The organism is Ignatzschineria sp. RMDPL8A (assembly GCF_029815055.1).
Classification (GTDB): Bacteria; Pseudomonadota; Gammaproteobacteria; order Cardiobacteriales; family Wohlfahrtiimonadaceae; genus CALZBJ01.
In genome coordinates this window covers 1,038,084-1,153,426 of record NZ_JAPPWA010000002.1, presented here as the reverse complement: position 1 = coordinate 1,153,426, position 115,343 = coordinate 1,038,084, and the positions used below count along the sequence as shown (strand labels likewise).

The following is a 115,343-nucleotide window of genomic DNA, read 5'->3' as shown; positions in this document are numbered from 1 at the left end:
AACCCTCTAAGATATTTGAAGAGGCAATGCCCCGTTTCGTCAATAACCATTCAAGCCCATTTTTAATCTTTTTAAGCCCTAAACTTTCGGTAATAATGCTGATCGGCTCTTTGAGTAATCCGCGTAAATTGACGTGCAGATGGTCCTGAAATCCATGGCCCACCTTCGGAGAATCAACCACCACGTTAATCCCTAACTTTTCTAGATCCTCTTTCGGTCCAACCCCCGATAATAAGAGCAGTTTTGGCGAGCCAATAGCACCGCTTGATACGATCACTTCCCGTGTCGCGTAGACTGTTTTGCGAGAGCCATTTTCTTCAAAAATCACACCTTTTGCATGTCCATCTTCAATGATGATTTTTTCAGTCATGCACTCGGTAATTAAGGTTAATCGGCGATTGTTTTTCACCCGATTTAACCATGCATAGCTGGTGCTCGCGCGGCGGCCTTTATGCGTGGTGGTTTGGAAAAAGCCCACCGCATCCTCATCTTTACCATTAAAATCGTTCGTATACGGGTAGCCAAGCTCTTGCCCCGCCCTAATAAACGCTAAACTTAACGGATGGCGATAGCGATTTTCCGAAACATATTGATTGCCCTCATTTCCATGATAGGGACCCGCTAACGACTCATTATTTTCAGACTCAATAAAATCCGGCAAAACACTCTCATAATTCCAGCCTTTACAGCCATAACGCGCCTCCCAATCATTATAATCCTCGGCAATGCCGCGCACGTAAGCCATACCATTAACGGTACTTCCACCGCCAAGAATCTTCCCTTGGGGCACCTCCATACGGCGCTGATTCATGAAGGGCTCGGGCTCCGTTTCATAGCGCCACGTGTGATTCATCATCATATGGGGCATTCCGGCAGGAATTTTGGCAAAGAGCGTCTTATCTTTTGGCCCCGCCTCGAGCAGTAACACCGTAATATCGGGATTTTTCTCAATCAGTGTCGTCGCGATCACACATCCCGCCGATCCTGCTCCAACAATAATATAATCATACGTCTGATTCGTACTCATTCCTCTCTCCTTCTCGTCTGTTGTTATTATTTTTTTAATTGCGCTAGCGCTTTTTACTAACTTGTTAGCATTTAATCTAGCACACCTTTTAAAGGGAGCGAAAGCATTTTTAAGACGAAAAAAAGCCTTAACGCCAAAATCAAAAACATGATTCCCCGTTAAGGCTTTTAAATTATTTAATGAGTTATTAACCCACTAAAAATCGCGACTATAAATTAAGTTCACACTTGTGCCGTTGTCGGTGGTAAATTGCCCATCGAGGCTGAAGTATTTACCAAAGCGATAGCGCGCGGTTCCGTAGGCGCCCTCTTCTTCGATGCCCATTCCAAGGCCGAGATAGAGTTTTTCATTAAACTGCTTTCCAAGTCCAAAGGCCATGTTGCCCATGTAATCTTGCGTTAATCCAAGATCGGTCAAGCCCACTTTTTCTGCCATGGTTTCCGCTGCCGGGTCTTCCCCTGAGGCAATTTTACGGAGCATATTAAGCAGCATAAGATTTTCCGTCGGCGACTCAAAGTTTGGCTCACGCCCTAAAAAGAGATAGGAGACAATGGCCAAATCTTGCATCGTCGGCGATGAAAAGAGCGTTAAACGTGGGCGTTTTGCCGTCCCCGTGACCCGTACCCCGACGCGGGTTTTACGCCCTGTGCGATCGACTTCCATTTCACGCGAGGCTTGGAAATCAATCCCGGGATTGGTAATAATTCCGCCTGAAAATTGCACGTGCCCTTTATCGAGAGTTAAACGCTGGCCATAGATGGAGTATTCACCGCTTCCCACCGTGACCATCCCTTCTGCGGAAATTGGGTTAAAGAACTCTTTTAAAATGCGAATATCGCCACTTAAATAACCTAAGAATCGTCCCATTCCAACGGCGATCTCATCCCCAAGATCGACTTTAACATCCATCTTGAGCGCATCCATAAAGGAGCTGCCGCGTTTTGCCCCATTTTTCGAGATAATGACCACATCCGGCGAGGCTGAAATAATCGATCCGCGCCCTGAACTTTCAGAGCTTTCATGGGCGTAGATAAACTTTGGAATCTCAACATTACCCGTCACATAATAACGCTCATTTTCCATTCTAAAACGGACATTCGGCGAGACGTAAGCTTTGATATTACCGGTATTGGCAAGCTCTAAGTTTTTCCCTGACGCTTCCGCGGTTGCATAGAGTTTTTGATAATCGAGATTGCCTTTTAAGCTCAATTTTCCATCGCCCGCGTACAGAGATCCTTGCAATTCCACCTCAGGCTTATCATCTTTTAAGACGCCCACCACGTTCACGCGATGCACTTTAGTATTAAATTTCGGCAGATAAAGCGCGCCATCGCTAATCCCCACCCACGCGTAGAGTTTCGGGTCTTTCAGCGAGCCATAGAGACGCCCTTCGGTATAGACTTTTCCTTTCAGATCTTGCAGGTAAGGCACGATCGGCCCGAGCCACTCAAAATTCGGAATATGCGCAACAACTTGGCCTTGAAGTGAGTTATTCTCCTTCATGACACTCTTAATTTTCGCGCCCCCATCAATTTTAAGATAACTGCCCCAATCAAAATTGATCGCTCCATCCACAAGATCGGGATTTGCGCTTACGTGAATATTGCTCAATTTAAGCGGAATATCGACTTTTCGCCCTTCGAGCATAATGCCCACGGTTCCCTTATCAAGGAAGATATCGGCAATCCCTTTAAAATCCTCTGCCGTTTTATATTGACCGGTAATCACCGCATTGAGACGGGTATCCACCTCAATATTTTCCGGGAGATATTGTTTTAAAAACGCCGAGGACATGTTGCGAATGGTGAGCACGCCAACACTATTTTCAGGCCGGTGCGAGCCCTCCATACAGAAACTAAACGGAAGCTCGGTTAAACAGTAACTACTTAAATAGAGTTCATTGCGATCTGCATAGAGATAGGTAGGCTTTTTGAGGCTGTAATTGCCAGCATAGTTGGAGCGAATCTCCGTTTTATCGATATAAAATGTCCATTTACGCGCATCATTTTCTTTAAGCAGACGCGCAATCCCACCAAAATCGAGCGTTCCAAATTCACTTTGCGTCGTTAGATTAATTTTGTGATTCGTGAGCGCGCCATCAAAGGTGAGTTTAATCTCATCCACAAACTTCCGCCCTTTTGAGATATCGCTCACAGTCAGGACACTATCGAGCTGATGCTCAATGTCCCCAAGCGCATCGAGTTTAACCGATTTAACCACCAGTGGATCACCCTCTTCAGCGGCAACTTTAATGGTATCCAGATCGATAAACGCGGTGAGCATCTTCTCTTCATCGTGGGTCGCGTTCAGTTTTAGATGATCGAGCGACGCGCCAAATCCGGCAAATTTATCAATGGTGAGATCACTTTTCACAAGGGGGCGAAGCAGATAACCTTTTACCTCAAAATCGCCATGGGCACTTCCCTCAATGCGCGGATTAATCTCGTTTAAATTGGGCGCATCAAGGAGCAATTCAGCGTAAAGTTCGAGCGGATGTTGCAGCGACCACGCAGCCTTTAGATCAATATGATTGCTTAAGTTTTTAATCTTCACATTGCCTGAAAGCGCCTCTTGATTGATGATTTTCAGCGTCACATCTTGAAGCACCGGGTCGTGAATAATCTCAAGCCAATCGACGCGGCTATTCATGCGAAATCCGAGCTGATTAATCGGCCCGTGCAGGTCTGAAACCATGGCAAAGTTAAAGTCATTGCCCTCGACTTTCGAATTCATGGCGATCGCACTGAGATTGAGCTGAATCTCATCGGTCTGCATATTGACATCGCCATTTGCATTAATCTCAAGGGGGAAAATAGAATCGCCGACAAAAATATCGCTTCGAAGCCCAAGCCCGCCAATTTCGATCGCTTTCTCATTGTAATGAAGGTCATTAGCAATCAGATAAGGCGACGCAACAGTGAGCTCCTCGCCAATCGCTAAATAGATATCATTCCCGCGAATCCGGTCGATCTCGACGATAAAGGGATAGGCAATTTTAGCAAATGAGAAGGGATAAAAATCACTCTCTGCACTCTCTTCTTTAGGCGACTCTTCACCGCTTGGAAGAATGGGGAGATCCGCCGAATCGATCACCAGCTCATGAATTTTAAGGCGGCGTTTAAAAAGATCGGCCAATTTCCAATCAAGATGAAGATAATCGATGGTGAGTGGAATTTCTTGTGTCGGTAGATAAATCTCTAAATTATGAATCTCAAATCGATCGGATAAGCGCCCTTTCGACTCGCCAATTGAGACATATTCAGGCAGATATTGATTGAGTTTATCGGTCGTAACTTGGAGCCCTTTTTCCGTACCGAGCACAAAATAGAGCACGCCCGCGAGCGCAATAAGAATAAGCAGGATCAATAGCCCGATCCATTTTAAGAGTCGCACCCACCAAGAACGGCGTTTTTTAGCCGGCTTTTTTCCAGGCTGGGTGGCATTTGATTTTCCCGGCGCAGATTTTGTCGAATCTTGCTCGGGCGGTTGCGAAATCTCTAAAGGCGTCTTGTCGTTACTCATTCTCGTGTCACTCATGGGCTCTTTGATCGTGCTTGACTTGTCTACGGGCAATTATAGCGAATTTCCAAGGGCTATACGGGATTATCGATATCAATAAAGGTAACATCGAGCTGATGTTCGTCCGCAAGCCACTCGCCAAGCGCCTTCACACCGTAACGCTCAGTCGCGTGATGTCCGGCGGCATAAAAGTGAATCCCCATCTCACGGGCGATATAGGTCGTACGTTCTGACACCTCGCCGGTAATAAAGGCATCCACGCCATATTCTGCTGCACGCTCGAGATAATCTTGCGCTGCCCCACTGCACCAAGCAATGCGATGAATTTGATCGGGCGCATTATCGCCGATGTGAAGCGGTTTACGCGAAAGCGTCGTTTCAAGGAGCGCTCTAAATTGCTCTCCACTCATCGGCGCAGTTAACTCCCCTTGCACCACGAGCGGCATCGCATCCTCTTCATCTAAGGGACGAATATTTTCGACATTCCAGAGCTTTCCGAGCATCGCATTATTACCAAGCATTGGGTGCAGATCAAGGGGGAGATGATAGGCAAAGAGATTAATATCATGTTCGATGAGCGCTTTGATCCGGCGATATTTCATCCCGCGCAATAGAGGCGATTCATTCTTCCAAAAGTAGCCGTGATGCACCAAAATTGCATCGGCTTTATGGGTAATGGCGCGATCTATTAAATCTTTTGAAGCGGTTACTCCCGTGATTATGCGGGAAATATCGCTTTTCCCCTCAATTTGGAGCCCATTTTCGACATAATCTTTGATCGATAGTGAATTGAGTTTTTGATTAAGTAGGCGTTCTAATTCAAATTTATTCATCTTTTAATATTTTTATTATCTATTCATCGGCAGACAAGCTAAAATATACAGTATACCTTAGTCCGAATCGAGATATTAGCTGATATCTTTGATTATTCAGAAAAAGGTCTATAATCTATCTCTAGCTTAAAAGTGGGTAACGGGAAGTCTACTATTTAAGCAATCTATAATTGAATACTTTATATAATTTAACCTTTGGTTCGATCGAGTGTAGTCGTCAACCAAAGCTATTATATTTTTCCCGCAACGAGAGGTTAATGGATTATGCGTTTATCAAGACGACAATTTTTTAAAGTATCTGCCGGTACTCTAGGAGGAACAGGTCTTGCAGCATTGGGCATGACGCCAAATATTGCAAAAGCTGAGGTGAGAACCTATAAGCTCCTTCGCGCAAAAGAGACCCGCAGTGTCTGTACCTACTGTTCAGTAGGATGTGGAATGCTCTTCTACTCAATGGGTGGAAAGCCGAAAAACTCAAAAGCTGAAATCATTCACGTGGAAGGTGACCCAGATCACCCAGTAAGCCGCGGTTCACTCTGCCCGAAAGGTGCCGGTGTGAAAGATTATATTCACAGCCCGAAACGTCTTAAATATCCTGAAGTACGTCGCCCTGGTTCTGACAAATGGGAACGCATTTCATGGGATGAAGCGATTCGCGATATTGCGCGCTTAATGAAAGATGACCGTGATGCCAATTTCATCGAGAAAAATGAACAAGGCACAACGGTAAATCGCTGGGTTTCAACAGGGGCATTAGTCACCTCTGCCGGAACGAACGAAAACGGATTTGTTACCGGTAAATTCCTCCGCTCACTCGGTATGATCGCTATCGATAACCAAGCCCGTGTTTGTCACGGTTCAACGGTTGCGAGTTTAGCGGCATCTTACGGACGTGGTGCAATGACAAACCACTGGTGTGACATTAAAAACACCGACTTTATCCTAATCATGGGTGGGAACGCTGCTGAGGCGCATCCAGTTGGATTTAAGTGGGCGATCGAAGCGAAGAAAAAAGGCGCTGAGATCTATGTAGTTGACCCCCGTTTTAACCGTTCTGCGGCCGTTGCGGATTATTATGCACCGATCCGTTCAGGCAGTGACATCGCATTCTTAGGCGGTGTAATCACATGGTTAATCGAAAACGATAAGATCAACTGGGAATACGTTCGCGAATATACGAACGCTGCCTTTATCGTTCACCCTGATTTTGACTTCGAAGAGGGTTACTTCTCCGGTTGGGACGATAAAGCTCAAAAATATACCGATATGTCCTCTTGGAGCTATGACCTCGACGAAAATGGTCATGCGAAAATCGACAAAACCCTTCAGCATCCTCGCTGTGTATTCCAAATGATGAAAAAACATTATGCGCAATACACCCCTGAGATGGTTGAACGCGTCACTGGAACGCCGAAAAAAGCCTTCCTTAAAGTGGCAGCAAAACTCGGTGAACATTCTAAACCCGATAAAGTCTCAACGATTTTATACGCACTTGGTTGGACGCAACACACCACCGGAACGCAAACCATTCGTACCATGGCGATGATCCAATTACTGCTTGGTAACATCGGTATGCCAGGCGGCGGAGTTAACGCACTTCGCGGTCACTCAAACATTCAAGGGTTAACGGACTTAGGTCTTCTGTCGACCCAACTTCCCGGCTACTTAAATCTTCCAAAAGATAGCCAAGATTCTCTTGAGAAATATTTAGCGGAAACAACGCCAAAAGCGCTTCGCCCAGGCGAGCTGAACTATTGGGGTAATACACCTAAATTCTTTATCAGCATGATGAAAACCTTCTACGGCAAACATGCAACTAAAGAGAACGATTGGGGCTTTGAGTGGTTACCAAAATGGGATAAATCATACGACATTATCCAAACCATTGAATTGATGCGTCAAGGCAAAATGACCGGCTATATCTGTCAAGGATTTAACCCTCTTGCGGCGGTTCCAGACAGTAACAAAACCCGCGAAGCGTTTGCGAAACTTAAATATATGGTGGTGATCGACCCACAAGAGACTGAAACCTCAGTATTCTGGCAAGATCATGGCGAACATAACGTTCACACTAAACCTGAAAATATCGATACCGTAGTATATCGCCTGCCCGCTCACGCGTTCGCAGAAGGATACGGTTCAATCGTAAACTCAGGCCGCTGGTTACAATGGCATGAAAAAGGCGCTGATGGTCCTGGCGAATCAAAAGGGGATGCGGAAATCTTATCGCTTCTTCTCTTTGAATTACGTCGTCTTTATAAAGAAGAAGGCGGTGCATGCCCAGAACCTGTGCTTAACATCTCTTGGGATTATGATCAGCCCACCAAACCAAGCCCTGAAGAGATCACAAAAGAGCAAAATGGATACGCGCTTGAAGATCTTTACGATGCAAACGGTAAATTAATCCGTAAAAAAGGCGAGTTACTTAGCAGCTTTGCTGAACTTCGCGCCGATGGCTCAACTGCGTCAGGATGCTGGATCTATGCCGGTTCTTGGACGGAAGAAGGCAACCAGATGGCCAACCGCGATAACAGCGATCCATCAGGCTTAGGCAACACCTTAGGCTGGGCGTGGGCATGGCCTGCAAACCGCCGTGTTCTCTATAACCGCGCTTCATTAGACCGTTACGGTAATCCATGGGATGACAAACGCGTTCTCTACCGCTGGAATGGTAAAAAATGGACTGGATTCGACACGCCTGACTTTAAAGTCGACGAGCCGGTTGGATCAGAGATGAGTCCATTTATCATGAACCCAGAGGGTGTTGGCCGTCTCTTCTCAGCGGATAAACTCGTTGATGGACCTTTCCCAACGCATTATGAGCCGATGGAAAGCCCCCTCGATGAAAACCCGATCTATCCTAAAACCAAAAATAGCCCCGCTGCGCGTATCTTCGATCGTGACCGCGAGCTATTAGGATCAAATAAAGATTTCCCTTATGTTGGAACAACCTATCGCTTAACCGAGCACTTCCAATTCTGGACCAAAGGTGCGTATGCGGCCGCCATCACTCAGCCTGAACAATTCGTTGAGATCAGCGAAGAGCTCGCAGCTGAAAAAGGCATCGCAAAAGGAGACTGGGTTAAAGTCTCTTCAAACCGCGGTTACATCAAAGCGAAAGCCGTTGTTACAAAACGTATTAAAGCTCTCCAAGTGGACGGACGTACGATTCATCACGTCGGTATTCCACTTCACTGGGGCTTTGTCGGGGTTGCTAGAAAAGGATTCTTAGCGAACCACCTTCCAGTTGCTGTTGGGGATGCCAATACCCAAACGCCTGAATACAAAACATTCTTAGTGAACATTGAAAAGATCTCAGCATAAGGAGGGATAGACAAAAATGGCACTACAATCATTAGACATTAAACGTCGCTCTGCGACATCGACGCCCTCACCTCAAGCTCGTGAAACTCTTGAAGTTGCAAAACTGATCGACACCACGGTTTGTATCGGGTGTAAAGCGTGTCAGGTAGCCTGTTCCGAGTGGAACGACCTGCAAGATGAAGTGGGCGAATGTGTTGGGGTTTACGATAACCCAATCGACTTATCTGACCAATCCTGGACGGTCATGCGCTTTGCTGAGCATGAAACTGTAGATGATGAGGGTGATACTACCCTTGAGTGGTTAATCCGTAAAGATGGCTGTATGCACTGTGAAGATCCGGGCTGTTTAAAAGCTTGTCCTTCACCGGGCGCAATCATTCAATACTCAAACGGTATTGTGGATTTCCATCAAGAAAACTGTATTGGATGTGGATACTGTGTGACCGGTTGTCCTTTCAATATTCCTCGCATTAGTAAAAAAGATAACAAAGCGTATAAATGTACGCTCTGTTCGGACCGTGTATCCGTAGGCCAAGAGCCTGCGTGTGTGAAATCATGCCCAACGGGTGCGATTCAATTCGGTTCTAAAGAGGATATGAAAGAGTACGCGCAAACGCGTATTAAAGACTTGACCAATCGTGGATATGACAATGCCGGTCTTTATGACCCTGAAGGCGTCGGCGGAACGCACGTAATGTACGTTCTTCATCACAACGATAAGCCAAGCCTTTATAGCGGTCTGCCAGATAAACCACAGATCAGTCCTCTTACCAAACTTTGGAAAGGCTTCCTCAAACCGCTTTCGACCTTTGGTATCGCGGCGTCGATCTTTACTGGATTCCTTCACTACATCACTGTCGGCCCAAGCCGTGCAGATGACGATGAAGAGGATGCGGTAAAAGTTGATCCTAAAGCTGATAACAAAGTAATCAAGCAGTTAAACAAGGAGAAATAATCCATGAAACCACAACGTCTAATTCAGCGCTATAATGCAGCAGAGCGCATTAACCATTGGATTGTCGCTGCATGTTTTATTTTGTTAGCCTTATCAGGACTTGCGTTTTTCTACCCAAGCTTCTTCTGGTTAACACAAGTATTCGGTACGCCACAAATGGCAAGAATCGTGCATCCTTTCGTAGGAGTCATCATGTTCTTAGGCTTTGCACGCCAATTCTTCCGTTACGTTACTCGTAACGTGCCAGATATGGACGACGTAAAATGGGCACTTTCTGTGAAGAAAGTGATTCGCGGTGATCACATGCCAAACGTTGGGAAATACAACGGTGGGCAAAAAGTGATGTTCTGGGCAATGACTGTATGTCTGATCGTTCTTGTTATTACAGGCGTGATGATGTGGCAACCCTACTTTGCGAACAACTTCTCAGTGCCTGCACGCCGTATCGCAATCTTACTGCACGCATGGTCAGCGTTAATCTTAATCGCATCGATCATCGTTCACGTATATGCGGCAATCTGGGTTAAAGGAACCATTCGCGCAATGACCGAAGGCGTCGTTACTGAAACATGGGCGAAAAAACATCATCCTAAATGGCATGCTGAAGTGATGGAAAATCACGCAAAAGCTAGCGAAAAGTAACGCACTCGTCATTGAAGTGAATCGAACAAATCTAATAAGCGCTCTCGCGAGATTGCGCTTATTATTTTTTAACAAGGATAGACTATGATACCTACAGGTAAAATTGAAGCCATTATTCCCGTCATGCCACCGCGTGATCAGCACTTTGCCAATCGCATTTCAGAGCTTGAAAAGGCCCTTAAAGCGCACCCTGGCGAACCGAATCTGATCTTCTTAAAAACGCTCGTGGAAGCGGAACAAAATAGTTTCCGCAAAATGGATCAATTCACCTTTGAAACCAATGAAAAAGTGCCCTTCTTTAAGTCACTTGATCATTACGAAGAGGCGCTCAATATCGCCTTAGAGACCACGGCACGTTTTTTGCAAGCCGATCTCATTAACGATAAGGTGAAAGCCGCCATCGATACGCTGTTATCACTCGATAATGCAACCCGTTTAAACTATTTTAAAGCAGCCCATGAGCTCAATATGGACGACGTTCCAGCGGAGTATCGCCTCTTTATTTTTAGCGCGCTGCATACAGTGTTATACAAAATTGCAACGACACTCAAGGTGTCGGACGATTATCTTTTACTAGATAAATCGCTCTGCCCTTGTTGCCAAAGCCCTGCGATTAGCAGCGTGATTGATGCCGACGATAATGGCCTACGCTACCTTGTCTGTTCACTGTGCGAAACCAAATGGCACCACGTGCGCAGCCAATGCACCCATTGCAAAAGCTCAAAAGATATTCAGCTCATCTCAATTGATGAGGAAGATCTTAAAGCGACTGCCGAGACGTGCGGCGAATGCAACGTTTACCTCAAACACATTGATCGCACCAAAAAAGATGATCGTTCAAAAGACCCCTTTATTGAAGATCTTTTAACGCTCGCCTTAGACCTTGCGCTCAATGAAGAGAATTTCCAACGCTTAACGGTCAACCCCTATTTAGGCTAGTTCGCCAAGATCATTCACATGATAAAAATCCATCCGTGGATAAGGTAATATAGATCAACTAAGCTCGATTCTTTTATTTGAGTCCCATGATTTAATTTGTCCGCATTGTGCGATCAATCTGCCCTCTTATGAGAAAAACTTGATTAAATGATGCAAACATAAATCGATGGTTAATTTCAATAATCGGTATGATTGGCCCGCTCAATGCGGCACTTTCAAACACCTTTATCAAGACCTCTATCTAACTGTATTTAAATAAAAATATGTTATTTAAGAGGTCTTTTTTTTATAACTGTTTTTTATGCCCTTCCCTTTATACATCCCCCTCCTTTTTCTCCATACCTCTCTCATCATTATCTCCCATCCTTTGCATAGTTGCGTAACAATCTATCAATTTATATAATTAACATGCCAACAATTAAAAACAAAAACTTACATTTAATTACATTATTTTAATTGTTAACATGAAGTAGAGATATCATTTTGGTTACATCTTATGCAACGTAAGATAAAGGAAGACAAACAACTATGAACCATAACAAAAAACGCTTATATCTACTTGTGAGCGCGATTCTCGCCGGTGGAATCATCTACGCAGCTCCTGCAACGTCAACCGTCACAAATCTGCAGGAGTTAATTGATGCTGGAGGCGTGATTAAGACATCTGATACTACTGCTTTACGCATTTCAGATACGAAATTATTTAAGTATGATGGCGTTGTCGATATCACGCATACACTTCAGAACTACCTTAATTACGGAATCGAAAGTTTAATTGTAAAAAACTCAGATGCCAATTTTAAGCAATTGATTTATACAGTGGATGACAACGGCACATCAACGGACGAAGCTATTGATGGTATTTATGTTGAAACCGGAACTCTTAAGGATAATTCATTTAATGGCTCTCGTATAACCATCGGTGAAAACTCGACAGTTAACATCACAGGAAATGCTGGTGAGTGGGTTATTGGACTGCAAGTTTTAGGCGCGACTGAGCTCTATAATGCTGGAATCGGAAGCATTTTTGAGGCTAATGTTGGAGACAACTCTACATTTAGCATCAAAAACTTGGGCAAAGGCAAAGCGCAAGGCATACAGGCACATAATACAGGTGCCACTATCAATCTTGGAGAAAACTCTAGGATTCATACCTCTACTAATAAAGGAGATAGTGAGGCATTGGGGTCAAGCTATGGAGGAACTGTAATTGCAAAGAAAGGATTAAACCTCCTAGCAGAATCCACCGCTGGCAATGCATATGCTATCTATGCGTGGCATCCCAATAATATTCAAGACATGCACCACTCTAAAGTTATTTTAAATGGGGGCACGATGCAAGCACGATCAGATGATCCTTCAAAAAGTGCATATTCCCTATATGTATGGAATGGTGGAAACATCATAGGTAAATCAGGGAAATATACTTTAAATGGTCGTATTGCTGCTTTTTCTGGCGAAAAGGGTGATGCTTATATCGATATGACATTTGATCCAGGTTCGACTATTACCGGAAACTCTTATTACAGCGATGGGAGCGAAATCAACTTCGACCTAAAGGGTACAACCTGGAATATCACTGAATATTCTAATATCAACAATCTCACCTTTAGCGATGATGATTCAGTCATTAATTTTGTGGGTAACGAATATACCACGCTTGAAATTGAGAACCTCACTGGTAATGGCGGGCTTTTTAATCTCCGCTCCTCCATTGCAGAAGATGATGGGGATTACCTCTACATTATAAACGGGAGTGGAAGCCATAAGCTTGGCGTAAAAGACTCCGGTGTTGAGATCACTAAACCAGATGAAATAGAATTTCCTCTTGTAACGGATGAAAGTGGTAATACCCATTTTGCTCTCACGAAAGTAGATGGGACAAACATCAATGCGATCGATGGCGGTACCTACCTCTTTTATCTTCATAATCGTGATGAAAACAACAAAAAAGTTTGGTATTTAAGTGCTGAAAAACAGATCGATCCCGATCCAACGGATCCAAATCCGATCGATCCAACTCCACCAATCCTCGAAACAACGCCATCAACGGATGCAGTGATTAGTTTAGCGAGCGCGCCACAACTGATTATGGCAAACGAGATGAATAATCTTCGCTTTCGTAAAGGGAGCGTAAAAGCCAATGCAGAAAGCGCCGGCGTTTGGGGGCGTGTTATTGGGGATTCCACTAAAATTAAGGAAGGCCCTGCCCACTTTGACCTTGAACAAATGGGCTTAGAGATTGGGGCAGATACCGTGTTAACGCTCGATTCTGGATCACTTCTTCTTGGAGGAATGGCGAACTACAGCTGGTCCGATGTGAAACATCATCGTGGCGGCAAAAGTAAGGTCGATAGTTATTCATTAGGGCTTTATGCAACCTACTTTTTTGACAACGGATTTTATCTTGATGGGGTTTTAAAATATAACCATTTTGATAATGAACTTCGCGCCCGATCAACCCAAGGCGATATCGTCTCAAGTGACTATTCGCAACACGGGTATGGACTCTCGCTTGAAGCCGGATACGATTGGGATTTAGGTAATAATCTCTGGATCGAACCCTACGGGAAACTCAGCTATATCAGCGTCAATAGTAAAGACATTAAACTCAGCAATGGCATGGAAGCGCATATCAGCTCACACGATTCCCTCACAAGTGAACTGGGCTTTAGCTTCGGGAAAGATTTTAATCTCGAAAATAGCACCATTTTCTCACCCTATGTGAAATTTGCGTGGAATCACGAATTTATTGATGACAATAAAGTCCGCATTAATAATCGCCACAATTTCGTCAATGATTTCTCAGGCGATCACATCAAAGCCGGCGTCGGTTTTAACGCAAAAATCCAAGATGATTTATCCCTTTTTGGTGAAGTAAATTATCGTTCAGGTAGTTATATCGACGACTCCGTCCAAGCGAACTTTGGAATCCGTTATAACTTCTAACGCGCCATCATAAAACGCAATCATTCAATCATCCATGCCCCGACTTTTAATGTTGGGGCTTTTTATTACCAACCACTATTATTATCAATTGCTTATTGAAAATAATAAATCATTATATAAAAATGCGTTTAGTGATAATATGTCACGATGTTTTTAAAACTACAAATCAATTTATTGCAAAAAATGAGGATATGATATGAAAAAAATCATTGCGGCGGGACTTCTAAGCGTCCTATTAGTAGGATGTGGCGAACACGATGAAGAGTACTTCTTTAAACATCAAGATAAGGCTGAAACTAAACTAAAGTCCTGTGAAGAAAAGATCTACGCTGCTATCGAAAAAAATGATGAAAAAGCGTACGAAAAAGCATTCAACGACAAAGAGTGCCATGCAGCCGATGCTGCCCTAAAAAAACAGCGCCAACTCGATTATGAGAAAGAAGTTGCGGAGCGAGAGCTTAAAAAACAACGTGAAGAAGAGGCACGCTTAAAAGAGATCGCAACTGAAAAAGCAGCGATTCTTGAGCAACATAAAAATGCCACCTGGCAAACCACAATCTCTGAATACCTCAAAGTAGAGTGTAACCAAGGATTTTTGCAAGCCCCCAGCCCCTCTTGCGCCGCTTGGAAAGAGATCTATGATGAGGCGGTCACCTCTGGAAAAACAGAACTGTTACAATTTTCATTCCTTGAATTAAAAGAGAAAGAAAATGAGTTTTGTAATCTTGATAAACGCAGTGGATCTGTCTGTTCTGTATGGGAAATGGCTACAAGCGAACAAGGCAAGGCCGAATTGGACGGTTTAGATCTCTCTGCAATAGAGACTAAAAAAGCCGATTACTGTAAAGATGGTAGCTACTCAACAAACTGCCGTGTTTGGACAAATGAGTGGAATCAAAAAAGTGAAGAGCTAATCAAACACTTCTTAAATGAGGATGAAATTTTCGTCCAAACCTATAATAGCTGCCTAACTGAAATTGATAAAATCCGTCAATCAAATGGTAGCTGGGACGAAAGACATCAGGGAGAATCAACCATTCGAACAAACAGCCCCTGTCTACAGGCAGAACGCGCTTATACCCGCCGCGGCATGGGATATGACCCATATAAACGCTACATCGCACAATAGTGATCTTTTGATTATTCTATCCATTTAAGATCTCCCATGATATAACCCGCGGGAAAGAGCATCACACTCTTTCCCTTTTTTCTTCCGCCCCTCTCCATTTACGCACAAGAAAAATCTTCTCAAAGCGGGTTAAGCATGGTACAAATGATGGGAGAAGAGTGGATTATCTTCAGATAAAAACAACGAGGAGATTAGTATGAGTTACATTGTTATTCGCCATGATAAAGAACCGGTTCGTAACATTTTTTGCATTGGACGCAACTATATTGAGCACGCCCACGAGCTTAATAATCCGGTTCCCGAAGCCCCACTTGTATTTTTTAAGCCCACCGGCACGCTTCTTCATGAAGGGTCTCAGATTCCTCTTCCTGTCTATTCTGAGGATGTGCATCACGAGGCGGAACTGGTACTTTTCATCAATAAAGATGCCGAAGGACTCACCAAAGAGAATGCGCTCAATTTTATTGGGGCAATCGGACTTGGGCTTGATCTCACCGCGCGAGATATTCAATCAATTGAAAAATCAAAAGGGCATCCTTGGTCGCGCAGTAAAGGCTTTAAAGGCGCAGCGCCAATCTCAAAATTCATTCCCTTTTCAGAGGCCGCAATGCCGCTTGGACAGATTCGTTTTTCACTCGATGTCAATGGTGAGCGCCGTCAAACCGGGCATCTCTCTGAGCTGATTTTTGATATCCCCACGCTTTTGGAGCATTTAAATTCCATCTACGGTCTTCAGAAAGGGGATTTAGTCTTTACCGGTACACCCAAAGGCGTTGCCAAAATGAAGACTGGCGATGAGATGAGTCTTAAACTTACCACGTCAATTGACCCAGACAACCCCACGGCCAATGAGATCGTTACTGCTGAATTTACCGTTGCATAATTCGTTCAATTAACATTGTGTAATTGAAGATCTAAGCACTGACGCGATGACAGGGTTCCTGCCCTTAAAATCCGCAGTGCTTTTTTATTCCATCGGCGTTAACGGTTTGACTTCTCGGCGAATCACAAAGAGCAGAATCACCCCCGGAATAAAGAGAAATGCCGTGCCGATAAAGAAATCATACCAACCATATTCCGCCACTAAAAACCCCGAACTCCCTCCAAGAAGACGAAGCCCAACCGCCGAAAGGGAACTTAATAGCGCATATTGCGTCGCCGAATAATTCCGGTCGCAAAGCAAGCTTAAAAACATAATAAAGAGCGCGCTCGCAAACCCAGAGACAAAATTCTCTAACGTGATCGCAATCACTAATGAATGGATCGTCGGATAATGCAAAATTAATAGATAGCCTAAATTCGTCACCCCGATCGCAACCGCCGAATAGAGGAGGCTTTTATAAATTCCGATCGTACGGATCACACTTCCCGCCACAAACGCGCCTATGAGCGTTGCAATAAGCCCGTAAACTTTAGTAACCACCCCAATTTGAGTGCCGTTATAGCCCATATCGGTATAAAAATCTGCCACCATTACGCCAGAAATCGCATCGGGCAATTTATAACAGATAATAAAAAATAGGATTATCAGAGATTTATCGCGGATAAAAAATTGCTTAAAGGTAAGCATCGTACTCTTAAAAAGATTACGCAGATGGCCTTTAATCGTTTTTGGCGCATCATGTTCTTCGCTCTTATCCGCTTCAAGCATGATCTCGGGCTCCGTGATAAATAGCGTAGCAATCGCGAGCGTCATAAAAAGCCCCGCGAGTAGCATAAAGATAATTCCCCAACTTAAATAGTCCGAAAGACTGAGCACACCTGCACCCATGACGAGCATCCCTAAACGATAGGTCATCAGCGAGCTACTGCTGCCATAAGACTGCTCTTCCGGCGTTAAATAGTCAATGCGATAAGCGTCAATCACAATGTCTTGGCTTGCAGAGAAAAAGGCGAGAATAAAGATCAATAACCCCGTTAATATCGGCGAGGATTTCGGATCGATAAACGATAATCCGACAAAAACGAGTGCTAAACCGAGCTGAAAAAAGAGAATCCAACCTTTACGGCGCCCAAATAATCCAAATAGCGGCAAGCGATATTGATCAAGAAGTGGTGCCCACAGGAATTTAAAGGCATATGGTAATCCTAAAAGCGAGGCAAGTCCGATCATCTCTTTTTTGACGCCGTGGCTTGAGAGCCAATAGGTGAGCGTCATCAACGTCATCATAATCGGAAGCCCGGAGGAGAATCCAAATAGCGCTACCGCTAAATTTTGCCGTTTAAGATACGGCTCGAAGGATTCAATCATCGATTCCAGTCGTTTTAACATGCGTTACGCTCCCTTATGTAATTCCCTTTACCATAACAAAAGGGCAAGTCCAACACTCGCCCTTTCAGATCTTTTATCACGTTTTTATCAAAATCGGCAATTAAATTAACCAATATTTAAAAACATGCTCGCAATGCCAAAATAGATAAAGACCCCTGCGATATCACAAATTGAGGTGACAAGCGGTGTGCTCGCCGTTGCCGGGTCAAGTTTAAACCAACGGAAGATAAAGGGGAGAATCGCCCCGAGGAGGCCTCCGAAAAGCACAACAATCACCATCGATGAACCGACCGCAATCGCTGTTTCTAGCCCCACATTCCCCATCGCACTATGCACGCCACGATAATAACCAATCCCTGCGATCGCAATCGCCATCGTCAGCCCAAGGAGGATCGCAACGGAAAGCTCTTTCATTATCACTTTAAACCAATCTTGCGCTTTAACATCACCGACTGCCATCGAACGAATCACCAGCGTCGTCGATTGCGATCCGGTATTTCCACCACTTGCAATCAAAAGCGGTAAGAAGAATACCACGTGAACGTATTGCCCAATTAATTCTTCATAATTGGCAATCCCCGCGCCGGATAATAGATTCACAAAGACTAAAATTACCAGCCACGGCATCCGTTTAACGTAGAGCCAGAGCGATGGCGCTTTTAATAGCCCACCCTCAATTTTCTCATCGTCCACCGAGATCGACGCCATTTTATGAATATCTTCGGTAGCCTCTTCCTGCATAACGTCCATCATCGCATCGACGTGGATTACCCCAATCATATGACGCTCTTCATCCACAACGGGAATGGTGACAAGGTCGGTATCTTGGAAGATTCGCGCGGCAAGTTCTTGGTCGAGATTTGAATCGAGCACAATGAGCTCTTTTTTCATAAACTCTTTTAAAATAAGGTCGCCTTTTGCGCCTAAGAGCTCGCGAAGTGAGAGTACGCCCTTAATCTTTTCGGTGCTATCGACCACATAGATATAGTGAATATTGGCCTTTCCACGCACATTTTGGCGCAGATATACAATCGCTTCATCAGCGGTATAATCTTCAGGAATGCGGATAAACTCGTGGCTCATTAACGAACCGACGGTATCTTCTGCAAAGCTCATCTTGAGATCTTGAATGACCATAGGATACTCCCTCATCTTTTAGCACGAATATATAATTATACAATTCGAGCGCAGCTTGATTATCAATAAAGCTCAATAAATTTGATATCAATAATGACTAAAAATAGATGCCGTTCACAATGGGCTCTATTTTCGCATATTTATTCGATAGCGATGGAGGTTTTACCAAAATTGACGCAACGATGGCTGAGTCGCCTCAACATGAGACGCTCAAAGTCGATGTTTGAAGGATCCCCCTTCGTAAAGTTTTAGCACTATAGGGCCGGTTAATGCTCCATTTAACCAGTTACATTAAAGAAACCTTAATTCGATTTTCTCTGCTAACCCATTGGTGTCTCTCGACGTTTCTGGGCAGTAACGTATCTCCCTATAGGAGCCTCACCTAACGAGGTTTGTCGCCTTAATAATCAAGCAACTCAAACTTACTTGTAAGTGCGCATACTAACGAAAATCATTCTTCTTTTCAAATCATTTTCAGTAATCAGTTGCATTTTATAAAAAACTTAGCGTTTGTTGTGAAGCCTCGTATCAATCCCCTTTTAAATGGGCTATAATTGAGTGCGATTATTCCATAAGCAAATTTGTCATGAAGATTTTAATTTTAGGCGCAGGTCAGGTTGGCTCCACGGTTGCGCACGTCTTTTCGAAAGAGGCGCAAAATGAGATTACGATTATCGATAGTCACTACGAACCGTTAGCGGCCCTTAAAGAGCAATATGATATCCGTACCATTCGTGGTAACGCGGCGCATCCCACCGTTTTAGAGGAAGCGGATGCTGCCAGTGCCGATATTATAATTGCCGTTACATCAAGTGATGAGGTCAATATTGTGGCCTGTCAGCTTGCCTATTCTCTCTTTAATGTCAAACTCAAAATTGCCCGTCTGCGCTCCCAAGCCTATATCGAGCATTCCGACAATATCTTTGGTTATAAGATCAATTCAGCATTTAATATTGACGTGGTGATCAGCCCGGAAATTTTAGTAACCGATCAGATTAAAAATATTATCGAGCTTCCCGGCGCGCACGATGTGCTACGTTTTGCCAAAGGGAAAGCGCTGATGATCTCTACCGACATTCAAGAAGGCGCACCCTTTGCCTATCGCTCCATTGCTGAGATCCGCGAGAAACTGCCCCATATTAATGTTAATTTCACCGTACTCTTTCGCGATGGGGAGGAATTTTTCCCAAATGGTGAAACCGTACTTCTTCCGGGGGATTATCTCTACTTTTTAACGGCGCGTCATCAAGCCCGACATCTCATTGAAAAGCTCAATCCCACCAATAAAACGGCGAAGAAAATTATTATCGCAGGTGGCGGGAATATCGGCGCGCAACTGGCGGAAACACTCGAAACCTTTGCGCAAGTTAAAGTGATTGAAACCGATTCCGATCGGGCGCACCGCTTAAGCTCCAATCTCAATAATAGCCTAGTGCTTCAAGGCGACTGTACCGATGAAAACCTTCTCTTTGAAGAGAATATCGAAACCACCGATATTTTCTGCGCGGTAACGAACGACGATCAGACCAATATCTTATCGAGCATGCTCGCAAAACGGCTTGGAGCAAAATATGCGATGACGCTGATTAATCGTTCCTCCTTTTTGGAATTGATTCAAGAAGAATCGAAGATTGACCTTGCCTTTTCACCGCAACAAGTCACCTTAAGTACGCTCCTGACCTACATCCGTAAAGGCGATGTGGTGCAGGTCTATTCACTTGGACTTGGCAGCGCGGAAGCGATTGAAATTGTCGCCCATGGTACAGAAGAGAGCTCGAAGCTCATCGGCAAACATATATGTGACATAAAATGGCCCGAGGGAACCATTTTATCTGGTATCATACGGAAAGGTAACGTCCTCATCATCAACGATGAAACGTTAATCGAAGATGATGACCACATAATTCTTTATATCAACAATAAAGATAGCATCCCTGAAATTGAAGAACTTTTCAAAATCAATAATTAGCAATTAGTACAACAGGAGACACTAATGGATAAAGTAAACAAAGTCGTCCTCGCCTACTCTGGCGGCCTGGACACCTCTGTGATCTTAAAATGGCTACAAGATGAGTATAACTGTGAAGTGGTAACCTTTACCGCTGATATCGGACAAGGCGAAGAAGTTGAACCTGCACGCGAAAAAGCGCAAGCATTAGGGGTTAAAGAGATCTATATCGACGATCTACGCGAAGAGTTTGCTCGTGACTTTATCTTTCCAATGTTCCGTGCCAATGCAATTTATGAAGGCGAATACCTTTTAGGGACTTCAATCGCGCGTCCGTTAATCTCAAAACGCTTAATCGAAATCGCCAATGAAACCAACGCAGATGCGATCTCACACGGCGCAACCGGTAAAGGAAACGACCAAGTACGTTTCGAGCTGGGTGCTTATGCACTTAAACCCGACGTTAAAGTGATCGCACCATGGCGTGAGTGGGACTTAATGTCACGTGAAAAGCTCCTCAATTATGCTGAGAAAAACAACATCGTGATCGACCGTCACGGTAAAAAATCACCTTATTCAATGGATGCTAACTTACTTCATATCTCCTATGAAGGTCTCCTCTTGGAAGATCCATGGGCAGAGCCAGAAGCGGACATGTGGCGCTGGACGGTTTCTCCTGAAGAGGCTCCAAACACCCCAACTTACTTAGAATTAACCTATGAAAAAGGGGACATCGTTGCGATCGATGGCGAGCGTTTATCACCTGCAACGGTGATGGCACGCCTTAACAAACTCGCAGGCGACAACGGAATTGGCCGTGTGGACATCGTAGAAAACCGTTACGTGGGTATGAAAGCTCGCGGATGCTACGAAACCCCAGCTGGCACCATCATGCTTAAAGCACACCGCGCGATCGAATCAATCACCTTAGACCGTGAAGTTGCACACCTTAAAGATGAATTAATGCCACGTTACGCAAGCCTCATCTATAACGGTTACTGGTGGAGCCCTGAGCGTGAAATGCTTCAAACCATGATCGACAAATCACAAGAATATGTGAACGGTGTAGTTCGCCTTAAACTCTACAAAGGCAACGTCATTGTTGTTGGCCGTAAATCAGACGATTCTCTCTTTGATGAATCAATCGCAACGTTTGAAGATGACGAAGGCGCATACAACCAAAAAGACGCGGAAGGCTTCATCAAGCTCAACGCGCTTAGAATGCGTATCGCAGCAAAACGTAATCGTTAATTGTCGATTTAGACATTAACCATCAAGGCTAAAACGCAAAAACCTCTTAAGCATGCCTTTCAAATAAATCGGCGCTTAAGAGGTTTTTTATTGTCCGCTTTTATTACTCAGGTTATCGTAGTTTTAATCCTGCTCTGCCTTTGATAAAACGAGCGGCACCTGTAACGCTTGATCGTCCAAAACCTCTCGGTTTTGATCCTCCTCGATCCCTAACATTTCAGCTTCATAACGGCGAGCTTTATCCTCATCAAACTGCCCTTCCCATTTCGCAATTACAAGTGCAGCAAGAGAGTTCCCCACCACATTTAACGCGGTACGCGCCATATCCATAATGCGGTCGACACCGGCAATAAAGGCAAGTCCTAAAGTTGCTTGCTCCATCGGCATAACGCTGCCTAAGGTTGCAAGTAATACCACAAACGACACGCCTGGAACGCCCGCAATCCCTTTTGAGGTAATCATCAGCGTTAAAACAAGAGTAATCTCCTGCCAAATCGAGAGATCAATGCCAAATAATTGCGCCACGAAGATCGCCGCAATGCTCTGGTAGAGCGTCGAGCCATCGAGGTTAAAGGAATATCCTGTTGGAATCACAAACCCCGTAATCGCTTTCGGTGCGCCATAGGCTTCCATCTTTTGCATAATGCGCGGAAGCACACTTTCAGAGCTTGAGGTTGAATAAGCAAGAATCAATTCATCTTTTAAAATCGCCATCAACTTAAAGATATTGAGCCCAAAGAGTTTCGCCACTCCCCCTAAGACCACAATCGCAAAGAAGATAATCGCCGCATACACAAGGACCACTAGTTTTAAGAGCGGAATCAGCGACTCAAATCCAAATTGCGTCACCGTGACAGCAATGAGAGCAAACACCCCAATCGGCGCGTAACGCATAATCAAATTGGTCACCCGAAACATCGTCTCCGCAACGCTATTTAACACATTAATTAACGGATTGCGTTTATCGCTCGAAAGACCGGCTAGAGAGACGCCAAAGATCACCGCAAAGAAGATAATCGCAAGCATATCTCCTTTTGCCATCGAGTCCACAATATTGGTTGGAATGAGGCCTAACAGCGTTTTCACAAAGTGATTATCATGCTGAACCGACACCGCCCCTTGCGCGTACTGGGAGATATCACTTTGCGTTAACGCCGACACATCAATCCCCGTTCCCGGATGAAAGAGATTCGCCGCCGTAATCCCGACCACAATCGCAATGGTGGTAATAATCTCAAAGTAGAGAATCGATTTAAAGCCGATCCGACCGAGCTTTTTCGAATCCCCCATACCTGCAACGCCGACCACAATCGTCGCAAAGACAATCGGCACCACAATCATTTTAATCAAGCGAATAAAGATCTCACCCGCTGGTTTAAATCCATTTTGAATCAACCCATCGACCCAGGTGGCCGTCTCCGGTTGATTATGAAGCACCGTCCCCACGGCGATCCCTAAAATTAAGGCAATTAAAATTTGCCACGCGAGCGTTAATTTAAATCCTTTCATAGCAGTCACTCCTTTTGACTAGCGCTCAAAACCCTCCATGAGCCTCCGTTTCAATCGATGTTGTATCGTTTTTTGTCGATAGAAACTTATAGCACCCACCAAACCATGTCGACAACCTCATTTTACTTATCTTTACAAAATAAATTGTGAAAAATGGTTGTTCGAAAAATATTTCAATGAGTTAACTAAAGGGTCTTTACAGTTTTCTTTGGATTTTTATTATGGTTTTTACTCAAATTTATCTTCATAAAAATATAAGCTCTAAAATGCGGCGAAAGCCCTACTTTCCTAATCGAATATTGACAGCGACTCAAAAAATTTTGTACTCTGATTGTGTAAATACTATAAAAATAACCATTTAAAATTACGCTATTCAATAAAACGCGTACTAGCATTTAATAACCAAAGGGGAATAGTGTGTCTATCGAAATTTATTCGGTTGGCGATCGGGGAATTACGCTTGCAACAAAAGGAGCGGTCACGCTCGACATTCAGCAACGCATCTGGTGGATTAGCACAGAATTAACTGCATCCGAAGATAGGCAAATTATTGATATTATTCCTGGGATGAATAGTTTAACGCTTACACTCAATCCCTATGCAGATTGTGATAAACAAGCATTAATTACTCGTTTAACGTCATTGTGGCATCAATCTAACTCCATTGATTTAAGCAATCATTTCAAGGGAAAGACCATTGAAGTCCCTGTGATTTATGGTGGAGAAAAAGGCCCTGATCTATCAGAGGTTGCGGCCATTCATAACCTAACCCCGATGGAGGTTATTCAGCGCCACACAGCGCCACTCTATACCGTTTATTTTATCGGCTTTATGCCAGGATTTGTTTATTTAGGTGGCCTAGATCGCTCGTTAGAAACCCCTCGCCGGGCAGAACCACGCCTCAAAATTCCAGCAGGAAGCGTCGGCATTGGTGGAGCGCAAACCGGCGTTTACCCTGCTGAATCACCAGGAGGGTGGCAAATTATCGGAAATACAAGCCTTGCGTTTTTTGATGCAACACGAGAACACCCTTCCCTCTTTTTACCAGGCGATCAACTGAAGTTTATTGCCGAGGAGATTCTCTTATGATGGAAGTCATTAAAGCAGGACTCAGTAGCACAATCCAAGATTATGGCCGTTTTTCTCACGCCCATCTAGGGGCTGGAAAAGCAGGCGCAATTGATGGTGTATCACTGCATTTAGCCAATCGTTTAGTCGGTAACCCTGGAAACACTGCAGCCCTTGAAATGGTTATTTTAACGCCGGTGAAGGTTCGATTTCATCGCAACTGCTGGATTGCCGTAACCGGCTCAAACTGCGCCATTAATATCAATGATCGAGCACAAGGGTGGCACGGATGGCGCATTCATATAAAAAAAGGAGAGACCGTTGAATTAAAACCAACGCATAATTCCGGTATGTATTGCTATCTCGCTGTCTCTGGAGGATTTGATACGCCACGGATAATGGATTCTTACAGTACCGATATTAAAAATCACCTCGGCGGACACAAAAAAGATGGTTCTACATTAAGTGATGGGGATTTGATTCCTATTGCAAAAGAGCAGCCCGTTATTACGCACGCAATTGGGGTTCGTGCATTTAATCGCACCTTTATTAGTACAACCATTTCAGTACTTAAAGGCCCTGAATATGATCAATTTTCAGAGGATTCTCGCCGAGTATTTTGGGCAGAGCTATGGCGTATTAGCAATAATAGCAATCGAATGGGGACACGATTAGAAGGCGCTATTCTTACGCGAGATATCACCACTGACATGCGCTCGCAAGGCGTTTTTGAAGGTGTCATTCAAGTTCCGCCAAATGGGCAACCGCTCATTCTTGCTGCAGAGTGTCAAAGCACCGGTGGATACCCTAGAATTGCTGTCATCCCTCAAGCTGAACTTTGGAAACTCGCTTACATTGCAACGCGCCAACGCGTGCGTTTTAAATTAATTGATGATGCTGAGGCAAATCGTCGCTTGCAAGTTCAACAACAATACCTTAATACTGTTGAATCTATGTTACAACTCTCAAAAACAGCCTTTGGAGGATATTATGAATAATCAATCCGCTCTTAAAATCGATTTAAACTGCGATTTAGGAGAGAGCTTTGGCCCATGGAAGATGGGAAATGATGCAGCTATTTTACCGCTGATCAGCTCTGCAAATATCGCCTGTGGCTTTCACGCTGGTGACCCGACGATTATGCATCAAACCGTTAAACTGGCTTTAGAAAATAATGTGGCAATTGGCGCGCACCCTTCTCTGCCTGATCTACAAGGATTTGGACGTCGCAATCTTGCAATTACCCCTGAGGAGGCTTACGACTTGATTATTTACCAAGTAGGTGCGCTAAAAGGTTTCTTAGAGGCAATCGGCGGAAAATTGCATCATGTTAAACCTCATGGTGCGCTCTATCAAATGGCGGCACGCGATAAAACGCTTGCCCTATCGATCGCACACGCTATTGCGGATATTTCAAAAGGAGAGGCTATTTTTTACGGCTTAGCGGGAAGTTGCATGATCGAGGCGGGCCGTGAAGCAGATATTCCGGTTGCAAGCGAGGTCTTTGCGGATCGAACCTATCAAAAAGATGGTAATCTCACCTCTAGACGCGAAGCAAATGCATTGATTATTGACCCTGAAATCGCGCTCAAACAAGTCTTACAGATGATTCAAGAGAAAAGTGTAACAACGACCTGTGGAGAAATCATTTCACTAGAAGCCGATACACTTTGCATTCATGGTGATGGCATAACCGCTCTTGAGTTTGCTAAAGCAATTCATAAATCACTTCATTCACACCATATTTCCATCACATCTGCCATTTAAATTAGCTTTACTCTCAACTCATAATAATAACAATAACCATAAAAGGAGTTCTTATGAATACGATTAAAGAGAGACGGAGTGCTATTATTGGTGCGGTATTCCTCATGGGGTTATCTGCTATTGGTCCCGGATTTTTAACTCAAACGACTACTTTCACCGATCAATTAGGTTCAAGTTTCGCATTTGTGATTCTTATCTCGATTATTTTGGATTTAGGCGCACAGCTCAATATTTGGCGTATTATTACCGTCTCCAATATGCGAGGCCAAGATATTGCCAATAAAGTCATACCTGGCCTTGGCTATTTTGTCTCATTTTTAGTGGTGATTGGCGGATTAGCCTTTAATATTGGTAACGTCGCCGGGGCAGGCCTTGGAATTAATGTATTTACCGGTGTATCCGTTGAGGTAGGCGCTATGATTAGCGCCGCTATTGCAATTGGAATCTTTATGTTTAAGGAAGCCGGACGCATTATGGATAAATTTGTTCAATATGCCGGAATCTTAATGATTTTTTTAACGCTATACGTTGTGTTTAAATCCTCTCCCCCCGTTGGAGAAGCTGCGTATCGCTCTTTTATCCCTGAATCCTTTGACTCAGGCACAATCCTTGCAATTGTCACGTTAGTGGGTGGAACAGTCGGTGGCTATATCACCTTTGCTGGTGCACACCGATTGCTTGATGCAGGTGTTCATGGTAAAGAAGCTCTTTCAGATGTCTCTAAAAGCTCTTTGATGGGAATTGGCGTTACGGCCATTATGCGTGTCATTTTATTCCTTGCAGTGCTTGGCGTTATATCACAAGGCTATAAACTTGCCGCAGGAAATCCTGTCGCTTCAGTATTTGAGCATGCCGCCGGAAAAACAGGTCATCTGATTTTTGGGGTGATCATGTGGGCAGCTGCAGTTACCTCTGTGATTGGCGCGGCGTATACCTCGGTAACGTTCCTGCGTATCTTTAGCCCCAAAGTCGCACAACATCAAAATCGTTTTATCATTGCATTTATCTTCATTTCAACGGTAGTCTTTGTGAGCGTTGGTCGTCCTGTCGAGATATTAATCTTAGTCGGTGCACTCAATGGCCTGATTTTACCTCTCACATTAGGCCCAATCTTAATCGCCGCATATAAAAAAGAAGTCGTCGGTGACTACAAACATCCCATGTGGCAAACCATTTTTGGCGCCATTGTTGTAGCCATTATGACTGCATTAAGCATTCAAACACTATATAAATATTTTATTGGGTAACCCCCCCCCTACTTATCTATCTACAAAATGAAATAAAAGCCCTCGTTTAGAGGGCCTTTATCTTAAGCGGTAATATCACTATTACCTTATGTTTAAGAAAACATTTCGTGTAACTATTTTAAAATGATCGGCGTGAGCTCATAGCCTTCTTTTTCTAACAAATTAAGAAGCCCCTCTTCGCCAAAGAGATGGAGTGCACCGACGGCAATAAAGCTATTGCCTGCCTCAAGAAGGGGTAATAATTCGGGCATCCAGAGATGATTACGCTCAGTAAGAATTTGGCGAACAAACCAATCATCCCAATAAGCTTTCGCTTCTTCTGAATAAAAATCCGAGAGCTGATCTTCATTGGCATAGGCTAAAACACTTGCGGTATCGCCTTCATAATAACGGCGGGCGAGTTCAGAGATTTGTGCCTGCATTGCATCAAAATGTTCGATACGAATATCGATCGCTTCAAGTAATCGATCCGTCGGAATTGAACTAAATTTCTCAATTGAAACACTGACATCTTCAAGAGGATGCATTGCTTTATTAAGTTCACGTGCCTTTTCCGTTAGTAGAAAATCCACGCCAAAATCGGCAGATAATGGCTCAGGAAGCGCCATCTCAAAAAGCATCATAATCGCCCAAAGATTAAGACTCTCGATCAATTGTGGCTCAAGACCGATCTCGCTCCACTTTTTAAAAAGGGCTTGATAACGCGTTTCGCCGAGTGCTTTTCGCGTCGTACCCTCTAAATTGTACATAGTAAAAACAAACGGCATCAGATCCTCATCTTCTGGCGAAATCTCAAGCACTAAACGATCACTCTTTTCAAGGTGCGCCACATACTCAAGCGGAAGCTCGGAATCTTTATACCCCGTATGCATTGAGCCAAGCAGATAGGAAGGCTCCGTACCCTCTTTCTCAATCTTCCAGAAAAAGGATTGATCTTGCCCATCAAGAGGCTCAACTAAAGCGGCATTTGCCCCGGAAAACATTCCGAAAAAAGCCAATGAAAACGTTAAAAATAACGTAAATAGACGCGTCATAGACGAAACTCCGGTAATCGTAATGAATAGAAAATAGAAATAAGGCGAATCGCCAAGGTAACCCCCATTCCAAGGAGCAGCGAAAGCGTATCGGAAAGGCCTAAATGAAGGGCTGAAACCATCACCACGCCACCAATTACACAGGCGGTGGCGTAGATCTCTTTTTTAAGAACAAAGGGGATTTCACGAGCTAAAAGATCGCGCAGCATACCGCCACCCACCGCGGTTACCGTACCTAAAATAATGGCCACTAGATCGGAAGTACCGTAGGCCAGCGATTTGGTGAGCCCAATCCCTAAAAAGACGGCAACGCCAATCGCATCACAGACGGGAAGGAGGAGCCTGCGGTCAAGATGATCAAAAATCTTCAGGAAAATCACGCCAATCACCGCCGCAAAAAAGGTGACGTAGAGATAGAGATTATCCGCCACCCAAAACACCGTATCGACACCTAAGATAAGATCGCGGAGCGTTCCACCACCGATCGCAACGGCCGCAGCTAAGACTACAACGCCGACAAAATCCATCTGCTTACGCGCCGCCACTAATACGCCCGAAAGCGCAAAGACCGCCGTTCCAAACAGGTCTACATAATAGAGTAACATTCCCCCTCCTCGCGACCGCTCGATCTCTCGGCGCCCCTTTGAATGCTCGTCTTTTAGAGATTAGCGGGGAATCACCAATTCGGTACCGATCGGAACGCGTAACTGATTATTTGGCAATTGATTTGCTCGTTTTAATTGTCCCTCTAAGATACCAAATTTTTTCGCGATGCCACGAATTGTATCGCCCTCTTGGGTAATGTAGCGTTGCGAACCATTGGGTTTAGAAGCCAATTGAACCGGAGGAGGCACAACTTGTTTGCCACCTTGCGCCGTTGAGGTAAATTGAATCGACGGGAACACAATCTCATTATCTTGCGGTTTGGCTTGAGGCTTAATCTCAGGCAGTTTTTGCGTTTTCGCAGGAGGCGGCGTTTTCACCACTTGAACCGGCGGGGTTACCACTTGAGGTTTAGGCTGCGCTGCCGGTTGCTTTTGAGCCACTTTGGTATAGACGATTTCAGTCGCCGGACGCTCACGATAATAAGCCTTAATGCCCGCTAAAATATCATCGGCTAATTGACTTTGATGACGCGCACTCTTTAATTTACGCTCTTCATTAGGGTTTGAGATAAAGCCCGTTTCCACTAAAACTGACGGAATATCCGGCGCTTTTAAGACCGCAAAGCCTGCACGCTCAACATTTTTCTTATGCAGATTCGCATGCTTTCCTAAGTGAGACAAAAGATGCTTTCCAAGCGCGTTTGACGCCTCAATGGTGGCATCCTGAGAGATATCGAGGAGCATTGACGCAATCGCATCATCTTTATCAGAAATTTTTACCCCACCAATCAGATCCGAACGGTTTTCCGCTTTTGCGAGCATCCGCGCTGCTTCACTCGAGGCACCGCTTGTTGATAAAATATAAACCGATGCCCCATCGGCTGTACTGCTGCCCGCATCGGCATGGAGCGAAACGAACATATCCGCCTTATGACGACGCGCAATTAATACCCGCTCACGAAGCGGAATAAAGACATCGCGATCACGGGTCATTACCGCACGCATACCGCGCTCACGGTTAATTTTATCGCGCAGTTTTTTACCAATTTCAAGCACCACATCTTTCTCTCGCGTTCCCGCACGCCCAAGCGCCCCTGGGTCTTTACCACCGTGACCTGGGTCGAGAACAATTAAAATATTTTTCTTCGGCACTGTTTTGGCCACTTGAATTTCCGTTTGCGCCGATACCATGGTTTGATCACCCACCGCTAAATCCGATTGGGGCGTATCACGGCCATCACCGCTTAATAAAATAACGAGCTCATACCCATTACGCGACTTCATTAGTGCCGTACTTGCCGGGATCGATTGTTTTAAATCCACCACAATACGAAGGTCTGTCCCTTGTTGCGTCCCTAAACGAACACCGGTGACAAAGCGATTTGAAATCGGCAGTGACCGCGCTTGTTTGCGCAATTTCGCATTGGGAATATCGATTACAAGACGCGCAGGACTCGCTAACCGAAACGAGTTAATGGAGACCTTTTCATCAATGGGAAAGACGATCCTCAGCTCACCTTTATTCGTGGTCGTTCCGCGCCCTTCACCGACTAATGCCTGCTTTGCGAACGCCATATTTCCCACAAAGAGAAGCAGTAGCACAAAAAACCACTGCATTAAAGATTGATGTCGTTGTTGCGTTGTAACCATAATTCCCTACTCTTCCATCTTTAATGTTTCAACAAGCGTTTGATACTCCGGCGTATCTCCATACACCGCTTTAAATGTCGCCAATAATCGCGCGACTCGCTCTGTTTCTCCCAGTTTATCAAGGACTAAAATATAGTGCCCAATAATCTCAGGATAGTTGTTTTGACTAAATGCTCGGGCTAAATAACGCTGCGCTTTTTCATAATCGCCCTTAAGATAAAAGGCCCAACCGATGCTATCTTCGATAAAATCTTGCTGTGGCATCACCCCATTCGCCTCAAGGATATATTTAAACGCCTCATCAAACCGCTCTTGATCGCCAGTTTCAAGGAGTGAATACCCAAGCGCGTTGAGATTGATCGCATCATCTGGATCATCGGTAACACGCGCCTTTAAGATCGCCTCCATCTTTGCGACATTCCCACGATTGTACTCCACCATCGCTTTTAAATAGGTCACAAGCGACTCATCAAGAAGAGGATTATCCCCTAAAAGCGTCAAGAGCGCCTCGACCCGATCATACTCATTAAAACTCTCAAGCTCGCCAAGCTCCATCACATATAAAAACGCCACCTGTTCAGGGGCGTAAACACGTAGAGCGTCATAAATCGTCAAAAACTCGAGATAATTATTCACTTTAAGCGCTGCGGCCGCACGGGCGACTTCATAGCGCATATAATACTCTTTGGGCATCGCTTCATCATTGCGAAGCAGCGTAAAAAGCCCATCGTAATTCCGATTCTTCTCCGCCATATCAAAGAGCGAAAAGGCCGTTTGCACATAATAGAATTGATTGTCGGCAATTTTATCGAGCATTAATTTCGCATTCGGCAGATCATTGAGTGAATAATATAAAACCGCTAACGTACCATAGAGTTGCGCTGGAATGGTTTCATGCTCAGCAAGGACCTTTTCACCCACTTCAAGCGCTTCAAGGTAGTGAAAATCGTTCATTAAAATGGCGATATATTCTTTAGCAATTTCAGGGGTATTGATGCGCTCGTAGGCCTTTTTAAGCGAATCGACCGCCATCTCCAATTCCCCGCTATACCAATACATATAGGCAATGAGCGAGTTGAGCATAAGGCTCTTATCATCAATTAAATAAGCTTGAAGAAGTAAGGGTTTCGCGCGATTAAAATCTTTAAGATCAATTAAAATTCCCGCCGCATAGAGAAGCGGTGAAATCGCTTCAGGATCTTTATCACTCATATTGATGAGCACTTTCGCTTGACTTAACGCATCATAGAGCTGAAGCGTGCGCAGTACCGAAATATAGCCATCTTCGCCCTCGTGTTTGATCAGTTTAACCACTTCTAAAAACGCGTCCGCCGCTTGATCAATCTCATTATTTTCAAGATAGATCACCCCAAGCGTATTCCACGCGATGATATTTGTGGGATCTTGTGACACAAGACGTTTTGCGTACGGAAGTGCATTTTGTAAATTTTGCTGTGCCGCATCGAGCCCAATGCGTCTTTCGAGTAAAAATGGCGTCTCTTCTACTTGTAAAACGCGATCAAAATATTCCGCCGCGCCCTGCCAATCCTCGCGGGCTACCGATAATTCTCCGAGCATTAGATCCACAAGCGGTGAATCAGCAGGCGTGTTTGCCGTCTCAGCTTGAGAGGCCTGCCCTGCCAGAAACCCAAAGAGTACTATGATTAATAATCGCTTCATATTTTTATTCTTTACAATTTAAGGATTGTTAATTAAATTCAAGTAGTTGAATAGCCATGTTATTATGTGGCAAATAACAGCTGTTTAACATTCTAACGTAAAATCATGAAATTTGTTATCAAACCCGATAACTTTTTAGTCAAAAAGGAGTTTTTATGAGTCAACATCGTGTCGCACTAATCCTCTCAGGCTCGGGTCATATTGATGGCGCAGAAATCACTGAAGCGGTCTCATTAATGATTGCGCTTACGCAAAGTGAATATCAGATTGATTACTATGCTCCCGATCGCAATCAGCTCGATGTGGTCAACCATCAAACCGATGAGGTCGTGGCTGAATCCCGCAATATCCTTGTCGAAGCTGCCCGCATTGCTCGTGGGAATGTAAAACCCTTAACCGATCTTAACCCTCGTGAATATGATGCGCTCGCGTTTCCTGGTGGCTTTGGCGTTGTAAAAAACTTCACCACCTTTTTAAGCGATGGCGAGAATGCAACGCTCACTGATGATCTAATTGAACCGCTTCGCGTTGCCATTGAACTTAAAAAACCAATTGTCGCTATCTGCGCTGCCCCACTTGTGCTCGCACTCACGGCCAAAACCTTTGGTCTCTCGAATGTATCGATCTCCTTTGGCGATGAGAAAAACGCGCAGCATTTCTTAAATGTGACGGAAAAATGGGGCGTCAGTCACCATAATACCGCGCCGAATGAAGCCTATATTGATACTCAAAACCGCTTTATCACCTCGGGCGCTTATATGTATGGCGACTCGCAACCCTATTTAATCTACCAAGGGGCTTACCACGCGATTGAACTCCTCAATTCGCTCATTCGCTAACCCATTTTTTTCGCTAGCCCATTTTTAAAGGCTTTACCCAATATTACGCCCGTCTTTTCATTTACAGATCAATGGATCAACGGAAAGATGGGCTTTATTATCTTTAGAGCCCTGAGCGATACCTGACAAAACTGTTTTTTACTTATATACTGATTTACTGATTTTTTCGATTTAACTTATTTACTATCAGGAATATATCGATTTATGAAACCGTTCAAGTTAGGAATTTTGGGTTTAGGCACTGTTGCGTCTGGGGTAGTCGCAACACTTAACAATAATAAGAAGGCGATTGCGCGCCGAATAAATACTCCCATTGAAATTGAATCTGTCTACGTCCGATCGCTCGATCGTGATAATCCTTACAACCTACCGCTAACCACCGATATTACAACGATTACCCAAAATCCTGATATAGATATTATAGTTGAATTGATGGGCGGAACCACCACCGCACTTGAGGCGATTAATGCCGCGCTTGATGCGAAAAAACATGTGGTCACCGCGAACAAAGAGCTCATTGCACTTCATGGAAATGAACTCTTTAAAAAGGCGCAAGAAAATGGTGTTTTCCTCCTCTTTGAAGCGGCGGTTGCCGGTGCGATTCCGATCCTTAAAACTGTGCGTGAAGGGCTAGCCGCGAATGAAATCGACAAAGTTGCGGGCATTATTAATGGTACCTGCAACTACATCTTAACGGAGATGAGCGATAAAAATGAAGCCTTTGAAACCGCGCTTACCGCCGCACAAAAATTGGGTTACGCCGAAGCCGATCCAACCTTTGATATTAAAGGGATTGATGCCGCCCATAAGCTCACCATTTTAGCGTCGCTCGCATTTGGAATTCCCCTCTCCTTTGATAAACTCACTATTGAAGGCATTGATAGCGTCACACCCCGTCAAATTGGTTACGCCAAAGAACTGGGATACAGCATTAAGCATCTTGGCATCGCTGAGAAAACAACCGACCATGTCGAACTTCGGGTTCACCCAACGCTTGTACCGATGAGCCATCCTCTTAGCCACGTTAATAGTGTGATGAATGGGGTCTTTGTTCACGGCAATTCAAGCGGCCCGATCTTTTCATCAGGCCCTGGTGCGGGAAGTTTAGCTACTGCCTCGGCCGTTTGCGCCGATATTTTAGACATTGTCCGCGCCCGCGATGTGAATCATTATGCACCGATGCTTGGCCATCAATTAGAGACCCTTGATGCGCCCAATTTTGCAAAAAAAGAAGAGATCGAAAGCGCTTATTTCATCGTGATTGAAGGACTCGATTCAGATCATGAGTCGGCGATTACAGAGCTCGTTACAAAACATGGAATTAGCCTAGATCGAGCAAAAGTTGACAACGCAAACAATTGTTTAATCATGGTGACTAAAAATATAGCAGAAATAGCTATTAACAAACTCTTAAATGATGTTATGTTAATGGATAACGTTTCAAATAGTTCATTCATTCGCGTCGAAGAGTTCCGTTGAGTTCAACGGCTTTTTTGATGTCTGTTCAACTGAGATAATAATAAGTGAGGAGTTCTGTGAAATTAAGTGGTGCAGAAATCGTAATTCGCTCCTTAGTGGAGGAAAATGTAGAGTGTATTTTCGGTTACCCAGGTGGTGCCGTTCTCCCTCTATATGATGAAATTTATAAACAGGATAAAATTAAACATATTCTGGTCCGTCACGAGCAAGCAGCTACGCACGCCGCTGACGGATATGCACGCGTCACAGGCAAACCAGGGGTCGTCCTGGTCACTTCAGGTCCAGGTCTAACCAATGCCATTACCGGAATTGCAACGGCTCATATGGATTCCATTCCAATGATCGTTTTTTCTGGCCAAGTGGCAACAAGCTTAATCGGAAATGATGCTTTCCAGGAAGTCGATACCGTGGGAATCACCCTTCCCTGCGTAAAACACAACTTCCTTGTGAAAGACGTGAAAGATATTGCTAAAACGATCAAGAAGGCATTTTATATTGCAACGACCGGTCGTCCTGGCCCGGTTGTGATTGATTTGCCGAAAAACATTACCGTACAAGAGTGTAAATTTGAGTATCCTGAATCGATCTCAATGCGTTCGTACAATCCAACCATCAAAGGTCACCCAAAACAGATCAAGCGCGCCTATGAGCTGTTAACTAAAGCAAAGCGCCCAATGGTCTATACCGGTGGCGGCGTTGTGATTGGCAATGCGCATGAGGAACTTCGTGAATTAGTGCGTGCGCTCAATTTACCGATTACCAGTACTCTGATGGGGCTTGGTGCTTATCCGGGAACGGATCAGCAATTCCTTGGAATGCTCGGTATGCATGGTACTTATGAATCGAATATGGCGATGCACCATTGTGACGTTCTATTTGCCATCGGTGCCCGTTTTGATGACCGAATTACCGGGACTCTTAATAACTTCTGCCCCAATGCAAAAGTGATTCATGTGGATATCGATCCATCGAGCATTGCGAAAAACGTTCCAACCGATCTTCCAATCGTTGGTGAAGCGAAATCGGTTCTCCGTGAGTTTTTAGCCATTCACAATGAAGAGAAACGCTCGCTTGATGAAAAAGCACTTGAAAAATGGTGGGATCAGATCGCCGAATGGCGCGAAATGAAGTCGCTCGATTATGTTAATAGTAGTGAGATCATCAAACCGCAATTTGTCCTAGAGAAACTCTTTGAAGTGACTCAAGGCCGTGCGATTGTTACCTCGGACGTGGGCCAGCACCAGATGTGGGCGGCACAATATTATCAATTTGACGAGCCGCGCCAGTGGATCAATTCCGGCGGGCTTGGTACGATGGGCTTTGGGGTCCCAGCGGCGATGGGGGCTAAATTAGCCGCTCCTGATCGCGATGTTGCATGCATTACCGGCGATGGAAGTATCCAAATGATGCTTCAAGAGATGTCGACGATGCTCCAATATCACACTCCGGTAAAAATTATTAACCTAAATAATGGTTATTTAGGAATGGTCCGTCAATGGCAAGAGTTCTTCTTCCAAAAACGGTACTGCATGAGTTATTTTGACTCTCTGCCTGATTTTATTAAATTAGCAGAAGCGTATGGGCACAGCGGTGTTCAAGTCACCAAACCAAGTGATGTTGAACCTGCACTTATAGAGGCGTTCAAGCAAAAAGATAAAACCATCTTGCTTGACTTTATCACCGATCCGACCGAGAACGTTTACCCAATGATTCCTGCGGGCAAAGGTCATCACGAAATGATCTTAGCGGGTCGCGATAAAATGGAAAACACCAGCAAAGACGGCTTAAGCCAAGTATAGAGGGAGGTAAAAAAATGGCTACAGTATTAAATAACGATCAATCGCGTCATATTATCTCTATCTTGATGGAAAACGAGGCGGGAGCCTTGTCGAAAGTGGTCAATCTGTTTTCCGCACGCGGCTATAACATTGAGAGCTTGTCAGTAGCCCCTACTGATGATAAATCGCTCTCTCGACTCACACTCGTCACCATAGCGGACGGTCAAGTCGTCGAACAGATCGTCAAACAGCTCAATAAACTGATTGATGTTGTCAAACTTACCGATCTTACCGATGGGGCTCACGTTGAGCGTGAGATGATGCTGATTAAAGTCACCGCTGAGTCGGAGAAAAATCGAGCAGAACTCTTCCGCCTCAATGAGATGTTTAGAGGGCGCGTCTTAGATGTCACCCCTTCAACATTCACCATCGAAATGACGGGAGATCAAGAAAAACTCAACGCCTTTATCCGCGCGGTTAAAGAGCTTGGGATTGTCGAAATTGTTCGTTCAGGCGCACTCGGCTTAGTACGTGGTGCAAAAGGTTTAACATTATAATTATTTTTTAAGGATGATAATAACGATCATCCTGTGACACATAAGGATTACAAAATGAAGGTATTTTACGATAAAGATGCAGATATCTCCTTAATCAAAGGCACAACGGTTGCGATCATTGGTTATGGTTCACAAGGGCATGCCCACGCTCAAAACCTAAAAGATTCTGGAGTCAACGTCATTGTCGGACTTCGTAAAGGCGGATCGTCTTGGGATAAAGCTGTAAACGCTGGCCACAATGTAAAAGAGATCGCTGATGCGACTAAAGAAGCGGATTTAGTGATGCTTCTCCTTCCTGATGAAGCTCAACCTGCTGTCTATAAATCAGAGATCGAGCCCAACATCAAACAAGGGGCAACACTTGCGTTTGCACACGGATTTAACATCCATTACAACCAAATCATTCCACGCGGTGATTTAGACGTCATCATGGTTGCGCCAAAAGGCCCAGGTCACACCGTTCGTTCAGAATATGTGAAAGGTGGCGGCGTTCCATCACTCATTGCGATCTACCAAGATAAATCATACAAAGCACGCGATATCGCGCTTTCATACGCATCGGCAAATGGTGGCGGTAAAGCCGGTATCATCGAAACTACGTTCCAAGAAGAGACTGAAACAGACCTCTTTGGTGAGCAAGCGGTTCTTTGCGGTGGTGCGGTTGAACTTGTTAAAGCCGGCTTTGAAGTATTAACCGAAGCAGGCTATGCGCCTGAAATGGCTTACTTTGAGTGCTTACACGAGCTTAAACTCATCGTAGACCTTATGTATGAAGGTGGAATCGCAAACATGAACTACTCCATCTCAAACAACGCTGAGTATGGTGAGTATGTTACCGGTGAGGAAGTGATCACTGAGGATACTAAAGACGCAATGCGTTACGCACTCTATCGTATCCAATCGGGTGAGTATGCGAAGATGTTTATCCAAGAAGGTCACACCAACTATCCATCTTTAACTGCTCGCAGACGTTTAACGGCTGAACACCCAATTGAGAAAACAGGCGCAAAATTACGTTCAATGATGCCCTGGATCACCGAAAACCGTTTAGTTGACCAAGACAAAAACTAAACCCTTTTCAAAAACGATCAAACCTTAATTGATAAAGCCTTAAGTCTGCAAAGCCTTAGGGCTTTTTCTTGAAGCTTTATTTAATGACACAACGCGCCCATAATCTGGTAGATTGATTAAGGTTGCCTAATACGACGTTGAATCATCGATTCAAGTCCCAAAAATTTTAACGTAAAACACGATTTAGATTTACCAATGTAATGAGTGTAGGAGATTCGATCGTAACTATCGATCAACCCTCCTTCCATCAAAGTAAGAGAAAGGAATTATAGAGATGACATGGACACCTAATAGCTGGAGAAATTTCAACGCGGCACAAACTCCAGTCTACGAAGACAAGGAAGCCTTAAAACGCGTAGAAGATCACTTAAAAACCCTTCCCCCACTCGTATTTGCTGGGGAAGCACGCACTTTAAAAGAGCAGCTTGCACAAGCGGCGATGGGGAAAGCATTCCTCTTGCAAGGCGGCGACTGTGCTGAGAGCTTCTCAGAATTTAATGCGAAAAACATTCGTGACACCTTCCGTGTTCTTCTTCAAATGGCGGTGACACTGACCTTTGCGGCAAGCAGCCCGGTGATCAAAGTTGGCCGGATTGCAGGACAATTTGCCAAACCGCGCTCATCAGATACTGAAACCATCGATGGCATCACTCTTCCAAGCTATCGCGGGGATATTGTCAACGGCATTGAATTCACCAAAGAATCGCGCATGCCCGATCCTGACCGCATGTGGAAAGCCTACGCTCATTCTGGCCTGACCCTTAACTTACTGCGCGCCTTCTCTCGCGGGGGATACGCCGACCTTCATCGCGTTCACAATTGGAATATGAGCTTTGCGGAAAACTCACCTCAAGCAGAACGCTATCTCGACCTTGCTCGCCGCATCCAAGACTCTCTTAAATTTATGGAGGCGTGTGGCATTGAATCAGCCAATACTCCGATCCTCCGTGAGACACAAGTCTTCACCTCGCACGAAATGTTGCTTTTAGGCTACGAAGAGGCATTTACCCGGGTTGACTCCACCAGTGGCGATTGGTACAACGTTGCCGCGCATATGGTTTGGATCGGCGAACGCACCCGTCAACTCGATGGCGCACATATTGAATACGCTAAAGGCATTGCGAACCCAATCGGCGTTAAAGTGAGCGATAAAATGCATGAGGATGATCTGATTCGTTTGATTGATGCACTTAACCCGCAAAACGAACCGGGCCGCTTAACGCTCATTACCCGTATGGGCGCTGATGTGTTACCGGAGCATTTACCCCGCCTTCTTCGTAAAGTGAAATCTGAAGGCCGTCACGTTGTGTGGAGCTGCGACCCAATGCATGGCAATACCATCACCGATAATGGCTATAAAACGCGCCCATTTGATCGCATCTTAAAAGAGGTTGAGAGCTTCTTCGATGCCCATAATGCCGAAGGCACCTTTGCTGGTGGCGTTCATTTTGAAATGACCGGCCAAGATGTGACCGAATGCCTAGGCGGCGGCCAAAACATCACCTCAAAAGATCTCGAAAGTCGTTATCATACGCATTGTGACCCTCGATTAAACGCGCAGCAGAGCTTAGAACTTGCGTTCCTCACTGCAGAAAAATTGAAGGAACATAGAGAAAAATTTCATTCATAAGGGTATAATGACTCTTATTTTTGATAAACCTTGAGGTTTATCGACGATTATCGAAATCAAATTATTGAGGAGTAATGATTTGAATACCAATTACTTAGACTTTGAAGCTCCCATCTCAGAACTTGAGACGAAGATTAATGAGCTTGTCAATTGGGCTGAAGGGACAGACATTGATGTCGCGGATAAGCTAAAAGATCTTGAGGACAAACTCGATGCTGAAATTGATGGCATCTTCTCAAAACTTAGCTCGTGGCAGGTTGCGCAACTCGCGCGTCACCCACTTCGTCCTTACACGCTCGATTATATCGATCTAATCTTTGACGATTTCCAAGAGCTCCACGGCGATCGCCACTATGCTGATGACCATGCAATTGTGGGCGGTCTTGCTCGAATTGATGGACAGCCGGTCATGGTGATTGGTCATCAGAAAGGGCGCGATACCAAAGAGAAAATTAAACGTAACTTTGGTATGCCCCGTCCTGAAGGGTATCGTAAAGCACTTCGCTTAATGAAATTAGCTGAGCGCTTTAACGTGCCGATCATTACCTTTATCGACACCCCCGGTGCTTATCCTGGAATCGGCGCAGAAGAGCGTGGCCAAAGTGAAGCGATTGCACGTAACTTACTGGAGATGAGCACCATTAAAGTGCCGATTATCTGTACGGTTGCGGGCGAAGGTGGATCAGGCGGTGCGCTTGCGATCGCGGTTGGCGATAAAGTGATGATGCTCCAATATTCGATCTACTCAGTCATCTCACCGGAAGGCTGTGCCTCAATTCTTTGGAAAAGCGCTGAGAAAAATAAGGAAGCCGCTGAAGCGATGGGCGTTACCGCTGATCGCAACAAAGAATTTGGCCTCATCGACGATATTATCGAAGAGCCGAAAGGCGGCGCTCACAGAGCTCCTGAAGAGATGGCAGCGTCGATTAAGGCGAAAATTTTAGAGCATCTTGAAAGCCTTAAAGCGCTCTCCAATGAAGAGCGCATTGAAGCGCGTTATAATAAATTGATGAGCCTTGGTCAATTTGAAGAAAAATAAGGATTAGCCTCTCAACCTATGGACAAGATCATTCCTTTTTTAGAACGCTTAACTGCGGTATTAGAGCGGATCGAACCGCTGCTTCCCCCGTCACCGAAATCCTGTGATTTCTCCAAACATTCCGCGTTTCGGTGGGTGCGTTCTCATCTTGGTCCATACGGTTATCTTGAGGGGATTGATAATCCAACCCAAATCGACTTTGCCGCCATTCGGTGCTCCGAACGGCAAATCGGCATTATTAAAGCCAATACCCTTCAATTTCTTGAGGGGTATCCGGCCAATAACGTTCTGCTTACCGGCTCAAAAGGTACGGGAAAATCATCGCTAGTAAAGGCTTGTTTAACGGAATACCAAGATCGAGGACTTAAGCTCATTGAGATCGATTCTGATGATCTTCCTGCCCTACCGTCCCTCTTTAAGCAGATCGAAAACCAACCCTATAAATTCATTATTTTTTGTGATGACCTCTCCTTTGAGGATAATGACCCCTCTTATAAGTCGCTAAAAGCGATTTTGGACGGCTCTCTTATCAGTCCATCACACAATGTTTTGATCTACGCCACCTCCAATCGTCGCCATCTTCTGCCTGAATATATGCACGATAATGCGAAAGGCGATGAGATTCATACCGTCGAAGCGATCGAAGAGAAAATTTCGCTCTCTGAGCGCTTTGGGCTCTGGCTCTCGTTCTATCCCTTTTCACAAAAAGAGTATTTAGAGATCGTTCAGAGCTGGCTTACTCGCTATGCACCCGATTTCGATTACGATGAAGAGGTGAAACGCAAAGCCCTACAATTTTCATTACAGCGCGGTTCTCGCAGTGGCCGAGTGGCGGAACAATTTGTCCGTAATCATATTGGCGAAAAAAAATTAGAATCAATGCTTAAAAAGGATCAATAAAAGGAATACGAATATGTCAACATTCATGGCAAAAGAGATTAAAGAAATTCCCAATGTCATTGAAGCGCAACATGAAGCAAACGCGCCTCAACTGATCGAGCTTTCAGAATACCTAAAAAAAACCGATCCTTGGCATATCGTAACCCTCGGACGTGGTAGCTCTTTTAACGCGTCAAACTATGCAAAATATATCTTTGAAGAGAGTCTTGGTGTACCGGTGACCGTAGCGGCGCCCTCTCTTGCGTCTATTTACGATAAAGGGTTAAAACTTAAAAATTCACTCCTAATCGTTACCTCCCAATCGGGAAAAAGCCCAGATCTTATCAAGTTTTTACAAAAAATTCGTGCGGGCGGCACTAAAGCGGTCGGCATCATTAACGACACCGATTCACCACTAGCGAAAGAATGTGATTTTTTACTTGGCATTAATGCAGGGGAAGAAAAGAGCGTTGCCGCAACGAAAAGTTATATCGGTAGTCTCTCCGCCTTTGCCTCGATTTTAGCGACCTGGAGTGAAAATAACGAGCTCGCAGAAGCCCTCCTAAATCTCCCCGCTTACCTCGATCAAACCCTACAGATGACCGACTGGCCTTATTTTATTGAAAGCCTGCAAGATTGTGTTGAGACCTTCTCTATTGGCCGTGGCGTCGGATTAAGTTCAGCCCTTGAATCGGCCCTTAAACTGAAAGAGACCTGCCAAATCCACGCAGAAGGCATTTCAGCCACCGAGATCTTCCACGGATCGGTTTCACTTTTAAAAGAGAACTACCCGGTCATTAGTTTTGTTGGAAATGATGAATCTCGCGCTTCAAGCCTTGAGATTAACAAAAAACTCACGAGCTACGGCGCAAACGTGTTAGCGTTCGACACAAAAGGGAAATCTGACAATACGCTCGTACTCCCTGAAGTTCACCCCATTTTACAACCGCTTGTCCATATGACGGCCTACTATAAGCTCGTCGAAGAGCTCTCACTTCATCGCGGATTTAATCCTGATACTCCGCCAAATCTTAAAAAAGTGACCGAAACGCTCTAACATTCGATTACAATTAGATTATGATTAATTACGAACTGATTCACGCGCCTTCCCTCTTTGATGGGGAGGCGTTTTTGTTGGAGCAAACGCTCCTCATTAACCGAGATAATGACCTCATTGAGGCGATCTTTGATACTCAAAATAGAGAAGATCGTAAGACGCTTAGTACGCTTTCGCCTAATATCCCTCAAAGCACCATTACGGGAATACTCACACCGGGATTTATTGATCTTCAGGTCAATGGCGGCGGCGGAATTTTGTTTAATGATGAGCCAACGCTTGACGGGTTAAAAACGATTTTAAACGCCCACCTCTCGATTGGAACCCATGCCCTGCTTCCGACCTTGATTACGCCTACCGATGAGGTGATTATGCAGGCACTCGATACCATTGAAGCGGGGATTAAGGTCAATCTCAATGGACTTCTCGGGATTCATTTAGAGGGCCCGATGATCAATCCTTTGCGAAAAGGCATTCATAAAGAAGAAAACATTCATATTCCCAGTAAAGCGGTGTTAACGCGCCTAATTGAAGCAAACGGTCGCTTTGGGCATATCCTCATTACCCTTGCGCCTGAAACTGTGCCGATAGCGCTCATTAAACGTCTTACCGATGCAGGGATTACCGTATTTGCCGGCCACACAAAAGCCGATCCTGATACGCTGAACGCCGCTAAATTATCGGGATTATCCGGATTTACCCATCTTTATAATGCCATGCCGCCGATGGAATCGAGAAATCCCGGAACACTTGGATTTGCAATCACTGATGAAACTTCGTATGCTTCAATTATCCATGATGGATATCACATTGATCCCATTATGGTAAAACTTGCAATTGAGGCGAAGCCCGATGGCAAGCTCTTTTTAATTACCGATGCGATGGCAACCACCGGTAGCGACCTAAAAAAATTTATTCTCGATGGAAAAGAGATCTACTATAATAAGGGTCGCTTGGTTGATCATAACGGCACACTTGCGGGCGCTCATCTTTCTCTTGCCACCGCCGTTATTAACACTCATCAACTTGGGTATTCATTAGAGAAGAGCATTAAGATGGCATCGCTCTACCCAGCTATGGCGATCCAGAACACTCACTACGGTAAAATTAAAAAAGGATACCGTGCAGCGTTTAATCGCTATGATGAGGGGCAATTCTTCCCGCTGTAACGGTTAATCGGTGTTCCGGTAAAAGCAAAACAGATGGAAGGTATTTTTCTCATTGTTGTCTGCCTGCTCGCAGGTAAAATTCTCACGTTCTATGTTCGCTCGCGGCAAGACTTTATTGCATCGCTTAATTTGGTGGCGATTCGCATTGCTCTGCCTGCGCTGATTCTCGATAAAATTCATAGCCAACCCTTTACCATGGACGCGATTTTACCGATTGCCGCGCCTTGGATTCTCTTTTTGTTTGTGATTGCACTCGTCTATCTCATCAATTTAATCATTCCGATGAGTAAAACGGTGATTGGCTGTCTAATTTTAATGGTAGGAACGGGCAATACCTCCTTTGTCGGCTTCCCGCTCATTACCGCACTGATGGGCGATCAATTCCTCGAATATGCGATTTTTTACGATCAATCCAACTTTATTTTACTCTTTACCGTTGGCGCCTTTGTGGCCGATCTTTATACCGGAAAATCTTTAAGCCTTAAAGAGAATATGAAGGGATTACTACGCTTCACCCCAATTCAAGCACTTATCATTGCCTTTATTTTAAAAGGATTTAGCATTCCCTACGCGCCCGTTGTCCAGCATACCTTAGAGACCTTTAGCGCGCTTCTCACCCCGCTAACGATGATTAGTGTTGGCGCAAGTTTACGCCTTCCCAGTCAATGGGGATTACTCAAACCCCTTGCGGTTGGCCTTGTCGCTAAACTGATTATTCTTCCTGCAATTGCCCTCGCGCTTTTAACCGGTATTTATCAATCGAATATTCACGAGGTTAACCTCATTATTGTGCTGCAAACTGGGATGGCACCGATGGTATTAGCGACGATTATTGCCATGGAGAAAAATTTAGAACCCGAGCTTTCCAACCTCTTAACCGCGATCGGAATTCCCATCTCCTTTCTCACCGTTGCCGGCTGGTATCTTCTCTTGGCGTAAATGTAAGTCGCCGCACTCAAACAGCTCTATTTTATTCAACCCATTAAAAAAGCCCGATGGTGAGCCTATTACAGAACACTCAATCGGGCTTTTGATGATTAATGATAAGCCTTAAAACCAACCTTTCTCTCTTACATCACTCTCATCAAGCTCATCCCCCTCATCGTCATCATGTACTGATGCCGTTAGCGACGCTGTACCTGGATAAAACTGAATGGTCTGCTGTGCACTCTGATAAGGCGCTCTGCCACCCAAATTACCGGCCGATTGATTGCCCACATCGTCCGATTTCACATATTGATCGGAGGTTGTGAACTGGTCAAAATCAAAGAGCGAACGATCTGCTAATTGTGAGAGTTTTACATTTTGAATGGAGCGGAAAATCTGATCAATCCGCCCTGGAAATTGCACTTCCCACTCGGCAAGCATCTTTTTAACTTCCTGACGCTGTAACCCCTCTTGCGAGCCGCATAAATTACAGGGGATTATCGGAAATTCTTTCAGCGCAGAATATTTAATAATGTCTTTTTCGGCACAATAGGCGAGCGGACGAATTAAAATATTCTCGCCATCGTCGCTTTTTAATTTCGGCGGCATCGCTTTTAATGTACCCCCAAAAAACATATTCATAAAGAGCGTTTCAACAATATCATCGCGATGATGCCCGAGCGCAATTTTGGTAAATCCATGCTCTTTCGCATAGGTATAGAGCGCACCGCGACGAAGACGAGAACAGAGACTGCACATCGTCTTCCCTTCAGGAATAATGCTCGTTACCACCGAATAGGTATCCTGCTCAATAATATGATAATCAACGCCCAAACTCTGCAGATATGTAGGCAAAACCTCTTCTGGAAATCCGGGCTGTTTTTGGTCTAAATTGACCGCGGTAAGGGTGAAATTAACCGGCGCTTTCTTTTGGAGTTGTAAAAGAAGATCGAGCAAGGTATAGGAATCTTTTCCCCCTGAGAGGCAGACCATGATGCGGTCGCCCTCTTCGATCATTTGATAATCCATAATGGCCGTACCGACTTGACGGCGGAGGCGTTTTTGTAATTTGCGTTCTGAAACGGATGCCATAAACTTCTACTAAATTCTCATAATGTCTGTAAAAAAAGAAACCTCTCCCACGTTGGTGAGAAAGGTTTTTAGAGGGTTTATAACGCTAAAAACTAACCCGGAGGCCAGCTCAGCGCACGCCCTGCAAGAAAATGCATATGAATGTGATAGACCGTCTGCCCACCATCTTCATTGCAGTTAAACACTAAGCGATAACCATTGTCGGCTACGCCCAGTTTTTTCGCGATTTTTTGCGCGGCTAAAAAGAGTTTTCCCATCAATTCGGCATCATCTGCTTCAATATGATTGATGGTTGCAATCTCTTTTTTAGGAATAATTAATACGTGGATCGGCGCTTGGGGCGCAAGATCGTTAAACGCCAAGACATCCTCATCTTCATACACGATATCGGCGGGAATCTCTTTGCGCACGATTTTACCAAAAATTGTACTCATCTTCGTCCTCCTAAAATTTCTGCCTTGCATTGAAGGCGTGGGATAATGTCCCTCCATCTAGGTATTCTAACTCACCTCCGAGCGGAACACCATGCGCGATTCGCGTCACTTTAACGCCATACGGTTCAGCCAGTTCATCAATATAATAGGCTGTTGCTTCCCCTTCAACCGTCGAGTTGGTTGCTAAAATAAGCTCGGTAACATCGCCAGTTTTAAGGTGATCTTCTAAAAGTGATAATCCAAGCTCTTCAGGCCCAATTCCATCAAGGGGCGATAACCGTCCGTAGAGCACAAAATAACGCCCTTTATAGGCCACACTTTGTGAGAGCGCAAAGACATCGCTTGGGTTTTCAACCACACAGATCTGCCCGTTTTGGCGTTTTTCATCCAAACAATGGGCACAGACCGGCTGATCCGTTAAATTACGACACACCGTACATTTGGTGATAGTTTCAAGCGCAAGTCCGATCGACGCTTGCAATTTTCGCGCGCCTTCTGGATTGCGATCTAACAGATAGAGCGCCATTCGCATAGCACTTTTTTGCCCAACTCCAGGCAATACGCGAAGCGCATCAATTAAAGTTTGTAAGGTTTTTGGAAACACGTTTCGATGATCTTTTTACACGATGGTGAGAGCAAAAGAGGGTTATTTAAGTCAAAAACGCACCAATTTTTGCTCAAAATTGATGCATTTAATCTCAAATCAATCGACCAATTATAGGCCAGGAATTTTCATTCCAGGAGGAAGATTTAAACCGCCTGTCACTTCTGACATCTGCGCTTCCGCCGTTGCTTCAACTTTACGAAGCGCATCATTAAACGCCGCACCTAGAAGGTCTTCAAGCATCTCTTTATCATCTTCAAAGAGTGAGTCATCGATGCGAATTGAGCGCACCACGTGACGACAGCTCATCTCGATTTTAACTAATCCTGCCCCTGCTTCCCCTTCAACAAAAACTTCCGCTAAAGCTTCACGCGCTTTCTCTAAGTCGCGTTGCATTTTTTGCGCTTTTTGCATCATTCCAGCGATACCGCCTTTAAACATAATGATCTCCTTAACTGATTGATCGTTGAACGATGAATAAATTGTATCTCATCTAAAAATAATCAAAAATTATGAACGTCTTAGTGTAGCGTAAAACACCCTACTCCGTCACCTTAATTGTCTTCTCAAACAGCTTTCCTTGACACTCATCGACAATGTAGCGCACGATCGGATCCCGTGAAAAAGCCTCTTTCACTTCCTCATATTTCTCAGCATTAATTCGGTCGGTTCGCTCATAGAGCGTCTCTTCCTCAAGCTCACTGGCATGCTTAACATACTCAAGCTCACAGCGAACTTTTTCACCCAAATAATTGGAAATCGCCATACTGAGACGCATTCCCGCCTCATTGACGTTAAACACGCGATCCTGTTCCGCACGCTGTAATTTTAATACGCCATTTTCAAAATGCTCAAATGCAAGCGTCGAGGCAATCCCGCGCAATACGCTCTCAAGCTGTAATTCACTCACCATCTGAAGCCATGCATCATTATTAGTCAGCATCGCACTGGTGATAGTTTTTGGGGATTCGCTCGAAATCTCTTCATTTGATGGAGCTTCATCGATTGACTCTTCAGAGGATTCTTCGATGGTTTCGGAAGTTTCGACGATTACCTCGTCTTCCTTGCTGGATTCATCTTCCTTTGGCACATCAATTTTTTCTGGCTCAATCCATGAATCTTGAACCGCTTCTTGCTGATCATAAGATTCCACCGGAGGCAGATCCCAAGACGGTACATTATCAGTATTATCTACATTCTCAAGAGCCGTCTCTTCAAGACGCTTCATTGGGTCGGAAAGCTCTGCCGCAAATTGCTCAATCTCCGCTTTTTTGCGAGGCGTTAAGGGTACCGGTGCGTTTTTTTGTATAGGACTGGGAGCATCTTCAATAACCTCAATATTTTGAGATGGCTGAGATGAATCACTCGATGGCGCGATCGGCGTTACTTTTTTTTTTGCGCTTTCAGCCGAATCAGCCTTTGCTTGCACCGCTTTCATATGACGCTCAGAGAGCGGCGAGAAAAGCAGCATACGGAGCAATGTCATTTCAAAGCCTAAACCGGCATTTGGATGCAGATGAAGATCACGACGTCCGTGAAGCGCAACTTGATAAAAGAGCTGTAAATCTTCTGCACTAAATTGGTCTTTAAGCGCGAGATAGAGCTCACGATCTTCAATATCGTACGCCATCATATCGGGGTTAATTTGCAATAAGGTTAACCGATGGAATGCCGTAATTAGATCCTCTAAGAGAGCATGATAATCAAGTCCAAACGCTTCCAATCTCTGCGAAACGGCTAAAACCTCGTTTGTATTGCGAGTTGCCAATGCGTTTAACAGATGATTGATATGCTGATCATCAATTAATCCGAGCATATCGCGAATCGCAGCCACGGTAATGTTTGAATTAGTATAGGCAATCGCTTGATCAAGAATCGAGAGTGCATCGCGCATACTTCCCTCACCCGCTTGCGCAATTAGCGTCACCGCTTGGGGCTCAAAAGCCACATCTTCCGCTTTTAGGATGAGGGTTAGTTGTTTTTCAATGGTGGGAACATCGATCTTTTTAAGTTGCAGACGCAGACAGCGCGATAATACCGTAACCGGCAATTTCTGTGGATCAGTGGTTGCGAGCAGGAATTTAACGTGTGCAGGGGGCTCTTCCAACGTTTTAAGTAGCGCATTAAAGCTACTATTGGAGAGCATGTGCACCTCGTCAATGAGATAGATTTTATAACGGCCGCGCGTTGGCGCATATTGAACATTATCAAGAATTTCACGCGTGTCTTCGACTTTTGTACGGGACGCTGCGTCAATCTCGATTAGATCAACAAAATTGCCTTGATCGACTTCCTGACAAATCGAGCATTCGCCGCAAGGTTCTGATGACACGCCGCGTTCACAGTTGAGTGATTTCGCAAAAATACGCGCAAGCGTAGTCTTCCCGACGCCGCGGGTTCCCGTAAATAAAAATGCGTGATGGAGGCGATTATTATCGAGGCCGTTGGTAAGTGCTTTAACTACGTGAGGTTGGCCGACTACTTCATGAAAATCGCGAGGACGCCACTTAAGGGCTAAGACTTGATGTGTCATGATAATTCCAATTTATATTTCCCCAAAAATGGTGATGACCCATATCAGCCGACCCTAGACACACAAACCTCTTGCTAGTGCTGCTTCCTTCCGGACCTGACACGGTTCACAATAGTTTATTGCCAGGAAACCAATATAGGTCACCATAGAAATATAACTAACACAATTTAAATGGAGGCTGGAGCCAGAATCGAACTGGCGTCTACGGATTTGCAATCCGCTGCATAACCATTTTGCTATCCAGCCAATATTTGGAGCGGGAAACGAGACTCGAACTCGCGACCCCAACCTTGGCAAGGTTGTGCTCTACCAACTGAGCTATTCCCGCGTAATTGAATGAGAGTTATTATATATTCTTTTTCGATTTCGTCAAGATTGTGACGGATCTTTAAGCAATTTATTTTAAATTTTCGTCAAAAAAGTAGCTTTCTACTTGATACATATGGAGTAATCGCATTAATCGATCCGTCGCCGCTTCAAGCTGAATTTCAGGATAATCACGCTTCCATTCAATTAAAAGCGCCACAAGCGCACTATCGCAATCATCAATGCCAGAAAGATCGAGCGTCACAGGCGCTTCCTGTGAAAATTTAGGCGCAATGTCACGCTCAAGTGCCGGAATGGTCTCTTTGGTAAATACCCCTGATAACGCATATCGGCCCTGCCCGTTTGCCACACAATGCTCACTCATACTGCTCTCCGCTTAATCTTTGCTTTAATGACACTCAACCGATTCAAAATTGAGAAGCCCTATCAATAACCATAACCGCTTCAGGACTTCTCAATCTTTTATCAAATACAACCGATGACGCTATTTACCACTATTTTTTGATTTAATGGTTTTGATCATGCCGTCGATGCCTTGCGATGCCACAAGCTCACGAATCTCTGAGCGATAGCTTGTCACAATGCTCACCCCTTCAACGCTCACATCATAGACCATCCAACGCCCTTTTTGATCTTTAATCATCGCATAATTGATCGCAACAGGCTCTTTACCTTTGGAAACGATCTCAGAACGCACCGTTAAATCATCGCGAGACGCCGCACCACGTGGAAGCGGTAACATATTGATCTTCTCGTCGGTATAATCGAGCAACACACCGGCATAGGCATTAATTAAGAGTCTTTTAAACTCGGTGGTAAATTCCGTACGCTGCGCCGGCGTTGCATTTCGCCATGAACGGCCCATGACCCACTGTGAAATGGTCTCAAAATCAAATCGAGGTACTAAGATCTTTTCAACCAGATCAAAGACCTTCTCAGGATTTTTTTCTAACGTCGCTTTGTTTTGCTTTAACGCTGAAATCATCTCATCTGAGGTCGCACGAATGACGCCATCGGGTGTTTCTGCAGCTTGCGCAACGCTAAATGCAAAGAGACACGCAAGCATCATGAAGAATTTTTGGAAAGATTTTAAACGCACAATGATGCTCCTTTTTTAAAATTTACCCGCTAAGTATACTGGGATTTATCGAATTATTAAAGGTTCCGCCTCAAGACGGACGCCAAATCGAGCCTCCACCGCATCGGCAACCTTCTCAGAGAACTGATAGAGCGCCTCGCCGGTTGCATTACCGTGATTGACTAAAATGAGCGCCTGCTTCTCATACATGCCGGCATCACCTTCGCGCGCACCTTTAAAGCCCGCAAGATCGATCAATTGCCCTGCTGCAAGCTTAATCCGGTCATCGGCCGTTTTATAATGAACTAAATCCGGTTCGTGAGTTAATAAAAGACGCCACGTTGAGTTTGAAATAATCGGGTTTTTGAAAAAGCTCCCCGCATTACCAATCACTTTCGGATCGGGCAATTTTGATCTCCGAATCGCAATCACTGCGCTATAGATGGTAAAAGGCGTTCGCTCCTCAATGCCTTCTGCTTCAAGATAACGCTGAACCACCGGATAACGAATCTCAACCACTTTGGATTTTTTAAGATTAAACACAACGCTCGTGATGAGATATTGGCCACGATTGATCTTAAAAAGACTATCTCGATAACTAAACTCACACTGCTCGCGGGGAAACTCAACCTCATGATATTCCGTTAAATCAAAGGCCTTCACCGTTTCAATAAATTCGCCCACCTCATAGCCGTACGCCCCGATATTTTGCACAGGAGAGGCGCCCACAGTGCCAGGAATAAGCGCTAACGGCTCGAGTCCGTGCCAGCCTTTTTTAAGCGCATAGGTCACCCATTCATGCCAATTTTCACCGCCCATCACCTCAACTTGCACCGTCTCATCGGTTTCATTTAATAGATGAATCCCTTTTAACCGATTGTGCAGAACGGTGCCGTCAATATCGCGACACAACAGTAGATTACTGCCGCCACCAAGCACAAAAAGGGGGTTAGGAAGCGCTTCAAGCTTAGCGAGTTCATCGAGTTCACTCAGCGGCGCAAAATGTTCTGCAAACGCTTCCACGCCCATAGTATTAAATGATTTGAGGGAATACTGTTTCTCAATTTTCATATCTGATCACTTCTATTTTGGAAATTGAATTAAATCTATTTTAACTCATAAAAAGAAAGGCTAGACAATGATCTAGCCCTCTTTTTAAATATCGATTGTACGGCTCATTGAGCACGCGTCTTACTGCATAAATGGATTGGCAAGACGTTTAACTTTACTGCGTGATTTGAAATCTTCAAAGATTGCATTGAGCTCATAATTGGCTTGATCGTTTTGCAACAATCCACGCTTTTCTTGACGCTCAATCGCTGAATAATCATCGATACTACCCGCTTTAAAGGCTTTCACATTCACAAGCGCTATGCCTTCTGCCCCATCATGAAGCATCATATAGGGCGCAACCGGTTGCTCGTAGTAACTTGCCATTAACGCTTCAAATGCAATGGAGTTAAGCGCACTTGGATCCATATAACGTGCCACTAAATCATTAAGTACAAAGAAGTCATAACCCTGCTCTTTCGCGTACGTTTCAAGATTAACCGCGCCGCTTTCGGCCTTATCTTTTAATTGATCGAGCTCGATTGCCATCGCCATACGTAACTTATTGCGTTTAATCACTTCAGTCAGAAGCGGTTTTGCTTCATCAAGCGTCATCGCGTGGTTTGCGTCAAATTCGATCACTTTGACTAACGCCCCTTCATTTTCACCGGGCGCAAAAGGTGCACTCACCACAGGAGTATTGGCTAAATCAAGGTAGGCAACCGATGAATAAAACTCATCATTTTCAAGCACGCCCTCTTTTTGATCAAGTGACAGCCAATCGGTAGTAATTACCTCAGCGCCAAGCTCACTTGCGATCGACTCAAGATCATCACGATAGATTTCTGCAAGCTTTTCAAATTTCTCTTGTGCCGCATAATAAAGGTCAGCAACCAGGGGTTCAGCGAGCTGATTGCGAACCATTGATGTTACATCAATGCCGCTACCCATTACATTTTTAACGCCAGTCAGTGAGAGCATATAAACGCCGGTGTCCGTTGCAAATGGTTTTGAGAGAGGGGCATTCAAATCAAGGTCAAATAGAACCGCGTCAAATGCCGCATCACCAATCGCGCCAAGCTTAATGGTCTCTTTTGCAACGAGATGACCGTTCACCGCTTTCACCGCGTCCGATTCCGCTGCCTTTTCAAAACTTAACTCTCCTGATGCGATCTCATCATACACACTATTAAGTGCACTAAGCGCCGCCTCTTTTTCAGCGTCACTCGTTGCTGCAATTTCAATGCGATCAAAGGTACGGGTTTCGAGCTGAGCAATGCCTTGTTTAATCGCCTCATCACTAATCTCTACCTGATCAAGATAATCATCGGCTTTGATATGGATGTATGCAAGTTTCACACGGTTATCGGTAATTAGCTCAGATTTTTTAAGCTCATAAAGTTGCTCAATCTCTTCAAGCGTAACAGGATTACGCTCCCCTTTAAATTGATCGTAATTGATGGTCACTAACTCAAAACTTCCCGTAGCATTTTCAATCGCCGCAAGTTCAGCTAGACGTGAATCACCACTCACCGCACCGAGCGCTAAATAACGCACGAGCTTTTGATTGGTAAGATCGGAGCGCACACTATTTTCAAATTGCGCTGCAACGGTTCCCGTCTGTCTTAAATAATCTTCATAACGCGCTTTATCAAATTGACCGGTTTCGCCATCACGAAAAAACTCGATCGAGCGGATCGCATTCGCCACTTCCGCATCGGTGGTGACAATTTGGTATCTATCTGCCAATTGCGCCGCAAGCACACGCGATTCAACAATCGTATAGGCTTGCTCTTTTAAAAGGCGACGATCTTCGTCCGTTAAATCTTCTTGGTTTTTATTGATATATTGCGCAAAATCACCGGTACGAATCATCTCGGTATAGATCTCATCGACCGACTGAACCGCAACTTTATGACCATTCACTTCCGCAACATAACGGGAACTACCCCCGCCACCAAACAGATTCGCACCCCCAAATCCTAAGAAGGAGACACCAATCCCTATAAAGAGAATCTTTGCGAACCAACTCGTTGAGTGATTTCGAATAAATTGCATCATAATTAACGAACTCTTCCTTTTAACGTTTCGACCATAAAGAGGCAAATATAGTAACGAAAGTTACCGCGCTTGACTATCAATTAATCAAAAAAGCGCTGCCATAACTTTGGCTCCAGCTCACCCACTATTTTTTCAAACCAATCATTATACAGCATCTCTAGCTGCTTATTAATAGGCCTTTTTACACGCCCCATCATTTCATCGGGCAACCGTTCTAATTGATACTGAATGCGGAGCGCTCGATCCTCTTCCGGCGTTTCACGCGAGATTAAAATATCGTGCACCACCGCAAGTTTCCGCGCCTCATTATCCCGCGCCTCATAAAGAGTTTGTAGATATAAACGCGCCGCGTCATTGCCTTTTTCAATCTCAGCTAAACACTCATAGCGTTTTAACAGCGGGCGTTCAGTCGGTTTTGGCATCTCTGCAAGTGAAAACGCCTCCCCTTTAACTGCACACTCTTCAAGAATGCCGAGTGCTTTAGCGATAGCAATACTCTTTTCTAACTTGGCATCTTTTAAACTATTTTCGATACGTAGGCGCGCTTCAAACAATTGATCTTTAATCCCGTGGAGCTCTGCCATCAATTGGCGATGATCTTGCTTGGCAACAACGCCCGCTTCATCCCACGCTTCTTGAAAATGATCCATTTTCGCTTCAAAACCAGCGAGATTATCCCCATTCAGCTCATTAAGATAAGCAGACATTTCCGCTAATACAGCTCGTTTTTTATCAGCATTTTGCGAGCGTTTTTCATCAGAAGCGGAGCGATAGGATTGCTCATGGGCGTAGAGCGTTTCTGTGACTTCTTTATAGGACTTCATCAAACGGCGATGATCACGATAACGGAGCACGAGTTTCGGCTTAAACTCCTGCTTCATAATTTTAAAATCTGCAAGAATACTATCAATATCCGCCTGCTCATCTTGCATCTCAGCCGCCAAGCCTTTGAGCTCTTCAATCAGCGCATAAAGACGGGTGATCTCAGTTTGTTGTGCATTTCGAATCGCTTTATTAAGTGGTGCTAAAATACCTTGCATTTCACGCTCGAGCATGCGTTTATCACGGGGTAAAAAGAGTGGTGCGCCAAAACTAATCCGCTCGCCGGTTGAATATTGATTGAGATATTGATTCCACTGCTCTAAAAATTGCGTACGTAGCGGTTGAATCGCTCCCCAATTGGGATTATTCCAATCAATCTGGTCAATATTTTGCTGAAATAGTGATAGTATTTCACGGGCTTCATTGAGATAGAAACGGCGATACTCTTGATTCTTGTCGCGCTCTTTTTCAACGCTGGCAAACGCTTTTTCGCACGCCGCATCAAAACGCTCACGCAATTGTTTGGCCATTTGACGATTATTTCGCGCGGCCTCATCCCAACTTAAGCGGAGCTGTTTTAATTGATCGACGATATAGGCATTATTCTCTTCATCTGCAAGCGCTTCCGCTTTATCGCACAGTTTTTGTAGGGCATTTTCAGCCCCCCAACGAGCCCATTTACGCATCTCATAGAGCTTTTTCTTCAAGGTTCCGAGCTCTCTAAAAAGATGCTGATGAACCGCTTGAGGCAGTGCCGCCCCTTTCTCATTTAATAGGGTTTCAGCCTCTTTAACGCAACTTCCCGCCGCCTGTGTTACGCCCTCTTCAATGGCTTTTCCAAGTTTTTCTAGACTATTGACAACGCTTGCCTCAATCTCAGCGGCGCGCCCTTGTAATTCCTTCCGGCGATGAAGTTCATTTAATAGACGATCCAGCTCCCCATGCGGCTTTTTCGCGATCGCCTCTTTTAGACTGACAATCGTCGATTCAATCTCATGATTTGCGATCTGATAGCGGGATTTAAGCAGTTTTTTAGTGGACTGAATCAATCCGCGGTATTGATTTTCCGCTTTATGAACAGTTTTAAGTGATTTTAAGCGGCTATTTGCCGTATCGAGGCATTTGTTGATCGATTCTGCTACCGCTCTCGAAGCCGTTTCTAATCGCCCCGATAGCGTCTCAATAAGCGCCGTCAATTCATCTTCTGTCTGCGCTTCACTTAGCGCGGTTTCACACGATTCGATCAGCGTTTGCATTTTTTGATACTGCTCACTAAATTCACGATAACGGGCAAGATAAACCTCACGATAGCGATCACGCTCTTTTTGCTCAGGAAGCGCTTCAGCAGTCCATTGACTATCAATTTCACTTAGTTTATTCAGCGCCGCAAGTGGCTCACTTTCTGATAAAAGACGATAGGCATCGATGAGCCTTTCCGCCTGCGCTTCCTTCGCTTTAATCGTTTCAAGCTCGGCAATACGCCCACGAATCAGTTGATGCGCCCGTTTATCATTGTTTTTTAACTCTGCTTGCAGCGTTTTCAACACAGCCAATTCGTCAATTTTCGCCAACGCTCTTTCTGCGAACGGATTTTGCGCTTCAATCAGTCTTACCACATCGTGTGGATGCTCAATTTTCGTAAAGAGATATTCTTGAATCTCGGGAGAATTCACACTTAACAGTAAGGTCGCAAGAGGAAATGAACGCACGCGCACACTTTCAAAGAGTTTTTTAACCGCCGCCAGATCATTATCGTCATTAATCAGGGCCGCCAAACGCGCCATTACATGGGTCTGCCCCTCTTTAGAGCGCTCACCGAGCCAGAGCGAATAGAGCTCATTGAGATCGGTTAGTCGATCAACCGCGGCTCTACGCACCTCGAGTGAGGCATCATAACTGGCAAGCTGTAATAAAATATCATCCGTCAGTCCTTCCTCTAAAATAGCGCGTAAACGACGCGCACTAGAGCGGCTTTTCCAACTAGGTGCGAAAAATCTAAACATGACGTTCTCCTCACGAATTTACCGAGCGTAGGGCTTAACCTCCGAAATTGGGGCTATGACCAAATATCGCCCACGAAAAGGTTGCCAATATTCTATACGCTCTCTTAATTGATCATCAATCTCACTAATATACATAATCATACGCGCATCGGGATTTTCTTCTTTAAATTTTTGATACATCTCAACCGAATGAATCGTGGTAAGCGGCTCAGTTAACCGCCCCACAAAATGAATATGTCCGGGATAATTCCCTAAATGGGCCATCTTAAAGCCTCGAGATTGATACCAAGAAACGCGCTCGCCCGCAGGCTCCAAATCGTAAAAATCTGCCGCTTGGCGCACAATGCCAAAATTGATCGCAAGCGTTAAGGCAACGCTCATCAGCATTAAAGTAAAAACCCGCGTATCATTCGCACTCACAAGCAACGTGACTGAAAAAAGAATGAGCCCTGCCCCCCACCAAACCGAGACATTTTTCGTCCAATCTGGGAGATCAAAAAACTCATGATTCAGCGGAATGAGAATTAACAAAAGACCAATTAGCGCAATGACGAGCACAATAAAAAGGATGTCGCGCCGTTCGTTATAGCCCTGCACATAATGGCGCGCCACAATGAGACAAAGCGCGGGATAGAGCGCAAAGAGTTCCACAAGTGAAGTCGAGCCAAGTAGCATCAACATAACCAGCGTCGAGAAAAACCAGAGATAGCTAAATTTCAATTCAGGATCGTGCGCAACACTTTTCCGAAAGCGGTAGAGTTTTAACCAAAAAACCCACGGAAAGAGCACAGCACCAATATTTAACAGGGTAATATAAAATGGGATTGGTGAATAGATGCCTGAAATAATGCCGCGTCCACCCATAATCGTCCAGAGCGACTGATCCCCCATTAACGCATCACTGACGTTCAGCGCCCAAAGAAAAAAGGGAGTAACGGCGACTAAAATCGAAAGCAGGCCAGCCACATAGATTCGTGCCACTCTCTTTTTGTCCGCCCAAAAAGGTGTAAGGAGCAACATCGGCATCACAAGACAAAGAAAATAGAGACCTGAGGCAAAGAGCCCCGCCATCACTGATAATGCAAAACCAATCCACCAGCGCTCATCATTAAACCGCCAAACGCGGATCAGAAAATTGATCGCAAACACGAGAAAGAAAACGAGCCAAACCTGCGAGATATTCGCCGTTGCAAAGAGCGTCCAAACAAGGCTTCCCACTAAGATGAAGGGCGCATTGCCGCGAACATAGCGTTTATCAGGCCAGAGCTGGTAAGCCGCCCATCCGGTTAAAAAGAGAACGCCAATGCTAAAGATACTCATCACAGCGCGAAGCGAAAATTCACTGGCGCCGGTTAATTGCCAAATTCCCACCTCAATCCACGGCACAAGCGGAAACACGTTCGCTACATACTCGCCATTTAAAATCGGATAGAGATAAAACTTGCTGGCGTAACTCTCCCACGAGACTGCCGCGAGCATCGTTTCTTGATAGGGAATTAAGGGCCGTGAAAACCACGTGACGAAAATAAGGACGAGCCAAATACTCACCCATAATAAGGCATAACGTCGCGTGGTATATTCTTTGCTAAAGAGCCCTACTTGTGATCCCGGCATTCACTACAAAGCCCATAGAGAAAGGTGCGTGAATCGCGTAATTCATAGCCCAAATCTTCAGCGATTTTCTCGAGTTTTTCTTGAATACGATCATGAGAGAACTCATCGATATGACCACAGCTCACACAAATAATATGATCATGCTGATCGCCTTGGTCTAGTTCAAACATCGATTGACCGCCATCGAAAAAATGTCGACGAACGAGCCCTGCTTGTTCAAATTGTGTTAATACACGATAAACCGTTGCAAGCCCGACTTCTTCGCCGGATTGGCTCAGTTGCATGAAGATCTCTTCCGCGGTTAGATGGCAGACGCTGGTTTCTGCCGCTTTCGCCAAAATATCTAAGATTTTTAGGCGTGGCAAAGTTACTTTTAATCCAGCATTTTTCAGTTCTTTAGAACTCATATTTGTTTTATTTTCCACCTTTAAATTCTCACTGATAGTTTACCTATAAAGAGATAGTATATCGGTTACCGCGTCGACATACAAAATCTTCGCTTACGATTCCGCTTTGATCTCAGACGAAATTGACTACGAGCGAGCTACAAAGCGCTTTAATTCAAGAAGAAAAAGCGGTATCATACGGGCAACTAATCTAGAGTGATTCATTTACAATTGGAGAATATCATGGACCATTTTGGCGTAACGCTGTCGCAATTTATCATTGAAGAGCAACGACGTTTCCCAGACGCAACTGGAAATTTCACCCTTCTTATGAATGATATCGCGGTCGCGTGCAAAATGATTGCCGCTGCGGTGAAAAAAGGGCAATTAGCCAATGTTTTAGGAAGTACGGAAGATGAAAACTGTCAAGGCGAAACACAGCAAATCTTGGATGTGATCGCCAACGAACTCTTCATCAAAAACAATATTTGGCGTGGCCACTTGTCGGCAATGGCAAGTGAAGAGATGGAAGATATCTATCCAATTCCAGAGGGCGCGCCACGAGGCAATTACCTCCTTCTTTTCGACCCACTTGATGGCTCGAGCAACATTGATATTAACGGCCCGATCGGCACAATTTTCTCAATTTTACGCTCACCCAATCACAACCCAACGAAAGAAGATTTCTTACAAAAAGGCACCGAACAAGTCTGTGCGGGTTACTGTTTATATGGCTCAGCGACGATGATGGTGATCACGATTGGCCACGGCACTCACGGCTTTACCTTAGAGCCAAGCATGGGCGAATTTATCTTAACGCACCCGAACCTCCAAATCCCTGAGACCACAAGCGAGTATGCGATCAACCAATCGAACCGCAATGTGTGGGAAGCGCCGATGAAAGAGTACGTTGAGATGTGCGACGCCGGTAAAGATGGCCCTCGTGGTAAGAAATTCACTATGCGCTGGGTTGGTGCAATGGTGATGGATATTCATCGTCTTCTCCTTCGCGGCGGACTTTTTGCCTATCCTATGGATGAAAATATTCGTTCACGCGGCGGCCGTTTACGCCTTATGTATGAAGCAAACCCAATGGCGTTCTTAGTCGAGCAAGCCGGCGGTATCGCAAGTACCGGATATGACCGTATTTTAGATATCGACCCAAGCGATCTACACCAGCGCGTTCCTGTGATTATGGGCTCAAAAGAGGAGATGCAAATCATCCTTGAAAAACATGAAGCCTACGCTAAAGAACAAAACTTAGATTTTAATCACACCACGAACGCTTAGTTCCGGTATAATAAGACCTTTTTCGGGTAATTCTTTCTATTGCCGAGCGAATTACCCTTAAAACGCGAATCAAACTTTCCTAATAAAATCAGATTATTTGATTAGAATTGTGTCTAATTAATTTATAATAGGCACAATGCTGAAAGTTTCTTCGAGATACGTTACAATTACAAAAATATTTTTATAGATCTAGGTATTTAATAAATAATGGCAACATATACTACAAATCAATTTAAAAGTGGCTTAAAAATCATGCTCGACGGCGATCCCTGTTCGATCGTTGAAAACGAGATGGTTAAACCAGGCAAAGGGCAAGCATTCAACCGCGTTAAAATTCGCAACCTTAAAACCGGTCGTATTATTGAGCGTACCTTTAAATCAGGCGACTCTGTTGAAGCGGCTGATGTAATGGACGTTGAGATGCAATATCTCTATAACGACGGCGAATTTTGGCATTTCATGAATCCAGAAACCTACGACCAAATCGGCGCAGGCGCTTCTGCGGTTGAAGACGTGAAATTATGGCTCATCGAGCAAGACGTCTGCACAGTAACACTCTGGAACGGCGTTCCAATTTCCGTTACTGCGCCCAACTTTATCGAAATGAAAATTGTTGAAACGGATCCCGGCCTTCGCGGCGATACAGCAGGAACAGGTGGTAAACCAGCGACATTAGAGTCAGGCGCTGTGGTACGCGTTCCGCTTTTCGTGCAACAAGATGAAATTATTAAAGTTGATACTCGCACAGGCGAATATGTATCTCGCGTTAACAAATAATATCGAATGTAATGGAGATAAGAGATGAGTTCTGAGAAGATAGATCTTAAAAAAAGACGCACTCTAACCTACGCAACAACCGCAGTAGGTGCAGTCGGCGCGGCTTTTTTAGTGGGCGGTCCATTTGTAAAATCATGGATGCCTAACGAAAGAGCAAAAAATGCGGGAGCTCCCGTTGAAATTGATATTTCAAAATTAGATGCGGGCGAATTACTCCGCGTTGAGTGGCAAGGTAAGCCAGTATGGGTGTTAAAACGTACTGATGCGATGATGAAAACGGTTGAAGAGATGCCTGCAGCAAACTTAGTTGATGCAGACTCACACACCGCGTCACAACAACCTGATTATGCAACAAACCTCTTCCGTTCACGTGAAGATCGTGCTGATATCCTCGTACTTGTAGGAATCTGTACACACTTAGGTTGCTCACCTACTTATCGTCCAGAAATTGCCCCTCAAGATTTAGGTAAAGAATGGAAAGGTGGATTCTACTGCCCATGTCACGGCTCACGCTTTGACTTAGCGGGTCGCGTATTTAAAAACCTTCCAGCTCCAACGAATCTTGTTGTGCCTGAGTATTATTACAAAACGGACAATCTAATCGTTGTTGGATTAAGCGGAGGAGAAGCATAATGTCAACAAGCAATAAATCTGCAGCTATGCGTCTATGGGATTGGGTTAACGATCGCCTACCGGTGAATCGCGCACTTAAAACCCACATGACTGAATATTACGCACCAAAAAACTTTAACTTCCTCTATATTTTTGGTGTGCTCGCAATGGTCGTTCTTGTCAACCAGATCCTAACCGGTATTTGGCTTGTCATGCACTTCAAACCCGATGGTGCGTTAAGCGCAACGGGTATTCCAATTGCCTACGCATCCCTTGAAACCGCAGTAATGCGGGATACTGCTTGGATGTGGCTAATTCGCTACATGCACGCCGTTGGGGCTTCGATGTTCTTCATCGTTGTTTACATGCACATGTTCAGAGGTCTTATCTACGGTTCACATAGAAAACCCCGTGAGCTTGTTTGGATCTTTGGTATGTTAATTTACCTTGTCCTCATGGCTGAAGCGTTTATGGGATACGTTCTTCCCTACGGTCAGATGTCATTCTGGGGTGCACAGGTAATCATTTCTCTCTTTGGTGCAATTCCTTACATCGGTGACACATTAGTAACCGGTATTCGTGGGGACTTCGTGATTTCAGAAGCAACCTTAAGCCGCTTCTTCGCACTTCACGTCATTGCGCTTCCATTAGTGTTAGTGGGCCTTGTGGTTGCGCACATCTTAGCGCTTCACGAAGTGGGTTCAAATAACCCTGACGGAATCGAAATCAAAGAGCATAAAGATGAAAATGGCATTCCATTAGACGGTATCCCATTCCATCCTTACTACACCGTACACGACACCTTTGCGGTCGGTATCTTCATGATTGTGTTTGCTCTGATTATCTTCTATGCGCCCGACATGTTTGGTCTCTTCTTAGAAAGCCCGAACTTCGAGCCAGCAAACCCACTTGCAACACCGGATCACATTGCACCGGTATGGTACTTCACCCCTTACTACTCAATTCTAAGAGCGGTTCCATCATGGTTCGGTACTCAGATTTGGGGCGTTATCGCGATGGGTGCTTCGATCGCAGTTCTCTTCTTCTTACCTTGGTTAGATAAGAGCCCTGTTAAATCGATTCGCTATAAAGGCACCTTAACGAAAGTTCTCGTGGCTCTCTTTGTTGTTGCGTTCATCATCCTTGGCTACCTTGGTGTGGTTCCTGCAACTGACGCACGTACTTTTGTAGCGCGAATCTGCTCTATCTACTACTTCGCTTTCTTCTTCGGCATGCCTTGGTGGTCGAAAATGGATACCGTTAAACCTGTTCCAGAAAGGGTGACAATGAAATGAGAAAATTAATTACTCTACTATTTAGCTTTGTATGCTTATCGCTCTCCACTGCTTCTGCTAATCCAAATGTGGCAGACATTGGAAAAGTGACCATCGACATGAAAAACAAAGCGTCGCTTCAACAAGGCGCGCAACTTTTCATGGATTACTGTTTAGGTTGTCACTCCGTTGAATTCCAACGCTATAACGTTACAGCACGTGATATCGGAATTGAACTCGATGATCTTAAAAAGAACTATATGCACGTCGGTAGTTACGATGTTCGTGAAGATGAGTTTAATCTTGCGAAAGAGGGTGACTTAATCTATACCGCAATGAGCCGCGTTGATGGTGGAAACTGGTTAGGGACCGCTCCTCCAGATTTATCAACCATCGTTCGTGCAAAAGGCGCAGATTATATCTATCGCTATCTCATGAGCTTCTATGTTGACGAAACTCGCCCTGTAGGCGTAAACAACGTAGCATTTGAAGGCGCAGGTATGCCTCACGTTCTTGCAGAACTTCAAGGAATTTATGCACCGGTAATGGAAACAGTTAAAGCTGACCCTAAATGTAAAGGCGATGACTGTGAAACACTCTCTGTTGTCGTCGGCACTCAAAAGATCAAAGACGGTCTTTTAACCGAAGAAGAGTATAAAGTAGCAGTGAATGACATTACCAACTTCTTAGCGTATGTGTCAGAACCGGCTCAATTACTCCGTGCAAAATATGGTCCTTGGGTGATTGGTTTCTTAATTATCTTTACCCTACTTGCGTATGCTTTAAATCGCGAATACTGGAAAGATGTTAAATAATCCAAACGCCTGATAATCTATTCATTTAAGGAGCGAAAATTGGTTCGCTCCTTAACTTATTTAGTTTAAAAGGAGATCTTAATGTCAACTCGCCGCAATGGCTTTACCCTATATCTTGAAAAGAATTCTTTGGATGCTGATCGTGTTGCGATTACGTTACTTGAGAAAAACATCACCTGTGATCAAGTCGTCGTCGATACGAGCAATCCTCCGGAGGATCTACTTGATGTTAATTCTCAATTAATTCTCCCTACCTTAATTACGCGTGAAGTTGCGCTCTATCACACAGATACCATCTTAGAGTTCTTAGACGAACGCTTTCCCCATCCCCCTCTTCTTCCCAACGACCCCATCAATCGAGCAAAATTCCGCTTAACTCTCCGTAAAATTGTTGATGAATGGTACCCATTAGTGGAAAAACTGATTGGTCGTAAAACGGCGGATACCAAAACAAATAAAGCGATCGGCAATCTACTTGTCGCCCACGCGCCCCTCTTTGAAGAGACCGAATTTTTCCAAAGTGATGAATTTAGCCTAATCGATGCCACCATCGCGCCATTTTTATGGTGGGTTAATCATCTTGAAGTGCCAATTCCAAGCAAAGCGGAAACCACAATGCTCTATAGCGAACGTCTGCTCGATCGCGACTCTGTGAAAGCACTCTTTGACAAAAAAACGCGCCTAAGCTAGCCGTTTGGTCTTAATCCCATTAAAATGGCGACTCTAGAGTGCGTTAATCCCAACCCACTCAACCTTGTTTACTTGTTTCAGATGAGATTTAATCATGCGCCTAATGACTTCCAATAAACCCTACTTAATCCGCGCAATGTTCGACTGGATTATCGATAACAACTGCACGCCCCATCTTGTGGTCGATGCCACACTTCCTTTTGTTGAAGTGCCTGAGCAATATATCGATAATGGGCGTATTATCTTAAATATCGCGCCCGGTGCGACGCAAAGCTTGTTATTAGGCGATGATTGGATCACATTTTCGGCACGCTTTTCTGGCGTAAAATACGATATCTCGCTTCCAATCGGGGCGATTGCGGCCATCTACGCACAAGAAAATGCGCAAGGCATGGGCTTTGAAACTGAAGCGCTCCTTGAAGATGAGTATGAAGAAAAAATCACTGTAGCACCAAGTAAAACCTCTAAGCCAACACTCAATATTGTGGAAGATCATCGTGAGCATGACGCGGATGATTCTGAGCACAATGATGATGACCCAACCCCTCCCACAAAAAGACGGGGCAAACCCACACTTAAAATCATCAAATAGAGAGTCAATACACGTTCGTTTTTTTGCGTAAGAGCGAGGTAATCAAATGGCACAACCCAAAATCATTTTGACTCATGGCATTTTTGAGTTCCCGCTCTTTATGACCCCGCTTGCCAATAAACTCGAAGCGCTTGGCTATGAAACCGTGCATTTTTGCTACCGTTCGGTACGACAAACTCTCGAAGAAAATACCCGTGATTTTGCTGAATTTATCCAAAAAGAGACCGACAATGGTGAGTCCGCTGTTTTAATTGGCCATAGTCTTGGGTCGCTAGTGATTCAATTCACGCTTGAGGCTTATCCTGAGCTTAATGTCTCACACGCCATTGCGATCACCCCGCCCTTTCAAGGCTCGACCATTACTCAAAATCTTGAAGATAAAAATTTAAGTTTTATTGTGGGCCGTGCGCTTAATGCGCTTTTGCCACAGAAAAACCGTTGGAATAGCTCTGTTCCGCTTGGCGTTATTGCCGGCACCAAATCTTTTGGGGTTACCAAACTCTTTCTTAAAAATGATCGCCCCAACGACGGCACACTCTATGTCGATGAAACCAAGATTGAAGGGATGACCGATCATATAACGCTCCCTGAATCCCATACGGAAATTCTTCTTTCAAAAGAGCTAGCCGAGCTCTGCGATGCATTTATTCAACATACGACTTTTAACGTTTCCACAAACACTGACGTTTGATAAAGGTTTACAGGCTTATATACTACAGGCTTATATACCCTTATTATGCGGAGAATTCTCATGCGGAATAATGGTTTCCGCACGCGCTGTCACCTCACCATCACTTAATACAATGGTCAGTTCATCGCCTTTATTCACTGAGGCTACCGATGAAATCAATTGATCGCCCGATTTCACCGCACTGTAACCGCGAGATAATACGGCAAGTGGATTTAGATTATTAAGCCGTCCCACTAACGCCTCAAACCTCTGCTCTTCTTGCGTCTGCTTTCGTTTTACCGCATCTGCCATACGGCTTTCAAACCCTGATAACTGTTGCAATAGCATCGCTTGTTGCCCTGCTAGATGCCTAGAATTGAGCCTTGCCTCGTAGTTAGTCAGCTGTTGCTGGTAACAACTGAGCCGTTTTACCATTAAATGCTCAAGCTTTTCGGAGAGATGTCCGAGCGTTTGCCTCGACTCTTTTAAAAAGTGCGCTGGCTGCTGCGCTTGTAGACGAAGCGATAAACGGTGGAGATAACGGCGATATTTTGTGACTTTTTCTCTCACCACTCCCGTCATTCGCATCTCAAAAAGATCGAGCGCTTGCCGTAATTCATCTTGGGAAACCGCTGAGAGTTTTGCGGCCATCGTGGGGGTTTCCGCGCGAAGATCCGCTACATAATCGGCAATCGTAGTATCGGTTTCATGGCCAATCCCGCTAATAATCGGAATATTTGAAGCAAAAATTGCTCGTGCCACCGCTTCATCATTAAACGCCCAGAGATCCTCAATGGAACCGCCTCCACGCACAAGCAAAATCACATCCACTTCCGCTCGCGTATTCGCTATATTGAGCGCATTTACAATGGATGCCGGCGCATCTGCCCCTTGTACAAGGCTTGGATAGAGAACGGTTTCAATATCAGGACGATGAAGCCGAAGAGTTTTTAATACATCTTGCAACGCCGCCGCACTTTGCGAGGTAACAATCCCAATTTTATGCGGATGGGCGGGAATCGTTTTTTTATGATGCGGCTCAAATAATCCTTCTAATCGAAGTTGATTTTTAAGCTTTTCAAAAGCAGCGTAGAGCGCGCCGACACCTTGAGGCGAAACCTGATTGGCCACCAATTGATACTCACCACGAGGCGCATAGAGCGTAATTGATCCGCGAACCTCTACCTTTTCCCCTTGCCGTAATAACTCGCGAAATTTGGCCGCTTGTGTTCGCCACGCCACAACCCGAAGGCTCGCGCCACTATCTTTTAAACTAAAATAGACATGCCCTGACGCGGGAAACGCAATGTTGGAAATCTCCCCCTCCACAACGCAGTGGAAAAATGTTCCCTCCAATTGCTGTTTAATTTGATGGGTTAATTCCGACACCGTAAGCGCTCGCATCTCATTTAACATCGCAATGCTCCTTATTATGACCGTTTCAGTAGATGATTGATGGACTTTCCATCTGGAAGCTCGGCGGATTTTGCATCATTCCACGCCGCATCCATCTCTTCTAATGTCGCTTCTCCAAAACGATCGCCTACTTGCGCTTCAACATAACTAAAGCGTCTCTGAAATTTAACGTTTGTGCGACTCATCGCCCGCTCAGGATCGATCTCTAAATGACGCGCAACATTCACCAGCGCAAAGAGAAGATCGCCAAATTCAGCCTCTAAATCTACCTTAGAGCTCTTCTTAAGTTCAGCCTGAAATTCACCCTGCTCCTCTTCTACCTTCGCCCACACATCGTCAAAATTATCCCAATCAAAGCCAACGCTCGCCGCTTTTTTCTGCAGATCAAACGCACGTTTTAAGCCCGAAAATGTCGGATCGAGCGAGCTTAACAGCCCCTTTTCTTCCCCTTTTGCTTCTGCTTCTTCCGCTTTAATGCGATTCCAATCAGCCTTTTGCTCCGTTTCATTGGCGTAGGTTTTCCCGGCAAAGACATGAGGATGACGCCGAATCATCTTCTCATTTAAGGTATTGGCTACATCGATAAAATTAAACGCGCGACGCTCTGAGGCAATTTGTGCATGCAATAAGATCTGCAATAATAGATCCCCAAGCTCCTCTTTAAGGTGGGCATCGTCTTTTTCTAAAATCGCCTCCACCACTTCAGCACCCTCTTCTTCCAGATAAGGAATCAACGATTCGTGCGTCTGTTTGCGATCCCAAGGACAGCCATTTTTAGCGCGAAGGGCGGCGATTGTCTTGAGTAATTGCTCCATTGTAGCCTCGTTTTAGATGATTTAAGAATGGAATTATCATAGCCTATTTCCGCTTTTCATGCCCAATCTCCCACTAAAATCACTCGCTTTTTCCTCACAAACAAAGCGCCTTTATATGAAATGTTTATAAAAAACAGATAAAAAATTATTCCGGCAAGAAACAAAGCGATTTTCAAAATCTTACCGCATTTTTTACTTGAGTAGCAGACAAATCGAGTTATCCAAAGATACTCACAATACCTGTGGATAACTCTTGGGATATCGTAAAAAAAAGTCCGTTTAAGAGTGTACAAATGCCTCTTTTAAAAATATGACTACTAATTGCTCAATCTTTCAAACCCCGCTGTTTTCAACGTTTTGCACAAATCGGGTGTTGACAAAATTTTAAAATTTTGAAACCCGCATAAGAATCGAACGCAAGAAAAATTTATCACAAGTCAAGCTAAAAACCATCAATTTTTGACCATTTTATGACTTGACTTTTTTCTTATGCACAAATCAATACTCCATTAGATTATTCACATAAAACTTTTAGCTTTGCTAAAATGGACGGTTCACTTTTAAAGAATTTAATTGTTTCTTTTATTCACTAAAATTGTAAGGAATGACTCCTCCATGGCGTATACCATTATAATTCCTGCGCGCCTTAAATCGACGCGCTTACCCAACAAAATGTTATTGCCCATTCATGATAAACCTGTGATTGAATGGACATGGATGAGCGCTCAAAAGAGTAAAGCGACGCGCATCATTATCGCAACCGACGACAATGCCATCGGCAAACATATGAAACGCCTGGGCGCTGAGGTAGTGATGACCCAAGCAAGCCATGAAACTGGGACGGATCGCTTAAGTGAGGTTGCGCTTAAAGAGCATCTCGGCGATCAAGAAATTATCGTCAATTGGCAAGGCGATGAGCCTTTTTTACCGGCCAATTTAGCCGATAAAGTGGCCGATACATTAAAGGGCAATCCCCAAGCGCAGATGAGTACGCTCGCAACCCGTATCGCAACGTGGGAAGAATTTAATGATCCGAACGCGGTGAAAGTGATCTTAAACGAACGCCGTGAAGCGCTCTATTTCTCGCGCGCGCCGATCCCTTACCCTCGCGGTGAAATGGAACAGGAAGGTGAGGTGCCTGAAGCCTATAATTTCCTCCGTCACATCGGGGTATATGGCTATCGCGGCTGCTTTTTGAAAAACTATCCAACCCTCCCTCCATCGCCTTTGGAAGAAATTGAAAAACTGGAACAGCTTCGTGCCTTAGCAAGCGGATCAATTATCTCCGTTGCCCGCATTGAAGAGACCCCGCCGACCGGTATCGATACCGAAATCGATCTTGAGCGCGCGACCGATTGGTTAACCGATAAAATCGCCAATGCCCTCGATGAGATCGAGTCTGAATAAATTATTAAGAGGCCTAATATGACCCGTTTTTTCTTTTTTCAGCGCAGTTGCTCTTGGGTATTTCGTCATTTAACGCGCATTCGCGTTAAGTGGTTTAAAAATGCGTTTATCTCCATTTTTGCCAAGCTCTATAAGATCAATTGGGATGAAAGTAAACATTCATCGCCGCGCGATTTTGAGCACTTTAACGCCTTTTTTACCCGCGAACTGAAAGAGGGTGCGCGCACCATCAGTAAGGCAAGCATCGTTTCCCCCTCAGATGGAAAAGTTGCCGCGTTTGGCAAACTTGAAGGCACTCAGTTTATTAACGCTAAAGGCCATGATTTCACCTTAGAAGCGCTGATTGCCGACCCTCATCTCGCGGATGAATTTGAAAATGGCGCCTATGCCACCGTCTATCTCTCACCGCGCGATTATCACCGCATTCATATGCCGATTGACGGGAAACTGTTAAAAACAACCCATATCCCCGGCCGTCTCTACAGCGTTTCCATTAAAACAGCGGAAAAAATTCCCACCCTATTTGCGGAAAACGAACGCCTTGTCTGTCTATTTGAAACAGCGCTTGGCCGAGTAATTGTGATTTTAGTGGGCGCGATTAACGTCTCGAGCATGGAGACCGTTTGGGCGGGTGAAGTGACGCCTCCTTACGGAAAAACACTCAATTACCAAGATTGGTCTGATGAAAACATCACCCTGAAACAGGGCGAAGAGCTTGGGCGCTTTAATATGGGCTCAACGGTGATTGTAATCACCGAACGCGATGATTTCGAGTTTACCGATAATATTGGCGATCTTGCAACGATTGCTCTTGGAAATCCGCTTCTCAATCAAAAGGCTAAGTAGGGTCCAAAATAGATTTCCTTATTCGGGCGCGCTATGGTAAAATTGAGCGCTTGATTTTGGTGGCTTTTTATTTTACATAAAACCGCCAGGTCTCCTTGTCTTACAGAGCGATCTGAAGACTTTACACACTTTGTTAAATCCAAAAGGAGCATATTAAATGCGTCATTATGAAGTAGTATTTCTGGTTCACCCAGATCAAAGCGAACAAGTTCCTGCGATGATCGAGCGTTATCGTGAAATCGTAACTACCGAAGGTGGACAAATCCATCGTTTAGAAGATTGGGGTCGTCGTCAATTAGCCTATCCAATCCAAAAAATCCACAAAGCACACTACGTGTTAATGAACATCGAATGTAACCAAGTTGCATTAGAAGAATTACAAAGTGCTTTCCGTTTTAACGATGCGGTTATCCGTGACTTAATCATCGCCCGTGACGAAGCAATCACTGAACCTTCAGTTGTTGCAAAACCACAACGCGACGCTCGTGAAGAAAATAACGAGAACGAAGCTGAAGAAGCTTAAGTCATCCCCCATCCACTTAATTTAAAGGTATAAAATATATGTCACGTTTTATTCGTCGTAGAAAATATTGTCGCTTCACCGCAGAAGGTGTTAAAGAGATTGACTATAAAGATGTCAACACTTTAAAAAACTACATCACAGAAACTGGAAAAATCGTTCCTAGCCGTGTTACTGGTACTAGCGCACGTTATCAGCGCCAGTTATCAACTGCTATCAAACGCGCACGCTACATCGCATTGATCCCATACACGCATCAACACTAATTTAGAGGGAGATAAAAATGCAAGTTATTCTTTTAGAAAAAATTCATAATTTAGGTTCTCTTGGTGATACGGTTGATGTGAAACCAGGATATGCTCGTAACTATCTTTTACCACAAGGTAAAGCTGCTGAAGCAACTGAAACCAACGTAGCGCTTTTCGAAGAGCGTCGCGCTGAGTTAGAAGCACAGCAAGCTGAAATCTTAGCTGATGCACAAGCACGTGGTGAAAAACTTGAAGGTTTAGTCATCACAATGGCTGTTAAAGCAGGATCTGAAGGCCGTCTATTCGGTTCAGTCACTGCACACGACATTGCTGATGCAATTACCAACGCAGGTGTTAAACTTGAGCGTAAAGAAGTCCGTATTCCACAAGGCTCAATCCGTGCAATCGGTGAACACACTGTAGCACTTCATTTACACGCTGATGTTCAAGTAAACATCACTGTAAATGTAACACCCGAGCAATAAAATTTAATCAATTTAATTGATCACAAAAACTAAACGAACGAACTAACAATTAAATGAGAAAGCGTAAGCATTAACCCTTACGCTTTTTTCTTGTCTGGAATTTATCCCCTTCCCTCCTTCTATCGATCTGCCTTCCTCACATCCATATTAAACAGCCATAAAAAAAACTCCCCCGAAGGAGAGTTTTATCAATTATCTCAATTTTCTTAATTGATTTTATGATGTCAGTAATGATTTAATCTGTTACTGCAAATTACTTTTTACCCTTCGCCTTTGGTCTATCTTTCGGCGCATCTACGGGCTTGGTAATCGCAATAAAGAAGGGATTGCCATTTCGTTTAACGAGCAGACGAATCACTGCATCATCAGAGGTTTTCTCAAGGGCTTTTTTAAAGCTCTCCACATCATCGGTATCATCATTATTGATCTGCACGATAATGTCTCCTGCGCGAATGCCCGCTGTCATCGCAATGCCTTTCCCAACGTTTTTCACTAAAACGCCCTTCTCTTTCGGGTAATTTGGGTGATTTTCAACAACGACGTTGAGGCTATTTTTCGCGTTACTGCCGGTCACGGTTTCGGTTTTATCTGAGTCACTTGCTTCAATGGTGACGGTGAGGGTTTTCTCTTTTCCTTTTCGAAGAATGAGAAGCTCCGCTTTATCACCGACATTAGCGCGCGCCACCTGCATCGGTAAATTGCTTGAACTGCGCACCTTTTTACCATTAAACGCTAGGATAATATCTCCTGATTTAAGTTTTGCTTTATCAGCAGGTCCGCCTTTAACCACATCGGCCACAAGCGCCCCTTCAGGCTTTTCCATCCCAAAGGTTTTGGCAAGTGCCGGCGTCACCTCTTGGACTTGAACGCCCAGCCAGCCGTGCGTCACTTTCCCGTGGGTCTGAATTTGCGCCACCACATCCATCACAAGATCGATCGGAATGGCAAAGCTGACCCCCGCGTAGCTGCCGGTACTGGTATAAATTTGTGAGTTAATACCAATCACCTCACCCTTAGTATTAAAGAGTGGTCCGCCTGAGTTACCGGGATTGATCGCCGCATCGGTTTGAATAAAGGGGGTGTAATGGTCATTGGGAAGATTGCGGCCAAGTGAGCTAATAATCCCTTGCGTCGCCGTATAATCAAGCCCAAATGGTGAACCGACCGCCATTACCCATTGCCCCACTTTAAGCGTTTCAACATCGCCAATTGTCACCTCTTGGAGCGGTGAGTTTTGATCAAGCGCGACTTTAAGCACCGCAACATCCGAGCGCTCATCTTGCCCAATCAACTCCGCTTTCGCTTCACGGCGATCAAAGAAATGAACGGTAATATCGTCGGCCTTTTCCACAACGTGAGCATTGGTCACAATAATTCCGGCCTCACTGTCGATAATAAAGCCCGATCCCGCACCGCGTACAATGCGCTCTTGCTCTTTAGGCGTATTATTTGGCGTTCCAAAGAAAAAGCTAAAGGGATCATCCTCTCCAAAGGGAGAACCAAAGGGCGAGGGGCCAAATGGAAAACCATCAAAGGGGGAGCGAATTTGGACTTTTTCTGTCCCTTCGGTGGTAATGCTCACAATGGCCGCCTTATTCTCTTCAAATAAGAGGCTCCAATCGGGCGGCCTGTTATCCGCATTCGCAACCGCTGTGAACGTTAAAAATGTCATGATTACCCATGCAAAAGGTAACCATGCTTGCTTTAATTTTCGCATAGAAAAGTCTCCTTTTTTGTGTAATAACCCTAATACTCTATATGGCGGCTTGTAAATTATTTTCAAGGTTTTCGCCAAAGAGTGCGGGCTAATACCACTCTAAAAGAGCGATAAAACCGGAGCGTGACAACGAATTAAGAGCCCAAAATAAGAGAAGATTATTCCTCTAAAAATTCGGTTAAAATTTGGTTAGCAAACAAAAATCCACGTTCACTTGCCTGCAATCGATCAGTGCGATCCACCAACAATCCCCGCTCTTTTAAGTCCGCTACCCGCGCTTCAATCAGGCTAAAGGGTAAAAAGGTGCGCTCTTCCCAATACTCCACCGGTACGCCCCGTTTTAGGCGAAGGACATTGAGGAAAAATTCAAATAACAGATCCTCTTTTTCCACTTTATTAATGGTTAACCGTTCAGCTGAGCTCGCTTCAACAAAGGTGCGGGGGTGCTTTTCCATCTGGGTGCGCAATACGTGACGCTCGCCCATCATGGTGATCTTCCCGTGCGCACCGGCACCAATGCCAAGATAATCCCCAAACTCCCAATAATTTGTATTGTGCGCACATTGCGAGCCCTTTTTCGCAAAGGCCGACACCTCATAATGCTCAAATCCCGCCTTTGCCAGGGTCTCATAACCTTCTAGTTGCATCGCTTCAATGGTTTCATCTCGCGGTAGTTCAGGCTCATAACGGTAAAAGTAGGTGTTCGGCTCAAGGGTTAATTGATAGTGAGAAATATGCGTCGGATTCATCGCAATCACCCCATTTAGATCCCCCATAGCGCCGGCTAAGCTCTGCCCGGGAAGCCCAAACATCAGATCACAATTAATTTCATCAAATCCGGCCTCATGAGCCGTTTCAATCGCACGTATTGCCTCATCTCGATCATGAATGCGCCCAATTTTGGTGAGTTGCTCGTTATTTAAACTCTGAACACCAATGGAAAGACGATTGACCCCAATCTCGCGATAGGCCTTAAAGTAGCTTCGATCGACCGTTCCGGGATTCGCTTCCATGGTAATTTCAATATTGGGATCAAAATTAAGATAGGTGCGCAGATCAGAAAAGAGCCGCTCCAATAACTCAGGTGGCATCAAGCTTGGCGTACCGCCCCCGATAAAAATCGAGTGAATATTCCGCCCCCAAATATAGGGCAAAATCGTGACCACATCGTTCACCAATCCCTCAATATAGGGCTTGTAGAGCGCTTCATTATTCTTATGTGAATTGAAATCACAATAGGGGCATTTTTGAATGCACCACGGAAAATGAAGATATAAACTTAATGGAATCATAAGGCTGCCCAATGAGTAATGAATGAGTGGATGAGAAAGTAAAAGTAGAGCTCGATTATACTATTTTTTCGCGAAATAATTACTGCCCACAATGCCGATCACGATAATCAGCGCACCGATTAAATGGTAGCTATAGAGCGTCTCTTTGAGGAAAATCACCCCAGCCAACACCGTCACCACCGAGCTTAAATTATTAAAGACGCCAATTCGCGCCGCTTCCACCCGCGCGACCGCGTAGATCGATAAAAACTGGGTAATAAAGGTTGAAAGCACGCCGAGATAGAGCACCGATAAGAGATAGCGCATCTCAAAAAGCGGTCCAAAATAGAGATGCCATGAGCCGTTAAGCGCATGCGTTCCAAAAGCGAGAAGATTAAAAACGATCGCCCCGATCATCATCATAAAATACATCAAAGTAAAATTGGAAAACTCATAACGATATCGGCGCACCAACACGGTATAGATCGCCGTTGAAAAGGCGGAAAGTAGCGTATAGATAATCCCCTTAATATTAAAGGTAAATCCGCCATTGCCCTTCATAATAATGATATATATCACCCCGCTCACTGAGAGCCCGATAAAAAAGGCCTGCCAAAACGTGACCTTTTCTTTAAGTAACACCCCGGCAAAAATCGCCACCAATACTGGCGTTGTAGCAAAGACAATTCCCGCCTCTGATGAGGAGGTATTGGCGAGCCCGAGCGTTTGAAAGGTGAAAAAGAGTAGCGGATATAAAAGCGATAATGGAATCAGTACCCGAGCGCCCTTTTTCGTCATCGACAACTTCACAAGCCCGAATAAAACCGGAATCGAGGCGGCGCTAAAGGCAAAGGTAAAACGGTGCGCGAGCATATTGAGCGTATCCCCATCCATCAGTGCAATTTTTACAAACATAAATGATAATCCAATAATCACCATCTGAACCAATACGGCAATGTACGCTTTTTGTGTCTCCGTCATCCTTTTCTCCCTCGTCTACCTTCGGCGGCGGTCCATGTTGCCAGCCTTTTTATCATCCGTTTCATTATGAATAAGATCATTAAATACCGCACGAGTATAGCACTCTTTCCGCAAAAGAGGCGCGCTCCCAGGGCGGTTTTATGGCCGTAAACTGAGAGTTAAAATCAAATGAAACACCCCCTTTCATGGTCTAACATGGTAGAATTTAGACCGATCAATATGAACGTTGCGCGAAATAAGGGAGTTATTTTGACAAAATATGAAGCACTGCAAACCTACTTTGGCTACTCAAGTTTCCGTGAGGGTCAAGAGGTGCTCGTAGATGCGATTTTAAGCGGTCAAGATGCCCTCGGAATTATGCCAACAGGGGGTGGAAAATCGCTCTGCTATCAGCTTCCCGCAACGCTTCTGCCCGGCATTACCATTGTGGTCTCGCCGCTTATTTCGCTGATGAAAGATCAGGTCGATGCGCTCAATGAGCAAGGCATTCCGGCGACTTTTATCAATAGCTCGCTCACCGAAGAGGCGCTTTCGATTCGAAAACAGGCGATTTTCAATCAAGAATATAAGCTCATTTATGTGGCGCCCGAGCGGCTCAATACCTATCTCGTTCGCACCATTGTGAGCCGTATGCATCTTTCATTAATTGCCATTGATGAGGCGCACTGTATCTCAAAGTGGGGCCATGATTTTCGCCCCTCCTATGGGGAGATTATCGATTTTATCTATTCGCTCCCCGTTCGCCCTGTGGTCGCCGCTTTTACCGCAACGGCAACGCCCGAGGTAACCGAAGAGATCCGCTCACTCTTAGGCTTACAGACACCTGTGGAATCCAATATTGGGTTTGATCGCCCGAATCTCACCTATGAGGTGCTCAAAGTAGGCAATAAAATTGGCTATATTCGCGATTTTATTAAAAATAATTACCCCGATGATGCCGGCATTATCTACTGTTCGACGCGCAAAAATGTGGAACAGCTCACCGCGCAACTGATTAAAGAGGGATTTAAAGCGGCTCATTATCACGGCGGGATGGATAGTGCTGCTCGCGATAAGAGTCAATCGGCCTTTTTGCTCGATCAAATTCAGATTATTGTAGCCACCAACGCCTTTGGAATGGGGATTGATAAACCCAATGTCCGCTTTGTGATTCACTATAATATGCCGCAAAATATGGAAGCCTATTATCAAGAAGCGGGCCGTGCGGGACGGGATGGCGAGCCTGCGCATTGTCTTTTAATGTACAACACCCGTGATATTGGCCTGCAAAAATATCTGATCGAAAACCAAGAGAATCTCGAGCCGGATCGTCGCTCCCTTCTCTATAAAAATTTAAAATATCTTGAAGATTATTGCCATACCGACAAATGTTTACGCTCGGTGATTTTGCGCTATTTTGGTGAAACGGAGATCCCGGATCATTGCAGTAATTGTGGCAATTGCCTCGACTCATCGCCGAATATCGATATCACGGTTGAGGCGCAGAAAATTCTTTCGTGCATTTATCGCGTGCAACAACATGCGGGAAATTCCTATGGCGTTCGCATGATTATCGCAGTTCTGCGGGGCTCAAAAAGCCAAAAAGTGATGGATGCGCGCCTAGATCGCGTATCGACTTACGGCATTATGTCGGAATATAAAGAGACAAGCCTGCGTGAAATGGTGATGACCCTTGTTGCGCGAGGCTATATCGCCCAAACGGTCGAAGAGTATCCAACCCTCTACCTTACTGAAAAAGCGCGCCCATTACTTCGCGGTGAGGAGAAAATTTATCATAAACAGAATCGCATCGAGCGCCCGGCACCGAAAAAACGTCACGCCAAAGAAGATACCTTCGATTATGATAAAACCCTCTTTAACGAGCTTAAAGCACTCCGCCTTGAGATTGCCCAAGAGAAATCACTGCCGGCCTTTGTGATCTTTAACGATGCAACCCTCAAAGAGATGGCTGCCCGCGCCCCAACGACACCAACACTGCTCCTCACCATCAAAGGCGTTGGTTCAAAAAAAGCCGAGCAATATGGAGAGCAATTTATCCGCGCCATTCAAGCCTATCGTGAACGTACGCTTTAACTTAGCCATAAAAAAGCCCTAACCAAACGCAGTGCTTGGTAGGGCAAATCTCTGATAACTGGGGGAGCAGTTATGAGAGCGAGGGTTTTGGAGAAAACCCTGAGACTTTATTATGCGGTGAATCGGAAAGGTTTAATCTTCATCACCAATTTTTGGGACAATGGTTTTTGCGATCGACTCATCAAGCGCCTCAAATTCAGCCAGTTTAATCGCTTGATAGAGTTCCTCGCGGGTTTGCATATCGTCAAGTTTCTCCTTTTGCGTTCCTGTCGTAAAAATTTCGGTAAAAATACGTTCATAAGCCTTAGCGGCAACGCGGAGCGAGGTAACAGGATAGATCACAATGCGACATCCCATCGCCTCATATTCATCTGCCGTATAGTACGGCGTTCGGCCAAATTCCGTCATATTCGCTAAAACCGGCGTATCTCCTAACGCAGTGCAGATTTCACTAAATTCATCTGCTTTTAAAATCGCTTCGGGGAAAATAATATCTGCTCCCGCCTCTACATACGCTTTTGCTCGCGCAATCGCTTCCGGCATGCCTTCAACGGTGCGAGCATCGGTACGTGCCACCACAACTAAACTCGGCGCAACCTCTTTTAATACCGCAATCTTTTGGCACATCTCTTCAACCGATACGAGCTGCTTTCCATTTAGATGACCGCATTTCTTCGGCAGTTTTTGATCCTCAATCTGCACCGCAGCAACGCCCGCCTCCACCATTTCACGAGCGGTACGCGCGGCATTTAAAACACCGCCATAACCGGTATCAATGTCCACCAAAATCGGCAGATCAGTCGCACGGACAATCTCTCGCGCTCGCTCCGCCACCTCCGTTGAGGTAATGATGCCCAAATCAGGCAGCCCCAAACTTGCGGTATACGCGCCCCCTGAAAGATAGAGCGCCTTAAATCCCACTTGTTTTGCGACAATGCCGGCCATCGCATCGTGAGCGCCCGGAATTTTAAGAATCGCACCCTCTTTAACTAGACGCATAAAGGTTTCGCTGAGCGCTTCTTGAGTTGAGGGTTTTGAAATAATCCACCCCATAATCACTCCTTATTACATTTCATTAATCGGATTGAATTCCCTAAATTAAGGGGTCACAAACAGCTCAACAAACTCGGTTACATCGGTCTTAGCTAAGCGATCATAATCAAAACAAAGCGCCTCAATTTGATCCTTTTTAAATGGCGTGTAATGTGTGAGAAGATTATTGCTGAACTTCTCAAGCACCACCGGAATTGCCTCTTTACGGCGGAAACGATGCCCAAGCGGATACTCCACTTCGATTTTCTCAGTTGAAGTCCCGTCTTTGAAAAAGACCTGCATGGCATTGGCGATCGAGCGTTTATCTGGATCGAGATACTCTTTGGAATAACGTAAATCTTCCACCACTTCCATCGTGTCGCGGAGCTTATCAATCACGGGATCAGCCGCTGCCTCATCCTCATAATCTTCCGAGCGCACCGCCCCTTTATAGAGCGCAATCGCTGCAATATATTGCAAACAGTGATCGCGGTCTGCTGCATTTAAAAGCGGGCCGGTTTTATCAATAATGCGAATGGCGGATTCATGCGTATGCAGCACAATTTTATCGATCTCATCGAGACGATCTTTCACCTCATTATGGAGGGTAATGCCACATTCTGCCGCCGTCTGCGCATGGAATTCTGCCGGATAGGGGACTTTAAATAGCACATGTTCCATCACATAGGAATCGAGTTTTCGCGCGAGCGTAATCTCTTTCCCTTCAAATAAAACATCCTGAAATCCCCAAGTCGGCGCCGAAAGCGCAGTGGGATAGCCCATCTCCCCTTTCATCGCCACCATCGCAAGATAAACCCCGCGACTTGTGGCATCGCCTGCCGCCCATGATTTACGCGACCCGGTATTCGGTGCATGACGATAAGTACGCAGGCTCGAATTATCGATCCACGCATTGGAAAGCGCATTGATCACCGTCTCTTTATCGCCGCCCAACATATGCGTTACCACCGCAGTCGTCGCGACTTTCACCAAAAGCACATGATCAAGCCCGACGCGATTAAAGGAATTATCCAGCGCAATCACGCCCTGAATTTCATGGGCTTTAATCATCGCGGTGAGCACATCTTTCACCGTTAAGGGCGGTTTGCCTTTTGCGATATTTTGCCGACTGAGATAATCCGCCACCGCTAAAATACCGCCTAAGTTATCCGATGGATGGCCCCATTCGGCTGCAAGCCAGGTATCGTTATAATCGAGCCAACGAATAATGCAACCAATATTAAAGGCCGCCCGCACCGGATCGAGCACATAATTCGTGCCCGGAACGCGCGCGCCATTTAATACCACCGTATCGGGGACAATCGGCCCGAGCATTTTGGTACAGTCAGGGAAGTTGAGCGCTAAAATCCCGCATCCAATCGTATCGAGAAGCACGCTGCTCGCAGTTTCATAAGCTTCGTCGCTGGTAATCTCGTGATCGACAACATACTCCGCGATCGTTCTTAAAAGTGCATCCACTTCACGATTTTCATTGGTTTTAACTTTAACCACCATAAAAAACTCCTTAATTTAATGCGTTTGAATCATTGAATAAACAATCTTTTTTAAAGGGTTTGGAGCGAGCTACAGCGCGCCATTTTCCCCATAGGCAGGCCCAATATAATCCGCTCTCGGTCTAAAAATACGGTTATTGGAATGTTGCTCTAAAACGTGTGAACAGAGCCCGACGGTTCGTGCGCAGAAAAAGATCGGAGTATAGAGCTCAACGGGAATCCCAAGCTCCCAATAAACCGGCGCCGCGGGATAATCAAGATTGGGGTAGAGTCCCTTTTCCGCCGCCATAATCTCAGCGCCTTTTTCACACATCTCAAGGTAGGTATCATCCTCTTTAATGCGGCATAATTCGCGAAGCGCCTCACGCATTACTAGCGCGCGGGGATCCACTTTTTTCATATAGACCCGATGCCCAAAGCCCATAATTTTGTCTTTATTCGCGAGTCGGTTACGAATCATGGTTTCCATCCCTTCTACCGTTTCAGCCTCAAGGAGCATCTCCATCACCGCCTCATTCGCGCCGCCATGAAGGTTACCTTTTAACGAGGCCACCGCCCCAACTAGTGCGCCGTATAGATCGGAGTTTGTTGATGCAATCGATCGCGCGGTAAAGGTGGAGTTTGGCAGTTCATGCTCACTGTATAAAAGGAGCGATTTATCGAAGGTATCGATCTCAAATTGCGTCGGTTTTTTACCGGTAATCATATAGAGAAAGTTTTCGCTATAACCCATCGATGGATCCGGCGGAACGATCGGTTCATCGTGCAGAATATGATAGCCATTGGCGACGATTGTCGGAATTTTGCCTAAAAGCTCATAGGCTTGTTCACGATTTTTCTCCGGCGAGCGATCGTCTAAATCGGTATCGTACCCCGCTAAAATTGAGATGCCCGTCCGCAAAAGGTCCATCGGGTGAGTTGTTTTCGGTAAGAGTTTAAAGATCTCATAGACGCTTTCGGGGAGCTCATAATGCTCTTTCAAACGTGCCTCGACCGCATTTCTCTCGGCCTCCGTTGGGAGTCTTCCTTCAATTAAAAGATGGGCGACATCGAGATATTTCTTCTTCCCTGCGAGCTCAATCAGATCAAATCCTTTGATCAAAATACGACTCTCCACCACATCTAAGTTGGAGATAGAGGTTTGTACTGCAATGATCCCTTCTAAACCGGGCGTGAACTGATTTGTCATGTTAACTTCCTCCGCTAATTGACACTTGAACGTGGCGCATAAACGCCGTGGTGCTACAAATCACCGTCCTCTCTTTTCATTATGGATTTATAATTGATCTTAGTTATTAATGAGATTTCGGGGATTTACATGAAATAAAATTTGAAATCGAATGTGTGAAATGCCTTACCAGTAACCTATTGTTATTTTTATCATCTATTGACTGATCTTTAATCTACCTCAGATATAACACGGCGCTTTTCCCTTTCCCAAATTAAATTTTTTAATCCATTTTTTATTTCTTTTCTTTCAAATTCAGCGTGCTATAGTGATTATTTGTGCCCCATCAAAATGGGTATCCCGGTTTTTATCCGCTCGTTCGATTCCTCTCGAATCGATACTGGCTTTACCCACCTTTACAACTCCGCTCTCACCCCACCCAGCTTTGCTTCTCAATTGCTAAAATTTTGATCTATTTCAATAAAAAATTTTTCTTTTAAATCCGTTTATTTTTTAATTTTTCAAACGTGCCCATTGATTCATAGCGCAATATTCGCCCGCCTTTACATAAATTTCGATAAAATGAAAGGAGATTGCATTACTTTTCTATTCCAAAAAGGAGATCGTCATGAGTACATTTACTGTCTATAATCCCGCAACGGGAGCCGCCATTAAGGACGTTCCGATCGATACCAACGAACAGGTGGAAGCGAAGATTAATGCTGGGTTTGAGGCTTTTTTAGATTGGCGCGATACTACCGCTTATGAGCGTGCTGAACTTCTGCATAAATGGGCCGATGCGATCATGGCGGAAAAATCCTCGATTGCGCGTACGATGACCGAAGAAAATGGCAAACCCTTAACCGAATCCTTGGGCGAGGTGAATTACGCGGTGAGCTATATTCGCTGGTATGCGGAAGAGGCTAAACGGCTCTATGGTCGCACGATTCCTGCAGGCTCGCGGGATAAACGTCTCCTTGTCACTCAGCAAGGGATTGGGCTTGTCGCGGCGATTACTCCGTGGAACTTCCCTGCTGCGATGATGACCCGTAAAGCCGCTCCTGCCATTGCTGCAGGATGCGCATTTATCGTCAAACCGGCGGAAGAGACACCGCTTACGACCATTCGCCTGATTGAACTTGCCCATCAAGCCGGCTTTCCGTTTAATTTAATCCAATGCGTCAATGGTGATGGTCCGCGAATTGGCGAGATTTTCACCTCACACGCGCGCATTCGTAAAATCACCTTTACCGGCTCGACACACGTTGGAAAACTGCTGATGAAAAACAGTGCCGACAGCGTGAAACATATCACTATGGAGCTCGGTGGCCACGCGCCGTTTATTATCTGTGAAGATGCCGACATGGATCTTGTGATTCCGCAAGCGATCGCCTCGAAATTCCGTAACGCGGGGCAAACCTGTGTCTGCGCCAATCGCTTTATTGTCCACGCCGCACGCTATGATGAATTTTGTGAGCGTTTTACTGAGGAAGCGGCGAAGCTCAATCTTGGCAATGGGCTCGAAAGCGATACCGATATTGGCCCTGTGATCAATCAAAAAGGATACGGCAAAATTATGGATCAGATCGAAGATGCCGTGACTAAAGGGGCAAATGTGCTCCTTGGCGGAAGTGGCATTGCCGATTTTGACAAAGAGACCTTTTTCGTCCGCCCCACTATTTTAGGTGATGTGACGCTTGAGATGGATATTATGCACGAAGAGACCTTTGGCCCTGTGGCGCCGGTCTATCGTTATTACGATCTTGATGATGCGATCACCATTGCAAACGGCACCCCTTACGGGCTTGCGGCCTACTTCTTTACCGAGAATTATAAACGCGCGCTTAAACTTCATAAAGCACTCGACTTTGGTATTGTCGGCTGGAATGATGGGCTCCCAAGTACTGCGCAAGCGCCTTTTGGTGGAATGAAAGAGAGCGGCATCGGCCGAGAAGGCGGCGTTGAAGGGATTGAGGCCTATCTTGAAACGAAATACCTCTCCATCGGTGGCCTCACAGAATAATTAAACTCACATAATGCAAAAAGGATCGAGATTTTCATGTTGTTAGCATGGATCTCGATCCTTTTTTAATGTTTTTTATATCCCCATCATTTCGATACATTGACGGGAATCGCGCCTCGATGACGCAATACTTCGGGGGTAATTTTTAGGATAAAGCCGCGTTTCCCCCCATTAATATAGAGCTCATCGAGATCAAAAATCGTCGATTCCGCATAGATCGGAAGATCGGCGCGAATGCCAAAGGGAGAGGTGCCGCCAAATTCATAGCCGGTCCAACGGTGCGCGTCTTTATACTCTGCCGGTTCTGTTTTTTTAACGCCTGCGACATTGGCAAGCGTTTTGGTATCAACGTGGCAATCGCCATGCATTAACACCATCAGCCCTTTTCGATTTTCATCAATAAAAACTAGGCTTTTAATCACTAAATGCTCATCAACGCCAAGCCAATCGGCGGTGGATTTGGTGCCACTTAAGGTTTTATCGGCATATAAAAATGGTTCAAACGGCTGTTTTTCGCTCTCTAAATAGCGAATGCCCGGGGTTTTAGGAAATTTAACTCGGCTCATAATTGAGAAGTTCCTCGTATTAATATCGACTAGAATCGCTCTATTATACGCCGAATGCGATGCGATTTTTAGCGCTTAGTTCATGGCGCCCCATTTTGATAATCGGCTCTGCCAATACGGCGTATCGATGCGGGTAATTTCTACTTTGCGACCCGTTCCCGGTGCATGAACCATGCGATTATTGCCTACATAAATGCCGGCGTGGGAGACCTGTTTACCGTTAATTTTAAAGAAGAGGACATCCCCTTCTGCCGGGCGTTTCGCGACGCTCATATGCGCTTCTTGCTCGCGCGTTGTCCGCGGTAATCCCACATCAATGCCCTGATAGACATGCTGCACTAACCCGCTGCAATCAAACCCGGTTGAGGGTGAAGTGCCTCCAAGGCGATACGGCGTTCCGACGAATTTCTTCGCATCATTGACCACCTGCTCGCGCTTTGCGGTTAGTACCGTCGGCTCTTTTTTCGCTTTTACCCGTGCGCTCTTAGCGCTACTAGCATTTTCCCCGTCTGATCCCGAGGTTGTCGCGCATGCCGTTAAAGCAACGCTCGCACATAGTGTCAAAAGGAGTTTTCCACCCCGTTTAAACGTCTGCCCCACCATCACAGCCGCTCCTTATATTTGTGTTTTTGTTTTGCAAAAATAATCCGTTGAGACGATCTATTTTGCCATATCTAAAAAATATCGCCACATAAAAGTGCTCTTCCGCGAATGTATACATTTTTACCCTGTGTTACGCTCTCTTTTCCCGCTTTTGCTCGGCCCCGATAAAAAGTGCGATCAATGCGAGCGGCAGCACAAAGAGCGTTGGGCTCAGATAAGGATGAAGCGGTTCACTAAAGCCTAAAATATTGCACCAAATTGTCCGGCTAGTAATCAGAAAAAGCGTACTGCCAAGCGCGCCGACAAGGAGTGTATAAAAGGCCGCCCGCTCGTTAAAGGATTTAATATAAAACGCGCCGAAAAGGAGCGGGAAATGGGCACTTGCTGCCCACGAAAACGCAATCCCAAACAAAAAGGCAAGATTTACCCCTTCAAAGAGATAGGCAAGGAACGCACTTAACAGTAGCATAACGCCTAAGCTCGCCCGGGCAACGAGCGGATTCTCTTTAAATTCTGGCGCAATGAGTGGCAATAAATCTTGAGTAATGTTCGCGCCCATCGCCATCACCAGCCCCGCCATCACCGCTAAAATGGTGACAAATACCACGATCGCAAAGAGATAAGTAAAGAGATCGCCACCTAAAAAATCGGCTAAATGCATCAGCGCCATATTCGCCCCGCCTGTGAGCGTTTCACCATAAAAAATTACATAGGCGCCAAAGCCAACAATCAGATTCATCACAAAAAAGAACGCGATTAAAAAGCTCGCAAAGATCGCAGAAAGCACCGCCGTTCTCGGTTTTTTAACGGTAAAAAAGCGCATCAATACATGGGGGAGCCCCAAAAGCCCGAGCAATAATCCAAGCACTAATGAAGCTTGCTCAACGCCGCCCGCAATTTTCACGCTCGGCATAAATCCGCTTGAATCCCCAAGCTCGCGCGCCCGTGCCCAGAGATTTGGAATCGAATAGCCCATCTCACGCCAAACTAAAAAGAGCATCGTACCGGCAAAGCCAAAAAGAATCATCGCTTTACTGCTCTGAACGAGCGTCGTTGCCTTCATCCCGCCCATAAATACGAGCCCCGCGGTTAAGCAAACCACCAATATCAGCGAGTGCGTATAAGAGAGATTAAAGAGCAGTTTTAATAGCGTGCCCGCCCCCATCAATTGCACTAAAAGATAAAATAGACTGATAAGGAGTGAGGTTGAGCCACTTAAAATTTGTAATCGCGTGGAATGAAAGCGCTGATTGAGCACGCCACTGATGGTATACGCACCCGAGCGTCTCAATTTATCGGCAAACAAAATAAGAAGTAATGGCCAGCCGACAAGCGTTGCCACCGCGTAAAAGAGCGAGTCCATGCCTTGGCTAAAATACATGGCGATAGAGCCCAAAAAAGCCGCCGCCGAGAGATAATCCCCAGCGAGTGCCCAGCCATTTTGCCATGCGCTAATTTGCCGGCCGGCTAAGAAAAATTGCGACGATCCAGAAGATTTCATGAATGCACTCCTCCTTCCTCTTCGTCTCGGAGCTCTCTTTTAAGATAATAGATGGCAAAGATTCCGCCGATCAAAACCGCCCAAACCATCACAACCACACCGAGAAAAATCGAAAGTGGCCAACCCATAAATTCAAGGCGTGCGAGCGTTTCCGGACAATAGTAGAGCCCAAGATAATAGAGCGCCATCGGAATGATGAGCAGCAGCGTTAAAATCAAGCGCATGAAATCTCCTTGTTTGTCGTAGAAAATCGCTCCCATTATACGCCTTTATCCGCTGAAATATAGCCAGCGAAATCCGCTCGTTTCTAGCGCAAACTGCCTCTTTTTACCCGCGTTTTTTACCCACCTGTAAAGGATTTAGTCTATAATAGAAAGAATTACTGCATTGAGGATCTGCCTCACATTCATAACAATACTAAAGGAACGATCATGACTTTCCTAAAAACGCCTCTCTCAAGCCTACTTTTTCTGCTATTAACGCCTCTCTCTCAAACCACTTTTGCCGAAGAAGCAGCGGTAAATCCGGATGAAGACGCGCCGATCATCGCTTATTTTGCCGAAGATGGCACGCCGAGCACCGATAAAAATGAGGATAGCTACTACTATCGCCGTCTGCATGAGACCTTAAATGGCTGCTATTACGTGCAAGATTATTACGTAAAGAATGATCAAAAACAGATCGATGCGGTCTGCATTCGTGATGAGATTGATCTTGCAAGCTGGAGCCCGAAAAGTTTGCAAGGGACCATGCGTTTTTATAACGATCAAGGTCAGATCACAACGCAATATTTTGTGAATAATAGCGAGTCAAGCGGCACAATCTCCTCGTGGAGCGATGAAGGGCTGCTTGAATATGAAGCGCAATATAAAGATGGTGAGCCTCACGGTGAAGTCACCTTTTACAATGACGCAGGCGAGGTTAGTACAGAGCTCTTCTTCATCAACGGAAATCGCTATCTCGGTGCATTTAATTCAAATGGAGAGCGCGTTCAAAGCGGCGATGATTTTCAATATTATCGCGTCTTGACCGATTCTGATGCGGACTCCTTTACCATTCAGGATTTCTATAAAGGGGGCATCAAACAGATCGACCCCATTCGCATCACCGATATTAATGATATCTATGCATGGCAACTGACAAGCCCCGATGGCACTCTTCGTTTTTATAATCAGGAAGGCGTGCAAATTGGTGAGGAAAATTACGACAACGGCATTCTCAATGGCGCGATGAAAGCGTGGTATCCCTCTGGCCATTATGAGCTTGTTGGCTATTTCAAAGATGGCGAGCAATCGGGCACTTGGAAAACCTGGTACGAAAGTGGGCAAATTGCCTTCCAAGAGCAGTATGAAGAAGGCGTCTACCACGGCACTATCAAGCATTGGGATGAAAATGGCCAACTTCGCACTCGCTTAATTTATGATGAAGGCGAACTGGTTGAAGAGACCCATTGGGATGAGCAAGGCTTACTACTACCGGTCTATATCGGTGATTTTGACCCATCAGATGATACCTGCAGCACCAATCGTGAATGGATCAAGCTCGATTCGGATAATACGGATAACTCTAATGACTCTGATAGCGCGGATGCGTCTACGGATGAATCTACCCATACGCTTGAAGAGGTTCAATCGATGGATTCCGATGATTTCGATGAGTTTTTACAGCAATATGAAGAGCAAAATGAACCGCGTAATGGAGCATTTTGGAAACTGTGGCCATTTTAATGTACTTATATAAGTCGCTTACATAAGTAATACTACGAGCGCGGGAATGGGGATGATCGGCCGCTAGCCATCGAACCACCCGCCTTTTTTATGGATCAATAGCACTGACTCACCATTTGTTGAAGGATTCGCTTTTATCATGGATATTTCGATTCTCGCGGGATTTATCTTAGCGGCCTCGCTCTATATCGTCTCGCCCGGCCCGATCGCGCTTTTTTCCATTAACACCGCCATCAATCACTCAAAACGAGGGCTCTTTTTTGCAATTTGCGGTACCACCACCGCCGCTCTTATTTGGATTGGATTCGCAGCCCTACTTATCTCCGGCATTGGTTCTGTCAATCCCAATCTACTTAATTATCTGGCGATTTTTGGGGCGCTCTTTATGCTTGGATATGGCTATTCGCTCATTCACCCCTACATCATGCATCGGCGGAATCCTGATAAAAAAGAGACCACTGAGATGGAAGCAGAATCAAGCGATACCACTTATCGCAGGCTCTTTCTTAAGGGTGTAATCCTAGGGATGGCGAACCCCAAAGATTTAATCTTTTTCATGGCGTTTTTCCCACCGTTTTTAGCGAACCTCGGACTCTCCCACCTCCACGGCATGACCCTTTTAACCCTAATCTGGTGTACGCTCGATTTTACCGTGCTCATCAGTTTAGGCCTTGGCGTGCGCCACCTCATTACCCCGAAAGTAGAAAAAGTACTGATCTTATTGAGCAGCGCCCTTTTCATCGGCGTTGGACTCTACGCGCTGATTAAAACCATTCTTGGTATGATTTAATCTCCTGCAAAAAATCCCCTATGCCGTTAATCGACCGCATAGGGGAAGCTTATGACTCGCTTTTTTATTACAGCGTTAGGAACATATTGGCGATACCAAAATAGATAAAGACGCCGACAATGTCACAAATTGAAGTGATTAATGGGCCGCTTGCGGTGGCTGGGTCCATCTTGAATTTGCTAAAGATAAAGGGAAGCGACATGCCGATAATACTGCCGATCATCACCACAAATACCATGGTAATCGCAACGATTGTAGCAATCTCGATCCCGCCGCGCATAAAGCCCACAAGCGATACCGCAAAGGCCATACTAAAGCCTAAAAGCGCAGAAACGAGCGACTCTTTGCCCACCATTTTAAACCAGTCTTTAATCCGAACTTCCCCGAGTGCCATCGCACGAATTACCAGCGTTGCCGACTGTGCTCCAGCGTTTCCGCCACTATCGACGAGTAAAGGAAGGAAGAAAACGAGCGCCACATTATTTTCAATCAGCTCTTCATAGGTGGCAATCCCCGCCCCTGAAAAGACGTTCATAAAAACAAGCACCACAAGCCATGCAATCCGCTTGCGATAAAGCAGCCCAATCGTTGCATTTAAAAGATTGTAACCGCTTACATCACTGTTGATCGAGGCCATTTTATAGACATCTTCGGTCACCTCTTGCTCCATCACATCGAGGATTTGATCAACGTGGATCACCCCGATTAAATGATCCGATTCATCGACAACGGGAATTGTCACCAGCTCCGTTTTTTGGAAGAGCTTGGCTACTTTTTCCTGATCGATATCGGTCTCAAGTTTGCTCAGCTTTTTCTTCATCACGCGGAATAGTGGATCACGTCCATCGGCCGCTAACAGCTCACGAATCGCAATCACGCCCACTAAACGCTCGGCATTATCGAGCACATAGAGGTAATGAATATCTTCACGCTGATAGAGATGCCCGCGAAGATAATCGATCGCGTCATCGACACGGCTATCCATCGGAAGCGTGACAAAGTTCGTGGTCATAAGAGATCCGGCTGTCTCTTTCCCAAATTTCATGTTTAAGTCTTGAATTACCATTGGCTTAACTCCTATCTTTTTACTTTCATAAAAACGACAGTAACCATTGTTGCTGTCCTCGATATATTTTGTTAAACGTGGCGACGCGCGCAGGCGCCAACGCTGGTATCCATTTAAAAAGAGTCCATGGATGATCAGTCCACTTTTCGAAGACCAAAAAAAACACCCGTCCTAATGAGGAGGGTGCTTTTATTAGCACGCAAACGCGCACCGTGATCTCTCCTCTTTCGTAAAGTTTTAGCACTATATGGCATGGGATATTTCCCGGCTACATTAGATACCGCCTTAGCTCGACAGTTTCTGCTGACCCATTGGTGTCTCTCGACGTTTCTGGGCAGTAGCTTACCTCCATATAGGAGCCTCACCTAACGAGGATAGTTAACGCTTTGACCAAATTAATTTTCTGGCTGATCCCTTAAAGAATCGTGCGTTAACCCAAAATAACTAAGAATGAATCATACCCCCTTTATTTAACTTGTCAAATTCTTTCTTTACCTATCTCATGAATTCGTTAAATGACTTTACGCTGGTTAATCGTTAGTTAATCGTTATTTAACGCCCATTTCGCCTCGTTTAGCGTGATGGATCGATGCGCTTTTACCCTCGCTTTAAAAAAGGATCTGCTATAATCAAAGATCTATTTTTCTTAAGCAAATGGTTGATTTAACCGATCAACCCTTAAGTCATCCTTAAGTTGTTCCTTAAGTCGTTAAAGGCTGTTAGTGTGAAAAAAAATAAAATACGCAATCTTCTATTTGGCCTCGTTGCAATTAGCCTGCTCTACACCTTTAGAGGCAATCCTAGCTGGGTCGAACTCTGCTCAGGACTCGCCTTTTTCCTCTTTGGCATGCAGTGCATGAATGACGGGCTCCAGCAACTCGCCGGAAGTAAGCTCGAAAAAATATTAGCAAGAAGCACCTCGACTAAACCGAAAGGGCTCTTTTTTGGGATGCTTTCGACGATGATTTTACAATCGACCACCGTCGTATCGCTCCTAACGATCGCCTTTATTAGTACCTCGCTAATCACCCTTGCCGGCGGATTTACCATTATGATGGGGGCCTATATCGGGGCAAGCAGTGGCGTTTGGCTCCTTGCGCTTGCAGGTCAAGGCGTTGATTTAGCTCCCTTTGCCTATCCGATGATTGTCCTCGGCGTGCTCGCTTCATTTAATGGCGATAAAAGTAAAGCACTTGGGCGCGTCCTACTCGGCATTGCCTTTATTTTGCTCGCAATTTCTCTGATGAAAAGTGGATTTTCCAACTTCACCAGCGAAGTGGATTTCACCGAACATTCCCTCGATGGCATCTCGGGTGTGCTTATCTTTTTGGGCATCGGCTTTTTAATCACCACCGTTTTACAATCGAGCCACGCCACCATTATGCTTGTGTTAACCGCACTTCATTTGGGGCAAGTCACCTTAGAAGAGAGTTTTATCTTAACCATCGGCGCGATCTGGGGAAGTTCGGTTACCACCGCAATTGTCGGGTTTTTGGGCGGTAGTCGTGGCGGAAAACGCTTAACCTTAGCCCACGTTTTGTTTAACTTTGTCACCGGCAGTTTAGCGCTTATTCTCCTTAAACCGCTCACCTATCTGGTCTATCAAATTGGCGATGCGCTATCGCTTAATCCACTCATTGAACTTGCGGTATTCCACACGATTTTTAATCTCCTTGGGGTCTCAATTTTCTGGGGATTGCAAGATAAATTAATCGCAAAACTGATGATTTGGATCCCCGATGAGAAGAAACAGACGGCGCTCATTGCCGATGCGATGGAGAAAGAATCGGCGGCAGAGCCCAATGAAAAAGTGATTACCTCCCGCTATTTAAATCCCAACGTCCTTTCATCGCCTGCAACGGCCGTCGGTGCGATCTTTCAAGAGATTGAACACCTTGGACAGATGAGCGTTGAGGTGATCTGTTTATCGCTCAATCTTCCCATTGAAGAGCTTGGCGCGGAAGAGTTTAACGAGGGATTAATCCGTAAAGGCATGGACGATGCCCCCCTTGATGCTAATAAACTTTATCAGCGCTACGTGAAAGGCATCTATAGCGAAATTCTCTCCTTTATGAGTCGCATTCAATTTGACGATGAGGAAGAGAGCGCCTATTACCAAGAGCATCTGCTTAACTGCCAAATGATCGCGCTAAAGCTCGTTGACTCGGTGAAAAACAGTCACCAATTGCAAGATAACTTCTCCCGCTATTCCGCTCTCTCGGAGTCGGATGTGCGAAACTTTTATCAACAACTTAAAATCTACCTCTTTAAGAATATTCGCGAGATCTATCGCCTCTATCAGATTCTCGAAAAAGAGGGAATAACCGCGGAATTAAAGCATGAAAGCCTCGCTGAAATCGAGCGTTTGATTGAAAAGAGTAAACAGTTTGAACGCGTCTTCCGCCGTGAAATTTTTATGGCGGTGCGCAAAGATGAGATCGATGGATTTAGTACCAGTTCGCTCATGAACGATCTCAATTACAGCCGCCGCATTGTGAAAAGTCTCTACGATATTTTAGCCCTCGCCTTTGAGAGCCAATATCGCCCCTTTATTCACGATGAACCGGAGGAAATTGAGGACGATGCGAGCGCCGTTTCAAATCTAAAAGAGACCCTTGATGAGGTCTTAAATGATGAGACTAACGAGAACGCGCCGAGCAATTTAGCGCCCGTTGATAACGCGGCCTCCATTGCGGAAAGTGATGATGCGGAAGATCCTGAAGAGCTCCCACCCATTAAACTGATTAGCGATGAGGTGTGCCTCCCGGAGCAGAAAGCGTAGTGTTTTTTTGAAGGGCGATCCTCCAATCAAATTCACATTAATATAAACAACATAAAAAAAGCCCGAACACTCTGGAAACATCAGCGTTCGGGCTTTTCTCCTCCATCCTCATGGATTCTTTTTAGGCCTTTTCGTATCTTTTATTACGACCTATTATTCTGCTTGATTCAGTTCTGCTAAGACCTTTTCACGGCTTTTAAAGCGAAATTCTTGGTTCATCTGCTGAGCAATCATGACGCCGACCAATGAAATTCCGCCTCCAATAATGTGATAACTTTCGAGTGTTTCATGAAGGAAAATAATCGAAATAATCGCAGTGAAAAGCGGTGATAAATTCATAAAGAGCGAGGTTTTACTCGCGCCTAAACGCGCAACGCCTTGAAGCCATAAAAACGGTGCAATAATCGACGCGGGAATGCCGGCAAATAAAATAAGCGCCACATTATCGCGGGTAATCGCCACATTTCCGGCAAACATAAAGAGCGGAATAAGAATAATAATCCCGAAAATCACCTGCCAATAGAGCGATTGCCAAGTTGAAATCGTGATCTTCCACTTCATCGTTAAAACCCCGTAGAGCGCGTAGGCTGAAGAGGCAACAAGCATCATGAGCTCGCCCTTGCCGATCCCGATCTCTAAAAGAAGTTTCGGGTTGCCGCCACTAATCAGCCAAGTAATGCCGAAAAACGACAACAAACTCCCAATCACAAGCCCGATTGTGAGCGGTGTACGTAAAATTACTAGGCTAAGTAAAATCGTTAACAGCGGCGTGAGCGAGAGGAAAATCCCGATCATCGTGGCCGAAATGGTGTGCGCCGCATAGTAGGCAAGGCACTGGTAGAGTGCCATTCCCAAAAATCCTAAAAAGGCGAGCTTTCCAAGAAGCGGGCGAATTTTTGCCCAATTCATAATCGTGCCGCGCAAACAAAACGGCGTTAAAATAATCCCCGCCAGCACCCAGCGGTAAAACGAAATCGTTGCAGGCTCGATCACGCCGGCGGACAATTTATTTACAACAGCATTCATTGCCCAGATCATTACCGCGACGAGCGGATAGAGCATTGCAGTCAGTTTCATTCATCTCTCCTGTGACAAAACGTCACGCTATCATTCAATTTAAATAAGATCTTTTCTCATCGGTGTACTAGTATAGAGATGTCTTAAATGAATGATATACCGTAAAACGGACATTCTTCTTCACTAATCTGACATTTTAAGAGGGCTTTTTTCGATGGCGCACCAATTACCGATCGAGTGGTTTGATATGAATCCCAACCATTTTATGATGCTCGCTGATGAAAATATTAACGAGGCGAGTGAATATCTGCCACATAATCACCCCTGGGGACAGATTATTTTTGTGAAATGCGGCGTCATTACCCTTGAGATTGAGGGCGAGCGTTTTATTGCGCCTCCGGGATTTGCCATCTGGATTCCGCCCCATTGCACTCACGCCTGTTACAATCATGAGCCGACGCGATTTCGCTCCATTAACATTCATGAAGAGGAGACCACCGCGCTAACGCAGAGCCCGTCTCTCTTAAAACTGAGTGAGATTGCCCGCGCGATTATTGATTATTTTTTTGAGAGCGATCGCCTAATTCCCGAATCTGGCACCGATAAACGCAAAGCCTACGTCTTAATTGATGAGCTCCATGATGCGATGATCGGCCATACCTATCTACCAAGCTCAGAGCACCGCCTATTAAAGCCAATTCTAACAGCGCTTGAGAAAGATCCTGCCAATCGGCGCACCTTAAAAGAGTGGGCCGAGAGCGTCTTTACCACCGAGCGCACCTTAACGCGCCACTTTCAAAAAGAACTCGGCATGAGCTTTAATGAGTGGTGTCAGCGCTTACGGTTTATTCACGGCATTTCGCTCTTGGAACAGGGGAAAACCATCGAAGAGATCGCCTTTGATGTCGGTTACCGCTCCGCGTCAAGTTTTATCGCAATGTTTCAAACCATTGCCGGCACTACGCCCGATCGCTATCGTCAGCGCCATATGAGTCCGCTATGACTTATTGACCAGACAAACAAATCGGACTAATCTCGCCCCGATTTAAGCGGATGAATGAGCCGATCGGTGCCATCGATTTTAAGCATTAGCGCCAATTTTAAAAGTCGCCCCAGCTCTCCCTTTGGAAAGCCGCCGCCCTTCCCTTCAAACCAGAGAAGATAGGCTTCCGGCAGATCAATCAAGCGCCTGCCGGCATATTTTCCAAAGGGCATGCGATCATTGGCTAACTTCACCAAATCCTCTTTTCCAAACAGCTCACCGCTCATCCATTAAGCTCCCATAAAGCGCGTTAAAATTGTATAAATAATCGTGCCGGCATAGTTTCCGATCACATATCCCACCGTTCCGATCACTAAAATCGGCCCAATTAAATTGCGCCAACCGCAACTAATCGCCATGGCCACAGCCGTGGTCGGACCGCCCACATTGGCATTACATGCGAGCAAAATCTCCTCAAGAGAAAACTTAAAGAGCTTCCCAAACAGGAGGCTCACCACAAGATTCATGCTCATAATGGTGATCACAAATAAAAGCAGCAGCGGCGCATTTTGGATAATCAGCGGCAGCGATGCCGGAATCCCGATCACCACAAAAAAGAGATAGATCATATAGGTGCCCATCTCTTGGCTACCACTCAATTTTTGAAAGTGGGATTGAAAGAGCGCAATCACAATAAAGGTGAGCGTCGTTAAAATGAGGTATTTATCGGTAACAAGCCCGATCGCAATCTCTGAGACGATGCCACTTGCGTGCACTTTAAGGGGAGAGAGAAGATCGGCTAAGGTAAAGGAAGCCGCCACCAAAAACACCGTTACCGCCATATTGATGGCAATGTCTTTCAGCGAGATCGCTTTCGGTGTCCAATAAGCTTTCGCTAAATTATCGCTCTCACTTCCCGCAAGGCTCTTCTCCACTGCGTCAATGTGGGGCGTTGCAAAGCGTTTACGAAACCACATCATCCCGCTAATCGTCACCAAAATAATGAAATAGAGCGCCATGATAAGATTGTCCGCCACAATGGTTGAGGCCGTCATATCTTTTGAGGGCTCGAGCTTTGCCGTCATCGCTGCGAAATTGACCCCGCCGCCAATATAGGAGGCACTAATCATGCCGGTAATTTTATCGAGTTCAGGAATCGCATTACGGAAGAGGAAAAATGCAATCACCGCGCCAATCATCGTCCCCACCGAGCTAATTAAAAAGATAAACAGCAGTCTGCGACTCTCTTTAAAAATGCTCGCCACATTGACCTGAAAAAGAAGGAGCGGAATCGCAAACGGCACTACATAGCCCCATACTGCGTCATACACTGGCGCATCGGTCGGAATGATTTTAAAGCTCGAAAATCCAATGGCAATTATCAGTGCAATCACCGCGCCCGGCACTTTCGACGACCACGCGTAGCGCTGTTCAACCAAAATGGAAACGCTCGCTGCAATGATGATAAACGCCCACAACAGGAGCGATTGTTGATCTGAAATTAAGGAGGTCATAGCAATCCTTTTTTATTGTTGTTATCGGATAGAAAAAAGCGATTTCCCTTTAAACTACCGCGATTTGATAAGAAGTACAAGGGCAATAAAAAAGGCTTATTGTCTCGCTCTATCTCTCGATCCAATAAGCCTAAATTTAGAGGCATTTCTTAACTCATTTCTTAACATATTCTCAGCAAAGAGATGACGCAATTATTTCCCAACGCAGAAACTTGAGAAGATCTCGCCCAATAACTCATCGTGGGTAAATTCACCGGTAATTTCCCCGAGCGAACTTTGCGCTAGACGAAGCTCTTCGGCGACAAGCTCAATACTATGCTCCGCACGGATCAATTCAAGCGCCACTTCAAAGTGTGCAAGCACCGCTTTAAGCGAGAAGATATGGCGCTCACGAGCACTGAATAATCCTTCGGTACGAGTAACGCCGGCAACCTCTAAAATCGCGGTTTTCAAAATATCAAGACCATCACCAGTTTTTGCGCTCATGGCAATATAATCCTCATATTGCCCCGCTTTTTTTGCTGAAAGATCGATCTTATTGTGAATGTATAGAATCGGGATATTGAGCTCTAATAGCTCCGGATCAATCTCGCGCTCGCCACTTTCATCATCATGCAGCCAAAGAACAAGATCCGCCTCTTTAATCGCTGCTTTCGCGCGCTTAATGCCTTCCGCTTCAACAATGTTATCAGTTTCGCGCAGTCCTGCGGTATCGATAATATGAAGGGGCATGCCATCGATCACAATGCGTTCACGCAGAAGGTCCCGCGTGGTTCCCTCAATCTCTGTCACAATCGCCGTCTCTTCGCCGGAAAGTGCGTTAAGCAGACTCGATTTCCCCGCATTTGGGCGGCCGGCTAATACTACCTGAAGGCCATCAGTTAAGAGTTTGCCTTGCCCAGCGTTTTTAAGAAGGGTTTTGACTTTTTGGTCGAGATCTTCAAGGCGAACAAGCACATTGCCATCGGAGATAAAGTCGATATCTTCTTCACTAAAATCGATCGCGGCTTCAATGTAAACGCGAAGCTCAACGAGCGTATCTAAAAGACCATTCACCTCTTTAGAAAAGCCGCCTCGGAGCGAATTCATCGCTGCTTTTGCCTGCGCTTCACTCTCACTAATAATTAAGTCGTGAATCGCTTCTGCTTGCACAAGATCGAGTTTGCCATTAATAAAAGCGCGCTCTGAAAATTCTCCACGGCGAGCAGGTTCTGCGCCAAGCTCAATCGCCCGCGCTAACACTCGGCTTAACACCGTAACACCGCCATGACCTTGAAGTTCCACCACATCTTCGCCGGTAAAGGAATTCGGGCCTTTAAAATAGAGTACAACGCCCTCGTCAATCGCCGTCCCACTCTCATCTAAAAAGGGGGAAAACTGCGCCATCCGCGGCGTAAATTCCGTTAAACGCGTCATTTTTTGGGCAATGGCTAAACTCTCACGCCCCGACAAACGGACAATCCCAATTCCGCCAATGCCAGTGCTCGTTGCAATCGCTGCAATGGTTCTATCTTTTAACATATTCACCTCATCTACAGTGAAAAAATCCCCAAACAATGTTGGGGATTTAACGTATTTTAATTAACCTTGATTTATCGGTTATTTATCCGCCGCGGCTGGCTTTTTATCGCCCGCTTCGACGCGCTTCATAATGATGCTCTGCTGTAAAATAGTGAGTAAGTTATTCACTACCCAGTAGAGCACGATGCCCGATGCGAACCACATAAACATAAAGGTAAAGACAAATGGCATCCACTTAATAATTTTCGCTTGCGTAGGATCCGTTGGCGCTGGGTTGAGGCGTTGTTGGAAGAACATCGTCACCCCCATGAGAATCGGCAATACGAAATATGGGTCCATTTGTGATAAGTCTTTAATCCAGAAGATCCAAGGCGCTTGGCGAAGTTCAACGCTCTCTTTTAACATCCAGAAGAGTGCAATGAAGATCGGGATCTGAATGATGATCGGCCAGCATCCCCCTAACGGATTAATCTTTTCTTGGCGATAGAGCTTCATCATCTCTTCTTGAAGCTTCATTTTATCATCAGCATATTGCTCACGAATCAATTGCAATTTAGGGGTCACATGACGCATTCTCGCCATCGATACATACCCTTTATTCGCAAAATAGAGCAGTGCCACTTTCGCGGTGATCGTTAATAAAATGATCGACCAACCCCAGTTCCCGGTAAAGCTATGGTAGAACTTAAGGATTTTAAGCATGATGTTTGAAATCGGGCTTAACCAGCCGTAGTCAAGGGTAAGATCAAGCTTCTCAGCGGTTGCCGCTAACTGATCTTTATCTTTAGGACCGGCATAAAAACGGCTCTCAAAGATATGACTTTTACCCGGTGCGATCTCGGTATTGTACTGATCGTACATGCGCAGCACATATTCAGTATCAGCGGCGTTATTACCATTTTGATCATGACGGGTTTCGATCGTACTTAAATGGCCGACATCTTCTTTTGATTTACCAGGAACCCACGCAACCACAAAGTATTGCTCAATGAGTGCCATCCAACCATCTTGACCGCTAAATTCACGGGGAACAAAGGTTTTACCCTCTTTTTTCACCATGTTTTTGTATTTGATTTTCTCATATTTGTAATCATCATTCGGGAATGAAATTACAGGCCCGCGATAGCTCTGCGCGCCGATAAAGCCAGAGGATTCTTGCGTCATCTCTTTTTCAACCAGCTGACGATACTCTTTACCGCTCCACACTGAATCCGAGTGGTTAATCACCTCTTGCTCAAAGTGGATGTTGAACGAATCACGCTCGAAAATATAACGCTTCACATAGGTGATGTTGTTCGCTTTATCTTCATAATAAAGTGGCACAACAAGCGAATTTTCGCCCTCTTTCATCACAAACTCACTCGCTTCTGCGACATAGAGTGTATTGTGATTTGCGGCGCTACCATCGGTATTGAGAAGGCCGGTTTTATTAAGACGGAAACGCTCCGAATCATGCCCCATTAATTTATAGGGTTTATCGTCGTTTTCAAGCGATTCTGGATATGAGGTAAGCCCCATTTCAACGATATCACCGCCCTGTGTTTGAATTTTAATATCATACACATTGGTGCGCACGTGAATAATGGAATTGGTCGCATCTTCCGTGCTTAACGTTGGAATATCGCCATTCACCGCATTCACCGCATTTCCAGTCGTCATCTCCGCTACGACAGGCTTCTCAGGCGCCGGATTATTCGCCGTCACCCAATTGGAATATAGAAGATAGGCAACAACGACAAGCGATGCCCATAAAATAAGCCGGTATTGATTACTGCTCTGCATAGATAGAATTCTTTACTTTATAAAAAGCCTTATTTTAACAATCAAATGAAAAAACCGATACCTTTATTCTACGGCACCGGATCTTTTCCCCCTTCACAACAAGGTTGGCACCGCACCAGACGTTTAATCATCAGCCAGCCCCCTTTAATTGCGCCATATTTTTCAATCGCTTGAATGGCATAGGTTGAACAGGTCGGCTCAAAACGGCACTGACTGCCAAAAAATGGACTTAAAAAGTATTTATACCCTTTAATGAGCCAAATCATGAGCGTCCGCATAATTCCTCGACTTTGTTCCAATGCATCTGTAACGATTGATGAAGTGCTGCTCTATCGGTGAGATTCACATTTCGTTGAACCAACACCACAATGTCTAATCCCTCTAACTGCATTTGTGAATGCCGAAATGATTCACGCACAATGCGCTTCACTAAATTTCGATCCACCGCACGTTTTAGGTTTTTCTTCGCGATCGCAAGCCCAAGACGCGCGCCTTGACGAGCCTCTTTCGTACCTTTTCGCCGATGCGCTAAGACCATAAATGAGCCATCTCGCGAGCGGCGATTTTTCTCAAATACAGCAGCATAATCGGCGGGCGTTAAGAGACGTTTGTCACGCGTAAAGCTTTGATCAGTCAAGGAGCACCTAATGAATTTATCAAGAATGAGATAGACAAAAAAACAAAAAAGCGCCTATTATTTTCATAACAAGCGCTCTTTAGTTAAATAATAGAGTTAAATATCGAATAATCTATCGATAATTAAGCAGATAAACGAGCACGACCGCGAGCGCGACGACGATTAATCACTTGACGACCACCTTTAGTAGCCATACGTGCGCGGAAACCGTGGTTACGTTTTCTTTTGATAATGCTTGGTTGAAATGTACGTTTCATCCCTAAATTCCTTTCTATTTAAACGTTTCTCTAGACTTTTTTCAGGTTACTTTTTCTCAAAAGTCTATAATTCACAATAAGACAACAGCTAATTTTAGCTTTTTATGTCAAAAAGTCAAGTTAAAAGGCGGAGCGTGCTTTAGAAAAAGCCTTCTCCATACCTTTCATTTATCTCTAAAGTTTACCGTTTTTATCCTAAAAACGGCGATTAGAGTCCCGCCTCGGCACGTAATAGATCCGCCTTATCGGTTTGTTCCCAGCTAAATGCCATACAACGTTGCAATACGCCATCATTTCCGGTGTAGTTCACCTCGTAAGGATCCCGTCCGAAATGACCATAGCTCGCTGTTGGGCGATAGATGGGGTGTAGAAGATCGAGCATTTTGGTGATTCCGTATGGACGGAGGTCAAAATGTTTGCGCACGAGCGCTTCGATCGTCTCTTCTGGAACATGATTCGTTCCAAAAGTCGTAATGGAAATTGATGTCGGCTCTGCCACACCAATCGCATACGATACTTGAATTTCACACTTGTCAGCAAGCCCTGCTGCCACAATATTTTTAGCCACATAACGGCCAGCATACGCCGCAGAACGGTCCACTTTCGAGGGATCTTTTCCAGAAAATGCACCGCCGCCGTGACGAGCCATACCGCCATAGGTATCAACAATAATTTTACGGCCGGTTAAACCGCAGTCGCCCACAGGTCCGCCGATCACAAAAATCCCGGTAGGGTTGATGTGATATTTCGTCTCTTTAGTGAGCCATTCCGCCGGAAGCACTTTCTTAATGATGAGTTCCATCACCGCTTCTTTGACATCTTTTTGCGTTACTTCAGGGCTATGTTGCGTTGATAATACCACCGCATCGATGTGCGAAATCGTGCCATCTTCGTTATACGCAAAGGTGACCTGACTTTTCGCATCGGGGCGTAACCAAGCGAGTTGTTTCGATTTTCTTACCTCAGCTTGACGCTCCATTAAACGGTGCGCATAAGTAATCGGTGCTGGCATTAAGACATCGGTTTCGTTGGAGGCAAATCCAAACATCAATCCTTGGTCGCCCGCGCCCTGCTCTTCTGGAATCGTACGATCGACCCCTTGAGCAATATCAACACTCTGTTTACCGATTAGATTTAAGACCCCGCAGGTATCCCCATCGAATCCTACCGCCGATGAGTTGTAGCCGATATCGGTAATCACACCGCGCACGAGATCTTCAAGATCCACCCATGCAGAGGTGGTCACTTCACCTGCTATGATGGCAACCCCCGTTTTGATTAAGGTTTCACACGCAACGCGCGCGTCTTTATCTTCGGTAAGGATGGCATCTAATATCGCGTCTGAAATCTGATCGGCAACTTTATCAGGATGCCCTTCGGAGACAGATTCCGAGGTAAAAAGATATTTCATTCTAACTCTCTTATTTGACAATACTTAGAAATAAATGATTGGTAATTTTAGCAGTTTTTGCCACGCATTGCCCAATTTAATTCGGGCCGATCCCGCGCTTTTAGATCACTTCAACCACTTACCCGCTCATTATTGAGGCTGCATTAACGTTTCGGGCACCTCTGGCAAGCAGCGACTGATCGATTTCGCCACGCCTTCAGTTTCAGCTGTCATCTCGCCGCGCATCAACGCTTCACTCGCCCGGCCAAACGCCTTTTCACTTAAGTGATTGGGAAGATCATTAATGATGCAATGGCAATAATTGGTGAGCTCTGGATCTAAAATACATCCCGACAAAAAGCTCTCTTTAATCTGTGGAGAATAGTCAGGATGTTTCGTTTGTGCAAACGATATGCTGCTCAATAATACGCCTACCATCACCGCACTAATCCATTTAAATAACTGTTTCATTGAATCTCCCCTCATTGATTCACCTTCCTTAATTCGCCTTTTTGATTTGCTGTGACAAATAAAAACGTCATCTGATGATTTTACTCTTTAAAACCACAAGATGACGCCGATCGTCTGATAGGTCTAGTTGTTATCGTTATTTAACTTTTGCAGTACAACGAGTTTGTACCGTATTGAGTAGATCGTTGAGTTTATCTTGGCTCGCACGATCTTCCGCTTTATAAAACTCTGTGAGACGTTTTTCATCAACACGCTGTTCAAATTCAGTTAATGCGCACTCACAATAGGCTTTTGATTCACCTTTTTCGCACTCTTTTTTAAACGACTCTTTGAACTCATCACTGTATCCCGCCTGCGCTGCGCTAAACAACATTACCGCCGCGACGCCTGATAAGGTTAATAGTTTTTTCATAATACGCTCTCCTAATAGTTTGATGAACGAAGTAACGTCATTATAGCGAATCCATCTCGCTTGTCATGCTCTATTTCGATTCCTAAAGGCAATAAAAAAAGCGCCCGAAGACGCCTTTTTTGATCATACTAATGATAGATAGGGTTATGCATCAAGCTCGATTAAGCCTTTTTTGATCGCACGGTTAAACGCTGACATCACTGCTTGAATCGATGAGCGCGACGTATTTGAGTGTGCGCCGGCACCGAAGATCGTTTTTGCACCCACCTGCATCTCAACATAAGCCACCGCTTCCGCTTCAGACCCGGTACTGCGTGCGTGTTCGTTATAATCAATCACGTCCACACCTTTGTTAAAGCCGCTGTTTAATGCGCTTACTAATGCCGCAATCGGACCATTTCCGCGGCCGTGTGCTGTCACCTCTTTATCACCTCGCACAATGAAGGTCACATCGGCACAGGCATTGCCATCGGCATCTTCTTTAAGCTCTAACGGCTGTTTAATGACCACATCATTTAAATCTTTAAAATATTCGCGCTCGAAGATATCGAAAATGCGTTGTGAGGTTAATTCCACCCCTTCACTATCGGCATGATATTGCGCAATTCGGCTAAATTCGATCTGTAAACGACGGGGCATTTCAATGCCGTGATCTTCTTCTAAAAGATAAGCAACGCCACCTTTTCCGGACTGACTATTAACGCGAATCACCGCCTCATACGAACGCCCAACATCAAATGGGTCAATTGGTAAATAGGGAACGCGCCATTTTTGCTCGGGATTAGCTTTCATAATTGCTAAGCCTTTACGAATCGCATCTTGGTGCGAGCCTGAGAACGCGGTAAAGACAAGCTCTCCCGCATACGGATGACGCGGGTGAACTTTAATATCAGTACAGTGCTCAACCTCGCGAACAATTGTGTTCATCTTGCTAAAATCAAGCTGAGGATCGATCCCTTGAGAGTACATATTCATCGCAACGGTGACTAAATCCACATTCCCCGTACGCTCACCATGACCAAATAAGCAACCTTCAACACGGTCAGCACCCGCCATTAAAGCAAGCTCTGTTGCCGCCACCGCGCAGCCTCGGTCATTATGTACGTGCGCACTAATCACCACCGAATCACGGCATGAGATATGATCGCAGAACCACTCAATTTGGTCAGCATAAACGTTCGGTGTTGCCACTTCAATCGTTGCTGGTAAGTTTAAAATAAGCGGTTTTTCAGGCGTTGGCTGGTAAACATCAATCACCGCTTCACACACCTCTAACGCAAAAGGAAGCTCAGTATCGCAGAAAACCTCAGGCGAATACTCAAAGAACCAATCGGTTTCAGGATATTTTTCCGCTTCCGCTTTAATTAATGTCGCGCCTTTTACCGCAAGCGCTTTCACCTCATCCATCTCCATATTAAATACGACTCGGCGGAATGTGGGCGAAGTGGCGTTATAGCTATGAATAATCGCAGTTTTACACCCTTTTAATGCTTCAAAGGTGCGCTCAATCAAATCTTGGCGCGATTGAGTTAACACTTGAATTGTCACATCCTCAGGAATGCGATTTTCATCGATTAATTTACGCACAAAGTTAAATTCAGTATCTGAGGCTGACGGGAAGCCGACTTCAATCTCTTTAAATCCGCACTCAAGTAAAAGATCAAACATCCGGATTTTTTGCTCAACGCTCATCGGCTCAACAAGCGACTGATTTCCATCACGTAAGTCAGAACTTAACCAGCGTGGTGCCTTTTCAATCTCATTATCGGGCCAGGTACGGTTTTTGTAATTGGGGACTTGGAAACGTTCGTATTTGGTTTGAGGATTCTTAATCATTTTTCTTTCTCCAGTATGGTTTAAATTCGTCTGTATCGTTACTTAGGGGATTTTTAGTGTAAATATTTGTTAGCGCCTAACCCTTAATTCTGCATAATTATTATTACGGCAAAATTAAGACAAAACGCTCCTAAGTCGCTGCCACATCGTAATGGCAAACCAGCGAATGACTTTTAGAAAAATGTAATCAAATCGGGGGGGAGTTAAAGAGACTCTACTTATATGTATTTTTTTCACAATAAAAAACCAACCATTAAAACAACTAAATTAAATCCAATAAAAAGCTGTAACTAGCAAAGTGTGCTAATTACAGCAGGATAAGTCGTAGTAATTGGTTGATTTCTATTTTTGTCTTCATAACTTTTACATTAAAGCTATTTCAGACAATCGTCAAGCCTTTTAAGGGCTTTTTACGAAATTATTTTTCAGGGACAAATTCATCCGGAAGATCGCCGCCCGTTCCGAAGAAAAATTCTTCCATCTGTTTCTCAACAAATGCACGTGCTTGAGGATCCATAGGATCGATACGATACTCATTAATTAAAATGGTTTGATGACGGAGCCAATCGTTCCACGCTTCTTGTGAAACTTGCTCAAAAATACGTTTACCAAGCTCACCTGGATAAGGTAAGCGAGCTAAGCCTGCTGCTCGTTTTTTTAACTTTACGCACTCAACTTCGCGACTCATATCTTATCTCCTATCGTTATAAACAAAAGAAGACGCAATATAGCGTCTTCCCCTCTTAATCACAAACATTTCGTTGGGTTTGAGCCCATCTTTATTACGCGTTTGCGAACAGTGTACTGACCGATTCTTCGTTATGAATACGTTCAATCGTTTCAGCGATGATGTTTGAGATTGAAATCACACGGATTTTCGGGCACTCTCTTGCCGCATCTCGTAATGGAATTGTATCCGTTACCACCATCTCATCTAATCCTGAATTAGCAATATTCTCAATTGCTTTTCCTGAGAAGATTGGATGAGTACAGTATGCTTTAACCGATGCTGCACCCTTCTCTTTAAGGATTTTCGAGGCTGATGAAAGCGTTCCCGCTGTATCTACAATGTCATCAACAATAATGCAGTTTTTGCCTTTCACATCACCGATAATATTCATCACTTCCGCTACGTTTGGCGCAGGACGACGTTTATCGATAATCACTAAATCAGCACCTGGAATCTGTTTTGCTACTGCACGCGCACGAAGCACACCACCAACATCCGGTGACACAACGGCCACATTTTCACCCGCGCACGCCATGATATCTTCATGGATTACAGGAGATGCGTAGATGTTATCTACGGGGATTTCAAAGAATCCTTGGATTTGGTCTGCGTGAAGGTCGATGGTAAGAACACGGTCACAGCCAACGCTTGTGAGCATGTTTGCCACAACTTTTGCAGAGATCGGAACACGCGCTGAACGTGGACGACGATCTTGACGAGAGTAGCCAAAATATGGGATAACCGCAGTAATTCTGCGAGCGGACGCGCGACGCATAGCATCTAACGCTACCATTAATTCCATAATATTGTCATTGGTTGGATAACAGGTAGGCTGAATAAAAAAGACATCCTTACCGCGAACATTCTCATTTATGGAGATCATTACTTCCCCATCAGAAAAACGACCGACAGTAGCATCCCCTAACTCAAGCCCTAAATGTTTGACCACTTTCTTAGCGAGTTCAGGATTGGCGTTTCCGGCAAACACCATCATCTGCTCTTTGCTCATGACAAAGATTCCTTTTTGTTTCTGTTGTAGATTGTTGGGAATTGTATATTAGAATATAGGCATTGCTGAGGCATGTAAAGGGGCATTTTCATTTTAGATCATATGTTAGAAAATAATTACAGGCGCAATACCTAAAAAAGTTGGCTGGGCTACCAGGATTCGAACCTGGGAATGGCGGGATCAAAACCCGCTGCCTTACCGCTTGGCTATAGCCCATCTGAGGAACATCTATTATATAGATAATTTTCAGCTTGTCTAGTCGATTTACTGTTTAATTATTAACCAGTGGGGAGGGCTTTTTCGTTTGCCGTTCCTAACCGACGTGTGAAATAATACCATCAATTCTGTTTTCTTCAAGATTAATTTTTATACAACTACTATAAACTATGACAAACCCAATCAAATTCAGTCGTTTAGTCCCCTTAATTTTTTCTGGTTTTATTCTTGCATCTTGCGCAACCACTAATTACACCTCGTTAAATGAGGCCAATCACTATAAAGCGATCGCTCGATCGGCAGTAAAATCCCCCGAATTTAATGGTCAAGTGAGCATTATTTGGGATCAAAAAGATCAAGATGAAACGAACATCACCGTTCAAGGCGCATTTGGCCAAGGAAAAACCGATATTAAGATTACCCCCGTCGTCACATCGATCACAACGGACGGACAAACCTATAAAGGCGAATCCCCCGACGAGCTCTTTTACGCATTAACGGATTTTAAATGGCCCATTTCAGGTACCAAAGCGTGGCTCTCAGGGAAACCCGCCGATATAAATAGCGCCACCGAATTAATCTATGACAAACAAAAGCGACTTAGCTCTTTTAACGAAGCGGGCTGGCACGTAGAATATCAATCGTGGGTTCGCAAGGCAGGCTTAACCCTTCCTGAGCGCATGACCCTCTCCCGTGGCGATGACATTCGCCTCCGTCTTCTCATCGAACGTTGGATCATTCAATAATGAAATACTACTCCTCACCTGCAAAAATTAATCGGATGTTGAAAGTGGTACGCCGCGAGGCTAATGGCTATCACTATCTGCAGACCATTTTCCAATTCACCACATTAAATGATCAGATCGGCTTTAAAAAACGCGCCCACGGTGGCGTGATTTTCCATTATCCTCATGATAATTTCTCACTCGATGAGGATTTAATCTATCGCGCCATTGTGTTATTGGAAAAAGAGAGCGGACAAACCTTCCACCTTGAGATCGATCTTATTAAAAATCTCCCTATGGGCGGTGGTGTCGGTGGTGGGAGTTCCAATGCAGCCACGACCCTACTCGTTCTCAATCATCTTTATGATCTTGAGCTCTCGACCGAAAAATTGATCGAGCTTGGCGCAAAACTTGGGGCCGATGTCCCTATCTTTATCTACGGGAAATCTGCCTGGGCAGAAGGAATCGGCGAGAAACTACAACCGATTTCACTCCCGGAAGAGGAGATGCTACTCATTGTGCCTAATATCCCCATTAGTACGCGCAAAGTCTTTGAGAGCGAGCATCTCTCGCGTCACAATCCGCGCCTTGAGGGGATCTATTTTGATGAGTCGCGCAAAATTAATGATTGTGAATCGGCAATTTTCCATCATTACCCCAAAATGAAGCGCTATATGGAGCAATTAACGGCGATGAATACCGATCCATTTATTACCGGAACCGGCGCCTCTATATATATAGCGAAACCAGATGCCGATACCTTAACGAAAATTAAGGCTCTGGCGAGCGAGAATGACTGGACACTCCACCCTTTTAACGCGATAAATCAATCGCCGCTCCTTGACGAGCTCAATTAAACTATTTTATACCACCCCGACAGTCACCCTACTTCGGGGTTTTTATTGCCTAAAATAAGCGGAATAAGTGAATCAAAGGCCGTAATTACTGACGCTTCTCTATAATTCTTTACATTTATAGACAAACACATTCCTTTTAACGCTCAAATCACTTCTCCTAATTTTTACCCTCTACCTCTTTAAACAAGGAACTCTATGAAAAGCAACTCCTCTCGATCATGATGGGCGCACTCATTTTAACCGGTTGTGAGCCAAATTAGCGCCACCGTTTCAGATTACAGCTATGAAGTTGGGCAAAAAACGAGTCGCACCCTACTCTCAGCCGGTTATCGCAACAACATTCTCCACGGCCCGTACTCGCCCCATTATTGGAAAGAAAAAAAAGATCGACGAGAAATAAAAAGTCAGCATTTTAATTGATGCAAATCGCTCAAAGGAATCACTCTTTGGGCTTTTTTTATGCACGTTTACGATAGAAAATCCCGTAAACGCCGATCAATAACGCAATCCATAATAATCCCACCCAAAGCGCACTGCGAGTATTATCGTACACCCCCAGCATTACGATGGTAAATAGAATAAAAAGTAGCGCGATGATCGGTCCGATCGGCCAAAAAAGTACCGGAAACGCGAGCTGATTCACCTCATTTTTTGACATTTTTAACCGCATCGCCATCTGCGATAACAGAATCATCAACCAAACCAATACCGTTGCAAAGGTCGCCAGCGCAGCAATAATAAAGAAGAGACCATCGTGATAGAAATAATTGAGCACCACACCGACAATTAATGTTCCACTCATCACAAATACCGCATTGCTCGGCACTCCTTTTTGCGATAATTTCCCGAGCCAGCTCGGCGCTTGATTTTGCTCCGAAAGCCCGTGAATCATCCGCCCTGCGCCATAGAGGTCACTATTAATCGCGGAAACCGCCGCGGTGACCACCACAAAATTAAGCAGATCTGCCGCCCAATGAATCCCTAATCGCTCAAAAATCAGCACAAATGGACTGCCATCAATGCCGATTTGATGCCATGGAATGAGCGCCATAATAATGCCGATCGCCATCACATAAAAAAGGAGAATCCGAAACGGAATGGTGTTGATCGCTTTGGGAATGCTCTCGTGGGAATCTTTCGCTTCGATAATAGTGAGCCCGATCACCTCAATCCCGCCAAACGCAAAAACAACGACCGAGAGCGCCATTAAAAATCCGGTCACGCCATTGGGGAAAAAGCCACCCTCTTTCCAGAGATTGGTGAGCGTTGGCGCATATCCACTCCCCTCTCCATGATACCCAAATCCAAAGAGTAAAATGGAGACACCCGCCACAATCATGCCGACAATCGCGAGCACTTTAATCATCGAGAGCCAAAATTCAAATTCCCCATAGACTTTAACCGGCATAAGATTAAATCCGCCGATTAAAAAGGTCACCCCGAGCGTCCAAATCCACGGATCGACACTCGGGTACCAAAACTTCATATAGGTTGCAAATGCAGTGATATCGGCAAGGCAAACCAACGCCATCTCAAAGACATAGGACCAGCCGGTGATAAATCCTGCGAGCGGCGAAATATAGAGGGTTGCATAACTGCCAAAGGAGCCTGAAAGCGGCTTACGGAGCGCCATCTCACCAAGTGAGCGCATTACAAAAAAGACCGCAAGCCCCGCAATCACATAGGCGAGCAACACCGAAGGTCCTGCCAGTTGAATTGCATTACTTGAGCCGTAAAAAAGCCCCGTTCCGATCGCGGAACCGAGCGCAATTAAGTAGATATGGCGTTTTTTCAAGCCTTGCTGAAATGAAGGTTCACTCATGTCTCAATCCTTGAGGGCGTTAGTGAATAGATGGATGCCTGACCATTGTCTGTCCGTTATCAATGATCGGTTAGCGGCGATGCTGTTGTTGACGTTTTGGAAGCGCGGCAAGTTCCGGTGAAAGCTCCTCAACCTTTGGCTCAGGACGCTCGCCTAAATACTTCGGCCAACCCTTAATTCCCGTGCGAGAAAAATCATCAGCCATCGCGCGGATAATGCTCTCTTTGGGATCTTTTTCCCGTTCAACTAAATAACGAAACACCGAGCGAAATAACCGGTCAAGAGAAATACTGTGCGTGCGTTTTAATTCCGCATAGAGCGCATTAGAGAGCGCCCGAAATTCGGCAAAGGCATCCTCTTTTAAAATTAGGGGAAGCGTTGTTTGAAAGCGCCCCGAGTTTGAAATGAGGTCCCAAAACTTCGCAAATCGTTCCAACTCCTGCACCACTAAAAAGGGCATATTGCGATTTTCGAGCACCGAATATGGCGGCTCTTGGCTATATTTAAATTGATATTCCGTCGTATGGCGAATAATCGGCGTCCCTTTTAGACGCTTTAAAATCCCCACTTGAATCTCTTGTGGATCCCACGACCAGAGCTCATTAAAGCCCTTGCCAAATTCGTCAATCGTCTCATCGGGAAGCCCGACAATGAGATCCACGTGAAGATGGACATCGGTATGATTGGAGAGCCAACTGATATTCTCTTTCGCTTTAACAAGATCGGTGCGACGCGAAATGAGTTTTTGCGTAACCGGATTAAGCGTCTGAATCCCCACCTCAAACTGCATTGAGCCATCCGGGAATTCTAAAATCTTCGCTTTAAGCTCATCGGAGATCACATCGGGTACTAATTCAAAGTGCAAAAAGAGCGGATCATCGGGATTTTCTTCAATTTTATCTAAGAAGAAATCTAAAATCGCAAGGGTAAAATCTTTTTTAAGATTAAAGGTGCGATCAATAAATTTAAATTGGCGTAACCCTCGCTGATAGAGCGAATCCATCGCATCTAAAAACGTTTCAAGCGGAAAACGCCACGCCGTTTTATCTAGGCTCGACAAACAAAACTCACATTTATAGGGACACCCGCGCGACGCCTCAACATAGACGGTGCGATGGGCAATGTCCTCATCGGTATAGAGATGATAGGGAAGTTTAATTTGATCGAGCGGTGGCTGTTTTCCAATGATCACTTTTTCAGGATGCGGGGTTTTATCGATAAAAATCGAACGGCAGAGCTCATAAAAACTCACATCGCCCCAACCGGTAATGAGATAATCGGCGGCGTTAAACACCTCCGTATCTCGATATTCATAGGAGACTTCTGGCCCGCCAATGGAAATAATCAGCTCAGGCATCAATTCGCGCAGATCTTTAATGAGCGAAGTGGTTTCGAGGAAGTTCCAGATATAGATACCAAAGGTGAGCATTTTCGGTGAGTGCCGATAGATCGCCTCAAGCATCTCTTCTTTACTTTGCGAAATGGTGAATTCTAAAATTTCCGCACGCGATTCAAGCTCGCCAAGGTTCGCTTTTAAATAACGGAGCCCGAGCGAAGCGTGAGTATATCGCGCATTAAGCGTAATTAAGAGAATGTCCACCATACGTCAAATCAAGGATTAATCGATAAATTCGATTTCGTCATCTTTTAACGATTTAACGCGCACGAGCGACTCAACATTGATGTTGTGCTCTTCTAAGCGTGAACGGCCTACTTGGAAACTTTTTTCGAGCACAAACCCCATTCCAAAGAGGTTCGCGCCTGCTTGATCGATCAGATCTTTAACCCCAAGCGCCGCATTACCGTTGGCAAGGAAGTCGTCAATAAAGACCACATTATCTTCACTTGAAAGGTATTCTTGGCTAATGCACACATCATAACGACGATCTTTCGTGAATGAATAGACCGATGAAGTGTACATTTTTTCCATGGTTTTGGGGGTTTTCTTTTTCACAAACACCACCGGAAGCTCAAGCAGATAACCGAGCATAATCGCCGGCGCAATACCGCTTGCTTCAATCGTGATGATTTTGTTAATGGGGAGATTTGCGAAACGTCTAACGAACTCGACCGCAATCGATTTCATTAAAATAGGATCCATTTGGTGATTGATGAAACTATCGACTTTGAGCGTGCCATCATCAAATGCAACACCATCTTTGATCACTCTATCTTTTAAAACTTTCATGTGAGACCTGAGGGGGGAAGATTAACAGATTAGGTAGGATGGTGGGCCTTGCTGGAATCGAACCAGCGACCGCTCGATTATGAGTCGAGAGCTCTAACCAACTGAGCTAAAGGCCCAAATTGGTAGGCATAATTGGATTCGAACCAACGACCCCCACCATGTCAAGGTGGTGCTCTAACCAGCTGAGCTATATGCCTACTGTAAAGGCGTTAAAGTATATAACGTCCGAGCTCTGTAATCAAGACTTTTATGCCCTTTTATCAAAAATCGAACAATATGTTCAAATTTCTAATTTGTCATCCGATTCGTGCTGAATTCGGAGTAACAATTCAAAGTGCAACCTGTTAAAATACAGTAGGTCTATATTGTTACACATTTTTTTATATTTTCAACTGTTATTAGGATTGTCGATGACAAAAAAAACGAAAAGAGGCTGGTTTAGCCGATTATTTGGCGGTTCTTCAAAAGATGAAGCCCCTGAAGTTGTAGAAGATTCAGTCAAAAATGATGCTGATTTCGCGCCCGTTTCAGAAGAAAAAGCGGTTTCAGACGCCCCTTCTTCCACAGATATTGGAACGGAAACCGCGCCTGAAGCGATCACCCCTGAACCAGATTCATTCGAATCATCGCCCGAAACAGTCGATGAAGCTGAACAAGTTTTAGACAAAACTCTCGAAGAGATGAGCGAAACGGAATCCCCTCGCGATCTTAATGCATTTGCCAATGAACTCACCGATGCATTTATGTTTGATGATTCCGCTGATGATGATACAGATGAAGAATCAGAGGACGATCTAGAAGCGCTCGAAGATGATTCAGATGAGGAGATTGTAGAGATTGAAAAGATTCAGGACGAGCCGTCAACGCCTGAGCCTATTGCCGAAGATCCAGATGAGCCTGCAGCTATCGAGTCTACAGTAACTGAATCCGTCACTAAAACTGAAGTAGAGACCGAGGTTGATCCCGAACCCGAAACGCCTGCGCCCACACAGGAAACCCAAGAAAAACCGAAAAAACAGGGCTTTTTTGCACGCCTTAAAAAACAACTCGCGAAAACAAGCGCTGGCCTTACTGAAGGCTTTGCCGATCTCTTCTTAGGGAAAAAAGAGATTGATGATGAGATTTTAGAAGAGCTCGAAACCCGCCTTCTCCTTGCAGATGTTGGCATTAACGCCACCGAACGCATGCTTGAATCGATCCGCGAAGAAGTTTCGCGTAAAGCGTTATCAAATCAAGATGAACTCTTTAAGGCGCTCAGCCACAAAATGGAAGAGATTTTAACGCCGGTGGAAGAACCGCTCGTAATCGACAATACTAAAGCGCCCTATATAATCTTAATGGTGGGCGTTAATGGCGTGGGTAAAACCACCACCATTGGAAAATTGGCGAAAAAATTCCAAGCTGAAGGTAAATCTGTCATGCTTGCCGCTGGCGATACTTTCCGTGCTGCCGCCGTTGAACAGCTAAAAGTATGGGGCGAGCGCAATCATATTCCCGTCGTGTCACAAAAAGATGGCGCTGACCCTGCGTCAGTAATTTTTGATGCGATCGAATCGGCGAAAGCGAAAAAGGTCGATATCTTAATTGCCGATACCGCCGGTCGCCTCCATACCGATTCAGGCCTTATGAAAGAACTTGAGAAAATTCACCGCGTCACAAAACGTTTAGATGAGACTGCGCCTCATGAAGTGATGCTCGTCGTTGATGCGGGAACGGGGCAAAATGCGCTCAACCAAGCCCGTCAATTTAATGAATTTGTCCCCCTATCGGGCATCTCATTTACCAAAATGGACGGAACGGCAAAAGGCGGAATTATCTTTGCCATTGCGGATGAGCTTAAGATTCCGGTGCGCTTTATCGGCGTGGGTGAAGGGATCGATGATCTTCGTCCCTTTAATGCAAAAGAGTTTGTGGAAGCGCTTATTCAATACAAAGCATAAGTTAATATTTCTGTAAAAAAAAGCCTCGATTTATGATGATATCCCATCAAAATCGAGGCTTTTTTATGCATGCTTATCATCAATACTTAACCCTTCTCAAAAAACTGCATACGATTCTAATCAATACCACACTATTTAAAGCTATATCGTCGACAATGTAATATAATGATAATAATGGTAATAACCTATAATTATATATACTTTCGTGTTGATATGCATTGACGACTTGTCAATAAAGGTAAGAAGATGACATTAACCATTGCAGTGACCCAATTGAAAACCGTGCCGGGACATATCGAGTATAATAAAAAGCGCATTTTAGCTGCGATCACACAGGCAAAACAATCAAATGCCGATATTATCCTCTTCCCTGAACTGACGATTTCAGGCTACGGGGCCAGCGATTATCTCTTAAAACCTAAGTTTATCGATGACGCTCGCGAGGCACTCTATGAGATCGCCCATCATTCCACCGATATTGTGGCCATCGTTGGCTTCCCTGAGCGCGATCATCATTCTCTCTATAGTAGCGCTGCGATTGTCAAAAATGGGCAAATCCTTGGAATTCACCGAAAAGGCACACTCTCCTCCACTGAGCTTGTGATGGAAAATTACTATATTTCGCAGGGCGATAAGCCAACCACTTTCACCATTAAAGGCAAGACAATCGGGATTGCAATCAGCGAAGACTTCCTCGACCCTAATCGTCTCCCAAAATGCGATGCGCTTTTATTGATGAGTGCGTTTCACTGGAGTAATCGTCGCCATCTTACCAATCGAAATGCCTTTCAAACTACCGCAAAAACCATTCAAACTCCCATCATTATCTCCAATGCGCTCACCTCCTGCGATCAATTTATTTTTTCAGGCTATGCCATGGTGATTAATGACCGAGGCGAACAGGTCGGTGGGGGCAAACGGTTTAACGAAGGGCACGTGCTCTTTGATATTGATACCATTAACAAATTGCCACCGTTAGAGGTGCAAGAACATTTAGATGCAACGCTCTACCGCGCACTGATGTTTGGTCTCCAAGAGATGCTCAATTATGTACCAGAAGATAAAGTAACACTCTATATCGGTAAATGCTTAGAATCCCATCTTCTGTTAACGCTTGCCGTCGATGCGCTCGGAGCTGATAAGGTTTATCCCGTTCACTTTACCACCGCCGATGATCTTCCAAGCGATCTTAAAAATATTCGTACGCTCTGTAAACGCCTCAACGTACGTCTTTATGAATATGACATCAATAAAGATCACCTACGCAATGCATTAATGTCAAAACGGAAAGATGCCTCAATCGATCCCCCAATTAATTGGGCAGAAGAGAGCGTTGACCGCTACAAAAAAGGATTACTCCTTGCCTTTAGTGATCTGCATAACGCCATTGTGCTCGGGCCGATTAATAAAACCCAAATTAAGCTGAAACTTAAAGGTCACGGAATGACCGCAGCCGGCCACTATATGCCTTTTATTGACCTGTACCGCACGGATATTTTACGCCTTGCCGATTATCGTGATCTTGAAGGCAAACTTTTAAACAAAGAGGTGATGGCTGGTGCAAAAAGTGAGATTTTCCGCCACCCGAATGTGTGTGACGGGGCTGAACTCTCCTTTAAAGAGGTCGATCAGATCCTGTTTCGTTATCTTGATCGCCGTGAAACGGAAGAGTATATCGCCCAGTTTGATCATGATCTTGAGCTTGTCACTCGCATCGCTAAACAGATCGATCTTAATAATCTTTATAACCGCTATCGATTACCAGGGCCCTATTTCACCACAAAAGCACTTTCAAAATCGTGGCATGATCTACACCGAAAATATACCGGCGCACTTGCCGATCCGATTGAAT

The 115,343-nt window shown here is 44.9% G+C and carries 99 protein-coding genes, 5 tRNA genes, 1 other RNA gene and 2 riboswitches (2 of these 107 cut by a window edge); of the genes, 47 read left to right on the top strand and 58 right to left on the bottom strand.

Annotation, left to right across the window (positions count from 1 at the left end; genetic code table 11):
• From OXI21_RS06795 to OXI21_RS06785, 3 genes are all read right to left on the bottom strand, one after another.
• Nucleotides 1-1,027: the 5' portion of a GMC family oxidoreductase N-terminal domain-containing protein gene (locus OXI21_RS06795; RefSeq protein ID WP_279618805.1), read on the bottom strand. Its footprint begins 596 nt before the window's first position; only the first 1,027 of its 1,623 coding nucleotides appear in the window; the start codon lies at nucleotides 1,025-1,027; the stop codon falls past the left edge of the window.
• Nucleotides 1,028-1,222: 195 nt separating this feature from the next.
• Complete coding sequence (locus tag OXI21_RS06790; RefSeq protein ID WP_279618804.1) at nucleotides 1,223-4,564, bottom strand: translocation/assembly module TamB domain-containing protein; 3,342 nt, start codon at nucleotides 4,562-4,564, stop codon at nucleotides 1,223-1,225.
• Between the two features lie 56 nt (nucleotides 4,565-4,620).
• Nucleotides 4,621-5,379 carry a Nif3-like dinuclear metal center hexameric protein gene (locus OXI21_RS06785; RefSeq protein WP_279618803.1) on the bottom strand — a complete coding sequence of 253 codons (759 nt, stop codon included), beginning with the start codon at nucleotides 5,377-5,379 and terminating at the stop codon, nucleotides 4,621-4,623.
• Between the two features lie 264 nt (nucleotides 5,380-5,643).
• Between OXI21_RS06785 and fdnG the strand changes: the two genes are divergently transcribed.
• From fdnG to OXI21_RS06750, 7 genes are all read left to right on the top strand, one after another.
• On the top strand, nucleotides 5,644-8,703 hold the full coding sequence (gene fdnG, locus OXI21_RS06780; RefSeq protein ID WP_279618802.1) for a formate dehydrogenase-N subunit alpha: 3,060 nt from the start codon (nucleotides 5,644-5,646) through the stop codon (nucleotides 8,701-8,703).
• A gap of 16 nt (nucleotides 8,704-8,719) precedes the next feature.
• On the top strand, nucleotides 8,720-9,658 hold the full coding sequence (fdxH, locus tag OXI21_RS06775; RefSeq protein ID WP_279618801.1) for a formate dehydrogenase subunit beta: 939 nt from the start codon (nucleotides 8,720-8,722) through the stop codon (nucleotides 9,656-9,658).
• 3 nt (nucleotides 9,659-9,661) lie between these two features.
• Nucleotides 9,662-10,300, top strand: coding sequence for a formate dehydrogenase subunit gamma (locus OXI21_RS06770; RefSeq protein ID WP_279618799.1), 639 nt, complete (start codon nucleotides 9,662-9,664; stop codon nucleotides 10,298-10,300).
• Between the two features lie 84 nt (nucleotides 10,301-10,384).
• Complete coding sequence (fdhE, locus tag OXI21_RS06765) at nucleotides 10,385-11,239, top strand: formate dehydrogenase accessory protein FdhE (protein WP_279618798.1); 855 nt, start codon at nucleotides 10,385-10,387, stop codon at nucleotides 11,237-11,239.
• Between the two features lie 528 nt (nucleotides 11,240-11,767).
• Nucleotides 11,768-14,188, top strand: a complete 2,421-nt coding sequence (locus OXI21_RS06760; RefSeq protein ID WP_279618797.1) for an autotransporter outer membrane beta-barrel domain-containing protein — start codon at nucleotides 11,768-11,770, stop codon at nucleotides 14,186-14,188.
• A 196-nt stretch (nucleotides 14,189-14,384) separates the two neighbouring features.
• Nucleotides 14,385-15,317 (top strand): hypothetical protein, encoded by a 933-nt coding sequence (locus OXI21_RS06755; protein WP_279618796.1) that lies wholly within the window; start codon nucleotides 14,385-14,387, stop codon nucleotides 15,315-15,317.
• Between the two features lie 196 nt (nucleotides 15,318-15,513).
• Nucleotides 15,514-16,200: a fumarylacetoacetate hydrolase family protein gene (locus OXI21_RS06750; protein WP_279618795.1), complete on the top strand. Its 687-nt coding sequence runs from the start codon at nucleotides 15,514-15,516 to the stop codon at nucleotides 16,198-16,200.
• Between the two features lie 84 nt (nucleotides 16,201-16,284).
• On the opposite strand, the gene OXI21_RS06745 is transcribed toward OXI21_RS06750, so the two are convergent.
• Both OXI21_RS06745 and mgtE (OXI21_RS06740) read right to left on the bottom strand, forming a co-directional pair.
• Nucleotides 16,285-17,589, bottom strand: a complete 1,305-nt coding sequence (locus tag OXI21_RS06745; RefSeq protein ID WP_279618794.1) for an MFS transporter — start codon at nucleotides 17,587-17,589, stop codon at nucleotides 16,285-16,287.
• A gap of 105 nt (nucleotides 17,590-17,694) precedes the next feature.
• Nucleotides 17,695-18,726: a magnesium transporter gene (mgtE, locus tag OXI21_RS06740; protein WP_279618793.1), complete on the bottom strand. Its 1,032-nt coding sequence runs from the start codon at nucleotides 18,724-18,726 to the stop codon at nucleotides 17,695-17,697.
• A 226-nt stretch (nucleotides 18,727-18,952) separates the two neighbouring features.
• Nucleotides 18,953-19,123: riboswitch (M-box (ykoK) riboswitch) on the bottom strand.
• A 189-nt stretch (nucleotides 19,124-19,312) separates the two neighbouring features.
• On the opposite strand from mgtE (OXI21_RS06740), the gene trkA reads away from it, so the two are divergent.
• Nucleotides 19,313-20,695: a Trk system potassium transporter TrkA gene (gene trkA, locus OXI21_RS06735; protein WP_279618792.1), complete on the top strand. Its 1,383-nt coding sequence runs from the start codon at nucleotides 19,313-19,315 to the stop codon at nucleotides 20,693-20,695.
• A gap of 24 nt (nucleotides 20,696-20,719) precedes the next feature.
• Complete coding sequence (locus tag OXI21_RS06730; RefSeq protein ID WP_279618791.1) at nucleotides 20,720-21,925, top strand: argininosuccinate synthase; 1,206 nt, start codon at nucleotides 20,720-20,722, stop codon at nucleotides 21,923-21,925.
• A gap of 123 nt (nucleotides 21,926-22,048) precedes the next feature.
• On the opposite strand, the gene gltP is transcribed toward OXI21_RS06730, so the two are convergent.
• Nucleotides 22,049-23,434 carry a glutamate/aspartate:proton symporter GltP gene (gene gltP / locus OXI21_RS06725; protein ID WP_279618790.1) on the bottom strand — a complete coding sequence of 462 codons (1,386 nt, stop codon included), beginning with the start codon at nucleotides 23,432-23,434 and terminating at the stop codon, nucleotides 22,049-22,051.
• A gap of 417 nt (nucleotides 23,435-23,851) precedes the next feature.
• On the opposite strand from gltP, the gene pxpB reads away from it, so the two are divergent.
• The 4 genes from pxpB to OXI21_RS06705 are packed head-to-tail and all read left to right on the top strand — an operon-like array spanning nucleotide 23,852 to nucleotide 27,516.
• Entirely contained in the window at nucleotides 23,852-24,523 is a 672-nt protein-coding gene (pxpB, locus tag OXI21_RS06720) for a 5-oxoprolinase subunit PxpB (RefSeq protein WP_279618789.1), read from the top strand.
• Complete coding sequence (locus OXI21_RS06715) at nucleotides 24,520-25,500, top strand: biotin-dependent carboxyltransferase family protein (RefSeq protein ID WP_279618788.1); 981 nt, start codon at nucleotides 24,520-24,522, stop codon at nucleotides 25,498-25,500. Before pxpB ends, OXI21_RS06715 begins: the two co-directional genes overlap by 4 nt.
• Nucleotides 25,493-26,269, top strand: coding sequence for a LamB/YcsF family protein (locus OXI21_RS06710; protein ID WP_279618787.1), 777 nt, complete (start codon nucleotides 25,493-25,495; stop codon nucleotides 26,267-26,269). The genes OXI21_RS06715 and OXI21_RS06710 overlap by 8 nt, the downstream gene beginning before the upstream one ends.
• Nucleotides 26,270-26,322: 53 nt before the next feature.
• Complete coding sequence (locus OXI21_RS06705) at nucleotides 26,323-27,516, top strand: divalent metal cation transporter (protein ID WP_279618786.1); 1,194 nt, start codon at nucleotides 26,323-26,325, stop codon at nucleotides 27,514-27,516.
• A gap of 113 nt (nucleotides 27,517-27,629) precedes the next feature.
• On the opposite strand, the gene OXI21_RS06700 is transcribed toward OXI21_RS06705, so the two are convergent.
• The 4 genes from OXI21_RS06700 to OXI21_RS06685 are packed head-to-tail and all read right to left on the bottom strand — an operon-like array spanning nucleotide 27,630 to nucleotide 32,485.
• Entirely contained in the window at nucleotides 27,630-28,550 is a 921-nt protein-coding gene (locus tag OXI21_RS06700; RefSeq protein WP_279618785.1) for a TraB/GumN family protein, read from the bottom strand.
• Nucleotides 28,547-29,155, bottom strand: a complete 609-nt coding sequence (locus OXI21_RS06695) for a trimeric intracellular cation channel family protein (RefSeq protein WP_279618784.1) — start codon at nucleotides 29,153-29,155, stop codon at nucleotides 28,547-28,549. The genes OXI21_RS06700 and OXI21_RS06695 overlap by 4 nt, the downstream gene beginning before the upstream one ends.
• Nucleotides 29,156-29,215: 60 nt before the next feature.
• Nucleotides 29,216-30,805, bottom strand: a complete 1,590-nt coding sequence (locus OXI21_RS06690; protein WP_279618783.1) for an N-acetylmuramoyl-L-alanine amidase — start codon at nucleotides 30,803-30,805, stop codon at nucleotides 29,216-29,218.
• Nucleotides 30,806-30,811: 6 nt separating this feature from the next.
• Nucleotides 30,812-32,485 carry a tetratricopeptide repeat protein gene (locus OXI21_RS06685; RefSeq protein ID WP_279618782.1) on the bottom strand — a complete coding sequence of 558 codons (1,674 nt, stop codon included), beginning with the start codon at nucleotides 32,483-32,485 and terminating at the stop codon, nucleotides 30,812-30,814.
• A 155-nt stretch (nucleotides 32,486-32,640) separates the two neighbouring features.
• On the opposite strand from OXI21_RS06685, the gene elbB reads away from it, so the two are divergent.
• From elbB to OXI21_RS06630, 11 genes are all read left to right on the top strand, one after another.
• Nucleotides 32,641-33,324 (top strand): isoprenoid biosynthesis glyoxalase ElbB, encoded by a 684-nt coding sequence (gene elbB, locus OXI21_RS06680; protein WP_279618781.1) that lies wholly within the window; start codon nucleotides 32,641-32,643, stop codon nucleotides 33,322-33,324.
• Nucleotides 33,325-33,528: 204 nt separating this feature from the next.
• Nucleotides 33,529-34,803: a homoserine dehydrogenase gene (locus tag OXI21_RS06675; protein WP_279618780.1), complete on the top strand. Its 1,275-nt coding sequence runs from the start codon at nucleotides 33,529-33,531 to the stop codon at nucleotides 34,801-34,803.
• Between the two features lie 56 nt (nucleotides 34,804-34,859).
• A complete protein-coding gene (ilvB, locus tag OXI21_RS06670; RefSeq protein WP_279618779.1) occupies nucleotides 34,860-36,602 on the top strand; it encodes a biosynthetic-type acetolactate synthase large subunit in 1,743 nt (580 codons plus the stop codon).
• A 14-nt stretch (nucleotides 36,603-36,616) separates the two neighbouring features.
• The gene (gene ilvN, locus OXI21_RS06665) at nucleotides 36,617-37,138 is read left to right on the top strand and encodes an acetolactate synthase small subunit (RefSeq protein ID WP_279618778.1); all 522 of its coding nucleotides are present in this window, start codon (nucleotides 36,617-36,619) and stop codon (nucleotides 37,136-37,138) included.
• 54 nt (nucleotides 37,139-37,192) lie between these two features.
• Nucleotides 37,193-38,209 (top strand): ketol-acid reductoisomerase, encoded by a 1,017-nt coding sequence (gene ilvC, locus OXI21_RS06660; protein WP_279618777.1) that lies wholly within the window; start codon nucleotides 37,193-37,195, stop codon nucleotides 38,207-38,209.
• 268 nt (nucleotides 38,210-38,477) lie between these two features.
• Entirely contained in the window at nucleotides 38,478-39,839 is a 1,362-nt protein-coding gene (locus OXI21_RS06655; protein ID WP_347815519.1) for a 3-deoxy-7-phosphoheptulonate synthase class II, read from the top strand.
• Nucleotides 39,840-39,918: 79 nt separating this feature from the next.
• Entirely contained in the window at nucleotides 39,919-40,878 is a 960-nt protein-coding gene (gene accA, locus OXI21_RS06650) for an acetyl-CoA carboxylase carboxyl transferase subunit alpha (RefSeq protein WP_279618775.1), read from the top strand.
• An 18-nt stretch (nucleotides 40,879-40,896) separates the two neighbouring features.
• The gene (locus OXI21_RS06645) at nucleotides 40,897-41,778 is read left to right on the top strand and encodes an ATP-binding protein (RefSeq protein WP_279618774.1); all 882 of its coding nucleotides are present in this window, start codon (nucleotides 40,897-40,899) and stop codon (nucleotides 41,776-41,778) included.
• 13 nt (nucleotides 41,779-41,791) lie between these two features.
• Nucleotides 41,792-42,814, top strand: a complete 1,023-nt coding sequence (locus OXI21_RS06640) for an SIS domain-containing protein (protein ID WP_279618773.1) — start codon at nucleotides 41,792-41,794, stop codon at nucleotides 42,812-42,814.
• A gap of 20 nt (nucleotides 42,815-42,834) precedes the next feature.
• Complete coding sequence (gene nagA, locus OXI21_RS06635) at nucleotides 42,835-43,983, top strand: N-acetylglucosamine-6-phosphate deacetylase (protein WP_279618772.1); 1,149 nt, start codon at nucleotides 42,835-42,837, stop codon at nucleotides 43,981-43,983.
• Nucleotides 43,984-44,016: 33 nt separating this feature from the next.
• Nucleotides 44,017-44,922: an AEC family transporter gene (locus OXI21_RS06630; protein WP_279618771.1), complete on the top strand. Its 906-nt coding sequence runs from the start codon at nucleotides 44,017-44,019 to the stop codon at nucleotides 44,920-44,922.
• Nucleotides 44,923-45,033: 111 nt separating this feature from the next.
• Here the strand turns inward: OXI21_RS06630 and ttcA are convergent, their stop codons facing one another.
• The 15 genes from ttcA to fur form a co-directional block, all read right to left on the bottom strand.
• A complete protein-coding gene (gene ttcA / locus OXI21_RS06625; protein WP_279618770.1) occupies nucleotides 45,034-46,002 on the bottom strand; it encodes a tRNA 2-thiocytidine(32) synthetase TtcA in 969 nt (322 codons plus the stop codon).
• A gap of 92 nt (nucleotides 46,003-46,094) precedes the next feature.
• Nucleotides 46,095-46,436, bottom strand: coding sequence for a histidine triad nucleotide-binding protein (locus tag OXI21_RS06620; RefSeq protein ID WP_279618769.1), 342 nt, complete (start codon nucleotides 46,434-46,436; stop codon nucleotides 46,095-46,097).
• A gap of 10 nt (nucleotides 46,437-46,446) precedes the next feature.
• Nucleotides 46,447-47,040, bottom strand: a complete 594-nt coding sequence (recR, locus tag OXI21_RS06615) for a recombination mediator RecR (protein ID WP_279618768.1) — start codon at nucleotides 47,038-47,040, stop codon at nucleotides 46,447-46,449.
• Between the two features lie 111 nt (nucleotides 47,041-47,151).
• A complete protein-coding gene (locus OXI21_RS06610) occupies nucleotides 47,152-47,481 on the bottom strand; it encodes a YbaB/EbfC family nucleoid-associated protein (protein WP_279618767.1) in 330 nt (109 codons plus the stop codon).
• A 100-nt stretch (nucleotides 47,482-47,581) separates the two neighbouring features.
• The gene (gene dnaX, locus OXI21_RS06605) at nucleotides 47,582-49,573 is read right to left on the bottom strand and encodes a DNA polymerase III subunit gamma/tau (protein ID WP_279618766.1); all 1,992 of its coding nucleotides are present in this window, start codon (nucleotides 49,571-49,573) and stop codon (nucleotides 47,582-47,584) included.
• Between the two features lie 39 nt (nucleotides 49,574-49,612).
• Nucleotides 49,613-49,709: signal recognition particle sRNA small type (ffs, locus tag OXI21_RS06600), an RNA gene on the bottom strand.
• Nucleotides 49,710-49,745: 36 nt separating this feature from the next.
• Nucleotides 49,746-49,819 (bottom strand) — tRNA-Cys (locus tag OXI21_RS06595).
• 6 nt (nucleotides 49,820-49,825) lie between these two features.
• Nucleotides 49,826-49,901: transfer RNA gene (locus OXI21_RS06590), tRNA-Gly, on the bottom strand.
• 69 nt (nucleotides 49,902-49,970) lie between these two features.
• Nucleotides 49,971-50,264, bottom strand: a complete 294-nt coding sequence (locus OXI21_RS06585; RefSeq protein ID WP_279618765.1) for an STAS domain-containing protein — start codon at nucleotides 50,262-50,264, stop codon at nucleotides 49,971-49,973.
• 120 nt (nucleotides 50,265-50,384) lie between these two features.
• Nucleotides 50,385-50,999, bottom strand: a complete 615-nt coding sequence (locus tag OXI21_RS06580) for an ABC transporter substrate-binding protein (RefSeq protein WP_279618764.1) — start codon at nucleotides 50,997-50,999, stop codon at nucleotides 50,385-50,387.
• A gap of 45 nt (nucleotides 51,000-51,044) precedes the next feature.
• Nucleotides 51,045-52,049: a UDP-N-acetylmuramate dehydrogenase gene (murB, locus tag OXI21_RS06575; protein WP_279618763.1), complete on the bottom strand. Its 1,005-nt coding sequence runs from the start codon at nucleotides 52,047-52,049 to the stop codon at nucleotides 51,045-51,047.
• Nucleotides 52,050-52,169: 120 nt separating this feature from the next.
• Nucleotides 52,170-54,089 carry a peptidylprolyl isomerase gene (locus OXI21_RS06570; protein ID WP_279618762.1) on the bottom strand — a complete coding sequence of 640 codons (1,920 nt, stop codon included), beginning with the start codon at nucleotides 54,087-54,089 and terminating at the stop codon, nucleotides 52,170-52,172.
• A gap of 80 nt (nucleotides 54,090-54,169) precedes the next feature.
• Nucleotides 54,170-56,914, bottom strand: a complete 2,745-nt coding sequence (locus OXI21_RS06565) for a DUF349 domain-containing protein (protein WP_279618761.1) — start codon at nucleotides 56,912-56,914, stop codon at nucleotides 54,170-54,172.
• A gap of 18 nt (nucleotides 56,915-56,932) precedes the next feature.
• A complete protein-coding gene (locus OXI21_RS06560) occupies nucleotides 56,933-58,528 on the bottom strand; it encodes a hypothetical protein (protein WP_279618760.1) in 1,596 nt (531 codons plus the stop codon).
• The gene (gene fur, locus OXI21_RS06555) at nucleotides 58,510-58,935 is read right to left on the bottom strand and encodes a ferric iron uptake transcriptional regulator (protein ID WP_279618759.1); all 426 of its coding nucleotides are present in this window, start codon (nucleotides 58,933-58,935) and stop codon (nucleotides 58,510-58,512) included. The genes OXI21_RS06560 and fur overlap by 19 nt, the downstream gene beginning before the upstream one ends.
• A gap of 222 nt (nucleotides 58,936-59,157) precedes the next feature.
• Here fur and OXI21_RS06550 point away from each other — a divergent pair, with 222 nt between their 5' ends.
• From OXI21_RS06550 to OXI21_RS06515, 8 genes are all read left to right on the top strand, one after another.
• Nucleotides 59,158-60,204 (top strand): class 1 fructose-bisphosphatase, encoded by a 1,047-nt coding sequence (locus OXI21_RS06550; protein WP_279618758.1) that lies wholly within the window; start codon nucleotides 59,158-59,160, stop codon nucleotides 60,202-60,204.
• A gap of 207 nt (nucleotides 60,205-60,411) precedes the next feature.
• Entirely contained in the window at nucleotides 60,412-60,981 is a 570-nt protein-coding gene (efp, locus tag OXI21_RS06545) for an elongation factor P (RefSeq protein ID WP_279618757.1), read from the top strand.
• A gap of 24 nt (nucleotides 60,982-61,005) precedes the next feature.
• Nucleotides 61,006-61,614: a ubiquinol-cytochrome c reductase iron-sulfur subunit gene (gene petA, locus OXI21_RS06540; RefSeq protein WP_279618756.1), complete on the top strand. Its 609-nt coding sequence runs from the start codon at nucleotides 61,006-61,008 to the stop codon at nucleotides 61,612-61,614.
• Nucleotides 61,614-62,888, top strand: a complete 1,275-nt coding sequence (locus tag OXI21_RS06535; RefSeq protein WP_279618755.1) for a cytochrome bc complex cytochrome b subunit — start codon at nucleotides 61,614-61,616, stop codon at nucleotides 62,886-62,888. Before petA ends, OXI21_RS06535 begins: the two co-directional genes overlap by 1 nt.
• A complete protein-coding gene (locus OXI21_RS06530; RefSeq protein WP_279618754.1) occupies nucleotides 62,885-63,682 on the top strand; it encodes a cytochrome c1 in 798 nt (265 codons plus the stop codon). Before OXI21_RS06535 ends, OXI21_RS06530 begins: the two co-directional genes overlap by 4 nt.
• An 81-nt stretch (nucleotides 63,683-63,763) precedes the next feature.
• Entirely contained in the window at nucleotides 63,764-64,372 is a 609-nt protein-coding gene (locus OXI21_RS06525; RefSeq protein WP_279618753.1) for a glutathione S-transferase N-terminal domain-containing protein, read from the top strand.
• A gap of 94 nt (nucleotides 64,373-64,466) precedes the next feature.
• Nucleotides 64,467-64,964, top strand: coding sequence for a ClpXP protease specificity-enhancing factor (locus OXI21_RS06520; RefSeq protein ID WP_279618752.1), 498 nt, complete (start codon nucleotides 64,467-64,469; stop codon nucleotides 64,962-64,964).
• A gap of 46 nt (nucleotides 64,965-65,010) precedes the next feature.
• The gene (locus tag OXI21_RS06515; protein ID WP_279618751.1) at nucleotides 65,011-65,655 is read left to right on the top strand and encodes an alpha/beta hydrolase; all 645 of its coding nucleotides are present in this window, start codon (nucleotides 65,011-65,013) and stop codon (nucleotides 65,653-65,655) included.
• Between the two features lie 30 nt (nucleotides 65,656-65,685).
• Here OXI21_RS06515 and xseA read toward each other — a convergent pair whose 3' ends face one another.
• Nucleotides 65,686-67,050 carry an exodeoxyribonuclease VII large subunit gene (gene xseA / locus OXI21_RS06510; protein ID WP_279618750.1) on the bottom strand — a complete coding sequence of 455 codons (1,365 nt, stop codon included), beginning with the start codon at nucleotides 67,048-67,050 and terminating at the stop codon, nucleotides 65,686-65,688.
• Between the two features lie 14 nt (nucleotides 67,051-67,064).
• The gene (gene mazG, locus OXI21_RS06505) at nucleotides 67,065-67,865 is read right to left on the bottom strand and encodes a nucleoside triphosphate pyrophosphohydrolase (RefSeq protein ID WP_279618749.1); all 801 of its coding nucleotides are present in this window, start codon (nucleotides 67,863-67,865) and stop codon (nucleotides 67,065-67,067) included.
• A gap of 615 nt (nucleotides 67,866-68,480) precedes the next feature.
• Between mazG and kdsB the strand changes: the two genes are divergently transcribed.
• From kdsB to rplI, 5 genes are all read left to right on the top strand, one after another.
• Nucleotides 68,481-69,272: a 3-deoxy-manno-octulosonate cytidylyltransferase gene (gene kdsB, locus OXI21_RS06500; protein WP_279618748.1), complete on the top strand. Its 792-nt coding sequence runs from the start codon at nucleotides 68,481-68,483 to the stop codon at nucleotides 69,270-69,272.
• A gap of 18 nt (nucleotides 69,273-69,290) precedes the next feature.
• Complete coding sequence (gene asd / locus OXI21_RS06495; protein ID WP_279618747.1) at nucleotides 69,291-70,118, top strand: archaetidylserine decarboxylase; 828 nt, start codon at nucleotides 69,291-69,293, stop codon at nucleotides 70,116-70,118.
• Nucleotides 70,119-70,275: 157 nt separating this feature from the next.
• Complete coding sequence (gene rpsF / locus OXI21_RS06490) at nucleotides 70,276-70,641, top strand: 30S ribosomal protein S6 (RefSeq protein ID WP_279618746.1); 366 nt, start codon at nucleotides 70,276-70,278, stop codon at nucleotides 70,639-70,641.
• Between the two features lie 38 nt (nucleotides 70,642-70,679).
• Nucleotides 70,680-70,904 carry a 30S ribosomal protein S18 gene (rpsR, locus tag OXI21_RS06485; protein WP_279618745.1) on the top strand — a complete coding sequence of 75 codons (225 nt, stop codon included), beginning with the start codon at nucleotides 70,680-70,682 and terminating at the stop codon, nucleotides 70,902-70,904.
• A 17-nt stretch (nucleotides 70,905-70,921) separates the two neighbouring features.
• Nucleotides 70,922-71,371 carry a 50S ribosomal protein L9 gene (gene rplI / locus OXI21_RS06480; protein ID WP_279618744.1) on the top strand — a complete coding sequence of 150 codons (450 nt, stop codon included), beginning with the start codon at nucleotides 70,922-70,924 and terminating at the stop codon, nucleotides 71,369-71,371.
• 253 nt (nucleotides 71,372-71,624) lie between these two features.
• Here rplI and OXI21_RS06475 read toward each other — a convergent pair whose 3' ends face one another.
• The 3 genes from OXI21_RS06475 to OXI21_RS06465 form a co-directional block, all read right to left on the bottom strand.
• Entirely contained in the window at nucleotides 71,625-73,088 is a 1,464-nt protein-coding gene (locus OXI21_RS06475) for a Do family serine endopeptidase (RefSeq protein ID WP_279618743.1), read from the bottom strand.
• Nucleotides 73,089-73,246: 158 nt separating this feature from the next.
• A complete protein-coding gene (hemW, locus tag OXI21_RS06470) occupies nucleotides 73,247-74,380 on the bottom strand; it encodes a radical SAM family heme chaperone HemW (RefSeq protein WP_279618742.1) in 1,134 nt (377 codons plus the stop codon).
• A 60-nt stretch (nucleotides 74,381-74,440) separates the two neighbouring features.
• A complete protein-coding gene (locus OXI21_RS06465) occupies nucleotides 74,441-75,340 on the bottom strand; it encodes a DMT family transporter (protein WP_279618741.1) in 900 nt (299 codons plus the stop codon).
• A gap of 249 nt (nucleotides 75,341-75,589) precedes the next feature.
• On the opposite strand from OXI21_RS06465, the gene recQ reads away from it, so the two are divergent.
• Complete coding sequence (gene recQ / locus OXI21_RS06460; RefSeq protein WP_279618740.1) at nucleotides 75,590-77,413, top strand: DNA helicase RecQ; 1,824 nt, start codon at nucleotides 75,590-75,592, stop codon at nucleotides 77,411-77,413.
• 132 nt (nucleotides 77,414-77,545) lie between these two features.
• On the opposite strand, the gene prpB is transcribed toward recQ, so the two are convergent.
• From prpB to mmgD, 3 genes are all read right to left on the bottom strand, one after another.
• Nucleotides 77,546-78,466 carry a methylisocitrate lyase gene (gene prpB, locus OXI21_RS06455; protein ID WP_279618739.1) on the bottom strand — a complete coding sequence of 307 codons (921 nt, stop codon included), beginning with the start codon at nucleotides 78,464-78,466 and terminating at the stop codon, nucleotides 77,546-77,548.
• A 45-nt stretch (nucleotides 78,467-78,511) separates the two neighbouring features.
• On the bottom strand, nucleotides 78,512-79,960 hold the full coding sequence (locus tag OXI21_RS06450) for a bifunctional 2-methylcitrate dehydratase/aconitate hydratase (RefSeq protein ID WP_279618738.1): 1,449 nt from the start codon (nucleotides 79,958-79,960) through the stop codon (nucleotides 78,512-78,514).
• Nucleotides 79,961-80,029: 69 nt separating this feature from the next.
• Nucleotides 80,030-81,148 carry a citrate synthase gene (gene mmgD / locus OXI21_RS06445; RefSeq protein ID WP_279618737.1) on the bottom strand — a complete coding sequence of 373 codons (1,119 nt, stop codon included), beginning with the start codon at nucleotides 81,146-81,148 and terminating at the stop codon, nucleotides 80,030-80,032.
• A 607-nt stretch (nucleotides 81,149-81,755) separates the two neighbouring features.
• On the opposite strand from mmgD, the gene OXI21_RS06440 reads away from it, so the two are divergent.
• Nucleotides 81,756-83,150, top strand: coding sequence for an NAD-dependent succinate-semialdehyde dehydrogenase (locus OXI21_RS06440; RefSeq protein ID WP_279618736.1), 1,395 nt, complete (start codon nucleotides 81,756-81,758; stop codon nucleotides 83,148-83,150).
• Nucleotides 83,151-83,236: 86 nt separating this feature from the next.
• Here OXI21_RS06440 and OXI21_RS06435 read toward each other — a convergent pair whose 3' ends face one another.
• The 4 genes from OXI21_RS06435 to OXI21_RS06420 form a co-directional block, all read right to left on the bottom strand.
• Entirely contained in the window at nucleotides 83,237-83,716 is a 480-nt protein-coding gene (locus tag OXI21_RS06435) for a YbaK/EbsC family protein (protein ID WP_279618735.1), read from the bottom strand.
• A gap of 75 nt (nucleotides 83,717-83,791) precedes the next feature.
• Nucleotides 83,792-84,319 (bottom strand): C40 family peptidase, encoded by a 528-nt coding sequence (locus tag OXI21_RS06430; RefSeq protein WP_279618734.1) that lies wholly within the window; start codon nucleotides 84,317-84,319, stop codon nucleotides 83,792-83,794.
• Between the two features lie 130 nt (nucleotides 84,320-84,449).
• Entirely contained in the window at nucleotides 84,450-85,820 is a 1,371-nt protein-coding gene (locus OXI21_RS06425; RefSeq protein WP_279618733.1) for a hypothetical protein, read from the bottom strand.
• A complete protein-coding gene (locus tag OXI21_RS06420; RefSeq protein ID WP_279618732.1) occupies nucleotides 85,817-86,044 on the bottom strand; it encodes a hypothetical protein in 228 nt (75 codons plus the stop codon). Before OXI21_RS06420 ends, OXI21_RS06425 begins: the two co-directional genes overlap by 4 nt.
• Nucleotides 86,045-86,251: 207 nt before the next feature.
• On the opposite strand from OXI21_RS06420, the gene OXI21_RS06415 reads away from it, so the two are divergent.
• Together OXI21_RS06415 and OXI21_RS06410 are read left to right on the top strand one after the other, a co-directional pair.
• On the top strand, nucleotides 86,252-87,547 hold the full coding sequence (locus OXI21_RS06415; protein WP_279618731.1) for a hypothetical protein: 1,296 nt from the start codon (nucleotides 86,252-86,254) through the stop codon (nucleotides 87,545-87,547).
• A gap of 139 nt (nucleotides 87,548-87,686) precedes the next feature.
• Entirely contained in the window at nucleotides 87,687-88,337 is a 651-nt protein-coding gene (locus OXI21_RS06410) for a LysE family translocator (protein ID WP_279618730.1), read from the top strand.
• 67 nt (nucleotides 88,338-88,404) lie between these two features.
• On the opposite strand, the gene mgtE (OXI21_RS06405) is transcribed toward OXI21_RS06410, so the two are convergent.
• Complete coding sequence (gene mgtE / locus OXI21_RS06405) at nucleotides 88,405-89,403, bottom strand: magnesium transporter (RefSeq protein ID WP_279618729.1); 999 nt, start codon at nucleotides 89,401-89,403, stop codon at nucleotides 88,405-88,407.
• 215 nt (nucleotides 89,404-89,618) lie between these two features.
• Nucleotides 89,619-89,783, bottom strand: a riboswitch (M-box (ykoK) riboswitch).
• Nucleotides 89,784-90,127: 344 nt separating this feature from the next.
• Between mgtE (OXI21_RS06405) and OXI21_RS06400 the strand changes: the two genes are divergently transcribed.
• On the top strand, nucleotides 90,128-92,185 hold the full coding sequence (locus OXI21_RS06400; RefSeq protein WP_279618728.1) for a Na/Pi symporter: 2,058 nt from the start codon (nucleotides 90,128-90,130) through the stop codon (nucleotides 92,183-92,185).
• Between the two features lie 153 nt (nucleotides 92,186-92,338).
• Here OXI21_RS06400 and OXI21_RS06395 read toward each other — a convergent pair whose 3' ends face one another.
• A complete protein-coding gene (locus OXI21_RS06395) occupies nucleotides 92,339-93,262 on the bottom strand; it encodes a DMT family transporter (RefSeq protein WP_279618727.1) in 924 nt (307 codons plus the stop codon).
• Between the two features lie 154 nt (nucleotides 93,263-93,416).
• Here OXI21_RS06395 and OXI21_RS06390 point away from each other — a divergent pair, with 154 nt between their 5' ends.
• Entirely contained in the window at nucleotides 93,417-94,205 is a 789-nt protein-coding gene (locus OXI21_RS06390) for a helix-turn-helix transcriptional regulator (RefSeq protein WP_279618726.1), read from the top strand.
• A gap of 26 nt (nucleotides 94,206-94,231) precedes the next feature.
• On the opposite strand, the gene OXI21_RS06385 is transcribed toward OXI21_RS06390, so the two are convergent.
• The 14 genes from OXI21_RS06385 to OXI21_RS06320 all read right to left on the bottom strand — a co-directional run bounded on the left by OXI21_RS06385 (nucleotide 94,232) and on the right by OXI21_RS06320 (nucleotide 105,959).
• Nucleotides 94,232-94,459 carry a DUF3820 family protein gene (locus tag OXI21_RS06385; RefSeq protein ID WP_347815518.1) on the bottom strand — a complete coding sequence of 76 codons (228 nt, stop codon included), beginning with the start codon at nucleotides 94,457-94,459 and terminating at the stop codon, nucleotides 94,232-94,234.
• 15 nt (nucleotides 94,460-94,474) lie between these two features.
• On the bottom strand, nucleotides 94,475-95,698 hold the full coding sequence (locus OXI21_RS06380) for a DUF819 family protein (RefSeq protein ID WP_279618724.1): 1,224 nt from the start codon (nucleotides 95,696-95,698) through the stop codon (nucleotides 94,475-94,477).
• Between the two features lie 192 nt (nucleotides 95,699-95,890).
• Nucleotides 95,891-97,219 carry a tRNA uridine-5-carboxymethylaminomethyl(34) synthesis GTPase MnmE gene (gene mnmE, locus OXI21_RS06375; RefSeq protein ID WP_279618723.1) on the bottom strand — a complete coding sequence of 443 codons (1,329 nt, stop codon included), beginning with the start codon at nucleotides 97,217-97,219 and terminating at the stop codon, nucleotides 95,891-95,893.
• 78 nt (nucleotides 97,220-97,297) lie between these two features.
• Nucleotides 97,298-99,001, bottom strand: a complete 1,704-nt coding sequence (gene yidC / locus OXI21_RS06370; RefSeq protein ID WP_279618722.1) for a membrane protein insertase YidC — start codon at nucleotides 98,999-99,001, stop codon at nucleotides 97,298-97,300.
• A 68-nt stretch (nucleotides 99,002-99,069) separates the two neighbouring features.
• On the bottom strand, nucleotides 99,070-99,279 hold the full coding sequence (gene yidD, locus OXI21_RS06365; RefSeq protein ID WP_279618721.1) for a membrane protein insertion efficiency factor YidD: 210 nt from the start codon (nucleotides 99,277-99,279) through the stop codon (nucleotides 99,070-99,072).
• Nucleotides 99,264-99,638: a ribonuclease P protein component gene (gene rnpA / locus OXI21_RS06360; RefSeq protein ID WP_279618720.1), complete on the bottom strand. Its 375-nt coding sequence runs from the start codon at nucleotides 99,636-99,638 to the stop codon at nucleotides 99,264-99,266. Before rnpA ends, yidD begins: the two co-directional genes overlap by 16 nt.
• 122 nt (nucleotides 99,639-99,760) lie before the next feature.
• Nucleotides 99,761-99,895, bottom strand: a complete 135-nt coding sequence (gene rpmH / locus OXI21_RS06355; RefSeq protein ID WP_279618719.1) for a 50S ribosomal protein L34 — start codon at nucleotides 99,893-99,895, stop codon at nucleotides 99,761-99,763.
• 208 nt (nucleotides 99,896-100,103) lie between these two features.
• On the bottom strand, nucleotides 100,104-101,306 hold the full coding sequence (metK, locus tag OXI21_RS06350) for a methionine adenosyltransferase (RefSeq protein WP_279618718.1): 1,203 nt from the start codon (nucleotides 101,304-101,306) through the stop codon (nucleotides 100,104-100,106).
• A 129-nt stretch (nucleotides 101,307-101,435) separates the two neighbouring features.
• Entirely contained in the window at nucleotides 101,436-101,756 is a 321-nt protein-coding gene (locus OXI21_RS06345; RefSeq protein WP_279618717.1) for a hypothetical protein, read from the bottom strand.
• Between the two features lie 136 nt (nucleotides 101,757-101,892).
• The gene (locus OXI21_RS06340) at nucleotides 101,893-102,168 is read right to left on the bottom strand and encodes a hypothetical protein (protein ID WP_279618716.1); all 276 of its coding nucleotides are present in this window, start codon (nucleotides 102,166-102,168) and stop codon (nucleotides 101,893-101,895) included.
• Between the two features lie 144 nt (nucleotides 102,169-102,312).
• The gene (gene leuA / locus OXI21_RS06335; protein ID WP_279618715.1) at nucleotides 102,313-104,004 is read right to left on the bottom strand and encodes a 2-isopropylmalate synthase; all 1,692 of its coding nucleotides are present in this window, start codon (nucleotides 104,002-104,004) and stop codon (nucleotides 102,313-102,315) included.
• Between the two features lie 418 nt (nucleotides 104,005-104,422).
• Complete coding sequence (locus OXI21_RS06330; protein WP_279618714.1) at nucleotides 104,423-104,692, bottom strand: oxidative damage protection protein; 270 nt, start codon at nucleotides 104,690-104,692, stop codon at nucleotides 104,423-104,425.
• Between the two features lie 94 nt (nucleotides 104,693-104,786).
• Nucleotides 104,787-105,743: a ribose-phosphate pyrophosphokinase gene (locus tag OXI21_RS06325; RefSeq protein ID WP_347815493.1), complete on the bottom strand. Its 957-nt coding sequence runs from the start codon at nucleotides 105,741-105,743 to the stop codon at nucleotides 104,787-104,789.
• A 141-nt stretch (nucleotides 105,744-105,884) separates the two neighbouring features.
• Nucleotides 105,885-105,959: transfer RNA gene (locus tag OXI21_RS06320), tRNA-Gln, on the bottom strand.
• A gap of 170 nt (nucleotides 105,960-106,129) precedes the next feature.
• Here OXI21_RS06320 and lolB point away from each other — a divergent pair.
• Both lolB and ispE read left to right on the top strand, forming a co-directional pair.
• Nucleotides 106,130-106,705, top strand: a complete 576-nt coding sequence (gene lolB, locus OXI21_RS06315) for a lipoprotein insertase outer membrane protein LolB (RefSeq protein WP_279618713.1) — start codon at nucleotides 106,130-106,132, stop codon at nucleotides 106,703-106,705.
• Nucleotides 106,705-107,541, top strand: a complete 837-nt coding sequence (gene ispE / locus OXI21_RS06310) for a 4-(cytidine 5'-diphospho)-2-C-methyl-D-erythritol kinase (RefSeq protein ID WP_279618712.1) — start codon at nucleotides 106,705-106,707, stop codon at nucleotides 107,539-107,541. The genes lolB and ispE overlap by 1 nt, the downstream gene beginning before the upstream one ends.
• A 457-nt stretch (nucleotides 107,542-107,998) precedes the next feature.
• On the opposite strand, the gene OXI21_RS06305 is transcribed toward ispE, so the two are convergent.
• The 5 genes from OXI21_RS06305 to OXI21_RS06285 all read right to left on the bottom strand — a co-directional run bounded on the left by OXI21_RS06305 (nucleotide 107,999) and on the right by OXI21_RS06285 (nucleotide 111,748).
• Nucleotides 107,999-109,363, bottom strand: coding sequence for an amino acid permease (locus tag OXI21_RS06305; protein ID WP_279618711.1), 1,365 nt, complete (start codon nucleotides 109,361-109,363; stop codon nucleotides 107,999-108,001).
• Nucleotides 109,364-109,433: 70 nt separating this feature from the next.
• Entirely contained in the window at nucleotides 109,434-110,966 is a 1,533-nt protein-coding gene (locus tag OXI21_RS06300; protein ID WP_279618710.1) for a DUF4080 domain-containing protein, read from the bottom strand.
• A 15-nt stretch (nucleotides 110,967-110,981) separates the two neighbouring features.
• Nucleotides 110,982-111,551 (bottom strand): xanthine phosphoribosyltransferase, encoded by a 570-nt coding sequence (gene xpt, locus OXI21_RS06295; protein ID WP_279618709.1) that lies wholly within the window; start codon nucleotides 111,549-111,551, stop codon nucleotides 110,982-110,984.
• 39 nt (nucleotides 111,552-111,590) lie between these two features.
• Nucleotides 111,591-111,667: transfer RNA gene (locus OXI21_RS06290), tRNA-Ile, on the bottom strand.
• Between the two features lie 4 nt (nucleotides 111,668-111,671).
• Nucleotides 111,672-111,748, bottom strand: a tRNA-Val gene (locus OXI21_RS06285).
• A 213-nt stretch (nucleotides 111,749-111,961) separates the two neighbouring features.
• Here OXI21_RS06285 and ftsY point away from each other — a divergent pair.
• Together ftsY and OXI21_RS06275 are read left to right on the top strand one after the other, a co-directional pair.
• The gene (gene ftsY, locus OXI21_RS06280) at nucleotides 111,962-113,491 is read left to right on the top strand and encodes a signal recognition particle-docking protein FtsY (RefSeq protein ID WP_279618708.1); all 1,530 of its coding nucleotides are present in this window, start codon (nucleotides 111,962-111,964) and stop codon (nucleotides 113,489-113,491) included.
• Nucleotides 113,492-113,737: 246 nt separating this feature from the next.
• Nucleotides 113,738-115,343, top strand: the 5' portion of a protein-coding gene (locus OXI21_RS06275; RefSeq protein ID WP_279618707.1) for a nitrilase-related carbon-nitrogen hydrolase. Its footprint extends 2 nt past the window's final position; the window shows 1,606 of its 1,608 coding nt (coding positions 1-1,606); the start codon lies at nucleotides 113,738-113,740; only part of the stop codon is in view: it crosses the right edge, with 1 base visible at nucleotide 115,343.

What these genes read in the sequence shown, in the direction of transcription:
- OXI21_RS06790 (WP_279618804.1), bottom strand. Translation starts at nt 4,564, where the DNA reads ATGAGTGACACGAGAATGAGTAACGACAAGACGCCTTTAGAGATTTCG.
- OXI21_RS06785 (WP_279618803.1), bottom strand. Translation starts at nt 5,379, where the DNA reads ATGAATAAATTTGAATTAGAACGCCTACTTAATCAAAAACTCAATTCA.
- fdnG (WP_279618802.1), top strand. Translation starts at nt 5,644, where the DNA reads ATGCGTTTATCAAGACGACAATTTTTTAAAGTATCTGCCGGTACTCTA.
- fdxH (WP_279618801.1), top strand. Translation starts at nt 8,720, where the DNA reads ATGGCACTACAATCATTAGACATTAAACGTCGCTCTGCGACATCGACG.
- OXI21_RS06770 (WP_279618799.1), top strand. Translation starts at nt 9,662, where the DNA reads ATGAAACCACAACGTCTAATTCAGCGCTATAATGCAGCAGAGCGCATT.
- fdhE (WP_279618798.1), top strand. Translation starts at nt 10,385, where the DNA reads ATGATACCTACAGGTAAAATTGAAGCCATTATTCCCGTCATGCCACCG.
- OXI21_RS06760 (WP_279618797.1), top strand. Translation starts at nt 11,768, where the DNA reads ATGAACCATAACAAAAAACGCTTATATCTACTTGTGAGCGCGATTCTC.
- OXI21_RS06755 (WP_279618796.1), top strand. Translation starts at nt 14,385, where the DNA reads ATGAAAAAAATCATTGCGGCGGGACTTCTAAGCGTCCTATTAGTAGGA.
- OXI21_RS06750 (WP_279618795.1), top strand. Translation starts at nt 15,514, where the DNA reads ATGAGTTACATTGTTATTCGCCATGATAAAGAACCGGTTCGTAACATT.
- OXI21_RS06745 (WP_279618794.1), bottom strand. Translation starts at nt 17,589, where the DNA reads ATGTTAAAACGACTGGAATCGATGATTGAATCCTTCGAGCCGTATCTT.
- mgtE (WP_279618793.1), bottom strand. Translation starts at nt 18,726, where the DNA reads ATGGTCATTCAAGATCTCAAGATGAGCTTTGCAGAAGATACCGTCGGT.
- trkA (WP_279618792.1), top strand. Translation starts at nt 19,313, where the DNA reads ATGAAGATTTTAATTTTAGGCGCAGGTCAGGTTGGCTCCACGGTTGCG.
- OXI21_RS06730 (WP_279618791.1), top strand. Translation starts at nt 20,720, where the DNA reads ATGGATAAAGTAAACAAAGTCGTCCTCGCCTACTCTGGCGGCCTGGAC.
- gltP (WP_279618790.1), bottom strand. Translation starts at nt 23,434, where the DNA reads ATGAAAGGATTTAAATTAACGCTCGCGTGGCAAATTTTAATTGCCTTA.
- OXI21_RS06715 (WP_279618788.1), top strand. Translation starts at nt 24,520, where the DNA reads ATGATGGAAGTCATTAAAGCAGGACTCAGTAGCACAATCCAAGATTAT.
- OXI21_RS06710 (WP_279618787.1), top strand. Translation starts at nt 25,493, where the DNA reads ATGAATAATCAATCCGCTCTTAAAATCGATTTAAACTGCGATTTAGGA.
- OXI21_RS06705 (WP_279618786.1), top strand. Translation starts at nt 26,323, where the DNA reads ATGAATACGATTAAAGAGAGACGGAGTGCTATTATTGGTGCGGTATTC.
- OXI21_RS06700 (WP_279618785.1), bottom strand. Translation starts at nt 28,550, where the DNA reads ATGACGCGTCTATTTACGTTATTTTTAACGTTTTCATTGGCTTTTTTC.
- OXI21_RS06695 (WP_279618784.1), bottom strand. Translation starts at nt 29,155, where the DNA reads ATGTTACTCTATTATGTAGACCTGTTTGGAACGGCGGTCTTTGCGCTT.
- OXI21_RS06690 (WP_279618783.1), bottom strand. Translation starts at nt 30,805, where the DNA reads ATGGTTACAACGCAACAACGACATCAATCTTTAATGCAGTGGTTTTTT.
- OXI21_RS06685 (WP_279618782.1), bottom strand. Translation starts at nt 32,485, where the DNA reads ATGAAGCGATTATTAATCATAGTACTCTTTGGGTTTCTGGCAGGGCAG.
- elbB (WP_279618781.1), top strand. Translation starts at nt 32,641, where the DNA reads ATGAGTCAACATCGTGTCGCACTAATCCTCTCAGGCTCGGGTCATATT.
- OXI21_RS06675 (WP_279618780.1), top strand. Translation starts at nt 33,529, where the DNA reads ATGAAACCGTTCAAGTTAGGAATTTTGGGTTTAGGCACTGTTGCGTCT.
- ilvN (WP_279618778.1), top strand. Translation starts at nt 36,617, where the DNA reads ATGGCTACAGTATTAAATAACGATCAATCGCGTCATATTATCTCTATC.
- ilvC (WP_279618777.1), top strand. Translation starts at nt 37,193, where the DNA reads ATGAAGGTATTTTACGATAAAGATGCAGATATCTCCTTAATCAAAGGC.
- OXI21_RS06645 (WP_279618774.1), top strand. Translation starts at nt 40,897, where the DNA reads ATGGACAAGATCATTCCTTTTTTAGAACGCTTAACTGCGGTATTAGAG.
- OXI21_RS06640 (WP_279618773.1), top strand. Translation starts at nt 41,792, where the DNA reads ATGTCAACATTCATGGCAAAAGAGATTAAAGAAATTCCCAATGTCATT.
- nagA (WP_279618772.1), top strand. Translation starts at nt 42,835, where the DNA reads ATGATTAATTACGAACTGATTCACGCGCCTTCCCTCTTTGATGGGGAG.
- OXI21_RS06630 (WP_279618771.1), top strand. Translation starts at nt 44,017, where the DNA reads ATGGAAGGTATTTTTCTCATTGTTGTCTGCCTGCTCGCAGGTAAAATT.
- ttcA (WP_279618770.1), bottom strand. Translation starts at nt 46,002, where the DNA reads ATGGCATCCGTTTCAGAACGCAAATTACAAAAACGCCTCCGCCGTCAA.
- OXI21_RS06620 (WP_279618769.1), bottom strand. Translation starts at nt 46,436, where the DNA reads ATGAGTACAATTTTTGGTAAAATCGTGCGCAAAGAGATTCCCGCCGAT.
- OXI21_RS06610 (WP_279618767.1), bottom strand. Translation starts at nt 47,481, where the DNA reads ATGTTTAAAGGCGGTATCGCTGGAATGATGCAAAAAGCGCAAAAAATG.
- dnaX (WP_279618766.1), bottom strand. Translation starts at nt 49,573, where the DNA reads ATGACACATCAAGTCTTAGCCCTTAAGTGGCGTCCTCGCGATTTTCAT.
- OXI21_RS06585 (WP_279618765.1), bottom strand. Translation starts at nt 50,264, where the DNA reads ATGAGTGAGCATTGTGTGGCAAACGGGCAGGGCCGATATGCGTTATCA.
- murB (WP_279618763.1), bottom strand. Translation starts at nt 52,049, where the DNA reads ATGAAAATTGAGAAACAGTATTCCCTCAAATCATTTAATACTATGGGC.
- OXI21_RS06570 (WP_279618762.1), bottom strand. Translation starts at nt 54,089, where the DNA reads ATGATGCAATTTATTCGAAATCACTCAACGAGTTGGTTCGCAAAGATT.
- OXI21_RS06565 (WP_279618761.1), bottom strand. Translation starts at nt 56,914, where the DNA reads ATGTTTAGATTTTTCGCACCTAGTTGGAAAAGCCGCTCTAGTGCGCGT.
- OXI21_RS06560 (WP_279618760.1), bottom strand. Translation starts at nt 58,528, where the DNA reads ATGCCGGGATCACAAGTAGGGCTCTTTAGCAAAGAATATACCACGCGA.
- fur (WP_279618759.1), bottom strand. Translation starts at nt 58,935, where the DNA reads ATGAGTTCTAAAGAACTGAAAAATGCTGGATTAAAAGTAACTTTGCCA.
- OXI21_RS06550 (WP_279618758.1), top strand. Translation starts at nt 59,158, where the DNA reads ATGGACCATTTTGGCGTAACGCTGTCGCAATTTATCATTGAAGAGCAA.
- efp (WP_279618757.1), top strand. Translation starts at nt 60,412, where the DNA reads ATGGCAACATATACTACAAATCAATTTAAAAGTGGCTTAAAAATCATG.
- petA (WP_279618756.1), top strand. Translation starts at nt 61,006, where the DNA reads ATGAGTTCTGAGAAGATAGATCTTAAAAAAAGACGCACTCTAACCTAC.
- OXI21_RS06535 (WP_279618755.1), top strand. Translation starts at nt 61,614, where the DNA reads ATGTCAACAAGCAATAAATCTGCAGCTATGCGTCTATGGGATTGGGTT.
- OXI21_RS06530 (WP_279618754.1), top strand. Translation starts at nt 62,885, where the DNA reads ATGAGAAAATTAATTACTCTACTATTTAGCTTTGTATGCTTATCGCTC.
- OXI21_RS06525 (WP_279618753.1), top strand. Translation starts at nt 63,764, where the DNA reads ATGTCAACTCGCCGCAATGGCTTTACCCTATATCTTGAAAAGAATTCT.
- OXI21_RS06520 (WP_279618752.1), top strand. Translation starts at nt 64,467, where the DNA reads ATGCGCCTAATGACTTCCAATAAACCCTACTTAATCCGCGCAATGTTC.
- OXI21_RS06515 (WP_279618751.1), top strand. Translation starts at nt 65,011, where the DNA reads ATGGCACAACCCAAAATCATTTTGACTCATGGCATTTTTGAGTTCCCG.
- xseA (WP_279618750.1), bottom strand. Translation starts at nt 67,050, where the DNA reads ATGTTAAATGAGATGCGAGCGCTTACGGTGTCGGAATTAACCCATCAA.
- mazG (WP_279618749.1), bottom strand. Translation starts at nt 67,865, where the DNA reads ATGGAGCAATTACTCAAGACAATCGCCGCCCTTCGCGCTAAAAATGGC.
- kdsB (WP_279618748.1), top strand. Translation starts at nt 68,481, where the DNA reads ATGGCGTATACCATTATAATTCCTGCGCGCCTTAAATCGACGCGCTTA.
- asd (WP_279618747.1), top strand. Translation starts at nt 69,291, where the DNA reads ATGACCCGTTTTTTCTTTTTTCAGCGCAGTTGCTCTTGGGTATTTCGT.
- rpsF (WP_279618746.1), top strand. Translation starts at nt 70,276, where the DNA reads ATGCGTCATTATGAAGTAGTATTTCTGGTTCACCCAGATCAAAGCGAA.
- rpsR (WP_279618745.1), top strand. Translation starts at nt 70,680, where the DNA reads ATGTCACGTTTTATTCGTCGTAGAAAATATTGTCGCTTCACCGCAGAA.
- rplI (WP_279618744.1), top strand. Translation starts at nt 70,922, where the DNA reads ATGCAAGTTATTCTTTTAGAAAAAATTCATAATTTAGGTTCTCTTGGT.
- OXI21_RS06475 (WP_279618743.1), bottom strand. Translation starts at nt 73,088, where the DNA reads ATGCGAAAATTAAAGCAAGCATGGTTACCTTTTGCATGGGTAATCATG.
- hemW (WP_279618742.1), bottom strand. Translation starts at nt 74,380, where the DNA reads ATGATTCCATTAAGTTTATATCTTCATTTTCCGTGGTGCATTCAAAAA.
- OXI21_RS06465 (WP_279618741.1), bottom strand. Translation starts at nt 75,340, where the DNA reads ATGACGGAGACACAAAAAGCGTACATTGCCGTATTGGTTCAGATGGTG.
- prpB (WP_279618739.1), bottom strand. Translation starts at nt 78,466, where the DNA reads ATGGGGTGGATTATTTCAAAACCCTCAACTCAAGAAGCGCTCAGCGAA.
- OXI21_RS06450 (WP_279618738.1), bottom strand. Translation starts at nt 79,960, where the DNA reads ATGGTGGTTAAAGTTAAAACCAATGAAAATCGTGAAGTGGATGCACTT.
- mmgD (WP_279618737.1), bottom strand. Translation starts at nt 81,148, where the DNA reads ATGACAAATCAGTTCACGCCCGGTTTAGAAGGGATCATTGCAGTACAA.
- OXI21_RS06440 (WP_279618736.1), top strand. Translation starts at nt 81,756, where the DNA reads ATGAGTACATTTACTGTCTATAATCCCGCAACGGGAGCCGCCATTAAG.
- OXI21_RS06435 (WP_279618735.1), bottom strand. Translation starts at nt 83,716, where the DNA reads ATGAGCCGAGTTAAATTTCCTAAAACCCCGGGCATTCGCTATTTAGAG.
- OXI21_RS06430 (WP_279618734.1), bottom strand. Translation starts at nt 84,319, where the DNA reads ATGGTGGGGCAGACGTTTAAACGGGGTGGAAAACTCCTTTTGACACTA.
- OXI21_RS06425 (WP_279618733.1), bottom strand. Translation starts at nt 85,820, where the DNA reads ATGAAATCTTCTGGATCGTCGCAATTTTTCTTAGCCGGCCGGCAAATT.
- OXI21_RS06420 (WP_279618732.1), bottom strand. Translation starts at nt 86,044, where the DNA reads ATGCGCTTGATTTTAACGCTGCTGCTCATCATTCCGATGGCGCTCTAT.
- OXI21_RS06415 (WP_279618731.1), top strand. Translation starts at nt 86,252, where the DNA reads ATGACTTTCCTAAAAACGCCTCTCTCAAGCCTACTTTTTCTGCTATTA.
- OXI21_RS06410 (WP_279618730.1), top strand. Translation starts at nt 87,687, where the DNA reads ATGGATATTTCGATTCTCGCGGGATTTATCTTAGCGGCCTCGCTCTAT.
- mgtE (WP_279618729.1), bottom strand. Translation starts at nt 89,403, where the DNA reads ATGGTAATTCAAGACTTAAACATGAAATTTGGGAAAGAGACAGCCGGA.
- OXI21_RS06395 (WP_279618727.1), bottom strand. Translation starts at nt 93,262, where the DNA reads ATGAAACTGACTGCAATGCTCTATCCGCTCGTCGCGGTAATGATCTGG.
- OXI21_RS06390 (WP_279618726.1), top strand. Translation starts at nt 93,417, where the DNA reads ATGGCGCACCAATTACCGATCGAGTGGTTTGATATGAATCCCAACCAT.
- OXI21_RS06380 (WP_279618724.1), bottom strand. Translation starts at nt 95,698, where the DNA reads ATGACCTCCTTAATTTCAGATCAACAATCGCTCCTGTTGTGGGCGTTT.
- mnmE (WP_279618723.1), bottom strand. Translation starts at nt 97,219, where the DNA reads ATGTTAAAAGATAGAACCATTGCAGCGATTGCAACGAGCACTGGCATT.
- yidC (WP_279618722.1), bottom strand. Translation starts at nt 99,001, where the DNA reads ATGCAGAGCAGTAATCAATACCGGCTTATTTTATGGGCATCGCTTGTC.
- yidD (WP_279618721.1), bottom strand. Translation starts at nt 99,279, where the DNA reads ATGCGGACGCTCATGATTTGGCTCATTAAAGGGTATAAATACTTTTTA.
- rpmH (WP_279618719.1), bottom strand. Translation starts at nt 99,895, where the DNA reads ATGAAACGTACATTTCAACCAAGCATTATCAAAAGAAAACGTAACCAC.
- metK (WP_279618718.1), bottom strand. Translation starts at nt 101,306, where the DNA reads ATGAAATATCTTTTTACCTCGGAATCTGTCTCCGAAGGGCATCCTGAT.
- OXI21_RS06345 (WP_279618717.1), bottom strand. Translation starts at nt 101,756, where the DNA reads ATGAAACAGTTATTTAAATGGATTAGTGCGGTGATGGTAGGCGTATTA.
- OXI21_RS06340 (WP_279618716.1), bottom strand. Translation starts at nt 102,168, where the DNA reads ATGAAAAAACTATTAACCTTATCAGGCGTCGCGGCGGTAATGTTGTTT.
- leuA (WP_279618715.1), bottom strand. Translation starts at nt 104,004, where the DNA reads ATGATTAAGAATCCTCAAACCAAATACGAACGTTTCCAAGTCCCCAAT.
- OXI21_RS06330 (WP_279618714.1), bottom strand. Translation starts at nt 104,692, where the DNA reads ATGAGTCGCGAAGTTGAGTGCGTAAAGTTAAAAAAACGAGCAGCAGGC.
- OXI21_RS06325 (WP_347815493.1), bottom strand. Translation starts at nt 105,743, where the DNA reads ATGAGCAAAGAGCAGATGATGGTGTTTGCCGGAAACGCCAATCCTGAA.
- lolB (WP_279618713.1), top strand. Translation starts at nt 106,130, where the DNA reads ATGACAAACCCAATCAAATTCAGTCGTTTAGTCCCCTTAATTTTTTCT.
- ispE (WP_279618712.1), top strand. Translation starts at nt 106,705, where the DNA reads ATGAAATACTACTCCTCACCTGCAAAAATTAATCGGATGTTGAAAGTG.
- OXI21_RS06305 (WP_279618711.1), bottom strand. Translation starts at nt 109,363, where the DNA reads ATGAGTGAACCTTCATTTCAGCAAGGCTTGAAAAAACGCCATATCTAC.
- OXI21_RS06300 (WP_279618710.1), bottom strand. Translation starts at nt 110,966, where the DNA reads ATGGTGGACATTCTCTTAATTACGCTTAATGCGCGATATACTCACGCT.
- xpt (WP_279618709.1), bottom strand. Translation starts at nt 111,551, where the DNA reads ATGAAAGTTTTAAAAGATAGAGTGATCAAAGATGGTGTTGCATTTGAT.
- ftsY (WP_279618708.1), top strand. Translation starts at nt 111,962, where the DNA reads ATGACAAAAAAAACGAAAAGAGGCTGGTTTAGCCGATTATTTGGCGGT.